This is a genomic window from Mariniradius saccharolyticus AK6 (assembly GCF_000330725.2).
Taxonomy (GTDB): domain Bacteria; phylum Bacteroidota; class Bacteroidia; order Cytophagales; family Cyclobacteriaceae; genus Mariniradius; species Mariniradius saccharolyticus.
Genome location: NZ_AMZY02000020.1, coordinates 115344 through 230686, shown reverse-complemented (window position 1 = coordinate 230686; position 115343 = coordinate 115344). Strand labels below are relative to the sequence as shown.

Below are 115343 nucleotides of genomic sequence, written 5' to 3'. Positions count from 1 at the left end.
GAGATCAAAAAGTTCCAGCTCGTTGAGAATACTGGAAGTAATGTCGTTTTTGAAATGTTGTCCTTTGCGATTGGAGATATCGGACAGGTAAAGCCTGCTGCGACACATGATAAACAGGCTGTCCCCTACCACATCCACACCGTTGGCAAATATTCCTTCCGGATGTGGCTCAAACTCCAGTTGATTTGTCTTTGGATCAAATCTCCCCAATCCCCGGAGATTGGAAGAGAACCACACGATCCCATTTTTGTCGGTCGTGAAATTGGTGATCCTGAATTTTGGATGCCCGACTATCTCCTTTTCTCCCAAGAGGGTCTGCACTTCTGCCCCATCAAAAACCTGCAGGCCATCATTGAACCCCACCAAAATACTCCGATTTGAAAGTTCAGTCACCGCTGTTACCTCATCGTCCAAAAAGACCAAGGAATCAAAATTCATGAACGCCAGTGAATTGATATTGACCAAGCCTCGGTTAGTAATAATCCAAGTGATGTTTTCCCGGTCGACCAAAAACGAGTTGATGTGGTATGCCTTGAGCATATCATAGGAATCAATTTCCAAACTGAACCCAGATGTAGGATTATACTGGTAAAGCTGGGAGTTGTAAAAGAAAAACACCTTGCCTTTTGCCACCTGCAATCCGGAAAAATTGCTGGTGCTGTAGATATCCCTGGAAAACCGTCGGTGAATCACGGAATCAATCCTGTCGAAATTGGCACCAAATCCGAACAAGTCTTTCCCCAAGAAATAATAACGTCCGGAAAGGGAATCAAACTTAATATGTTCTACATTCGGTATTTCTGACTTGGCCTGAACCTGAAAAGGAACCAATTGCATGTTGTCGACCCTGAAAGCCTGCTTGTTGTGAAAAATCACCAAACCCTGAGGCCCGATGTTATGGGAACTATAATGTCCAACTTGGTCAGGTTTGTAAGAAAAAGACTTCCAAATCTTTCCATCGCCTACGTTGATGAGGTTTTCGGTCTCGAAGACAAATTGGTATTTCCCTGAGACTTTTGCAGCTACGAATCTATAATAGCTTTTCATTGGACTACTGTCCAAGCTTTCAGGGATGGCAAATTCCTTCCAAGTATCATTCTCGAGAAAAAACACCTTGGGCTGTTTTACCTTGTTGGCGATCCAAATCCTGCCGTCTTCATCCTTGAAAATGTGGACCAAGTTAGCAAGCTTACTCTGCACATCATCCGGAATGGGATAAGTCAAAAACCCATCCGAAAAGTACACCCCAAGAGCGGTATTGAACCAAATCCGCCCTTTGTCATCCTGCACCGCCTCATGTACAATTTCCGTGGGCAAATTGACCCCTTTGATTTGTTTGTTAAAGTAAAAAGTCTGGGCATTCCCTTCCATGCAAACCAGGAAAGCCAAGATGAGCAGTAAATATTTTAGCATAGGGCAGGTGAACGCCGTCTAAATTATGAAAAGATATCAACAGTGTAAATTAATCCGATAATGTTTCCCAATTCTTTTGCGGTAGGGGTGAATCTTTTATTTTTGTGCGAAACTTTAAAAATCGCAGCATGAGTGTTTTAGTCAATAAAGATTCCAAAATCATCGTGCAGGGCTTCACCGGGTCGGAGGGTTCTTTTCACGCGCAGCAAATGATCGAATACGGCACCAATGTGGTAGGCGGAGTGACTCCCGGTAAAGGAGGAACAAAGCACCTGGAAAAGCCTGTGTTCAACTCCGTGGAAGAGGCAGTCCTCAAGACAGGCGCTAACACTTCCATCATCTTCGTTCCACCGGCATTTGCCGCGGACGCCATCATGGAAGCTGCGGATGCTGGAATTAAAGTCATCATTGCGATTACAGAAGGTATTCCAGTAGCTGATATGATGAAGGCAAAGCCCTATATCAAAGAAAGAGGTGCTACGCTCATCGGCCCAAACTGCCCCGGAGTCATCACTCCAGGTGAAGCCAAAGTTGGTATCATGCCGGGTTTTGTCTTCAAAAAAGGAAGAATTGGCATTGTTTCTAAATCCGGAACGCTTACCTACGAAGCCGCAGACCAAATCGCAAAAGCTGGTCTCGGTGTTTCCACCGCCATCGGAATCGGAGGCGATCCGATAATCGGAACTTCCACCAGGGAAGCTGTCGAACTATTAATGAATGACCCTGAGACCGATGCGATCGTCATGATCGGAGAAATCGGCGGTAGCTATGAAGCAGATGCCGCCAGGTGGATCCGCGCCAATGGCAACAAAAAACCGGTCGTAGGATTTATTGCAGGACAAACTGCACCTCCCGGAAGAAGGATGGGTCATGCTGGTGCCATCATTGGTGGCGCCGATGATACCGCAGCCGCCAAAATGCGCATTATGGCCGAAAACGGCATCAATGTCGCCGAAAGCCCCGCGGAGATTGGTTCGTTGATGGCTAAGGTGCTGGGAGTGGTAGCTTAAGGAGATTAAACATTGAAATTCAAAAATTTGAACCGCCTTGGGAATCCGGGGCGGTTTTTTTTTTATTGTGTCGACACCGCTGTAGATCGAATACGTCAGTTCGCATTTGTTCAAATATCATCCTCCAAGACAACCCGCATTTTGGGGCCTTACCCCAAATACTTCGCCCTCGGAATCCTACCGTTTCTAAAACCAAGACCTATCTAGATAGCAAATCCGTCAATCTATCGCTTCAAATTCTTTTTCGAGCGTCTTATCTCCAACAAGTTGAAGGGTATACTTTCCCTTGGGAAGAAATTCTCTTTGATTGAGGAAATAGGGCAAGGGGCTCTTGTTTTCCCGGAGGATCAAATCCCAGCGGTACTGGTTCAATCCCTTTCGCCCGTCTATTTTCTTCGACCATTGCAAGACCTTTTTTTCGTCAAGAATATTGATGGAGACAGTCTTTGCCTCCGGCAACCAAAACGAGATCGTCATTTTCTCCAAGTCAAAATTGTGGAGCTTATCAAACCTTTCTGCTGGCAAAACGGTGACATTCCCTAGCGCTAGAAGCATTTCTTCATTGATCGATTTCTTGTCAAGTAACTCATACAGCGGCTTCAGGTTGACTTTGTAGATTCCGCGACCATGGGTGGATACGACCAGGTCATTGCTACGGGGTTCGACCTCGATATCCGATACGGCAGCCGGGGGGAAACCCTGTCCCAATTGTGACCAGGTTTTTCCCCGATCTGTGGATATATAGACCGCACGGTATAGCCCCGCATAAAGGACATTCTCAAATATCGGATCCTCCTTGATGACATAGGCAACCTCACCCGGTAAATTGCCTTTCAGGCTTTCCCAGGTCTTTCCTCCGTCCTCCGATTTGAAAAGATAGGTATTGAAATCGTCATAGTTGATGCCGGAAAGTGCCAGGTATACCCGTGACGACTGGTACTTGGAAGGCGTAACGCTGCGGACATAGGCATCAGGCAAACCATCGGACCTGTCTGTCCAAGTCTTCCCCCCATCAGGAGTCGACCACAGCAATCCTCTATCTGTCCCGGCATAGATCATCCCCTTTTCAAGCGGAGATTCCACCAAAGCACTGACTGCAAGGGAAGTTTTGTTGGAATTGCCGTTCTTAGTCAAATCTGGACTAATCACCTTCCAATCGTCACCACGGTTTTCACTCTTTAACACATAATTCCCGCCGAGATAAAGTTCCCGGTTATCAAACTCCGAAAGAAAATAGGGAGAGATAAAATGATAATTCAATTCAACACCCATTTTCTCGGAATTGGGTCGTACTGGTTTGGAATTTCCCGTCTTCAGGTCCATTCGTCGGATGGCACCTTCCTGCGCGCTGTAGTAGATTGTCATCGAATCGACTGGATCTATAACCGTGATGCAACCGTCACCTCCGCTCCAGGGATCAATCCAAAGGTATTGCCAACCGTCTTGGCGCTTGGGGTTCCATTCCCTGGAAGGCCCAAAAACTGTCGCATTGTCTTGGGTGCCACCATAAATCTTGTAGGGGGTTCCTTTGTCGAGCGTGATGTCATAAAACTCCCCCGTTGGGATGTTGTTGTAGTGCATCCACGATTGTCCTTTGTCGTAACTCACATAGAATCCCCCATCATTTGCCAATGCAATGTGGCTGCTGTTCGTCGGGTTGATCCAAATTTCACATTGGTCCAAGTGTAAGGGATCTGCCGGATTTGGAAACAAGTGGTAAACGTCACCTGCAACGATTTCAAACGTTTTGCCGCCATCCTTGCTATGTGCCAGCCGAACTCCCAAGGCGTAAATCTCATCGTCATCGTGCGCATCAACGACGATATCGGCGAAGTACCAACCGATCACGGAGTTGATCATCAACTCATCGGTGTGGGTTCTTTTCCAAGATTTGGCACCGTCAAGACTTAGATACACCTCTGCTGCCCCGACCTCTTCGGCATCCAAACCGTCCTTATTTCTGTGGTCCATCAAGGCATAGACTTTGTCAGGATTTTGACGGGAAACCGCCAAGCCGATCCGACCGCGGCCTTCTCCCACAGGAATGCCAGAATCCTGCCTTTTCCAAGTTTTTCCACCATCCACACTTTTGAAGACACCACTGTTTTTCCCATTTACTGTCGGATAGCTTTCCCATACCGAAGCATAAAGCGTGTTGGGGTCAGATGGCGCTATGACGATATCGTTGGCGCCGGTTTGGTCATTGACATAAAGTACAAGCTCCCAGTCTTTGCCACCATTGAGCGATCGGTAAATTCCCGGTGGGGATTGGTGGTCCACAAATGGCCGAGCACGGCGACGTACACGATATCCGGATTGGTCGGATGAACCACCACCTTGGCGATATGCCAAGAGTCATCGAGACCGAGGTGACGCCAAGTCTCCCCACCGTCGTCAGAACGGTACATCCCGGTCCCAGGCATCGTGAAGTTCCTGGGTTTCTTTAAGGTCTCTCCGGTACCGAGGTAGATGATACTGGTATTGGACGGAGCCAAAGCAAAGTCACCGACGCTATAGGATGCCTCTTTGTCAAAAATCGGTTTCCAAGACAAACCATTGTTGGTTGTCTTCCACAGACTCCCCGATCCAAATCCCAAGTAAATGGTACCGGGATGCTGCATGTCCACCTGAAATGCTTCTACTAGGGCGCTGTTGCCTACTGGGCCAAGGGGAATCCAATTCAAGCCGTAGATTGATTGCTCTTGATGCCACAAATGCTCCTGAAAGGACCTAACCAAGGGCGACTGGGGCTGCTGGGCATATCCGGCAGCACTAAGAAAAGCAGCTATAAGTAATGGGAGAAAGTTGACTAGTTTGGAAGGCTTTATTGTTGCTGCGGAAAATGTGCTAGGATCGGCTATCATATGGAGGTGGTATTTTTCGGTAGAAAGAAAAAAATATAACGACAATTATCCCATTTGCCAAAAATTGTAAACTAAGCGACCTCGAAACCCTCCAATCACTCCCAAAGCACTTTTCGGCTCCCCGGTCTATTCAGAAGCTTGACCCAAGTGGCTCCAAATTTTACAATCTTCCAATCTTTCAATTTTCCAATCCTTCTATTCCGTACCTTTGCGCCTTCAAATCCGAGCTTCATGATTTCAGTTGACAATATTTCGGTCATCCACGGCGGGCGGGCGCTGTTCAGCGATATTTCTTTTGCCATCAACGACACCGACAAAATCGCCTTGATGGGCAAAAACGGCGCAGGAAAGTCCACCATGCTCAAGATTATCGCAGGCATCACCAAGCCTTCCAAAGGAAACATTTCCGCCCCGAAAGACGCCGTGATTTCCTACCTCCCACAGCACTTGCTGACCGAGGACAACTGTACGGTATTTGAAGAAACCTCCAAGGCATTCGCCTATTACCTCGGCATGAAGGCCGAAATCGAGCGACTCAACGAGGAACTGACGGTGCGCACGGATTATGACTCTGAGGATTATTACAAAATCATCGAAAAAGTCTCCGAGCTGAGCGAAAAATTCTACTCCATCGAAGAGATCAACTACGAAGAGGATGTCGAAAAAGTACTCCTCGGCCTTGGATTCGAACGGGAGGACTTCCATCGTCCCACGGGGGAGTTTTCCGGAGGATGGCGTATGCGGATCGAGCTGGCGAAAATCCTGCTCCAAAAACCCGACCTTATTCTGCTCGATGAGCCGACCAACCACTTGGACATCGAGTCGATCCAATGGCTGGAGGAATTCCTGACCAACGAAGCCAAAGCTGTCGTCGTCATCTCCCACGACAGGGCCTTTGTCGACAATATCACCAACCGTACCATCGAAGTGACGATGGGGAGGATTTACGACTACAAGGCAAAGTACAGCCACTACCTCCAACTCAGAAAAGAACGCCGCGAGCAGCAGCAGAAGCAATACGACGAGCAGCAGAAGTTTATCGCCGAGACGACACAGTTTATCGAAAGGTTCAAAGGCACCTACTCCAAGACCCTCCAAGTCCAATCCCGGGTCAAAATGCTCGAGAAACTGGAACTCGTGGAGGTCGACGAGGTGGACAATTCTGCGCTGCGCCTGAGATTTCCCCCTTCCCCAAGATCAGGTAAGTACCCCGTCATTGTCGAAGACTTGTCCAAAGCATACGGTGACCATGTGGTATTCAAAAATGCCTCCATGACCATCGAGCGGGGGGAGAAAGTGGCTTTCGTCGGCAAAAACGGTGAAGGCAAATCCACCATGGTCAAGGCCATCATGGGAGAGATCGACTTCGAAGGCAAGTGTGAATTGGGCCACAACAGCATGATTGGCTATTTTGCCCAAAATCAAGCCTCTCTGCTAGACGAAAACCAAACCATCTTCGAAACCATCGACAACATCGCGGTGGGCGAAATCCGCGCAAAGATCAAGGATATCCTCGGCGCCTTCATGTTTGGTGGCGACGATATCAACAAAAAGGTCAAGGTGCTCTCAGGTGGCGAAAAAACGCGCTTGGCGATGATCAAGCTGCTCTTGGAACCCGTCAACCTACTCATCCTCGACGAACCGACCAATCACCTCGATATCCGTACCAAGGATATCATCAAGGAAGCCCTGAAAGAGTTTGACGGCACTTTGATCCTCGTTTCCCATGACAGGGATTTTCTGGACGGTCTGGCGACGAAGGTTTTTGAGTTTGGGCAAAAACGCGTCAGGGAGCATTTCGAAGACATCAACGGCTTCTTGAGAAACAAGAAACTGGAAAACCTGCGCGAAGTGGAGAGATCATCCAAATCCTGATTTAGGATTTGGAATCATCCGTGCTGATGCTCGGGTTCGCTGAGGTTTTTTTCTCCTCTTTTTTCCCCAATTCTGTTGGGCGGATGATGTTTTCCTGAATCAATCCCGGAAATGATTTCACGTAGATGTCCCGCTGTGGGAATGGTATCTCCACACCATTTTCTTGGAAAGATTTGAAAATCCCGCGCATCACTTTGTCCCGTATTGCTACCCACACGTCTACATCGTCGACCCAAAAGAGTACCCTGAAATTGACGGAGTTGTCCGCAAATGTCTGCAGAAATACCCTCGGTGCCGGCAGATGCAGAATTCCTTCGACGGAAAGCTGCTCCTCTATCAGCTTGGTGACATGGTCCATGTCCGAGTGGTAAGCGACCCCGATGATCAATTCCACCCGACGCTTTTTATCCGATAGGGTCCAGTTGGTCAGTTGATGAGCCAGCAAATCGCCATTGGGAATGATGATATCCGCACCGTCCCAGTTTTTGATTTTGCTGGACCTGATGCCAATCTCCTTGACAATTCCCTCAATCTGCCCGACCTGTACCGTGTCGCCAATCTGTATCGGCCTTTCAAATGCCAGAATGATCCCAGACACCAGGTTGTTGACGATCGTCTGCAAACCGAATCCAATACCCACCGACAGGGCACCGAGCACAATCGCGATTTTGTCCACGGGAATCCCTGACGCTGCAAAGGCGATGATGATGCCCAATGTGAATATCCCAAGTCGGATCAAGAGAATTGACGAACCCAATCGCTTGCTCCGAGCACCCGCATACTGCTCGTCTTTTATAGAAGCAAAAAACGCTACGGTATTTGAAATGAACCCGGCAAAATAAATCGCGAGTACAAAGACGAATACCTGCGCGAACGTAAACGACGCGTTGAGGATATTTCGGGGTTTCTCCAAAAACTCAAACGAAAAGTCCAGAATGAGGTCCAGCATGTAGAGACTGTCCAAAAAATAGTAACCCCAAATCGTGATGGCCAAAACCGTAAAAAGCGAATTGATACGCTTTTGGATCCCTTGAAAATCAAGCGAGGAGGTGTAGCCGGCATAATCTTTTCTGCTTACCTCTACCTGAATGTAGATCAACTCTTTGATGATAATCACAAAAATCACAAGACTCACCGCATGCATCATGCTCAGCGTGCCTGTGATACCAACCATTTTGCTCAGGCTAAATCTTCCCAAAACATTCGCCAAGATCGAAACCACCTGAAACAAAACATATACGGACACAATCGGGGCAAAATAAGGAGGAATGTTTTCATCCTTGACCTTTACCAGCTTCAGGAACCTCAGCGTGACAAAGATTCCCAAAAGGTTAAAGACAATTAAATGCCACCGCTCCTGGTATGCCACGTCCCAATACAATTTGCTGAGCATATTGAACAGGAATAGCACAAACATGAGCAGCCATAGACGAAAAGCATTGGAACTCACCCTTTTTCTTATCATGAACCCTGAAGCAATGACGATCATCAGGAGCAAAAAGGATGAGAAAGACTGGGGCGGATTGGGATAAAAAAACGGTGCTATGGCCAAAACAACCATGATCGCCGACAAAAATGGGAACTTATGGACATACTTTAGCCTTCCAAAAATAATATCCGAAAACTCCTTGTTAACGCGGATCTGCTTGAGATTCCTCGATATCCATCGGTACAAGATCAAGATCACAATCAACAGGAATATGCTCAAACCCGGAAACTCCTTCAGGTAGCTGTTGATGATGAGGAAATTAAACCCAAAAGACTGCGAAAATATGTCTGCTATACGCTCTGTTTTTGGAAAATCCGACGGGTTCCAAATGTAATTCATCTCCCGTCGGTAGGTATTTCGCTCAATTTTGCGCTTTTCCGTTTTTACAATCTCACCAATGTTTTCGATCTGTAGGGATATCGCCGCCAACTTGTACTGATACTCCGCGGTGTGGATTCGCTCCAGATTGAGGATGCTATCGGTTTCTGATACTTTTTGCTTTAGATCATTGAGGGACTCCTGAAATTCCGGCAAAAGAAGCGTGTCACGCAACGTATAAAGCATAACATCATCTGCCTTGATGCTGTCAAACTGCGCCTTGGCTAGGATCAATTCATCCATGCGCTCGTTGATCATTTGGTTGACCTCAGCGGCCCTCTTTTCCGCCAACCCTACCAAATATTCCAGGGCACTGATCAACCGAAGATTCGGCCTGTTGCTATTCTCCTTCAAGCGGGCGTCAACATTTGTAACAAAGCGCTCCATGCGGGGAATCGCCTCGTTGATTCTTGCCGTATCCAAACCCTTCTCAAGCGTCCTGGTAATTAAATTTATCGCCCTTGAATAGTCTCCGATCTTGCGGATGTTATTTTCCAATGATGGTACTGGTCGCGGGGCAACTTGCTCTTCGAGAGTGTCCACCTTGACAATCAAACTATCGATGAGCGGTTGAATACGAGGTAATTGGGCTTGGGATGAAAAAATAAATACCGAATTAAAAATCACGCAAAACAGGATCCTGGTAAAGTGCCTCATGGTTCACCTTTTTTCTCTAAATGTAATCAGTTTTCATCCAACCTGAAATATGAAAACGCCCTCCATTTTATACATTCCCCGCAAAAATCATCCCTTCAAAGTGTCATTTTGGCAATATATTCGAAAAATTCCATCAAATTCAAGTCAAAATGACCGAAAAATTGGATTGGTATATTTTTCTCTCCAAAGCGAGTTATCAAACATTGCATCTCAAAGAAAACAATAACGACTATGAAACTCGCCAGATTCAACCAACTCGACCCAGCGTATCCCGCATCATTTAGCACGCTTTTGGATCGCTTCTTCCAAGATTCCATCGGCCAAAATGTAAAACAATTTACTCCTGCCGTGGACATTGCCGAGGATGAAAAGCAGTATGAGATCCATGTATCTGTCCCAGGCATGAAAAAGTCGGATTTTGACTTGGACATCCTCGATGGCAAGCTGACCATATCCGGAGAACGCAAAATGGAAGAAAAGAAGGAAGGAAAAAACTTCCACACCGTAGAAACACTCTATGGATCATTTAAGCGAACCTTCTTCGTCCCCGACGATGTCCGCGCAGAAGAAATCCAAGCCACCTATGAAGATGGGCTTTTGAAAATCACATTGCCGAAAGCAGAAAAGAAAGTCAACAAGTCAAAAATCGAAGTAAAATAAGGCAAGTGGGGAAACCCACTTCCTTTTTTTTTGTTATCACCCTGTAGGTTTGTCTGGGCATTCAGAAGCCTGTTAAACCTTGTTAAATACCGCCTGTTCCCGTCAAAATTTGCTTGGTATTTGATACCAGCAAGCCGTAAATTTCGTCATTATCAGAACTTGAAAACCTAAATCAACATGAATAGAAAGCAGTTCTTCCTTGGAATCATACTCGCATCTGCAGTGGGCGCCTTGGTCGCATTGGCAGGCGTCAATTACCTGATGAAGCAAAATACAGCTTCCTCATTTAGCCAAAAGCAAGACACGAGCCTTGTCAATTGGCTTTCCGACGACAAGTTTGTAATCCCTGATGGGATCAATTTTGTGGCTTCAGCCGAAATGGTCACCCCGGCGGTAGTCCATATCAAAAGCAATGTTTCCGTAGACCAAAGCCAAATGGGTGCCGATCCTTTTGAGGAGTTTTTCGGCTTCCGAAATCCAAACCGTGGACAGCAGCCGAGAGAGGCACGTAGTTCGGGTTCGGGCGTAATCATCTCTGAAGACGGGTACATCGTAACCAATAACCACGTCATCGAAAATGCTTCACGCATCGACGTATCACTTGAGGACAACACCCGGTATACCGCCCGTGTCATTGGAACCGATCCGACAACTGATTTGGCATTGCTCAAAATCGAAGCCAAAGCCCTTCCTTACGTAAGATTCGGGGACTCAGACAAAGTTCGCGTCGGTGAATGGGTTCTTGCAGTGGGCAATCCTTTTGACTTAACGTCTACCGTGACCGCGGGCATCATCAGTGCCAAAACAAGGAACATCGGTATTTTGAGGGATTTGGAAAACAACCTTCAGATCGAATCCTTTCTCCAAACGGACGCAGTCGTCAATCCAGGGAACTCGGGTGGTGCATTGGTCAACTTGGCGGGTGAACTGATAGGCATCAATACTGCAATTGCTTCCAGAACTGGGACTTTCAATGGTTATGCCTTTGCCATACCAAGCTCTATCGTGAAAAAGGTTATGGATGACTTGCTAGAGTTTGGAGCCGTACAAAGGGGTCTTTTGGGCGTACAAATCCGCGACGTATCCCCCGAACTGGAAGAGACACTGAATGAAAAACTCTATACTTCCAAGGGCGTGTATGTGGTTGATGTTAACGAAGGTGGCGGCGGTGCGGACGCAGGGTTGAAGGCAGGAGACGTGATTATTGGCGTCGACGGCGTGGAGACAAACAATGTGGCCAAGCTCCAGGAAATGGTCGCAAGGAAACGCCCTGGCGACAAAGTCGAAGTCAAATACCTCAGAAAAGGGAAAGAGGGCAAAACAACGGCAATGCTGAAAAATATTTCCGGTGACACCAAAATCGTGAAGAAAGAACCACCAAAGGTATTGGCATTTGATGGCCTGACTTTTGAAGACGTCAATACAGGCGTGAAGCAAAGACTGGAAATAGACGGTGGTGCCGCAATCGTATCGGTCGAAAATGAAAATTGGACTAAATCCGGGGCAAGAGCAGGGTTCATCATCACCTCGATTATTGGTTCCAACGGTCGCACTAAAATCTCTGGTGCAGAAAATTTGATTGAAGTCCTGAAAAGAAATAAAGGCGAAGAAATAGTCGTTTTAGGCCTCTACCCCAACGGGCAAGAGTACTACTTCGAAGTAAAAGTTGATTAGAAGTGTTCATTTGTTTTGTGTTTTGAAAATCCGGCCCGAGCATTTGGGCCGGTTTTTTTGTCCTTTCCATTCGGCACCAAAAGAAAAAATGGGCCACTTGATCGATCCAAAAAACCTTCCCGATCTACTTCAAGTTTGTATATTCGTCACACAAACCCAAATTTAACTTTACGACAATGCATTTTGAACTGAACGAGCATCAGCGGATGATTGCCCAAATGGTCCGCGATTTTGGAGCGAAGGAAATCACACCTTTTCGCAAAGAATGGGACGATCACCAGATTTTCCCGAGGGATTTATTTCGAAAACTAGGTGAGCTTGGACTGATGGGCGTGTTGGTGCCAGAAAGTTATGGCGGGTCAGGATTCGGCTATTTCGAATATGTCACCGCCATTGCCGAACTGGCGAAGCTGGATCCGGGAATTGCCCTATCGATGGCTGCCCACAATTCGCTCTGCACCAACCATATCCTGATGTTTGGCAACGAGGAGCAAAAGCAGAAGTACCTTCCCAGACTGGCTTCCTGCGAATACCTTGGCGCTTGGGGACTCACCGAACCCAACACCGGTTCGGATGCTGCCAACATGCGTACAGTAGCTGTCAAGCATGGGGAATATTACATCCTCAACGGCGCAAAGAATTTTATCACCCATGGTGTATCCGGAGACGTCGCCGTCGTGATTGCCAGGACAGGGGATCTTGGTGATTCACATGGGATGACCGCTTTTGTTTTGGACAAAGGAACGCCTGGGTTTCGGGGCGGAAGAAAAGAGGACAAACTTGGAATGCGGGCATCTGAAACCGCTGAATTGATTTTTGAAGATTGCAAAGTCCACGAAAGCCAAATACTGGGCGAAGTGGGGGAAGGATTCATCCAGTCCATGAAAGTCCTCGATGGCGGCCGAATCTCCATCGCAGCACTTTCACTTGGAATAGCAGAAGGTGCTTTGGAAGCCTCGCTCCAATACTCGAAAGAACGGCACCAATTCAACAAACCGATCAGTAGTTTCCAAGGGATATCCTTCAAACTCGCGGATATGGCCACACAAGTCGAAGCAGCAAGGCTATTGACATTCAAAGCGGCGGATCTGAAAAATCGCGGCGAAAAGGTAACCCTGGCCGGCGCTCAGGCCAAGTATTATGCCTCGGAAGTCGCTGTCAGCGTATCCAATGACGCTGTACAGATATTTGGCGGCTACGGATTCACCAAAGATTACCCTGTAGAAAAATACTACCGCGACGCCAAACTTTGCACAATCGGCGAAGGCACCTCCGAAATCCAAAAAATCGTGATTTCGAGAGAGGTCCTGAGATAATGAAAAATCCCCCCTCGGATTATGTATCTAAAGGGGGGATCGTTAAATCAATTTTCCGCTTTCTCCTCCTACCCCAACATCAAATAAACCCCCGCTGCAATAGACGCGCCGACAATTGGACCCAAGATCGGTACCCAACTGTATCCCCAATCGCTACTGCCCTTGCCCTTGATGGGCAGGAGTTGGTGCACCAGTCTCGGCCCAAAATCCCGCGCGGGGTTAATGGCATAGCCTGTAGTACCACCAAGCGACAATCCAATTACCCAAACCAAAAAAGCAACCGGAATCGCCCCAACCGAGCCCAAACCTATTGGCACCTTGGTTTCTCCCTCCAAGTTCGCACCAGTGATATACAAAATGACAAAGACCAGCACAAACGTGCCCACAACTTCGGAAATCACACTCGTAGAAAAATTGCGAATGGCTGGATCGGTGCAAAAAGGCGCACGTTTCAGCCCGGACGAATCCGCCAAATCAAAATGATCCCGGTACATAGACCAAGTCACAAACGAACCTGTCATGGCGCCCGCCACTTGGGCGAAGATGTAGCCCGGGGCCAATGCCCATCCGAACTTCCCCGTGAGTGCCAATCCTAGTGTCACTGCCGGATTGAGGTGGGCTCCGCTATATGGGCCCGCCACTACTACACCACAAAAAACCGCCAAGGCCCAGCCCGTCGTGATGGCGATCAATCCACCGCCATTTCCTTTTGTCCCCGGGAGAATAGCGTTGGCTACTACGCCAGACCCCAGCAATATCAATATTGCTGTTCCGATGTACTCTGCAATAAATGGATTCATAGCTCTACCCAGTTTTTAGATCTTTCGACTGCTTTATGCCAAAACTTCAACAAATGATTTACCTTTTCGACTGCCATTTTTGGCTCAAAATCCCGGTCTGACTCCCATAGTTTTTGGATTTCATCCTCTGACTTCCAAAATCCCACGGCCAATCCAGCCAAAAAAGCCGCTCCAAGAGCGGTAGTTTCGATGATTTTCGGCCTCCGGATCTTCGTTTGAAGGATATCCGACTGAAACTGCATCAGGAAGTTGTTGGCCGTGGCGCCACCGTCTACCCGCAATTCCTTGACAGGATCACCGCTATCCTTTTGCATGGCATCGAGTACATCACGCACCTGATAAGCGATCGCCTCCAATGCCGCCCTTGTCATATGCGCAATTGTAGTCCCACGTGTAATTCCGAAAAAAGCGCCCCGAGCATTTTGGTCCCAATGGGGTGCTCCAAGCCCCGCCATGGCCGGGACGAAATACACGCCATCGTTATCTGCCAAGCTTTGCGCCAGTTGTTCGCTTTCTTTCGCATGGCCAAATAATTCAATGCCATCCCGCAACCATTGGATAGCAGCGCCACCGATAAAGACGGAACCTTCCAATGCATAATTGACTTTACCGTTGACCTCCCAGGCAATGGTCGTGAGCAGCTTGTTCCGGGATTTAACCGGGGTTTCGCCGGTATTCATCATGAGAAAGCAACCAGTACCGTAGGTGGTCTTTGCCATACCCGGAGAGGTGCAAAGTTGGCCGAAAAGTGCTGCCTGTTGATCACCTGCGATGCCTGCAATCGGCAAAGGTACCGGGAACAAATACTCCGAAGTGTGCCCATAAATCTCAGAACTAGACTTCACCTCGGGCAGCATGGATGCAGGTATGTCAAAAAGCTCCAGCAGATCCTTGTCCCATTTCTTTTCGAAAATATTGAAAAGCATTGTCCGGCTGGCGTTGGATACGTCTGTGACGTGAACCTTGCGGTGGGTGAGGTTCCATACCAGCCAAGTGTCGATGGTCCCGAAAGCCAGTTCCCCCCTTTCTGCCTGATCCCTGGCGCCTGCCACATTATCCAGGATCCATTTTACTTTGGTAGCTGAGAAATAGGCATCCAACACCAATCCAGTTTTGGACGCTACCAATTCCTCCTTGCCCTCGGTCTTGAGTTGGTCCACATAGGCTGCCGTGCGCCGGTCCTGCCAAACGATCGCATTATAGATTGGTTTACCGTTTTTCCGTTCCCATACCACGGTTGTCTCCCGTTGGTTGGTAATGCCGATGCCAACAATGTCCTTGGCCTTGATCCCGCCTTTGGCCAATGATTCTGCGAGGACTGCGGATTGGGTGGACCATATTTCCGTAGGATCGTGTTCAACCCATCCGGCTTTGGGAAAATGTTGTTTGAATGGCCGTTGGGCCACACACTCGATCTCGCCATCATGATTAAAAATGATGGACCTCGAACTGGTCGTCCCTTGGTCCAAGGCCAGAATGTAAGCTTTCGATTTGGTCATTTTGGGTTGGGTTTGTATAGAAAGTTTTTGTTTCAAAAACAAAAGCTATTGAAGCGCAGCCATTCTAGATGATGTATTTGCTGGATACCTTTTCAAAATCAGCCAACTGCCCTGATATCCATTCAGCATCTTTTCCGATCTCATTTGCCATAATCCGGGCAACTTTTGGCGCCATGGCCTTTGCAGCTTTGGCATCCAGTAATAGTACCCTCAATCGCCTTGAAAGCACGTCTTCAAGCTTTGCTGGCATTTCGTTCCTTACGATCCAAACGACTTCCGCAGCGGTATAGGGGTGATCGGGATGCAGCCGTTCTGCCAATTCCGGTTTGTCCTTCATCATGGCCCGAATATGATCTGCATCCGAACCGTACACGGACAAGGGACCTTGTTCGGGCTTGGCCACGTAGCCGTGGAGTTTGATATCAGCGGACTTGCTCGGCTGTATGGATATGCCTGTCACCTTTGGAAAATGCTTGACCGTATCCTCACCCATTTGCCTGAAAGTCGTCCACTTTCCTCCCGTAATCGTCACCAGCTTGGAATCAGACACGATAACCTTATGCGTACGTGAAATCTCCTTGGTTTTGGCACCGTCTTCCTTTGGTGCAGCCAATGGCCTCAGCCCCGCAAAAACGGACAATACATCGGCTCGGGTCGGCTTTTTTGCCAAATATGCCTGCGCGGTCTCCAACACAAAATCAATCTCCTTTTCCAAAGCTTCAGGTTCAAGTTGAGGCTTGTCCTTGAGTGTATCTGTGGTCCCGACCACCAACTTTCCATGCCATGGAACCGCAAACAGTACCCTTCCATCCGAAGTCTTGGGAATCATCAGGGCATCTTTCCCCCCCAAGAATGACTGGTCAAAAACCAAGTGTATGCCTTGGCTCGGCTGTATGCTTTTCCGCGCACCGGAATTGTCCATTTTTAGAATCTTGTCAGCAAAGACACCCGTAGCATTGACGACCATTTTGGACTTGACCTGCAAATGATTTTGATCAATCTGGTCCACAAATCTGACGCCGCTGATCGCGCCATTTTCATCTTTCAAAAGGTCAGTGACTTTGGCGTAGTTGAGCACGCAGCCTCCCATTTCGGTGCAAGTTTGGGCCAAGGCGACTATCATCCGCGCGTCATCAAACTGCCCATCGTGATAGACGACGCCACCTTTCAGACCTTCCTGTTTAATCTGCGGGAGCCTGTTGATGGTTTCTGACTTTCCAATGAACCGGGATTTGCCCAATCTCCATTTACCTGCCATCCAATCGTAAATCTTCAACCCGACGCTATATTGGACACGGTCAAACCATGAATAAATCGGAATGATAAAAGGCTGATTGTTTGTCAGGTGGGGAGCATTGGCAAGGAGCCTTCCCCTTTCCTTAAGGGCTTCCAAAACTAGGAGAATATCGCCCTGTGCCAAGTAACGTACACCACCGTGAAGCAGCTTTGTACTGCGGCTAGAGGTGCCCTTGGCAAAATCTGATTTGTCCAACACCACCACGGATAAGCCCCTTGAAAGGGCGTCAAGTGCGACTCCAAAGCCTGATGAACCTCCTCCTACTACCACTAGGTCCCAAATTTTATCCTGATTGCCTTTTAAAATGTCCAGATTTGAAGACCTGTTCATAAAGAAAAATTTTTTCTTTCTAAGGTAAATCAAAAATCAGCCAAATGAAAGTTGACAAGGATCAGATGCAGGATGTTTTTTGTGATGCCATAAATGCCAGTGAATCCTCGCCCACAAAGCAAAAAGGCCGGTGAATCCAGCAAAAAAAATATTCGGAAGACTCAGAAAAGAAATAAGCGGACCGCCGGAAAGTCTGCCTCAATAGTCCTTGTAAACTTTTCTCCGCACCGACGACCCACCATCCGAATCCAGTACCACCTCAAAAATAAAATCATATTCGATGTCCTGTAGTTCGGGATACTTTTCCCCTTCGCCGACAAAATAATTCGCCACATGGGGAATGGTGTTGCTGTGTCCCACAACCAGGATATTTCCTTCTCGGCTTCTCAATTCCTTTACCAAAGCATCATGTTCCTTCGGATCATAGACCTCGATTTCGAGTCCCAATGCACTTGAAAGCGGTTTGGCGGTGGCTTTTGTACGGATCGTATTGGTGCTAAAAATGTGGCGTATATCGCTTTTCTCCAGGATTTGGGCGAGTTTCTTCGCCCTCACTGTACCGGCCACACTCAATTCCGGATCATCGCCTACCAGCTGTTTCTCCGCATGCCGAACAAGAAAGATGGTTTTTGGCTGCTGATTCTTTGCGCATGAAGCCAACAAGAAGAAAGAAAGGCCAAAAAGAAGGAATCCAGTTGATTTAAAAAGCGTGAATATTCTCATAAAAAACTAGTTTTTAGATATCGTAAGGATTCTATTTGTAAGCCAATTTGCAATCTCCTTATTGAAAACGGGCAAGGTGAATTTTTCGGCCACGATTCCATCCTTAACGATAAAATGGGTCGGCGAAGTAACGACCCCATACTTCATTTCAACTTCCTTCCGGTTTAGGTGAACAGTCTTGTAGCCAAAGTCACTCTTTTTCTTAATATACCTCATCGCCTTTTCAGGAGAACTCATGCAAATTCCGAGAAATAAAACTTCGGGATTTCCAGAGAAACTATCTCTGACATCTTTTAAGAAAAGTTCCTCCTGTACACATCCTGTACAGCCAACGAACCAAATCTTAACAAGTACTGTCTTGTTTGACAATGCAGTATTTTCAATTTGTTCACCTTCAATAGTCTTCTCGAAACCGAACGGAAAAACATTTCCAACTTTCGGCCCTTGGGTCCTAAAATCCTCTGGAAATACCTTTTCTACACCGTTTTGATCAATCAATACTGATTGAGGATAAACCGATAGACATATAAACATTAAAAGGGTTAAGAAAAGAAACGTTCTTGGCATGACTATACCCGATTTTTTCGCCGAAAACAATTTAGAATCTAGACAATATGATCTGCGACCAAATATCCAATTATCACATTCAAAACCCAAGTGCTATTCCTAAATGTATCTCAATTCCGCCATTCTAAACCGTCAATCTCGAATCTCCTTACCCGCTGTAGCTGTTATCCACATGCTGATCGCTTGTCTTGAGCGGTTCCAGATCAAGATATTGCTCCCAAAACTGCTCCTCGGGAAGCGCAGCTCTCAGATAAAGCTTTTCTTTTTTGATCGGGTGCACAAAGACCAAGTGGAAGGCATGCAGGTTGATACTGCCATCGGGATTGGGCTTATCAAATCCATATTTCACGTCTCCCCGTATCGGGCAGCCCATCGATGCGAGCTGCACGCGGATTTGGTGGGGACGCCCGGATATCGGACGGACTTCGAGCAGCCAGTGGTCATTCAATTTGCCTAGGGCCTTGTAATTCAATTCGGCCTTTTGGGAACCAGGCACTTCGCGTTCGTGCGCCGTCACCACATTCTTGCTTTCATCTTTGGTCAGCCAATGGGTCAGTTTACCGACCTCTTCTTTCGGCCTCTTTTTCACGATCGCCCAATAAACCTTGTGGATATCCCGCTTGCGAAACAGTTCCATCATGCGCTCGAGGCCTTTGGAAGTACGGGCAAACACTACCAAACCACTAACCGGTCTATCCAAACGGTGTACCGGATGCAAAAATACTTCTCCGGGCTTGTTGTACTTGCGGGCAATATAGTCCTTGCAGTATTCCGTCAAGGTCTTGTCACCAGTTTGGTCGCCTTGTACCAAAATTCCAGCAGCCTTATTGACCACCAAGAGGTGGTTGTCTTCATAGACGACTGAAAAGGGTTTCTTCTTCATTTCTTTTTTTGTTTATCCTTCCGCACGATTCCAAAATTTCTCCTTGGCTACACCTGCCGACGGAAATTTCTCTACTACTTCTCTGTCAATCAGCCTCAAAACTCTGAGGTAAAATGGAACTCAATTTCGGGATAGTTATCCTGCACCATCTGCAGCCAAGCACGGGACTCTGCCATAAATACCAGCTTGTCATCCTTGTCCCTGGCGATGTGCCGGCTTTTGGAACGCACAAATTCATCCAACTGCTTCTTATCCGTGCTGCTGATCCAGCAGGCTTTGTACAAGTTCATCGGCGCAAATTCGACCGAGGCATTGTACTCGTTTTTGAGCCTGAATTGGATGACTTCGAATTGAAGTTGTCCGACGGTACCGACAACTTTTCTGTTGCCGATTTCATAGCTGAAATACTGGGCTACCCCCTCTTCCATGAGTTGTCGCAAGCCCTTTTCAAGCTGCTTGGTCTTCATGGCGTCCTTGTTGATGACCTCTTTGAAAATCTCCGGCGAAAAGCTCGGGATCCCCTTGAAAGTCATATTTTCTCCCTCCGTCAAGGTATCCCCGATCTTCAGGTTGCCTGTGTCATACAAGCCTACGATATCGCCTGGGAAAGCCTCATCGATGATTTCACGGTCCTGGGCCATGAATTGGGTCACGTTGGAGAAGCGCAGGGGCTTGGGTCCTCGGACGTGGTTGTAGGGCTTGTTCCTTTCAAACTTGCCTGAGCAAATCCTCAAAAACGCAATCCTGTTCCGATGGTTGGGATCCATATTGGCATGGATCTTAAACACAAAACCCGAAAACTTGGGCTCCTCAGGCTTCACTTCCCGTTCTTCAGTAAACCTGCTCTTTGGCGTCGGAGCGATGCGGATGAAGGTGTCCAACATTTCGTTGACGCCGAAATTATTGACGGCCGAGCCAAAGAACACTGGCGCCACCTTTCCGTCCAAGTATTCATTGACATCGAATTCCGGATAGACTCCCTCGATCAGTTCGACATCATCACGGAGTTGGTTGGCATTGGAAGTACCGATAAGTTCATCGAGTTTCTTGTCTGCCAGGTCTTCAATGATGATGCGGTCGTCACTGAGTTTGCGCTGACTTGGCGTAAAGAGGTTCAGTTTTTTTTCGTAAAGATTGTATACACCTTTGAAACCCTTGCCCATTCCAATCGGCCAAGACAATGGACGTACTTTGATGTTGAGTTTTTCTTCTACCTCATCCAGCAAGTCATAAGGATCCCTGCCTTCGCGATCCAGTTTGTTGATAAAACAAATCACGGGCGTATTGCGCATGCGGCAGACTTCCATCAACTTTTCAGTTTGAATCTCGACGCCTTTGACGCAATCGATGACCATGATTACGGAATCCACTGCTGTCAACGTCCTGTAGGTATCTTCCGCAAAATCCTGGTGACCTGGTGTATCCAACAGGTTGATTTTGACTCCTTGGTACTCGAATCCCATCACTGAAGTCGCCACCGAAATACCCCTTTGCTTTTCGATTTCCATCCAGTCGGACTTGGTAGCGGTATCGATCTTGTTGGATTTTACCGCGCCGGCCGTTTGGATCGCTCCTCCAAAAAGCAAAAGCTTTTCTGTAAGCGTGGTTTTACCGGCATCTGGGTGGGCAATAATGGCGAAAGTGCGTCTTTTTTTGATTTCTTGACTCAGACTCATGGAGACAGGTGCTTCATTTTCAGCCTGCAAAGGTACGGTTTTAATCGCTAGAATGTTAACCAGGCTAGGAATAAATGAATCGTGGCAAGCCTTTCGTGCAGAAATCAGGAAGCTCCAACACCTTGGTTGACAAAATCTTCCCTCCTGAATCCCGTCAGGCCGTCCTTGCTCGCATGCAAAATTATCCGGAAAGTAGTCCCCACACCAAGCTCGGATTGCTTCACGAAAACCTTTCCTTTGTGGTACCCTTCAATGATCCTTTTGGCCAAGGTCAAACCCAAGCCCCAGCCTCTTTTTCGGGTGGTGAATCCCGGCGTGAAGACCTTTTTGAATAGCTGTTTCTCCATTCCCTTGCCCGTATCGGAAATGTCCACCACGACATATTTCTCACTTTCTTTGATGATGTCAATGTCGATTTTCCCCTGACCCTTCATGGCGTCCACCGCGTTTTTGCAGATATTTTCGATGACCCATTCAAAAAGCGGCTTGTTCATCATCGCCTCAATGTTTTTCACATCGCTGTTGATACGGATTTCGACTTTGGACGAAATCCGCGGGCGTAGGTAGTTGACCGCTTCGTCGATCACAAGGAAAAGGTTCTCAGGTTGAATCGCCGGCGCACTCCCAATCGAACTGAACCGTTCGGTGACCATCCTTAACTTGACCACGTCTTTGTCCATTTCCTGAATGACCTCTTTGTTTTCTTCCCAAACGGGCGAATTTCGTAGATAATCTATCCAAGCCATGAGGGATGCAATCGGCGTACCCAACTGGTGCGCGGTTTCCTTGGTAAGTCCGGCCCACACGCGATTTTGTTCTGCTTCCTTGGATTGGTTGAAGACGATGTAGGCCAAAACGCCAAATACCAAAATTACCGAGAGCTGCACATAGGGGTAAAAACGCAGGGAGTTCAACAGCTCTGAATTCCTGTAATAGACAAAAACCTGTGCCTCGGTGACCGGAATCGGCTCGTATTGCGATTTCATCTTTTCCAATTCCCGGCGCAATACCTTTTGCTGTTCCTCCTCATCGGCATTTTTCCTAAAGGAGATATTACGGTGCTCGATAGGATTCCCGTCCGCGTCTGCCACAATGACGGGAATAGAGTTGTTTTGTTGGATGATTTCCTGGTTGACAAAACTCAGGTTTTCGGTGTTGGAGTAGGCGTATTCCCAGGCTTTGGCCAAGAGCTCGATTTGTCGTTTTTCCCGGTCCTTGAGTTCCTCTACCAAAATATTGGTATAAAAAATCGATCCGAATCCGATGATAACGGCACTGATGAAGACAATCCATTTGAATCGACTTCTGTTGTGGTAAAAATCAAGAATGGAGATTTCCTGCAATTTGTTTTTCATCGAAATTAGATCAAGATCGAAATAGAGAACTCATTTTACGCACGGATATTATCTGCATGAAAAAATAAGTTCCCGAATTTCCTTGGCTAGAATTCGCCCTGCTGTTGACCAGTTGAACCAAAAATATACAATATTGTGGGCAGTAGCGATATTGGATTGGAAATAAAAGATAGCAGGAAATGGGTGGAAAAGTCCAATGGTCTTTCGCCCCGCAGGAGGTTTTCCAAATGAACCTGTAGACCCATTGAAATAGGGCCGCGCGTGGATTACCTTTCCTAAGCTCCAATCAAGAATTACTCGGGCGCTGTCTTTCTTTGTGTTTTTTGACTTTTTGGAAAAAATCCGAACTGCCCCATAACAACAATGCCCGGCAAACCGGGCATTGTTGTTTATACATTCACATGTCTTTCGGCATGGTACGATGAGCGCACCAGCGGACCGGATTCCACGTATTTGATTCCTCTTTTGAGCCCTTCCTCTTTGTAGTGGGCAAACAAATCCGGATGAATAAATTCCGCCACTTCAATATGCATCTTGGTCGGTTGCAGGTATTGTCCCAAAGTCAAAATATCGCAACCATGGGCAGCGAGGTCATCCATGGCTTTGTAAACCTCGTCTTTGGTTTCGCCCAAGCCAAGCATTATCCCCGTCTTTGTCCTTTTTCCGTATTCCTTGGTCAATTTGATCTGTTCCAGCGAGCGTGAATACTTAGCCTGAGGCCTTACACGTCTGTAAAGACTTTCGACGGTTTCCATGTTGTGTGAAACCACTTCCTGGCCACCACTGATCATCCGGTAAAGCGCATCCCAGTTTGCTTTCACATCTGGAATCAAAGTTTCAATGGTCGTCATAGGGGACATTTCTTTTGTCAAGACCACGGTCTGATACCAAATTTCGGCACCTCTATCCCGTAATTCATCTCGGTTTACTGAGGTGATTACGGCATGCTTTACCCCCATCAATTTGATGGCTTCGGCAACCCTTCGCGGTTCGTCTGTGTCGTACTCGGGCGGTCTTCCAGTTGCCACGGCACAAAACGAGCATGAACGCGTGCACACGTTTCCGAGTATCATGAAAGTCGCCGTACCTGCACCCCAACATTCACCCATGTTCGGACAATTGCCACTCTCGCAAATGGTATGAAGTTTATGTTCGTCAACGAGTTTTCGGACCTTGGCGTATTCTTTGCCGACAGGAAGTTTTACCCTCAACCAATCAGGTTTCTTTCTCTTTGCCGTTTCCTCCGAAATTACTGGTAGCTCAATCATCTTGGTAGATTTTGGACGTGAAATTAAAGCCAATCCCCCACTTTACCCAATGCGGAAGCTATTTCCTGAAGCCGTAAAAAAATGTGAAGTAGACGGATTGGAACAGCTGCCTATTGTCGGTGGTAGGCATTAGCACAATTTCCCTGTTAAAACCCTCAAACTGGTAGCCAAGTTCCACGGCCGTTACGTTGGATTTAAAAACACCGAACTCAAAGTTGACGGCCGCCTTGGCATTTAACCCAAAAGCAATCTCAGATTGGCCCAAACCCTCAAAAACCCGTCCGGGACCGAGGATATTGAAACGGCTTTGATTGACTTCAGGATCATATTGCATGCGGACGGTCTCTACACGGCTGATCGCGTATTCGATATAATACGGCGCGATAATTCCCAAAGAAGGCCCAACTGCACCTAATAGCGATACCTGCACTCCTTGTTGGGGTGCTTTTTTGAATACAATCAGTTCCCTGCCATAGTAGGGCCGCACAGAGTAAAGATAGTTGGATTTGCCGAAGATGTAGGAATTGCCCAATATACTCTGATACCTGACTTCCTTGGGATGCTTTACATTTGCAAGGTCGAGGCCAAAAAACTGAAATTTGTCCTCATCCATGCGGTAGCCGAGTTTGAGGGAAAACCCACCAATCAATCCACCGTTGGTGTTCTTATTGATTCCAAAAAGTACCTCTTTGTCGTATTCGTAATCGCCCGCTTCCTGTCGCTGCGCATATGCGGCTACAGTGATGAAGGACAGGAAAAACGCAAAAAGGGATTTCAAAATATGGGTCATAGCTTATCGACTATATCAAACGCCCAAGCGGGAACTTTGTTTAAATCAAATATAAAAGTAAATCTTTATGCCGTTGATAAAAAGTTTAAGGATGTGATTTATGGATTTCACTGCTGATCCATGACCAACATCGAATTGGCAAAAAGTCTTAAGGAGAAAAATTTTTCTCTGATTGTAGCATTTCCTTAATCAGATACGTCTTGAAAGCAGATGACGCGCCGACAGCTTTGGAAAAAGCACTGATCCAAAAAGCAAAAGATGGAGACAAAAAATCTATAGAGTTGCTTTATAAGCAGTTCTATGGCTTTGCCATGAGCGTAGCTTTGCGGTATTCCAACTCCCGGGACGAAGCCTGCGAGATCGTCAACGATAGCTTCATGAAGGCTTTTGACAGAATCAAGCAGTACCAAACTGAAAATTCCTTTAAAGGATGGTTTCGGAGGATCATCGTCAACACGTCAATTGACTATTACAGAAAAAACAGTCGGTATGCATCCATCATGGATATCGATAAAGCCGAATCCGAGTCGTACAGCCCTGATATCATCGATCAACTCACATTTGAGGATATTCTAGGACTCATCAGAAGTCTTCCCGAAATACTTCGGATCGTATTCAACCTCTACGAAATCGAGGGATACGACCACAACGAAATCGGCGAAAAACTCGGAATACCTGCCAGTACCTCTAGAACCTATCTGGCACGTTCGAAAAAGAAATTGAGAGAAAAAGTTCTGGAAATCAACCATATCAGAGATGAAGGAGCCATTCGATAAGAAACTTACACAGAAAATCCGCGACTCGTTTGACGGTCACGAGGAACCATTTGACCCCAAAGAATGGGAAAAGTTTTCACATGCCTATTTTGGGAAATCGAGAAAACCGTTTGCAGCTTGGGTGTTTTGGGCCGGAGGAATAGCGGCTTCCCTGCTCTTTATAGCCCTGGTTTGGAATCCATTTACATCTACTAAAACCGAAGAGACTATTGGAGTTCCATTGGCCTACAATCCCGAAGAAGTAACACCTTCGCCAGCGTATGACTCAAAAAATGAACTCAAAGGTCTATCTTCCTCGAAACTGAAGGAAGAAGCCGAAACATTTCAAAAACCCCAATCGGTTGCAAGTGAACTGAAAGAAATAGAACCCTTGCCTTCAACGCTGAAGAAAGAACAAGATTTCGATCTGATTGCTAATGCAAATGAAGTGAAATCTCGGTCTTCGGATTTGGAAGCAAGCCCACCTTTGAAAACCAGCCCAGATGGGACGCAAACTTTGGCAGCGTCGCAACAAATCGCACTTCCCTCACAAACTCTCGAACAGCCTGTAGCCGCACAGATTGAAAATGCCCAGCAGCAAATCAACTCTTGGTTAGCGGAAGCAGGAAGTCTCGAGGAAATGGAAGACAGCGATGATAAAACAAAAAAGCCTTTGAAGCTTGGCGTCCTGATGGCACCGCAAAACATCTCCAATTCGACGCAAAATATTAATTTTGGCGCCGGTGTGATGTCAGAGATTCCGTTTTCCAAACGACTTCGACTCGATGTGGGCATTGGTTATGCACGGCAAAACCTGATCCCTGACCAAAATGGAGCGGGCAGGTACTTTACCCCGGATGTGGCATCCGTTGAAAACGCAAAAGCCAATTTGTTTGCAGGCAATTATATCAATTCGACTGCCGAATTGAGCTTTGGGCAAATCGAGATTCCGTTGAACATGAAATATTCTGTGATTCAAAAGAAATCTGCGGATTTCTACGTGGTTTCCGGCCTTTCCAACATGTTTTATGTGAACCAAGAAAAAACAACTACGTTCAACACCGTCGCATTCGGTGGGAATTCCTTGAACTCGGCACCCCAATCCTTGAATTCCAGTAGCATTTCGGAATCACCCGCGGGTTCAGAAAACCAAATGGATGTAGGCCAGCTCGTCAATTTGGGAATGGGATTTGAACAAAACCTAAAAAATGGCACCTCGATATCTTTCGAGCCGTTCTACAAGTTCACCGTCGGGGATCAGACCTTCGCCAACCAGCGTTTTGCAATCGGCGGCATCAACCTCAGAATGAATTTCCAACTTAAAAAATAACTATTACTACAAATGAAGAGATTATTAGGATTACCAGCTTTGTTAACCCTTTTTGCCTTAGGATCGTGTTTCCCTACATTGGAAGATGACCTGAACCAAGTCATCGAGCGGGACGACAGATTGCTCAAAGAATACCTTCAGCGCAACAACCTTACCCCGATCGAAACACAACTGGGATATTACTACTCCAAAGACTCGGAAAACCCAACCGGAACACAGATTACAAACGGTGACATCGTCGGCGCATACTATGAGATTCGTACGATTGACGGGCATCTTATCGAATCCTATTTGGACGAGAGCAAACCGGCACGATTGTATAGGCATTTGGAAGGAGGTCTGATACCAAGGGCAATCAACTTTGCATCGGGATTGGCAAAAACAGGCGAGTCGTTTACGCTTTATATACCGTCTTACTTAGCTTATCAGGATTACAGCTACCAGCAACTCATCCTTCCAAATTCAAACTTGGTCGTGAAGGTTAAATATGTGGCTAAGTTCAGCGAAACCGAACTGAAGGCTTATGAAGACGGTCAGATTCAATCCTACCTTGCCGCCAATGCCCTGACAGGTTACGTAAAATCTGAAGAGGGAATTCATATCAAAACCTTGTCTGAAGGCGCTTCGGAAGGGACAGCAACCAGCGATGGTAGTATCGTCAGAATCGAATTCAAAATAAGCTACATGGGATCCGAAACTGCCATCCTCGAATCTACTCCATCCACACCGACCCAAATCACCGTTGGATCGAGTTCCAATCTGAAGTTTCTGAATCTAACCCTAAAAGGAGTAAAAAAAGACGCGGAATACGAAATGCTTGTTCCCTCACATTTGGGATTTGCACAATCGCCCCAAGTGTTTCCTTTCTTAATCCGGCGAGACCTTTTTGACAAAGGCTTCGTAACCCAGGTAGTGAGGCCGTACGAACCGATCTATTTCAAGGTCAAAGTGGTAGAAATACGATAAGCAAAACAAAAATCCCCGTCCCAAGAAGACGGGGATTTTTGCTTTGTCTCATTCTTTGCCCAATTTTGCCACATATAAACCCAAATGTCCCATGAGTTTTCTTTTTGATAGTTTTAAAGCCTGGAAGACATACTGCGAAGCAAAGCACCGATCCTTGCATCAAGTCGTGCTTGATTATGAAGTGAGTCAAAAAAATGCAATCGAAGACCAAATCTGGGCCGGTTTATTTCGGGCCTACACGGTTATGCGAGATGCGGTAGAAACGGGTTTGAGGGAAGAAATGAGCTCCCGCTCAGGAATGATCAACAATGGGGCGAAAAAAGTCTTCCGACACCCGGTTTCCGTGCTTTCGCCCGAGTTCCAAAAGCTGATTTCCCGGGCGTTGGCTGCCAAAGAGGTTAATTCCTGCATGGGGAGAGTCGTAGCGGCTCCAACCGCGGGTGCGTCTGGAATCCTACCGGGCACCCTTTATACCCTTCAGGAAATCCATCAACTTCCGGATCACAAAATTCTGGAGGGAATGTTGGTTGCGGCGGGGATAGCATTGATCATCGAGCAAAAGGCAAGCCTAGCCGGCGCTGTCGGAGGATGCCAAGCAGAAACTGGTTCTGCGGCGGCAATGGCGGCGGGTGCCATCGTGTACTGCTTGGATGGCGATATTGATCAGGTTTTCAATGCGGTCGCTATTACAATCCAATGCATGCTTGGCTTGGTCTGTGACCCGGTTGCGGGCTTGGTGGAGGTTCCTTGTGTGGTCCGAAATGCAAGCGCTGCGGCCATCGCAAACAGTTCTGCCCAAATCGCACTCGCAGGAGTCGGTGCTGTGATTCCTGTAGACGAGTGTATCGAAGCAATGGGCGAAATAGGCGCTAGCATGGAAAGCAGGTATAAAGAAACGGCCATGGGGGGCTTAGCTGCAACCTTGACTGGGCAAGAGATTTCCAAAAGGGTTTTGATTCAGGATATTGAGCTATTACCTGACGAAAACTTACCCGAATAAATCCCTGAATATCGGTATCGAAAGCATCCAATTGATTGAGCTCCCAAATATCAAAGCCCAAAACAAAGCGCTCACAAACATGTAAATAAAAATCTTATCCTTTTTAACGTTGAATGCAGTCATCACTATTGTCCCGCCAATTGGGGTAAGCACCAAGGGTGTGATCACTGCAATACCGATTGCTCCAAATTTTCTCCAAACCCTTACGATCCTTCTCGTCCTTGGACTGAAACGTTTCCTTTTTGGTGTCATTTTCAAGTCCCAATAAGATTTGACCCATTCACCCGCAAAGGTCATCACCGCCACTGATGTCATCATTCCCGATACGGTAACCACAACTATTTCGAACAACGAAAAACCGGCCGCGGCGCCCAAAAATGGCCCTGAAATGAATTTGAACATACTGGCAACATAAATAGCAAAAAACTTCAATGCATACTCCGTCATAAGATAGAATAAACATAAAGACTATAAAGTGTCAATAATACGCCTCCTTCCCATCTCACAATCCCATGTTTTGATTTCAATGCAGGAAAAAGCACCAGCGAAAGACCCAACATCCAAACAAAATCTTTTCGAATGAATGCCTCTGAAACCTGAATCGGCTGAATCAAACTAGTCAGACCTATGATGGACAAAATGTTGAATATATTGCTGCCGAGAATGTTGCCGACCGCCAAGTCCGTTTTTTTGTCGATTGCTGCAATAAGAGAAGTCACTAACTCAGGCAAGCTTGTACCGATCGCCACGATCGTCACCCCAATCACCCGCTCACTCACTCCAAAAGTCTGCGAAATCGTAACAGCATTATTTACAAGAATTTCGGAACCAAAATACAAGCCGATAATCCCCAGAATCAGTAATGAAAATCCTTTCCAGAGAGGTTGGGACACCACTTCCGTTACATCAACATCATTTGGATCCCCTCTCAATTTCAATATAAAATAAAGGTTGACACCGATCAATAAAAGGAAAAAAATGGCCCCTTCGAGACTGGATATCGTGCCATTTAATGAAACCAGAAAAAATAGCAAAGAGCATACCAGCATCACCAGATAATCCAACTTCAAAACTGATGGGTGAACAGCAATCGGATAGACAATCGCACTAATACCTAAAATCAACGAAATATTGGAAATATTGGACCCAATCACGTTACCCAAAGCGAGGTCGCTGCTTCCCTTTAGTGCAGCATTTATACTCACTAACAACTCTGGCGCAGAAGTGCCAAAAGCCACCACCGTAAGTCCTATCAGGCCAGGGCTCACACCAAACCTCAAAGCCAAAGAGGACGCTCCATCAACCAAGAACTTGCCTCCTATGAGTAAAATCCCCAATCCTACGATTAAGTAAAAATACAGGACCATGGGTTACCTCTTTTCGCCAAAACTCAGGTCACCAGCATCCCCTAGGCCTGGAATTATAAATGATTGATTGTTCAATCGCTCATCAATTGAACCGACCCACATTTCAAAAGGAATCTTTACTTCTTTATTAAGATACTCTATGCCTTCCGGCGCTGCTATTATACTGCAAATATGAAGTTTGCCAGGCTTTTCTTTGGAAAATAAGTTCTTGACAGTTTTGGCAAAAGACTTGCCCGTCGCGAGCATAGGGTCAATTATGATCACTTCACGCCCTTCCAAATTTGGGGCAGCTTGGTACAAATAGTCCACTTCAATTTGTCGATTATTGCCCGACTCCTCCTTTCGATAAGCCCCTATGAATCCACAATCAGCATTGTCAAAAAAATTGGAAAAACCTTGATAAAATGGTAAAGCAGCCCGCAAGACAGTTATCAAGACCGGCTGTTCAACAATCAAGTGAGTCGATTTGGACCCCAAAGGTGTTAAAACATCCATTGGTTTGAACCGCATGGTTTTCGAAATCTCATACGCCATTATTTCGCCCAATCTCTCTAAATTTCTCCTAAAGCGCATTCGATCTGATTGAATATCCCGATCTCTAAGTTGGGCAAGGAAATGATTGGCGACTGAATTCACTTGATCTAAAACAAACATATGTTCTTGGTCTTGGGCTCCAATTAGCAGGAGCAAAAATGAAAATAAGAGAAGTGCGCGACAAAAAAAAGCCCGAGATAATATCCCGGGCTTCTAATATTTCCTAATTCGAATTATTTCACTTCGAAGCTAGCTCTTCTAGCCAATTGGCGAGCATCCGCAGACTTCTTGTCTACACTTGTGTCTTCGCCATATCCCTTGTAAGTCAATCTGGTAGCGTCTATACCTGCAGCGATCAAAAGATCATAAACCGCTTTCGCTCTTCTTTCAGAAAGCTTCATATTGTAGTCATCAGGACCCAATTCATCGGCATATCCTTTCACTTCAAGCTTCACTCCAGGATTTCTCTTCAGGAAGTTAGAAACGTAGTTTACTGCTGATGCCGAGAATCCAAGCGGTTTAGCGCTGTCAAATGCGTAGTACACGTTGATATAATTCTCATTGATTGCTTTCTTGAAGTAGTCGACTTCTTCTTTTGTTTGCTCGATTGGGCAACCATTGTTAGAAGCTGGACCTGGAGCAAATGGACACTTATCCAAATGATCAGGAATACCATCCCCATCAGAATCGATAGTTCTACCGGAAGAATCAACTCTTGCACCGGCTGGCGTATTAGGCTCTTTATCCAAATAATCAGGAATACCATCGCCATCAGAATCTTTCAACATGTCTTTGATTTCTCCGATTTGTTGAGCCAATTCAGCTTTGGTAGCATACTTGTCTGCTTCAACATACCAATCAGCATGGGTTGACCCCTTGCCCAAATAGAATGTCAAGCCCAAAGTTCCTGTCCACCACGTTCCGTTGGCGCCATAGTAGCCGTTATCCGTAGATGGCTGCAAATTGGTATTTCCATCAAAAGTAACTGTCTGTCTACCATTGAGGATTGTGCTGATATCACCTGTCAAGGCTACTCTTTCACCAAGTTTGACTTGTCCGGTTAGACCAGTAATAATGTTGTAAACATTATCATCTCCTGGAAGGGCCCTTGGATTATCGTGGCTCACGCGGCCAAATCCCGCACCCAAGTGACCAAGCAAGTTCACTCGACGAGTGAAGGATTCCCATTTCATGATTCTACCCAAGTTTGCTACACCTTGGAGGTTCAATCTGTAGTAGTTGGATGAGAATACAGGAGTACCTGACGCTTCGCTAAATGAACCAAATCCATAGTCCAATTTCGCGCCGAACTTATCATTGAACATATATCTGACACCAAAGTCAACATGTCCAAGGTTTAGCGTAGGTGAATAATATCCAGGAGACAATGGAGCCATTGGCTTATTGAATCCCCCATTGACCTCCAATGACCATTTGTTGAAGCTATCTTGGGCATTCACCGCAAGCGCTACACAACCCGCCATAATTGTTGATAGTAATATTTTTTTCATAATAAAAAATTTTTTCCGTTTAGATTTTTAGTGTTTAATTGATTTGACTGCAAATTTATAAACTTTTAACTATTCACAAATGTATAGTAATATTTTAAAACTCTATCAAAATTATTACCAATTTTAATGAGTATTGTGTTTCCAATTAGATTAACAGAGGTTTCTGAGATGGATTTATTGATTAAACTATTGAATATACAAAGTGTTTCTGGCGACGAATCACCGATGACCGAGTTTTTGATCCAATACGTCGAGAAACGGAAAAAAAGCTGGAAGGTTAAGCCTGAAATGTTTTTTGGCGAAAAATTTCACGATTGTCTTCTTCTCAAATTCGGAAAACCTAGGACTGCAGTTTTCGCTCACCTAGATACGATTGGATTCACAGCCAGATACGAAGATCAACTAGTTCCAATTGGCGGACCAGAAGCTGACGTTGGGACAAGCTTGGTCGGAAACGATAGGCTTGGACCGATATTTTGCAAAATAAAGGAATCAGAAGAAGTCATCAGGCATGATTTCCCCCGAGCAATAGAGCGAGGAACGCGCCTGTCATTTGAACAAAACATTCGGATTGACGGGGAATTTATCAAGGCAGCCTACCTTGACAACAGGTTGGGGATATATAATTGCCTGAAAATTTGCGAGGAAATTACCGACGGATGGATCGTTTTTTCGACATATGAAGAACATGGTGGAGGTAGTATGCCCTTTCTTCTCAATTTTATCCAGGCAACTGCGCCAATCAGCCAAGCACTTATTTCGGACATTACTTGGATTACCGAGGGTATTTGCCACCATCAAGGAGTGGTGATCTCACTCCGTGACAAAATGATCCCGAGAAAAAAGTTTCTGGACAGGATCGTTGCTTTGGCTGAACAAAGTGGAGTTCGATTTCAACTCGAGGTAGAGGGAATCGGTGGAAGTGATGGACGTGAGGTCCAACATTCTCCATATGCAATCGACTGGTGTTTTATAGGTGCCGCAGAAGATAATGTGCATTCTCCCAATGAAATCGTGTCGTTGGCTGACATTGACGCCATGGTTGCACTTTATCTTTATTTAATGGCGCATTTGTAAGTATTCCAGTCAAGCCAGAATGTGGGTCACATAATTTATATATATTTGCAAAGCCCTTTTTGACCTAGAAGGGCTTTTTTGTTGCACGACATGATCCAAATCAAGGACAAAGAATTCATCTCCTATATCAGTGAGGAAATGCTCCTGCAGCGTGTCCGAGAAATGGGTGGTAAAATCTCAAGGGATTTTGAAGGCCAATCACCAGTGCTGCTTGGGGTCTTAAACGGATCATTTATGTTCCTCGCCGATTTGGCAAAATCCATATCGATACCTGTAGAGATCTGTTTCCTCAAAATCAGCTCCTACCAAGGCACCAATTCCACGGGCAAGGTGAAGGACATGTCAAGTTTGGATATAGACTTGAAAGACCGCCCGGCGATCATCGTGGAAGATATTGTCGATACGGGACTTAGTATGAATTACTTGCTGGGAAAAATCAAAAAACTTGGACCCAAAAGTGTCAGCATTGCCACACTTTTGACCAAACCCGATGCCTTGCAACATCCCGTCAAAGTCGATTACGTAGGATTCGAAATACCCAATAAGTTTGTAGTCGGATACGGGCTGGACTATGACGGCTATGGGCGAAATTTGCCAGCCATTTACCAATTGAAATGATTTAAAACAAAATTAGTCATGCTGAATATCGTCTTATTCGGTCCTCCCGGCGCGGGAAAAGGCACCCAAAGTGAAAAAATCATCGAGAAATATCACCTGACGCACCTTTCCACGGGGGATCTTTTCAGAAAACATCTAGGCGAAGGCACCGATTTGGGCAAACTTGCAAGAAAATATATGGATGAGGGCAGGTTGGTCCCTGATGAAGTCGTGATCGGAATGGTAGAAGATAAGATCAATTCCACAGCCGATACGAACGGGTTTATTTTTGACGGATTTCCGAGGACAGTAGCCCAAGCTGAAGCTTTGGACGCCATGATGACTAAAAACAATCTGCGTATTTCTGGAATGATTGCTTTGGATGTTGCGGAAGAAATCCTAAAGGAAAGAATTCGGGAACGAGGAAAGACCTCTGGACGTGCCGACGACCAAGATGAGGCCAAGATCGCCACCCGCATCAAGGTCTATCTAGATGAGACACTGCCGGTCGCAGCCTACTACGAAAAACAAGGAAAATTCACCAAAATCAATGGCGTTGGCAGTATCGAAGGCATATTCGACAACATCTCAACAGTGATGGACGGGTATTCGTCCTAATTTTCCTTAACTTTGCCAAATCATTGACGGCTAAGCTTATGCGCTTAGCCGTTTTCATTCAAATAGATCAAAAGTGGCTGAATCGAATTTTATTGATTATGTGAAATTCTGCTCTCGTTCTGGGGCAGGAGGCGCTGGTTCCGTCCATTTCCGAAGGGAAAAACATGTACCAAAAGGAGGGCCTGATGGAGGCAACGGCGGCAAAGGGGGAGACATTATCTTGAGAGGCAGCGCACAATTGTGGACATTGCTTCACCTAAAATACAAAAAGCATGTAATCGCAGAGGACGGAAAGGGAGGTGAAGGGGGAAGGCGAAAAGGAAGGGACGGCAAAGATGTAATTCTCGAGGTCCCCTTGGGCACTGTTGCCAAGGATGCCGAGACATTCGAAACCAGATTTGAGATTACAGAAGATGGGCAGGAAGTCATCCTCACACCCGGAGGCCGCGGTGGACTCGGCAACGACCATTTCAAAACTGCCACCAACCAAGCACCCCATTTCGCACAGCCTGGAGAACCCGGCATCGAAGAATGGATTATCTTGGAGTTGAAGTTGCTCGCTGATGTCGGATTGGTTGGGTTTCCAAATGCTGGAAAATCAACCTTGCTATCCAGTATTTCCGCGGCGCGTCCCGAAATCGGTGATTATCCATTCACCACCCTGGTCCCAAATCTGGGCGTCATATCCTACCGTGACGACAAGTCATTTGTAATGGCAGACATCCCGGGAATCATTGAAGGGGCTGCTGAAGGAAAAGGTCTAGGCCTGCGGTTTTTGCGCCACATCGAACGAAACTCGATACTGCTTTTCATGATCCCTTCTGACGCAGATGATATCAAAAAGCAGTACCGGATTCTACTTGGCGAGTTGGAAAAGTTCAATCCGGAACTTTTGGATAAAAAACGACTGCTGGCTATCACCAAGGCAGATATGCTCGATCAAGAATTGATGGATCAATTGAAAAAAGAATTGCCAAAAGATATTCCTTCTGTGATGATTTCCTCTGTTACAGGATTCAATCTGGAAAAATTAAAGGATATGCTTTGGCAGGCTATCACAAATCACTAGGTGCCAGAATGTCAGTATCGGCCAAATGGCAAACAAATTGATAGCTTGATTGGCTGTATAAATGGGAAAAATGTAACCAAAGAGGCTCCAAAAACGCCGACGAACCAATTGCCAATTAAAGTTTGGTTCCGACTGGTTCATTCAAACACCACAGTAACGATCACCTAAAGTGTAAATCAAAAAAATAGTTTCACAATGGAGGATAAAGAGGTCATCAAAGAAGAAAGTATCGCTTCGGAAAACATTGAAAACCAAGCAGAAGGCAACATCCAGGAAGAAGGAAATCATGAAGCATTTTCAAAGACAACGGAATCTTCGGAGCAAAAACTGCAGCAAGAAATCAACGACCTAAAAGACAAATATTTAAGGCTCTATTCTGAATTTGAAAATTTCAGACGTAGGACCGCCAAGGAGCGGATCGACCTTATAAAAACCGCATCCGAGGAAGTAATTAAGGAAATCATTCCCGTGGTGGATGATTTTGAGCGCGCTTTCAAAGCAAGTGAAAACGAATCCGACGGAGCAAAGGTCCGGGAAGGAAACCATTTGGTGTTCCACAAGCTTGTAAGGGTGCTGGAGTACAAAGGTTTGAAGGCAATGGACGGATTGGTCGGCAAACCTTTCGATCCTGAGACCCAGGAAGCGATCACTCAAATTCCGTCCCCCTCTGATGAGATGAAAGGAAAGGTCATAGACGTATTGGAAAAAGGATATACCTTGGGTGACAAAGTAATTAGGTATGCCAAAGTTGTGACAGGAGCATAATCAGATATGGCAAAAAGAGATTATTACGAAATACTTGGCGTGACGAAAAGCGCCACACCGGAGGAGATCAAAAAAGCCTACCGGAAACTAGCCATTCAGTACCATCCGGACAAAAACCCGGACAACCCCGAGGCTGAAGAAAAATTCAAAGAAGCGGCAGAAGCATACGAAGTGCTCAGCAACCCCGAAAAACGTCAGCGATACGACCAATTTGGCCACCAAGGTCTTGGAGGAAATGGTGGATTTGGTGGAGGCGGCATGAACATGGAAGATATCTTCTCCCAGTTTGGCGACATATTCGGCGGCGGTGGTTTTGAATCCTTCTTTGGCGGTGGCCGGGGTGGCAGAAGAACCAAAAAAGGCACCAATCTTAGGGTGAAGTTGAAACTTAACCTGAAAGAAATTGCAAATGGTGTTGAGAAGAAAATCAAAGTCAAACGTCAGGTATTGGCTGAGGGTGTCACCTTCAAAACCTGCTCTACCTGCCAAGGCTCTGGCCAAATCAAGAAAGTCGTCAACACGATGCTTGGTCAAATGGTGTCCGCCAGTACCTGCCATGTATGCGGTGGCAACGGACAAATCGTGGACAGAAAACCCGCTGAGGCCGATAGCAATGGATTGATTATCAGAGAGGAAGTGATTTCTATCAATATCCCCGCTGGAGTAGCCGACGGTATGCAGCTCAGCATGTCGGGAAAAGGCAACGAAACAGCCGGCGGAATTCCAGGCGATCTACTCATTTTGATCGAAGAGGTCGACGACGATGTGCTGCAACGGAATGGAAATGACGTCATATTTGAACTGTACATCAGTTTCATGGATGCTGCGCTCGGATCTCAAGTCGAGGTGCCAACTATCGACGGCAAAGTAAAAATCAAAATCGATCCTGGAACACAAAGTGGAAAGATGCTCCGCCTAAAAGGCAAAGGCATCAGGGATATCAACGGGTACAGCCGGGGAGACCAATTGATCCAAGTCAATGTTTGGACCCCAAAACAACTTTCGAGGGAAGAAAGACAAATCCTGGAAGGGCTCAAAAACAGCGAGAATTTCAAGCCTGACCCAGGGAAGTCTGAAAAAAGCTTCTTCGACAAGATGAAAGAATTCTTTTAAGATTTGGAGCCGGATGAAAATCCGGCTTTTTTTATACCTTTAATAACCTTTTAGCTTGATTGCCGTACCCTAACCCGTATGCTTAAAAGAATTTGCCTACTAATTGGCTTGGTTTCTGGAGTTTTGTCCCATTCCACTGCCCAAATTATTAAGGACTTCAAAGTGGACGAAAAGCATGGGTTCAATCTCGTTAGATTGGATTTCAACGTTTATAAAGGTATCACCGATGTCCAACGAAGGATGATGGATCAGCCGGTACACATTCACTCCGAACTTTCCAAGGTGAATATACTCCCTTCATTTTCCTACGAAATCAAGGACAAGGTTTTGGACACCCACATCACCCATAGGAATGTGGAATCCGAAAACCTTGGAAAAAGCCTTTCCCACAAGCTGTTTTCTTCTTCCAACGATGACTTTGACCACCGATGGCAAGTCAACCTCAACTCACATTTTCTCTACAACCTCAATTTTTATTTCGGTATAGGTGCCGCTACCTTTGACTTATCACATTTGCCCGTTTCAAATTGCATTATCAAATCCACCAGTGCGGATATCAATTTGGACTATCTGAAGAATTTCCCCAACTCTGTGCGGATGGATACCATGAAAGTCAGTATCAATATGGGAAACGTAAACGCGGCCAACCTGAACCTGACCAATGCGAAGGAAATGATCTTCGAATCGAATTATGGGACAATCAATTTGTCATTTTCCGGAAAAATGAGCGAAGGCTGCAATGTCCAAGCGACCGTCGGTGCCGGAAAAGTAGAGGTCCTTCTACCTGACGAATCCCAACCATATATCGTCAAGATCAAGTCTACCGCTATGTGTAGGACCTATGTCCCAAAAAACCTAAAGGAAATTGGGGAAAAAACCTATGTCAGCAGGTCCTATCAACAAAACAGCAAGAATCTGATGACATTCAACATCGACGTGTCGGTAGGCTCGGTCACCCTGAAATAATTTGTTGCCTTTTCCCTATTTTTAGCAAAACTTCCTACACTTGTCCATTTTAAGTATCCAAAACCTTTCGAAAAGATACGGGAACACCAAAGCGCTTAGCAACATTTCCCTAGAAATCCCCCGCGGAAGTATCTTTGGGCTTTTAGGTCCCAATGGAGCCGGAAAGACAACTTTGATACGCATCATCAATCAAATTATTGAGGCTGATTCCGGAGTGATCCTGTTCAACGACTCCCCGCTAAGTCCGCACCATATCGCAAAAATCGGCTATTTGCCGGAGGAGCGCGGCCTCTACAAGAAAATGAAAGTCGGCGACCAGTTACGGTATTTTGCAAAACTCAAGGGAATGCCAGGCCCAATCGCCAACGATAAGGTCCAATTTTGGCTGAAAAAACTTGATATACTGTCCTGGCAAGAAAAAAGAATCGATGACCTTTCGAAAGGGATGGCTCAAAAAGTCCAATTCATCACCACGGTGATCCATGAGCCAGAACTGCTGATATTGGACGAGCCGTTCTCAGGGTTTGACCCGGTGAATGCGGAAATTATTCGAAACGAAATATTGGAGTTGAAGGAAAAAGGAACCACACTGGTGATTTCCACCCACCGCATGGAGTCGGTAGAACAGCTTTGTGATCAAATTGCGATGATTTACCGATCTGAAAAAATCCTCGACGGCAGACTTCGCGATATCAAGCAGGCGTTTCGCCCCAATCAGTTTCAGGTACAGTTGAAGACAGATGCTCCAGATGCGTTGCAATATGATCCACTGAGATTTGAAGATGGGGTAGCGGAATTCAATGTTTCCCTCGAAGGAGAAACCACAAATGAGGTGCTATCACGCTTGATGGCTCTGGGACAGGTAGTGGGATTCAAAGAGATATTGCCGACCATGGAAGAGATTTTTATCCAACAAGTAAAAAAACACACCCATGAATAAGGTTTGGCTGGTTATCCAAAGGGAATATTTGTCAAGGGTCCAAAAGAAATCTTTTTTGTTGGCCACCTTGCTCACTCCTTTGATTTTCCCGGCCATCATGGGTGTATTTCTCTGGCTGGCGACGAGTGATACTGACACCGACTCCCTAAGAATCATCGAGGTGGTTGACGAAAACAATATGTTTTTCTTGGAAAGCTCCGACCAGTATGCATTTTCCTTCTCCAGGGTCGATCCTGAAGAGGGCAAACGAATGGTCATCGATGGAGAAAGGTTTGGTTTTTTGTATATCCCAAAAATCGAACTCAGCCAGCCCACGGGGATTACCTATTTTGGGGAAAAGAATGCCAACATGGGCTTGATCACGTTGATGGAATCAGCCCTAAAAAAACGAATCGAGGAGCAACGCCTTTTTCAATCGGGAATATCGCCTGAAGTCATCAATGCTTACCGTACCGATGTTTCCATCAGATCGATAACCCTCGATGAAAGCGGCGAAGAAAAAATCACGGATGCTACAGTCAACTACACTATTGGTTTTTTGGCAGGGATACTGATTTATGTTTTCATTTTCCTCTATGGCAACCAAATCATGCAAGGTGTAATCGAGGAAAAATCCAGCCGAATCATTGAAATCCTTGTCTCGTCTATACGTCCATTCCAATTAATGATGGGGAAGATCATCGGCATCGGCGCGGTAGGTTTGACCCAATTCCTGATCTGGGTGGTGTTGATCGGAACGATATCGAGCGTCGTGGTCGGTTATTTCGGGATGCAAATGCCCCAACAACAGGCTTTTGAAATGGCTAATGCCGATATGGGAGATGTGGTGGTGGAACAAAGCGGCGTGCAGGACTTACTTCAGGTGATCAGTGGAATCGACTTTCTCAAATTGGTTGTTACGTTCACCTTCTATTTCTTGGGAGGATACCTTTTTTATGGAGCATTTTTTGCCGCGGTAGGCGCGGCAGTGGACGCACCATCCGAAGCCCAACAATTCATGTTCCCGGTAACAATCCCATTGCTCATTGGATACATGGGACTTTTTGTTTTTGTTCTCAATGACCCAAATAGCCAAATATCCTTTTGGCTTTCGATCATCCCATTTACCTCACCTATAGGGATGATGGGCAGAATCAGCTATGGGGTTCCTTTTTGGGAACTGCTGCTGTCAATGGGGCTACTTGTCGGTGGATTCTTCGCCAGCACATGGCTCGCGGCGAAAATTTACCGAATCGGCATTTTGGTGCACGGCACCAAAGTCAGCTACAAGACACTGTGGCGCTGGTTGAAATCAAGCCATTGATTTCCAGAATTGACTTGCGAGCCTACTCCTCCGAGTAATTGAAGCTATCGATCTGCTCCTTGACCCAGTCTTTGTATTTGTCCAATCTGAACTCAATCCAGCGGTCCCGATATTTACCGGAATTGTCCACCAAAAATTTGAACGCTGTGGCTGCTTTTGGTTTATTGAGCGCGTTGAAAAGCTCATCCTGAAAATTGCGCTCTTTTACGATCCTATCAGCAAAGTTTTCCATCACCTGATGCTCTTGGCTCAGTTCCATTTTGGTGAACTCGGCAAAGTTGTCTGGGTTGTCTTCGATTTCGTCCAATATATCCTCTTCCTCTGGGGTGAGGTCATAGTTGAAATAGTCCTCGTCGTCAGGGATGTGGTAGATTTTTTTGTTATCCAACTGGTAAAAACAAATCATTCCTTTTAGCAGCAGCGCCGCTATTCTCTCCACTTCATTTTCTGATAGGGTAAGCATTATGCGATGAGATAATTTTTTGGAAAAATAATTAACTGGTCGATTATTTCAAATTATTGAATTAAGATAGGTCTTAGGATTGAGGCGCAAAGAGCTGTTCCAAGGTCGACTTGTCCAACTCATGTCCTCCATCGAACTGGATTTTTTTCACCTTTACGGGAATTTGTTTGATCAGTTCATCTTGTTTTTGGAATGCCTCCGGGGTAAGCATTTCGTCTTTGTCTCCCCATACCAAAACAACCTCAGCATCCTGGACCTGGGTACCAAACGGTTCCAAAGCAAGGTCGTGTGCAAACCCACCACTCCACAAAATAAGCCTGTCTATCGGCACCTGTAGTTGGCTGACCCATCTAGAAGCTGTCGCAGCACCTTGGGAAAAACCCATTACGGTTATTTTAGGCCGCTCTTTGAATTTAAACATCAAAGTATCGAAGACTTCATTCAAAAACCGATGGTTGTTTGCAATGGCGACCTCACGCTCATAGCTCGTCATCCAGTTGGCACCAATCCTTCCCGTGTACCCCTTGAGATAAGAATAATTGGTCGCCTCCGGTACCACAATCAGCCGGTCGTCCTGAAACAAGGGCTGCAGTTTCGCCATGAAAAACTCTGACAGCTGACCGTATCCGTGCAGCGCAAAAACGATCTCCTTTTCGGTTCTCTTGACTACATGGGAAGTCCTGTAGAAAGCTGTGTGTTCGTATTTTACTGTGGATTTCATCGGATTTCAAAAACTATCAAAACTAAATGGCAACAGCTCCTTGATGCTTGATGCCCTTAATATTGATCCATTTTCATGTAGCATCAGAATCTCGATTGGTTTGCCAAACATTATTTCGTACTCATTGATCGTCTGCCTGCATGAGCCACAAGGCGTCACAAATGCATACGAAGCACCCTCTCGCTTCTTCGCTGCGATAGCCAATTTCAAAGGTCTGACATTCGGGAAATTCCCGACCACGAAACTCAAAAGGGACCTCTCCGCGCATACTCCGACTGGAAACGAAACGTTTTCCTGATTGTTTCCTTCAAAAATAGCACCGTTTTCAAGCAATAACGAAGCCCCAACCAAAAAATTAGAATAGGGAGCGTGTGCCCTTTCCGCAGCAGTTTTCGCCCGCGATATCAGTTCCTTTTCCATTTCGGACCAATCCTGTGGCTCAATTAGGTCCAAGGATACCTGTACATTGATTTTTTTTGCCATCGGGTGATTTCTAAAGATCACTTCAATTAACAAAAAAATACTTTCACTTGTTGTCCTCCCATAATTTTATGGCTTCCGATTTTTATCCTTCACCCTTTTTTTCCCAACTTGGAGGAAATTCCCAGTCTTTGGACCCATGCAAAACATCCTGATTCTAGGCGCCGGAAAATCCTCCATTTACTTGATCGAATATCTGCTTCATGCGGCGCAGTCCAAGGAAAGAATGGTCACCGTCGCCGATATCCGACAAGAATTTGCAGCCGAAAAAATCAAAGGACATCCACATGGCCTAGCGGTTTCCATCAATATCCATGACCAAGCAGAGCGAGCTCAGCTAATTTCCAGCAATGACTTGGTAATATCCATGTTGCCGCCCCCCTTCCACCCCATCATAGCGCAGGATTGTATCCAATTTGGTGTGCATTTGCTCACAGCTTCCTATGAGTCCGATGATCTGCGAAAACTTAAAAGCGCGGTAGAAGAAAAAAACCTGTTTTTCTTGAATGAATGTGGTTTGGATCCGGGAATCGACCACATGTCTGCCATGAGAATCATCGAAAGGGAGCATGCGGCCGGCAACCGCATTCATTCATTCAAGTCCTATTGCGGAGGGTTAATGGCACCTACAAGCGAGTCCAATCCCTGGAAATACAAATTCACTTGGAATCCGCGAAATGTAGTCTTGGCAGGCCAAGGTGTAGCGAAGTACATTGAATCGGAACAGGTGAAATACATTCCCTACCACCAACTTTTCAACCGGCTTGAGAAGGTTCACTTCGAGGATTTGGGGGAATTTGAAGGATACGCCAACCGCAACTCTTTGGCCTATCGAAAAATCTATGGCCTCGATTCGATTCCGACCCTTTTACGAGGCACCTTGAGGAGAACCGGTTATTGCTCGGCCTGGAACACCTTTGTGCAACTCGGCATGACGGACGATTCGTATCTCATGGAACTTCCAAAAATGGCCACAAAAAAGGATTACCTGTCCGCGTTTCTGCCAATCTATGGAGGATATGGCCCCGAAGACCGCATTCGCGCCATCATACCAAAAGTATCTTCAGATGACCTCTCCAAGCTTCGATGGCTTGGTCTGTTTTCAGATGAACTGCTGCCAGTGATGGAAGGAAGCCCGGCTGCGGTTTTGCAGGGTATTTTGGAAGAAAAATGGCAACTGGAAAAGCGGGACAAAGACATGATAGTCATGCAGCATATTTTTGAAGTCGAGACGGAAAAGGGGATCAAGCGCATCACATCAAGCCTTTCATGTTTTGGCGAAAATGAAACCCACACCGCCATGGCCAAAACAGTAGGATTGCCGCTTGCAATTGCTGCCGACCTATTTCTGGATGGCAAAATCAAAATCCGCGGACTTTTCATCCCAGTAAAAAAAGAGATCTACGAACCGATTCTGCATTCATTGGAATCCGAGGGGATCATATTTCAGGAAAATGAAAAATTGGTATCCTGACCAGATCCCGAAATCTCCGAATAGGTTCTTTTTCAAAGACTGATTTTTAAGTATTTTGGCATGATGGAAGAAGATGACGTCAAGAACCAAGTCAAGGAACCATTTACGGAATATGGAAGGTACAGCTATGCCGACTACCTTAGCTGGCAGTTCGGTGAAATGGTGGAACTGATAAAAGGAAAGGTTTTTCGGCAAGCGGCGGCGCCAAAAAGAGTTCATCAAGAAATCTTTGGACGCATATTTTCAAAGATCTATTTCTTTCTCGAAAATCGACCTTGTAAGGTCTATGGCGCTCCGTTCGACGTTCGGCTCCCCGTCAAATCGAAGAAAAACGAGGATATCGACACTGTGGTCCAACCCGATATCTGCGTGGTATGCGACCCAAGTAAATTGGATGAATTGGGATGTGTGGGTGCACCCGATCTTATCGTAGAAATCCTTTCTCCCGGAAACAACAGGAAAGAACTTCAAAACAAATACGAGGTGTACGAGGAAGCGGGAGTGAAGGAATACTGGATTATCCACCCAAGCGAATGTACACTCATCATCTATTCACTGGTCAGCGGAAAATACCAAGGCTCTCGTTTTTTCACCTTCGGTGACAGAGTCCAATCGGCCGCAGTACCCGGTTTTGAATTGGATCTGGATGAGGTATTTGCAAACCTGCAGTAAAAAATCACTCACAATACACGTTTTATCAATTTTGCGAGCGTAGCCCCCGCCTTGTTCGCCACATCGACCACTTCTTCGTGGGTGAACTCCTTTTTGACTTTGGGAATACTTTCATTGGTAATGACAGAAAATCCCAAAACCTTGATTCCCATGTGGTTGGCGGCAATGACTTCTGATACCGTACTCATGCCGACGGCGTCCCCACCAATCAATCGACAATAGTTGATCTCCGCTTTTGTTTCCAGTTTGGGACCGGTAAGACCCACATAGGTACCTTTCCTGAGATTAATGTTTTGATTTTCAGCTTCGCCTATTGCCTGTTTCATCCAAGTACTACAAAAAGGCTCGCTCATGTCCGGAAACCTCGGGCCAAACTCATCGAGGTTCTTGCCCCGGAGGGGATTGGCTGGCATTAAGCTGATGATATCCTCGATCAGCATGATGTCACCTGCCTCAAAGCTTGGGTTAAGTCCCCCTGCGGCATTGGTAATGATGATTCTCTCCAGTCCCAAAGCACGCAAGACCCGCAAGGGAAATACTACGTCATCGAGATCATACCCTTCGTAATAATGAAACCGTCCATTGAGCACCCACACCGGCACTCGGTTCAATTCCCCGACAATCAACTCACCCCGGTGACCGACCACAGTAGAGACAGGAAAATGAGGAATGTCGGCATAACGAATCGACATACTTTCCTTAAGCGCACTTACAAGGCCCCCCAACCCCGAGCCCAAAATGACCCCGGTTCTTGGTGCCGAACTTATTCTATTTGACACAAACTTGGCCGCTTCATTGATTTGAAAAATTGACTTCAAAACTGATTGTCTTTGGTTAATATCTGAACTTTTAATTTAATAAGATCTGGCCCCTTCAAAGTCCTTTGATCAATTCCATTATCAAATGGCTCATGCCGGGTTCGGCTTTAGCAGCTCCGGCAAGTACTTCCGCCAAGCTGATTTTCTTGACTTTGCCTGGTGAACATAAGTCTGTGATGGCAGAAACGGCAAAAACCGGCAAATTCATATGCCTAGCGACGATTACCTCCGGGACGGTGCTCATCCCAACGGCATCTGCACCGATAGTTCTAAGGAATTTATATTCAGCCTTCGTCTCCAAGTTTGGGCCCTGAACTGCCACATAAACCCCGGGAATTGCCCGAATTCCGTTCTTCTCGGTAATCTCAAGCGCCTTTTTTACCAAAGCCAAATTATACGGCTCAGACATATCGGGAAACCGGACACCAAATTGGTCCAGATTCTTTCCTCTGAGGGGATTCTCCGGTAGCAGGTCGATGTGATCTTGGATAACCATCAGATCCCCGATTTCAAAATCGGGATGTAGCCCACCCGCAGCATTGGACACAAACAGATGGGAAATCCCAAGCTTTTTCAAAACCCTTACTGGAAAAGTCACCTGCTGCATTGAATACCCCTCATAATAATGAAACCTGCCCTGCATTGCCACAACGGATTTACCTGAAAGCCTACCAAAAACTAGTTTCCCATGATGGCTTTCGACAGTCGAAAGCGGAAAATGTGGAATCATATCATAGGGGATTTCTAACATTACCTCCATATGATTGATCAATTGTCCCAAACCCGTTCCAAGAATTATCCCAACCTGTGGTTTTTCGGGATGCTTACTGCTAAGGTACTCCGAAGCAATCTCAATCTGATCGGTATAACTAATCTCCTCTTCTATTCTCATAAATCAAATATATCCAACCGACGTGAATCATATCCGATAAAACCACGACAATTTTAATTTCCGAAACAAAATGGAAACTTATTGACTTTTGCCAATGTAGTATCACCAAAAAAACGATCATCCCAGCTATGGTTAAAATAATCGTCGGCACTAACCGGAAAGACTCAGTCTCAAAAAATATCGCCTCGATATACCAAGAAATCCTCGAAAACCTGAACACCCCTTCGCAAATACTCCATTTGGAAGATCTTCCGCATGATTTTGTGTTTTCGGCCCTGTATGAAAACAACGGGAAAAATCCTGACTACAACGCTTTCCACCAGAAAGTCAAGGAAGGACAAAAGTTTGTATTTATCGTTCCGGAGTACAATGGGTCGTTTCCGGGAATCCTCAAAGCTTTTATCGATGGGATGACGTATCCAAATTCTTTCCGGAATAAAAAATGTGCCTTGGTCGGCATTTCCTCTGGAATCGGCGGAGGTGGCATCGCATTGAGCCACCTCACCGACATCTTCCATTACCTGGGAATGCATGTACTTGCCCTCAAGCCCAAACTAGCAAAGATTGAGGAAAATATGTCAGATAACCTGCTCACCAACAGGCTGTACATGGACTTGCTCCATTCCCAGGCGCAAATGTTGATTGACTTTTAAAGGTCAATCAACATTGTCATGCAAAAACCTATTGTTTTTCAGAAACTCGTTCTCGTCAGTCAAGTTGTACCTAGAGGCACTTCTTTCTGAACTGTGCTGCACATCAGCCAATTTCACATCTTTGCGGATATAGGCTGGTGTGTCAAACTTATCCTTGAACTCCTCTGGGCTTTGGTTATAAGAGCGGAGATTTTTCAATTTCTCAAAGCGCTCGTGCGCCCTTTGGATAGCCTTTTGCTTCAATTGCTCATAGTAATCCGTAGAATGCGGAGCTTGTGGCACTTCCTCTTTTACCTCAGCCTTTGGTGCGGCCGGTGTGATTTCCTGCTCGGTATCCAAAGTGAAGATGACTTTCTTAGGCTCAGACTGAACAGGAACAAATTGGAAAACCGGCTCCATTTCTCTTTCTTTTTCCACCTCAGCAGACGGAAGGACTGGTTCAACTTTGGGCTTGGATTCCTCTTGCTTCTGCTCATTGGCTACTGGAAAAAGAGGCTGGTTGAAAGTAAAAGTCAAAGTCTGTCCGGGTCTTGTGATTTCTTCTTCGACTTTAGAAGTCTTTCCTGACTCCAAGTCGATGACCTTAATCGGCTCTTCTCTTTCTTCGACCACGACGGGGGCAACGAACGACTTTTCTTCTTTCCTTGCTGGGCTTGCAGTAGTCAATTTGTCCATTTCAAACCCAGTCGCAATGACAGTTACACGTATCGCTTTACCCAACTCGGCATCAATGCCTTGACCAAAGATTACTTCGGCATCATCTCCCGCACGCTCCTGGATGTATTCGGTTATTTCGCTGAGTTCGTCCATGGACAGCTCCTCGTCCTCGCCTGACATGATGGAAAGAAGGATCTTTTGCGCTCCTTTGATATCCACATTGTTGAGCAATGGAGAAGCAATCGCCTTTTCGGCTGCACGAATGGCACGTCCTTCACCTTCTTCAGTTGCTGAGCCCATGACTGCGGCGCCTGCGTCTTTCATAACTGTCTTCACATCTTCAAAATCCACGTTGACGTCTTGGTGGATCGTGATTATTTCCGCGATTGATTTGGCCGCGGTTGTCAAAACGTTATCAGCTTTTGCGAATGCAGAGCGGATGGCAAGATTACCATAGATTTCCCTCAATTTGTCGTTGAGAATAACCAACACGGTGTCGCAGTTTTCTCGCAGAGCTTCTATACCTTGCTGTGCGGCGATCATTTTTTTCCTTCCTTCAAATACAAAAGGCGCAGTGACGATACCTACCGTCAGGATGTCCATGTCCTTGGCGATTTTGGCAATCACTGGCGCAGCTCCGGTACCTGTACCGCCGCCCATGCCCGCGGTGATGAATACCATTTTGGTATTGTCCGACAAAAGTTCGCGGATGTCTTCTTTGCTTTCCAAAGCGGCACTGCGACCTTTCTCAGGATTTGCTCCAGCTCCGAGACCTTCAGTCAGGTTGGCACCCAACTGTAATCTTAAAGGAACAGGGCTGCTTTTCAAGGCCTGGGCATCCGTGTTGACCACGACAAACTCCACGTCCTTGATACCTTGGTTGTACATGTGGTTCACGGCATTGGAACCACCTCCTCCTACTCCAATCACCTTGATGATGGACTTGTGATTTTTTGGAAGATCAAATTTGTAATCTTTCATGTTATCTGACATTTATGTTGAATTGGTGAATTTTTTTCTGCTTTCTTTTTGGCGTTTTGATAAGGGAAGCAGAAAACATCATCTCCCGCCTCCCTAGTATGATAAGCCCTAGTAATTGTCTTGATGGATATCATTGGTGATGATATCCATTAGTTTTTTACCGATGTTAGAGAATATGCTTGGCCCAAAATCCGACTTGGCCGGTTTGGGTTCTGGCTTTTGGGTTTTTGTACTTTCATATCTGGAGCGGTACATATTTTCCCGCTCATCCAATGACTTGAATCCCGCCAACACCAAACCCACGGAGGTGGCATACATTGGGCTTTTTACCTCTTCTAGTTTGCATTTACCCAAATGCTCGTTGGGATAGCCGATCCTCGTATCCAATCCGGTGAGGTATTCAAACAGTTGTGCCACACCCTGCAATTGGGATCCGCCGCCTGTAAGGACGATTCCGCCCGCCAGTTTTTTATAGTGGCCACTGGCGACGAGTTCGTTTTGCACATACTCGATGATTTCCTCCATGCGGGCTTGGATAATTGCCGCCAGGTTTTTGATGGAAATTTCCTTTGGCTGACGGTTGCGCAAGCCTGGGATCGATACGATTTCGTTTGGATTGGCTTCCTCGGAAATGGCCTTTCCAAATTTGGTTTTGAGCAACTCGGCCTGATGGTGCAGCACCATACAGCCTTCCTTGATATCTGAAGTAATGATGTTTCCTCCCAAGGGAATCACCGCCGTGTGGCGAATGATATTGTCATAGAAGATCGCGATGTCGGTCGTCCCTCCACCGATGTCAACCAAACATACGCCGGCTTCCTTGTCCTGCTCGCTGAGGACCGAAAGCGAGCTCGCCAAAGGCTCCAGGATCAGATCTTGGCTTTGGAGATTGGCGCGCTTAACGCAGCGGTTGATGTTGTTGATGGCAGTAGTCTGGGCAGTAATGATGTGGAAATCGGCCTCCAAGCGTGAACCGGACATACCGACAGGATCTTTTATACCATCTTCATAGTCGACTGTATAATCCTGCGGCATCACATGAATGATCGTATTGCCGGGAGGGACGACGATGTTTTCCATGTCGTTGGACAGACGGCGTACGTCTTCGATGGTGATTTCATCCTGATTGGGGTGGCGAATGATGACACCGTGATGCACTGTGCTGCGGATATGCTGGCCTGCGATTCCGACGATCACATTGCCGATATCCACGTCTGCCATTTCGGAGGCATCCTTTACCGCCTTTTGGATCGCATTGACCGTCTTGTCGATATTGGTGACAATCCCCCGGATGACGCCGTCGGAGACAGCCTTGCCCATTCCCAAGACCTCGAGTTTGCCATACTCGTTTTTGCGGCCTACGATTGCACAGATTTTGGTCGTCCCAATATCCAAGCCTACAATCAAGTTGTTGTTTTCCATAGCGTTTTCTATTATTCGCAAACTATCTGCCCTTTATATTTTACATTGACCCTGCTGTAGGCATTCCATCCTTTGGCGGGAAGGATCTGCTCATAAAACAGGTTGATCTTCTTGAATTTTTCCTCCAAATCGGTCGCGTCACCGATCTCGATGACTTGCCGTCCAACTTGCTGGTATAACCTGATATCGTTTTTTCTGGGAATGTCCAAACCCGTAATCTGCGCGCTCCAGAATTCATCCTCATGGATAAACCGAATCAGCTCAAGCAAATCGGGATGGCTCTCCGAAATATTGTCTTTGCTCAACAAAGCCTCCGCGAAGGCCCCTTCTACCGTCATCACCCGCGAAGTATAAGTGGGCGAGGTCGGCAGAATCACTCCCTCTGTGGAGATGTATCCGTCCGCTGCGGTTGGCCTCACGATCCGGGCCATCGGTTCATGTTGGGTGATTTCTACCCTCACGTTTCCCTTCAAATCGGCAAAGACCTCGGCATTTTTGACAAAACCCTGCTTCTCCACCATTTTCTCGATCTGGTGTAGGTTCACCTCCTGCATCGAAAGTCCCGCCGATAGCATCGGAAACTCAGCCATGATCGACTTCAAAACCTGCTTTTCGTCCACAAAATACACGTCCTCAATACCCTTCACCCTGACGTCGATGGTTTGGAATCTCCGTTGGGAATCCTTTTTCTCCACAAAGCCAATGAAGCCGATCAGCACCAAGCTGAGCGCCGTGAAAACCAATGATTTTTTGATCCTAATTTTCATGTTCCTTCATCCATTTTGCGATGGGACCTACCAGCCTGTCGATATCCCCGGCCCCGATGGTCACCAACACCTCCGGTCGGTTTTCACTGAGGTACCTGAGCAGGTTTTCCTTTGTCTGCAATGACTTCCTTGGGGAAGTAATGGCAGGAAGCAGCATCGATGCATTCACTCCCGCGATCGGGAGTTCCCTCGCCGGATATATCTCCAGCAATACGACCTCGTCTGCTATCGAAAGGCTTTCTGAAAAGCCCTCGGCAAAGTCCCTGGTCCGCGTAAACAAATGCGGCTGAAACACCGCAGTCAATTTCTTGCTTGGGTACATGGCCTTCACCGAGCCCAAAAAAGCCCGAATCTCCTCCGGATGATGGGCGTAATCATCGATAAACACCCTGTCATCCTCCTGTACCCATATCTCAAATCTTCTTTTTACGCCACGGAAACTGGCGAGTCCCTCCCGCACTCTCTCCTCCGAAATCCCCCAATCCAAGGCAATCGATACCGCCGCCAAGGCATTTTCCACATTGTGGAATCCCGGCATAAACAGTTTCAAACCCTCTATATTTTTCCCTTTGCCGACATAATCAAAGCTGAATGAAGCCGGACCCGGCTGAATGTTCCTAGCTTGGATTTCGCCGGATTGGATTCCGTATTGCTGGATTTGGAACCTTTCCCCCCGACCCAAGCCAAGTTTTTCAAAAGCCTTGGAATGGATATAAAGATTTCCCCCTTGTGGCAGCAGATTCACAAACTTTCTGAAGCCCTCCAACAGGTGCTCCGGATCGCCATATATGTCCAAATGGTCCGGGTCTGCACTCGTGACGACCGCGGTGTTTGGATGTAGGTGCAGGAATGACCTGTCAAACTCATCCGCTTCCACTACCACAGTGGGCTGACCTCCTGCTTCATCATGGAGGATGAGGTTGCTGTTGTAGTTTTGGGTCAAACCACCGAGAAAGGCAGCGATGTTTTTTCCCCCTGACTTCAGCAGATGCGCCACCATGGATGACGTCGTCGTCTTGCCATGTGTACCTGCCACGGCAATGCTCGGCAGGTCGGCAGTGATCAAGCCCAAAACCGCTGCGCGTTTTTTGATATCGTAACCTTGCGACTGGAAGAAGTTCAGTTGGGTGGAATCCTTTGGCATCGCAGGAGTCCACACGATCAAGACATGGTTCTTATCCTCCAGTACCCTCGCTGGCACGGTCTCCATCTTGTCCTCAAAGCTGATCTGCATGCCCTCTGCCTCCAAGGCCTCTGTCAATGGCGACGGTGTCTTGTCGTAGCCAGAGACCTTGATCCCGACATGGTTGAACCAACGGGCCAAAGCACTCATGCCGATACCACCGATACCGAGAAAATGGACGCTATGGAGATTGCCGATATTCATGAGAGGATACTTTCCAATGCACTGACTATTTCTGTGGCCGCATTTGGTTTGGCCAGTTTTTTCAAGTTTTTGCCCATTTCTTGGGCCTTTTCACCTTGGGAAAAAAGCCCATCAACTGCTGCCTTCAGCTTTCCTACGGCTTCCACGTCTTTCAAAAGAACCGCAGCGCCAGCCTGTACATAAGCCATGGCATTTTTGGTTTGATGGTCTTCGGCCACATTGGGCGAGGGGATGAAAATCGTCGGCTTGCCGACAAGGCTGATCTCAGAGACCGAGAGTGCGCCTGCCCTCGAAACGATCGCATCCGCCGCAGCATAGGCCAAATCCATCTCCCTGATGAATTCCCTCACATGGATATGTGCAAGTCCTGAGGCTTGCACTTTCGCAGACATTTCCTGGAAATAAAATTTACCCGACTGCCAAAGCACCTGATAGCCGCTCTTTTCGAATGCTTCCATCTCGGCCACCACTGCTTGATTGATCGTGCGCGCTCCAAGACTTCCGCCCAAAACCAAGATGGTTTTTCTGTCTTGCTTCAGCCCAAAATGGGCTAAGGCCTTTTCCCTCTTTCCCGACAAATCCAAAATGTCCTTCCTAACTGGATTGCCGGTGTAGATGATCTTGGTGGCAGGGAAAAACTTCTCCATGCCCGGATAGGCTACACAGATTTTCCTGGCTTTTTTTGCCAATATCTTGTTGGTCAAGCCGGCATAGGAATTTTGTTCTTGAATCAGCGTCGGAATACTATTGGACTGTGCCATGTACAAGACCGGTCCACTCGCATATCCACCGACTCCCACCACCGCATCTGGCTTGAACTCCCGGATCAGCTGCTTTGCTCTTCTCAAGCTTCCCAACAGCTTGAATGGAAAACTCAGGTTGGAGAGGCTGAGGCTTCGCTGCAAGCCGGCGACCTTGAAGCCCTCGATCTTGTAGCCTGCCTCCGGTACTTTCTGCATTTCCATTTTTCCCTCAGCACCGACAAAAAGAATCTCAGAGCTCGGATATTTTTCCTTCCAAGCATTGGCGATGGCAAGGGCAGGATAGATATGCCCGCCGGTACCTCCGCCGCTGATCATGATTCGATATGTCTGTGTTGCCTTGGACACTTTATCTTTTTGGCCTAAGCCGGTTGAAATGATTTTCTCAATTTATTTCCGCCCTCCGAAACTGCCTCGGCAGAATCCTGATGGTCGCCCCTGCTGATACTCAGGATAATTCCCATGGAAAATCCTGTAAACATCAAGGATGTACCGCCCATGCTGAGCAAGGGCAATGGCAACCCTGTGATCGGTCCGAGGCCAACAGCCACGGCCATATTGACCATCGCCTGCAGTACCAGCGCAAAGCTCAGACCCGCCGACAATAAGCCCCCAAAAGGCTTGGTCGAAGATGCTACAATCCGCATCCCGCGATAGAGCAAAGCGAGGTAAAGGAAGAGTACCGTCGCGCCGCCGATCATGCCATATTCCTCAATGATAATGGCGTAGATGAAGTCTGAATATGGGTGCGGAAGGGTGTTTCTCTGTTCTGATTTGCCTGGTCCCTTTCCGGCAATGCCGCCGGTAGAAATAGCAATAAATGATTGCTCGGCTTGGAAAGGGATCTCATCCGCATCCATGAAGCGCTCGATCCTGGAGAAAAACGTGCTGCCCCGTTGGCCGAGAAAGACCGCAGAAGTCAAAAACAAGGCTCCGACCAAGATCACCATGGCGATGTATTTCATGGGCACCCTTCCAATGAACAGGAGCAACAGACAGGTGGACAGCAGGAGGATCGCCGTGGACATATTGGCGAGTCCAATCAGTCCGCAGACCAAGCCGATGACCACGATCATGGGCAGGAAAGCATTTTTGAAGTCATCGATATTCTTCTGCCTTTTGGCAAGCAGCGAGGCCAAGGTGGCGATGAGCGCCAGTTTGGCAATGTCAGAAGGCTGGAATGCCCGGTTGATGACCGGAATGGTGAGCCAACGATTCGCTTCATTGATGGAGGATCCGAAAATATAGGTAATCAACAACAATGGAACAGACACGAAGAGGAGCGACTTGCCGATGATCCCATAGAATCTGTAGGGAATCTTATGTGCCAGCCACATCACAAATAGCCCGAGGGCAATCATGATGGAATGGTCCAGCAGGTATTTCTCTGTATCACCACCACTTTTCTTATAGGCCAAAGAACCTGTCGCCGAATACACGACCACGATGCTGATGATAGACAGGATGATCACGATTCCCCAAATGATGGGATCGCCCTTGAGGTTTCTGTCTATCCAATTTTTAAAATCCTGCATCATGATGCTGAAGGTTTGATTGCTTCCACAGCGGCTTTGAACTGATTGCCCCTATCTTCATAATTTTTGAACAAGTCGAAGCTTGCACATGCGGGAGAAAGGAGCACCACGTCCCCCGCTTTTCCATATTCCAATCCCCAAGCCACGGCCTCCCGGATATCCTGGGTTTCTTTGATTTGGGGAATCCTGCCCCCAAATGCCTTTTTCAGTTTTTCATTGTCCACACCGAGGCAAATCAGCATTTTGACCTGCGTGTCGGTGGTGGGGTACAAGACTGAGTAATCGTTGCCCTTGTCAATCCCGCCTGCAATCCAAATGATTGGCTGCTTGTAAGAGGCCAAGGCATATGCGGTCGCGTCCACGTTGGTACCTTTGCTGTCATTGACAAATGCGACGCCGTCGATCGTGGCAACAGGTTCCATCCGATGTGCGGCATTTTGGAAATCTGCCAATCCCTCACGGATCGCCTCCGCTGACACACCTGCCAATAAGGCCGCAGAGGCAGCAAACATGGTATTGAGCATGTTGTGCGTTCCTTTGAGCACCATCTCCTCAGGATTGAGCTTGAGGTTTTTGCTCCCTGTTTGAAGTTGAATGGTGTCGCCATCAAAGTATCCTCCAACAGTAGGCTGATGCTTCAGCGAAACGGGGTAGCAAGTGGCCCGCATACTTACCTTCCCCAGTCCCGTCTGAATTAATTCGTCGTCTTCCCAGAAAATGGCTGCGTCCGCTACTTCCATTTTTTTGAACAGGGAGGCCTTGGAGGCAACATAATTTTCCAGTTTGTATTCATACCGATCCAAGTGATCGGGTGTGATGTTTGTCAAGATCGCGATGGCAGGACGAAAGGACTTGAAGCCGTCGATTTGAAAGCTGCTCGTTTCCAAGACCCACCATTTTTTGTCTCCATGGACCAATTGTCCTGCCCAGCTTTCACCTACATTTCCGCCCAAGCCGACATCCAAGCCACCTTTTTTCAATAAATGGTAAGTCAATAGCGTCGTAGTGGTCTTTCCGTTGGTTCCGGTGATGGCGATGACTTTCCCCTTGGAATACCTGAAAGCAAACTCCAACTCATCGATGACAGGAATGCCCATTTCCTTGGCTTTTTTGACCAAGGGAGCCTTGTCAGGAATGCCCGGGCTCTTGATGATTTCCACAGCTGCCAAAATCTTCTCTTCAGAATGTCCTCCTTCCTCGAAAGGAATTCCGGCCGAAACAAGCATTTCCTTTCTCGCTGGACTGATCATGCCCATATCGGAAACCCATACGGCAAAGCCTTCCCGCGTGGCCAGCAAGGCTGCCCCGACTCCGCTTTCTCCAGCTCCCAGTATGGCGATCAGTTTCTGCATTTATCTCAATTTCAAAGTTGCCAATGTGATAATGGCCAGTAGAATCCCCACAATCCAAAAACGTGTCACGATCTTGGCCTCATGGATATTCCTCTTTTGGTAATGGTGGTGCAGGGGGGACATCAGGAAAATCCTCCTGCCCTCCCCGTATTTTCTCTTGGTGTATTTGAAATAGCTCACCTGCATGATGACTGAGAGATTTTCCACCAAGAAAATCCCGCAAAGCACCGGGATGAGCAGTTCCTTTCTCAAAGTCAAAGACAACACGGCGATCACACCGCCCAGCATCAGGCTGCCCGTATCACCCATAAAGACTTGTGCAGGGAAGGCATTGTACCACAAAAACCCAACGCAGGCACCGACAAAGGCCGCACAGAAAATCACAAGCTCTCCCGAATTGGGTATGAACATCACGTTGAGGTATTGGGAGAAAATGGCGTTGCCACTGATGTAAGCGAAAATGGCGATCGTCAGGCCGATGATGGCCGAGGTCCCGGCAGCCAATCCATCTATGCCGTCGGTAATGTTTGCACCGTTTGAAACTGCCGTGATGATGAAAATGACAAGCAGGATGTACAAAACCGGCGTCAAGTCCTCTCCCAAAAACCCGAGAATGTTCTCATAATTGAGCTCGTTGTTTTTGGTAAATGGTATGGTTGTCTTAGCAACCTTCACATCCTTGTAGGCAGGAGTATCCACAATGCCTTCCTCAATGGAAACAGGATTCATGAACTCCCTCACCACCACATCCTCGTGGAAATAAAGCGTAACGCCCACAATGATTCCAATCACAATCTGACCGGTGATCTTGAATCTGCCTGCCAAGCCTTCCTTGTTCTTCCTGAATACTTTGATATAGTCGTCCAAAAACCCAATTGTCCCCAACCAAATCGTGGAAACAAGGAGCAGGATAATGTATACATTGTTGAGATTGGCAAATAAAAGCGTCGGTATCACTATGCCTGCGATGATCATCATACCACCCATGGTGGGGGTTCCTTTTTTGGCGGCTTGCCCCTCTAGACCCAAATCCCTTACCGTCTCGCCTATTTGCTTTTTTCGGATCCAATTGATGATGCTGGCTCCAAAAGTGATGGTGATGATCAACGAAAATAGCGCTGCCATCCCCGCCCTGAAGGAAATATAGCGGAACACCCCCGTGCCGGGCACATCTAAAACGCTGTCCAAATAGTCAAAAATCGGGTATAGCATATCAGTTCTTGTTCATTAAATGAAGCATTTCCCTCACCACCTGCCTGTCGTCAAATGGATGTTTCACACCTTTGATTTCTTGATAGGTCTCATGACCCTTGCCTGCAATCAGGATAATGTCACCCTTTTTTGCCATCAGGACTGCGGTTTTGATCGCCTCCCGTCTGTCTTCGATGATCAGCGTCCTTTTCATATCGACCGGATTTACCCCTGCCTCCATTTCGCGCAGAATCGCCATCGGCTCTTCATCCCTTGGATTGTCAGAAGTCAGGATCACCTTGTCGGAGAGTTGGGTGGCAATCTTCGCCATCACGGGCCGTTTGGTCCTATCCCTATTTCCGCCGCAGCCAACAACCGTCAATACCTGTTCGCCGCCTGTTCGTACACCTTGAATGGTTTTGAGCACATTTTCCAAGGCATCTGGTGTATGGGCATAATCAACAATGGCTGTGATGCCGTAGAGCGAGATCTTGTCAAATCTCCCTTGGGCACCCTCCACTTTGGATAGCTGCATCAGTACTTCTTCTTCATCCTCCCCCAAAAGCACGGCCGTGGCATACACTCCGAGTAGGTTATAAGCATTGAATTGTCCGATCAGCCTAAACCATATCTGTCTGTTGTTGATGTCCAATTCCAGACCGTCGATGGTATTGGATAGGATCTTGGCCTTGAAATCGCCCGGATACTTGAGCCCAAAAGTCAAGCCTTGGGCTTTGGTGTTTTGAAGCATGACAGGCCCACGCTTGTCATCAGCGTTGACCAGTGCAAAGGCGTCTTTTGGCAACTCGTCAAAAAGTTTTTTCTTGGCTTTGATGTATTCGTCAAAGCTTCCGTGGTAATCCAAATGGTCATGGGTAATATTGGTGAATACCGCTCCTGCCAAATGCAGACCGGCCATTCGCTCCTGCACGATCGCATGCGAACTCGCCTCCATGAAGCAGTGCGTGCACCCTTCCTCCACCATCCGCTTTAGCATAACCTGAATGCTGAGTGCATCCGGAGTCGTGTGCGTGGCGGGTACCACTTGGTCGTTGATCCTGTTTTCCACCGTGGAAAGCAGGCCCGTTTTATATCCCATTTCGATGAAAAGCTGATAAAGAAGCGTGACGGTGGTGGTTTTACCATTGGTACCAGTCACCGCCACGAGCTTCAACTTTTCAGATGGATTTTCATAATAATTGGAAGCCATGATGCCGAGTGCTTTTGCGGAATTCAGTACCTGCACATAGGTGATGCCCTCCTGCAAAGATTCCGGCAGTTTTTCACAAACGATGGCTTTTGCTCCTTTTTCAAGAGCTGTGGAAATGAAGGAGTGACCGTCTACTTGCGTGCCTGCAACGGCTACAAAGACAGACCCCGAGCCGACCTTGCGGCTATCAAAGACAATATCGCTCACGCCCACTTCCATGTCTCCAATGGTCGAGGTCAGGGATACTTTGTACAATATGTCTTTCAGTGCCTTCATTTACCCTAATACTAGATTTATCAGATATGCATTGTTCGCAGGTGTACCCGGACTGATGGATTGGCCCTTGACCCTGCCTTTTCCTTGGTAGACTACTTTGATTCCTTTGTTTTCCAACACATACAAAGCATCCCGAAGCGACATCCCTGTCACATCCGGCACAACCGGAGCTTCTGTCTTATTCGGTTTCCACTGTATGGAGCGATTGACGGGAACGGACTTGACCCAACCGTCCGCCGCTTCACCTGCGACATGGTTGGAAATGCCAAACTTGTTGCAAAGCATTTGAAGCTCATCTACTCTGCCTGCTTGGATATAGGGCAAAGTGGCATTTGCCAAATAGGTCTTTTCGTTTTCCTTTTTGTTGAGCTGAAGATCCTGCGCATAGATCTTATCGGCGATTTCCCTGAAAACCGGGGCCGAGACATCCCCACCGTAAGCTGCAAATCCCTGCGGACTGTCGATCACCACAATCGCAGAATACTTCGGATTGTCGGCTGGAAAATATCCCGCAAAAGAGGTATAATACCTTTGAGTATACCGTCCATCTATCAGTTTCTGCGCCGTACCGGTCTTGCCAGCAATCCTGTACTCATCGGTGTAGATGTTTTTGGCGGTTCCATTTTGCACAACTCCCTCCAGCAGTTGCTGCAACTTTTCGATCGTTCCGGATGAAGCGATGCTTTTTCGCAACACTTCGGAGTCGTAGCGCTCATGTATTTGGTTTCCCCTTGCCACAGCCTTTACCAGCATCGGCTTCACCATCTTTCCATTGTTGGCGATGGCATTGTAAAAGGTCAAAGTGTGCAATGGCGTAAGCTTTGCCTCGTACCCAATCGATAGCCACGGCAGGGTCGTACCGTACCAATTTTTCTGACCTGGAGTTTTGAAATAGGGGATGCCCTCACCTTTCAACTGGAAACTCAATGGCTGATGAAGACCTGTTTCCTGTACGTAGGCCATGAACTTGCTCGGCTGATGCCCAAAATGCTGCTCTACCAAACGGGAGATCGCGACGTTGGAGGATTTCTCAAAAGCTTCCTTGACCGTAATCTTGCCATAGCCGCCCTTTTTCGAGTCGTTCATGTACCGGTCGTAAAACTTGAACCTGCCATTACCGGTATCGATGGAATCCTGAAGATTCACCTTGCCCTCTTCCAGCAATGCCAGCATGGACAGAAGCTTGAAGGTAGATCCCGGTTCAGTCAATCCTTGGTCGCCGATGGCAAAATTGTAGTTCTCACCGTAGCCGATCCCGTTCTTGTTTCTTTGGAGATTGATCAGGGCTTTGATATGCCCTGTCTCCACTTCCATCACGATGACACAGCCAAATGCCGCTTCCTTGGCCTGTAGTTGCCGAAGCAATGCGGTTTCCGCCACATCCTGGATATTGACATCCAAAGTCGTCAGGATGTCATAGCCATCATCCGGCTTCACATCCTCGGCGTCGAAAACCGGCTTCCACGATCCGCCCGCGATCCGTTGGAAAAGTGCTTTCCCATTTTGGCCCTCCAAGTATTCGTTGAAGCTGTATTCTATTCCGACCCCATATTTGTCCTCGTTGACAAATCCGACTGTCCGGCTGGCGAGGTTGTTGAAGGGACGGTAGCGTTTCTCCACTTTTTCAAAAATGACTCCGCCACCCATGCGACCATTTCGGAAAATGGGCCACCTGGACATTTTTTGCATGTCTTGGTACCCAATCTGCTGCCTGTTGATGATGAGGTAGCGCTTCTTGCCTGAGCGCGCATCTTTGATCATGCGGCGATAGGATTCGGCTGATTTGTCTTTGTAAAAAGCCGAGAGCATCAATCCCAAGGAATCGATGCCTTTGGCGAATACGTCCTCTTTTGCGACCATCGGGTCAATCACCACCCGGTAGAAAGGCAAACTCGTTGCCAGCAGGCTTCCGTCAGCAGCATAGATGTTGCCACGTGTCGCACTGACTTGGCGGTACTGAAAGTTGATCGTCTCGGATTTGGCCTGCCATTTTTCACCCTCCACAAACTGCAAATGGACAATCCTGTAGAAGATTGCCCCAGCAAACAAAGCCACCACCAAAAAGGCGACCCTGACACGCAGTACTATGGAACGTTTGATATTCACTACTTGGCGATGATTTTGACCGGTGGTTCTTTGATTTCGACGATGCCCAAGGGAGCTGTCTTTTTGGCTACTTCTGACTGTTTGCTGCTGAGCATGTATTCTGCCTCAAGGGTGGTTACATCCGCGCGGATATCCTCCACCTCTTGCTGTGTTTTTTCGATCTTCCGGATCATGTTCTCCGCGCGGTGATTGCTCCAGATGTAGATCAGCGCTACAAAAGCCACATACAGGATGGGCGGGGCATACTGCACCGGGATCCCTTCGCCTAACACTCCCGTCACGTTGAGTTTTTCTTCGATGAGGGAAAAGATGCTTTTCCCGCCACCCTTTTGGGAGGTTCCTTCCTGAATTTTCTTCTTGAAAGTATTTTGGCTCATCCTAGTTTCTTTTTGCAATCCTAAGTTTTGCACTCCTTGCCCTGGGGTTCTGGCTGACCTCGTTTTCATCGGCCACCAAGGCACCTCTTGTTAGTGGTTCAAGTGGCCTGATCAGGTTTCCGAAGAAATCCTTCTCTACTTCACCCTGGAATTTTCCCTTATTGATGAAGTTCTTCACCATCCGGTCCTCAAGCGAATGGTAGCTCATTACCACCAGTCTGCCATCCTTCTTCAACACATCCACACTTTGGGTCAACATGTCCTCCAAGGCACCCATCTCATCGTTGACTTCGATTCGGAGGGCTTGGAATACCTGTGCGAAGTATTTGAATTCCTTTCCCTTTGGCGCATATCGCTGCAAAAAGGCCTTGAATTCGGTAGTCGTCTCGAATGGCTTGATGACCCTTTGGGAGACTACCGCCTGTGCCAAGGTGCGGGCATTTTTGACTTCCCCATAGATCCCGAATATCTTGTGGAGCCGAGACTCCTCGTAGGTATTCAGAATTTCCCTTGCGGTCAATTTGATATCTCCGCCCATCCTCATATCCAGTTTCCCTTCGAATCTGGTCGAAAATCCCCGGGACGGCTCGTCAATCTGATGGGACGAAATCCCCAAATCGGCCAATATCCCGTCGACTTCCCTTACACCGTAGAGTTTCAGGTACTTTTTGAAATCCCTGAAGTTGGCCTGGATGAAAGTGATCTTGGGGCTATCCGGGACGTTTTCCTCGGCGTCGATATCTTGGTCAAAAGCATATAAATGCCCCTTTTCCAATTTGCTGAGTATCTCCCGTGAATGTCCGCCTCCCCCAAATGTCAGATCGACATAAATTCCGTTGGGGTCAATAGCCAATCCTTCAATGCAGGGGTCTAGCATCACGGGGATATGGTACTCATGGATCGTCATAGTCAGAGAATATTTTGATCCATCAAGGTCGTTAGCTCGTCGTTGTCGTCGATTTTGTTGGCGGTGTACTTGTCGGGATTCCAAATCTCCACATAGCTACCCATCCCGTTGACCGAGGCATCTTTATCGATGCCTGCCGCCTGTAGAAAAGTCTTGGGAATCAAAAAACGTCCTGCGCTGTCCAACTCCACCTCAGTCATTCCTTCAAAAAACGCCCGCTTGATCTTCCTGTGCAGTGGATCACGGTCGGAAAGTGAATTGACTTGATTTAAAAGTTTGTTAAACTCCACATGGGGGTACAACGCAAGACATCCATCGTCTCCATGGCGCAGAACCAAAGTATCCCCGTTGGAATCCGGAATTGCCGCCTTGATCCGGGCAGGCAATGCCAGACGTCCTTTCGGATCCACCTTGCATTCATATCGACCGCTGAAAATTCCCATGGGCTTATCTTGAGTTTACAGTAGTTACAAAAGTAAGAAAAGGAAAAACACTTTCTACCACTTTCCCCCACTTTTCTCCACTTTTTTCTAAAACTATCCAAAAGTTTGAATTATCACAATCATTTATTGAAAAAATGAAGTTTTTTTCATCTGCCATGAAAAACCCGATTCCAAGGGGGATCACTCAGAAAATCAGCGAATAGGCTCCATTTTGGCCGATTTTGAAGAAAATTTGACTGTCATAAATATGTCGATCAAGCCCTCTGAAAGGGATTTGGCGGGAAGTGGGGCATTTTCCCACAAAATTTGTAGCTTTTCCCAAAAGTGGGGGAATTTCCCAAGACCGGGCCTCGATTGATTTGAACCTTTTTGATCAAAAATCTATTTACCCAACAAATCCTGTAGGATTAATCATTTGTACTGTGCAGTTTTGCCTGATTCCCGAATACAGCATGAAAAGTATATTTCTACTCCATATCGGTTTGTTGTTAGCAACTTTCAGCAGCTCCCTCAATCCCAAAACCCCTGATTTACAAGGAAAATGGCGGGCAAGCTTGAATATCAGCCCCGACGAAATCCCCTTCGGCATGGGCCTATTCCAAGAGGCTGGCAAATGGCGCCTCGAGGTGTACAACGCCGAGGAGGTCTTGGTCTTTGACGAAGTGGAGCAAAGTGGGGATTCGCTGAAGGTGACGATGGGGATATTCGACTCCGAAATCCATGCACGGATCCTTGGCCCGGATCAATTGGAGGGAGCCTTCATAAAAAATACGGCGTCAAATTATGTGGTTCCCTTTTCAGCCAAAAAGGGCGATTTCGAGCGATTCCCCACCAAAACAACGCCTTCAGCGGAGTTCTCCGGGCGCTGGAAGACTGCATTCAAAAAGACGAATGGCGAAATCTACGAGGCAGTAGGCATCTTTTCCCAAAAAGGGAATCGAATTACAGGCACCTTTTTGACCCACTTGGGAGACTACAGGTATTTGGAGGGAAATGTTGAAGGAAACAGCTTCAAAATGAGCGCCTTCGATGGAAGCCACCTATTCTATTTTGGCGGTGAATTGAACGAATCGGGTGAAATCAATGGCTTGTTCCGCAGCGGACCGAGGGGAAAGGAAACATTCACGGCAGTGCGCGACGAAAAGTTTGAACTGCCTGACGCCTATTCTTTCAATTACCTAAAAGATGGCTATGAAAGGCTGACGTTCAGTTTTCCCGACCTAAATGGGACACCGGTATCGCTCGATGATCCAAAATTCCAAGGGAAGGTCGTCTTGGTACAATTGTTTGGTACCTGGTGCCCCAACTGTATGGACGAGACCAAGTTTTTGGCACCTTGGTATGACAGGCACAAGAACAAGGGCATCGAAATCATCGCCTTGGCATTTGAGGCAAAGCCCGATTTTACCTATGCCAGTGAGCGGGTGAAAAAAACCGTTGACAAACTCGGTGCGAATTACACGTTCCTCATTGCGGGCGTGAGCAACAAGGAAAAAGCCTCTGAATCATTACCCGCCCTCAATCAGGTCATCGCGTTTCCGACTTTGATTTACATCGACAAAAAAGGCAAGGTGCGCAAAATTCATACGGGCTTTACGGGACCGGGAACGGGCGATTATTACGACCGATGGATCGAAGAGCACGAAGCCTTGGTGAAAAAATTGTTGGAAGAGTAAAATGTCTGGCTTCTAGGGTAATACCCAAAACTGGAAAGGATTTTGAATGGGAATTGGTGGGAAGTCTATTTCTTCCTTTCTATCGTAAACTTCACCAAATCTTCCAGGGAACTCTTGTAGGCCGATGCGGGGAAACTGGTCAGGATTTCCTTCGCTTCAGCGACGTATTGGTTCATCACCTTCTGTGCGTATTCGAGTCCGCCCGACTTTTTCACAAAAGAAATCACCTCCTGCACCGCCTTCTTGTCCTCGTTTTTGTTTCGAACGAGGTAAATGATCCGTCTTTTGTCGAGCCAAGAGGCATTGTTGAGGGCATAGATGAGCGGGAGCGTCATCTTTTTCTCCTTGATATCGATACCAAGCGGTTTGCCTATCTCGTCCTCCCCATAGTCAAAAAGATCATCTTTGATTTGGAATGCCATCCCGACCTTTTCGCCGAAAAGTCTCATCCTATCAATCACTTCCTTACCGGAACCTGACGTGGCAGCACCGACAGCACAACAGGAGGCAATGAGGCTCGCTGTTTTTTGCCTGATAATCGTGTAATAAACATCCTCGGTAATATCAAGTTGCCGAGACTTGGCCATTTGGAGCAATTCCCCCTCTGACATTTCCCTGACGGCATTTGATACAATCTGCAAAAGATCAAAGTCTCCATGGTCGACACTCAGCAGCAAACCCCTTGAAAGCAGGTAATCCCCAACCAAAACAGCGATCTTATTCTTCCATAGTGCATTGACCGAAAAAAATCCCCGGCGGTAGTTTGCATCGTCGACTACATCATCGTGAACCAAGGTCGCAGTATGCAACAATTCAATCAGCGCTGCGCCTCGGTAGGTGGACTCTTGGATATTTCCTGTCACCCCAGCTGTCAAAAACACAAACATTGGCCGCATCTGCTTGCCTTTGCGACGCACAATATAGTTAGTGATGTGGTCTAGCAGCTTGACCTTGCTCTTCATAAAATCGCGGAATTTTGTTTCAAATTCCGCCATTTCTGTCGCGATGGGAGACTGAATCTGTGTGAGGTCGAGCTTCATATCAAAACGATGCTGCAATAATACAATTGATTCCTAGGAGGACAAAACTCAGGTGGATAAATAAGCTCTAGGGATAACGCCCGAATATAGGCTACGGTTTTAGCCTACCTTCATTCATCCTGTCTAATTTTACTATATTTGTTTTTTAGCCAAAAAGCACCGACCCGTTGGAAAACACCTATGTAAAGCATCAGTACGAGCACATCCTTCCCAAAAAGGATGAGTGGCCCGTCGTAAAGCTTAGCAAAAACAGAAAAGAGTTCGTCAAAAAGGTCGCCGAATCGGCCAAAAAGTCGGTCTTGGACCTGACGGGCGAGTCGGTCGACTTGCTCAAGGAAGAACTGGAGACTACGCTCTATCGGGAAAAGCTGCGCATCAAGCAAAATCCCTGGGCGGTAGACCCGGACGATGAAAAGGATTTTTGGAACAAAGTGAAATCCAAACTCGTCCAACTCAGCGCTGAGGCCAGCCTCACAAAAACCCAAAAGAAAAAGCATTACATCGCGATCCTGGACGAGATCACCATGCGCTATTCGGAAGAAATCGCGAGTAATTTTGTCCATACGCACTACAAGATCACCCGGAGGATCGTCACCTTCGGCTTTTCGCGCCTCCTGAATGCCGCACGGGTAAAGGGTTTCAAATCCATATTCAGCAACCAATATACCCTACAGGACAAGATCCAAATCACCGGGGAAACCGACCAGATCCGCGAATTGGCGGCGAAAGGCACGATCGTAATGGTGCCTACCCATTTTTCTAACCTTGATTCAATTCTCATCGGCTGGGTAATATCCGTTTTGGGACTCCCTCCGTTTATCTACGGCGCAGGGCTCAACCTATTCAACATCAGCATTTTTGCCTATTTCATGAATGCGCTCGGCGCATATAAGGTGGACCGGCGCAAAAAAAACCTGATTTACCTGGAAACGCTCAAGACGTATTCCTCAGAATCCCTTCAGTTTGGCGTGCACAGCCTTTTCTTCCCGGGCGGAACCCGGTCCAGAAGCGGGGCGATCGAAAAGAAACTCAAACTTGGCCTGCTCAGCACGACCATTGAGGCACAGCGCGCCAATTTCCAAAAAGGAGTCACCGACAGTCAGGGAAAAATATTCATCGTCCCCGTCACGATCAATTACCACTTTGTCCTGGAAGCGCCCAGCTTGATACAGGAATACCTGACCATGACCGGCCAAGAACGGTATTACAAAGAATCGGATGAGTTCTCAACTTCCTATAAGATTTTCAAATTCCTGGTCAAATTCTTTACAAAGGGCTCCGATATCTCGGTTTCAATAGGCAGGGCAATGGACGTCCTGGGAAACTATGTGGATGCGGAGGGCAACAGTATGGACAAAAATGGCCGTCAGATCAATACGATGGACTATTTTCTTTCGGCGGGCAAAGTGAATATCGACGCGCAACGGGAGGAAGAATATACCAATTTCCTTGGAAGGCGCATCGTAGAGGAATTCCATCGGATCAATCGGGTGTTCAGTTCCCATTTGGTGGCGTTCACCGCCTTTGAAATGATCAAAAAGGAAAACAAAAAGATGGATCTCTACAGCCTGCTACGTCTTCCGGAGGATGATATTTTCTTGGTTTATGTGGAATTCAAAGAAGAATGCGAGCGGGTACTGAAGCGCATCTACGAACTCGAAGCTGAAGGGAAACTACAGGTGGCCCCACACCTGAAACAAGGCATTGATGCGATCATAGACCATGGACTGGCTAATGTCGGCATGTACCACGCCAAGAGACCTCTGGTCAAAAATGACCTGGGCAACATCGAAACCCAGGATATGACCTTATTGTACTATTACCACAACCGACTGGAAGGATATGGCCTCGAAAAACTCTTCTAAGGAAAAATCCATCGGCGTCGTGGGCATGGGGAGCTTTGGCACCTCGATTGCCAATATCCTTGCCGAGAAAAGCAAAGTGATCGCCTATGCGCGCAGGCCGGAAGTCGTGGACGAAATCAACACCCTACACAAGGTGGAAGGTCTTCCAATCAATGAGAAAATCATCGCCACCCACGATCCGGAATATCTCTGCAAATCCTGCGACACGATTTTCTTTATGATCCCCTCCGCGGGTTTTCAGGAAGTGGTTCGACTTTTTTCGCCCTATTTATATCCCTATCATATCGTCATCCATGGCACGAAGGGACTTTGCCTGAATTTACCGCAGGGCAAAACCCTCGAAGAAGTCGGCACCATCAGTCGCAGCAATATCCTCACCATGAGCGAGGTGATTCTGAAAGAGACAGTCGTCATCCGCGTCGGGTGCTTGGCAGGACCAAACCTTGCCAAAGAAATGTACGAAGGGCAACCGGCTGCCACAGTCGTGGCGAGCAAGTTCAACGAAGTAATCCTCGAAGGACAGCGCCTACTAAGGACCGACAAGTTTCAGGTCTATGGCAACTCGGATATCATTGGCGTTGAACTCAGTGGCGTCCTGAAAAACATCATTGCCATCGCCGCGGGCGCACTGGCGGGGTTGGGATTGGGAGAAAACGCGAAGGGACTCCTGGTGTCCCGGGGTATGGTCGAACTGGTATACCTCGGCAACGCCATGGGCGGAAGCGTAAAGTCCTTCATCGGTTTGGCTGGAATCGGAGATCTCGTCGCCACTTGTAACTCCACGCTGTCCCGTAACTTCACGGTCGGTTACCGACTTGCCAAGGGCGAATCCCTGGAGGAAATCATGAATACCATGGAGGAAGTCGCGGAAGGTATCAATACGGTACGGCTGATGAAAGCCTTTGTCGAAGGCACCAATATGCGTGCACCCATTACGGAAAATCTCTACAAAGTGCTCTTCGGTGATCTGAAAATCGAAGAAGCCCTCCAATACCTGATGAAGTATCCATTCAGTGTCGATGTGGATTTCCTTTAATCTCGTGTACCTTTTTGACCCATTATAAACTCGAAGTATTTGAGCCAACAACTCCAACGCGGCATACGGCGCTGGGACCTTGTGTTCCTCATCATCAACTCGGTCATTGGCGCTGGGATTTTCGCTTTGCCCGCCAAGGTATTTGCGCTGTCGGGCGCCTACTCCATCTTGGCATTTGTGGCTTGCGCGCTGGTGATGGTGGTCTTGATCCTCGTGTTTGCTGAAGTCAGCAGCAGGTTTGAGAAGACCGGGGGGCCATACCTGTACGTCAATGAGGCCTTTGGACCTATCCCGGCATTTGTGATCGGATGGCTGCTGATGTTGACCCGGCTTTTCAGCTATGCCACCCTCATCAACTTGATGGTGCTTTACCTTTCGTTTTTCTCGGAAATATTCAAATCCGAACCAGTCAGGATAGGGATGATATTGTTTGTGACGGGATGGATCACGTATTTCAATTGGATCGGGGTGAAAAACACTGCCAAAGTGAGCAACATTCTGACGGTTGCGAAGCTGTTCCCCTTGGCTATATTCATCCTCGTCGGATTGTTCCACATCGATTGGGGCCTGATGCAGAAAAGTACACCGCCTTCCCTCTCGGATTTCTCAGCCTCCACCTTGCTTTTGGTCTTTGCGTTTGGGGGATTTGAGGCAGGTTTGGTCAATAGCGGCGAAATCGTCAATCCCCGCAAAAACCTTCCATTTGGCCTCTTGGTCGCTGCGGGTGTGATTGCAGGATTCTATATCCTGATCCAAATTGTGTCCATTGGGACACTACCCGATTTGGCAACATCCGAAAAACCGCTCGCGGATGCAGCATCTCTCTTTATGGGCTGGTGGGGCGGTATGTTCATCACCCTAGGCGCGGTCGTCTCGATTCTCGGCACCCTCAACGTCCAAATCCTGAGTGGCTCGAGGCTGCCATTTGCGCTGAGCGAGGAAAACCAAATGCCCGGCGTTTTTCGCAGGATACACCCTCGGTTTGCCACACCTTATGTCTCGCTTTTGTTTTTCGCAGGCTTGGTAGCATTTGTGGCGATTTTTTGGGGATTCATGAGTTCATTGGCCGTTTCGGTCATTTCGAGGCTGATCCTTTATGCCTTGGTCAGTGGGTCATTGATCAAATTGCGGAAAAACCAGGATTCACAGGCTTTCTTCAAACTCCGCTTCGGAAACGCTTTTGCCCTGGCTGGTATTCTGGCAACGATTTGGCTGCTTTCCGGCACCAAAGCAGAAGAAATCCTCGACACCGCTCTATGGACCCTGCTCGGGTTGGGGATATTCGCACTCCATTATTTGACGGGCCGAAAAAAAATGCAGAACTAAGAAAAAACTAAACATTAAAAATTGTTAGAGATGTTTTTTTGTGATATTTGGGGATAAAATATCAAAAACCGCATCATCATGAAAAAAGCTCTACCAACGCTCATCCTGGGATTATTTTTGTATTTTCCGGCACTTTCACAAACCAAAACAGTCGATTCAAAGAAACCCTATTGGACCTCGGGCGGAGAATGGATTTTCTCCTCCGGTACCTTGGACAATTTCAACAACGTGGTGCGGTTTTCACCCGTCGTCAACTTGCAGGTATTGGCCAATTTTGATAAGTCGGAAAAGTTTGGATGGTTTACAGGCGGCACTTTCCGAAACGTTGGTTTCATCTATGACGAAAGTCAAACAGTGCGCAAAAAAGTCAGGAACTACAACTTGGGTATCCCAATCGGCCTCAAGTTTGGAAACATGAATGGATCTTTTGTTTTCGGAGGCTATGAATTGGAAATGGCGCTCAACTACCGGGAGCGAAAATTCATAAACGAAGTCCGTGAGGACAAGTTCAACGTGTGGTTCAGCGACCGGGTCAACTTTTTCCAACACGCACTGTTTGTTGGTGTAGCCCTGCCAAAAGGCACGAGTATCAAGGCAAAATATTACCTGACTTCCTTCTACAACCAGGATTTCGAAGCCTCTGACGGGTCTGGCAACCTTGTGAAGCCCTACCAAGGTATCGATGCGAACATCTTCTACATTTCCCTGAACTTCTCGCTGTTCAGAAACTGGGAATTGTACGACTTCGATGAGGATTGATCCCATGGAATTTATAAATTGAAACTAACATTTTTAACGAAAAAACCACAGCAATATGAAACAAGTAACAGTCTCCTGGTTTGAAATACCGGTGGGCAACATGGAAAGAGCAATGGCTTTTTACGAGGCCATTTTTGAATGCAAATTGGACCGCCACCAAATGGGGCCATTCGACATGGCTTGGTTCCCCTGGGACGAAAACGGCGGAGGTGCCGGCGGAAGCTTGGTGGCTTTCGAAGGAGCTTACAAACCCAGCCACGAAGGTACACTTGTCTATTTTTCCTCCGAAGATGTCGCTGTCGAACTGGGCCGTGTCGGGAAAGCCGGAGGCAAAGTCCTTCAGCCTAAAACCCAAATCTCCCCCGAAATCGGCTACATGGGCCTGTTTGAGGATACCGAAGGCAATCGGGTGGCATTGCATTCCCAGAATTAACTTCACAGACGGCTTGGCCCAACCAGGCCGTCCGTGTTTTTTGGATTTTTTGGGAAATTACTCTTTCTCCCAAAGTACCCGCGACCTTCCAGAATAATCCCAGACTGTCACTTTTTGATAAGCTGGAAATATTTGTACGAGACGCGATTCCTGGGAAAGATATCCGTGTCCATATCCAAACTCTTTGGCAAACATATGTCCATCCTCCATCTCGACCATAATCTTGAAGTCCAAAACACCAAGCCGGATGGTGGCAATAGGGGTATTAGTGGCCTTGTGGCGAAATACCTTCAGGCTATCCGCATGTTGGCTGACAAGTATAAGTGATTCCCCGTTTTTGTTAGCCATTGAGGACAAAGCCCTTCCCTGGCCAGACACCAAAAAGCCTGATTCTGACAAGGATTTTGTTTTGAATTCCCCATTGACGACATTGAGATGGGTACCATATGATGCATCATACCTGCCGGTAACCGTCTCGTTTCCATGAAAATTACCAACCATCAAGACCTGCGAACCATTTTTCCGTCCATCTTGAATCACCTGAATTCCATATTGAGGTGCAAATTGCGCCTCGATTGGAAGTTGTCGCAGTTCAAATCTTCCCTCCTCTCTTGATATCCAAGCTGAGGCCAGAAACGCAGCCTCTAGCCTCAGCGCATCCTGTAAATCCCCCTCACCTATTATATCATCCAATCCTGCCGTGGCATAGTTTGAATAAGCCAAAAACCTGTTTTTCCAAGAAGGGATCTGACCAACGAGCGCATCCCGCCCGGGCACCGGGTACATCCCATCCTTTAAGTATTGGAACATGATGGGGTCCGCGCTTTTGTTCCCGTCAAAATCCTTTGAAACAAGCAACAGTGGGAATCCTTCAGGCTGCTGCCAGCGGCTGTTTTTGCCGACATTCCCGAGCAGATAATCCATCTTCCCGTCTTCGTCAATATCGGCAGCAAGGATGCTATTCCACCATCCATGGGAGCCGTGCGGTCCAAGGCTATCGGAGACATTAGTAAATTTAATCTTTCCTGCGGCGTCTTTTTGCTGGGCCAGAAATGTAATTGGCATCCATTCTCCCGCGAGTAGCAAATCCATGAGCCCGTCTTCATTAAAATCTGTCCAAATTGCTGAGGTCACCATACCCAAGGCACTCAAGCCAGCATACAGACTTTCACTTACATCGGTGAATTCCCCTGAATCATTTCGCAGGATCGTCGATTTCGCGAGATAGGGATAATTCCCAGGCCTCAACCTTCCTCCTACAAACAAGTCCAAATCGCCATCCCCGTCGTAGTCCGCAGCCGTAACGACGGAGCCACTTACACGGATATCCGGCAATGCCGCTTGGTTGTGCCAAAAGTTCCCGCGTTTATCATTGAAATAAAGACGATCGCGGTAAAGCGTGTCGCCCTCAAGGTACCGACTACCACCGCTGACTACGTACAGATCCAAGAAGCCATCGTTGTTTGCATCGAAAAAAATAGAACCCATATCGTCGTAAGAGGACTCAGCAAATAAAGGCCTAGACTCGAAAAGACCATTTAGTTTTTGGACAAATAGTTGCCCCGGAGCACCTTTGGATCCTCCTACAAAAAAGTCTTCCAAGCCGTCATTGTTGATATCGCCCACAGCTATGCCGGGACCATTTTCGGAATGCTTATGCGTCAAAAGTCTTTGGCGATTAAAATCTTTGAAAACCGCATGGCTATGGGAATAAACAATACCCAAATCACGGCTCACTTCTTCAAAACCCGGACTATTCGCGGGAATTGAGACCGGTTCCGCGACATTCGCATTTTGATAAGAAACGGTAATCGTTTGATTAGTATCAACGTCCTTGATCAATTCCCCCCTTCCGTCCGGCCAAAGTACTTTTAGCTGCTTGATTCGGGTACTTCCCCCAAGCCCAAAATGTGCGATTGGCTCGACAAAGGATTTGTATCCACGGGTCGGGTAGTGTTCATAGTATTGAACCCGTGCCTCAGCACCGGCTTCATACTCCAAAAATACCTTGGCTCCAAAACCATCCAAATTACCCGGACTTCCCATCAACTTTACCTTCAAATAATTTGGCTTTTCTGGTGAAAGTTCTGCTGTGTTGTTCCTATACAGGAACACCTTTTCATTCAAGTTACTGATCACCACGTCCATATCACCGTCCCCATCAAAATCGGCGGAAGCCATTCCGTTGGAGATTGCCGCATGGGTCACTCCCCATGCGAAGCTTCTGTCCGAAAAAGTAAGGTTTCCATTGTTTTGAAATACATAATTCGGAAGATTGACGTCCGGAAGTTTGGAAAGGCCTTCCAGAAGTTGGGCCCGACGCTCAGCGGGAGTGGTAAACGGCCCGAGGTTTTTCGAAAAATTGATAAAGTCCAAGTCCGTGACATCTTTCCCGTATCCATTGCTGATAAAAATGTCCCTGAAACCATCATTGTCCAAATCGATGAACAACGGCGCCCAACTCCAATCTGTTTGGTAAATCCCTGCCAAATACCCGACTTCGCTGAACTTCCCATTTCCACGACTCAGTTGAAGTGTGTTCCTCACATATTGGGGCTCGTATCCTTTGTCGAGATTTGCCTGAAAAAGGTCATAATTTTCCGTTGGCGCAAACATGGTCTTCTGGCGAAAATTGTCAGGCGGAAGCATGTCCACGACCAGGATATCAGGATTAGCGTCGTTGTTGATGTCGGCAATATCGACGCCCATAGCATTGAAGCTCTGATGCTTCAGCATTTGCGAAATCCCGTTGGAAAAGGTGCCGTCGCCATTGTTGACATACAACACATCGTTGGTGATGAAATCATTGGCCACATAGATATCAGGCCAGCCGTCCTGGTTGATATCGCTGATCGCCAAACCCAACCCATATCCTTCGTAAAGGATTCCTGCTTCTTTGGTTACATTCGAATAAGTACCATCGCCATTGTTTCTATACAGCTTGTCATTGCTTTTTCCATTGCCGGACTTGTCACGTGGTCGGGATAGATTTCTCTGAAAGTTTTCCATCGCATTGGACAAGATATACAGGTCCAAATCACCATCCCTGTCGTAGTCGAAAAATGCCGATTGGGTATTGTATCCAATATCGGCCAAACCATACGCCGCAGCCATTTCCTTGTATTTAGGAATCCCATCATCACCAAATTCCTGATGGACAAACAGTAGATTCGGATCCTGCGAGGTTTCTTTACGATTTGACACACATGCGTAAATGTCAAGCAATCCATCTTGATTGATATCCACCAAAGTGATACCCTCCACCCAGGAATTTGTCTCGAGACCCGCATTTTGGGTGACATCTTCGAAGCGAAAATCCCCCCGATTGAGGTAAAGTCGTGACGAAACCATGTTCCCTCCAAAAAACACATCTGGCAAACCGTCAGCGTTAAAATCTCCGACCGCCACACCCGCACCATTATAGATGTAATCAAAGTCCAGCACATTGAACTCCTCGTCGATCACTATTTGGTTTTCAAAATCCAGTCCTGTCATTTCCGCCGGCAGGAGTTGGAACCGGGATGGTGCATCAGCATTTCGCTGACATGCGAACAAAATAAAACCAAATACTAATATAATGGCGGTGAAGATAGTGCCATTCGCATTCTGCCTGAGTTGTCCCATGATGAAAGATAAACGACTGACCTTTTAAATACAAATTGCAATCGTTTGCGTAAAAATTTTAACTAAATCAATTTAGCTATTGTTTGAAGAATTAATTTGACCTAAATTCAGATTTATTCATAGATTTAAGAAAAAACATCAATTATTCTAAAGATTTTCATTAATTATTTATATACTGATGTGAATGTATTGTTCCAACTTATTCTTTTCCATGAATTCCCATGAAATATCCAAAATGAATTCTCCGTAAGCATACATTTTAGCTACTTAATAATTAACAATTAACCATAAACCACTTCAAACATGTACAAACAAACCTACCAAACCAGGTCCAGCTCGATGGGGAGAATCCTCCGACGGCTGGTCTTTTTATTGATGTTGGGGAATATGCTCTTCCCACAGTCGCTACAGGCCCAAAATACCTCAAGAAAGGTGTCGGGTACCGTGAAATCCTCAGAGGATGCTGAAACAATGCCCGGAGTCAATGTACTCGTCAAAGGCACCACGCAGGGTACCGCCACCGATATTGACGGAAATTTTTCGATCGACGTGCCTTCTGAAAACTCCGTCTTGGTCATTTCCTTCATCGGTTACCGAACCCTTGAAGTGCGTGTCGGAAACCAAACGAGGATAGATGTCAACCTTGAACCCGATCTGTCCAGCCTTTCGGAAGTTGTGGTGATCGGCTATGGCACCCAAGAGAGGGCTAAGGTCACCGGCGCCATCTCTTCGGTCGGTGCTGATCAAATCCGTGAACTGCCGGTACCAAACCTTGCTTCAGCCTTGCAAGGCCGTGCTGCTGGTGTATTGGTAACGAATGCAGGTGCACCAGGAACCGACCCGATCGTTCGGATCAGGGGAATTGGAACAGTCGGAAACAACGACCCACTATACGTGATTGATGGGATTCCTGCCGGAGGGTTGAATCAGATTAACCCTGCTGACATAGCATCCATTGAAGTGCTGAAAGACGCCTCTGCCGCTGCGATCTATGGATCCCGTGCCGCAAACGGCGTAATCTTGGTAACTACAAAAAAGGGCTCAATAGGAAAAGTAAAAGTCACACTTGACTCCTACTATGGTACCCAATCCGCTTGGAAACAACTCGACCTACTCAACCGCGATCAATACATCGCATTTGGCCGGGAACTTCTTGCCAACGGAAACCAACCTGCTCCCCAAAGATTTGATGACTTGGGAGAATTGGCAAACGTTGAGACAGACTGGCAAGGCGAGATGTTTCGTTCTGCCCCGATTCAAGACCATAACCTAAATATATCCGGAGGTACAGAATCTGCACTTTACAATGTCTCTTTCGGATATTTTGCTCAGGATGGTATCATGCGCGGCACTGGCTTTGAGCGCGTGTCTTTCCGAACCAACACGGAATTCAAAATCAACAAGTATGTGAATGTGGGCCAGACATTGACAGTCGCTTATTCAGACCGGGCCAATGAACCATTTACCGGTGGCAGAAGCCAATTGGAGCATATGGTGAAGCAAGTACCCTATATCCCGGTGAGGGACGCTACTCGCCTCGGTGGTTTTCGATCGCCTGACCGGGTAGATGGCTCAGATCCAGAAAACCCCGTGCTGAATGCAGAATTAAGAACAAACAGACAGCAAGACTACAAAATTCTGGGAACTGCTTATTTGGATGTGATGCCATTTGAAGGATTCAGGTACCGTTTCTTGGTCGGTCTTGATGTGGGCATTGGATCAAATGACCAATACACGCCCAGGTTCTTTGCGGGCGATTTCAACAACCAAGCATTTGCCTCAATTTCCCAGACCAAAAGCACTTTTGTCTCCCCATTGTTCAGCAACCAATTTTCCTACACGAAAACAATCCAAAAGCACACCTTTGACTTATTGGGCGTTATCGAACAACAAACCTTCAAGAATACCAGCTTGAACGGCACTGGACAGAATTTTCTGACAAACGACGTGAGAGTACTCCAAGGCGTACAAAACCAAACTACTACGAGTAATGAAATCAACTATGCCCTGATTTCCTACGTCGCCAGGATCAATTACGACTACGACCAAAAATATCTTTTTAGTGCTTCCGTCCGCCGCGATGGTGGGTCAAGGTTTGGGCCAAACAACAAATGGGGAACATTTCCATCCATATCCCTCGGATGGCGGATCAGTCAGGAAAACTTCATGAAGTCTGCAACATGGCTCAGCGACCTAAAGATTAGAGGTAGCTACGGTGAAACCGGAAACGACCGAATCGGTGACTATGTGTACCAAGGGACGATCAATTCCAACCTTTTCTACAATTTTGATGGAAGCCTTCAGGGCGGTAGTACAATCAGCGCCTTGGCAAACGCCAATCTCCGTTGGGAATCCACCATCATGAAAAACATTGGATTGGACTTTGGCCTCTTCAGCGACAGGTTTGTCGGTTCATTGGAATGGTTTGACAATACCACCGAAGGGATGATCCTTGGCGTACCAATCCCACCCTCACTTGGATTTGACGGTGCACCCGTGGCCAACGTGGGTACGGTCAACAACAGGGGCTTGGAATTGACTATCGGATACAGAAAGTATACCGGAGACTTCCAGTTTTCGATCGACGGAAACCTCGGTACCGTGAAAAACGAGCTCGTTTCACTTGGGATAGGCAATACTATTTTTGGTCCGGGCTTTCAAGGCGATCCTTTGACTTTTACCGAAGAAGGTCGTCCGATCGCCTATTTCTACGGCTGGCTTGCTGATGGACTCATCCAACAAGGTGAATCTGTCCCTGGCCAACCAAATTCGGCGCCAGGCGATATCAGATTCAGGGACCTTAACAATGACGGCGTCATCAATGCGAGTGACAGGACATTTTTGGGACACTACCTCCCCGACCTTACCTATGGACTGAACTTCTCGGCCAACTACAAAAACTTCGATTTCACGATGTTCTTGCAAGGGGTACACGGAAACGAGATATTCAACAACCTACGGTACCACACCGAAGGCATGACGAGGCTCTTCAATGCATCAACAGTTGTGTTGGATCGTTGGACTCCTACAAATACCAACACAGATGTGCCACGCGCCGTATCTGGTGATCCAAACAGAAATGCACGGGCTAGTTCGAGATTTGTGGAAGACGGGTCCTATATGCGGGTGAAAAACATCATCCTCGGCTATACAATCCCTTCAACTGCGCTCACGCAGTGGACCAACGGCTATGTCAGCAGAGTCAGGGTCTATTTCCAGACCCAGAATCCACTGACCTTCACCAAGTACACCGGTTATGATCCTGAAATTGCCGTGAGGACTGGCATCAACAGCTCGCTAGGTACTGGCATCGATTATGGCCAATTCCCTGCCGCCAGAACATTCATTGGCGGAATCCAGTTTACGTTCTAACCTAAGTCTCAATTTATCAAATACTTAAAGATATGAAATCCAAAATAACACTAACCGCGTTTTTGGTACTGATTGGGTTCAATTCATGCAATGAGGATATCCTCAACCCAGTAAACCCCAACCAGCTTTCGGTAGAGACCTTTTATCGAACCGGTCCGCAACTCGTAGCGGCAATCAATTCGGTTTACGCGAGCTTGCAAGCCAATAACCTGTATAACCGAGAATACTTTTTCCTTCAGGATCTACTCTCCGACGATTGCGACACCGGAGGACCCCAACTTGAAGCCCCTAGGGCACAGATCCTCAACCATGTCTTTGATGCTTCCAACCCACTCGTGGAAGCAAACTGGCGAGGTTGGTACAGGGTAATCCACAGGGCCAATCTAGTGATCGAAAATGCAGGCAAAGCTGAAGAGGAAATTACCGAAGAACTCCGAAGCAGAATTATCGGGGAAGCCTATTTCTTGAGGGGACTGGCATTTTACGAGCTAGGGACTCAGTGGGGCGGCGTCCCTTTGATGACGAGTTCAGCTACCTCACCTGATGGCACGCCAAGGTCAACTGAGGATCAGGTTTTCACACAATTATTCAGTGACCTAACCGAGGCGATCAACCGCCTCCCATTGAGAAGCGCCTACAGTGGCGCCGACCGGGGAAGGGCTTCTAAAGGGGCAGCGCAGGCATTGGCGGCGAAGGCGCATATGTTTAGGGGAAATTACGCAGCAGCTAGGCCGCTACTGGCAGAGATCATCGCCTCAAACCAATATCAACTCGTGGATAGGTACCTGGACAATTTCGAAGAGGAAAATGAAAACAATTCGGAATCCGTATGGGAAATCCAGTTTTCCGAAGCTTTCGGGGACGCAGGTGCATGGAACGGTGACGGCGGCGGCATTGCGGAAGTTACCTTCCGGGGACAGGAATATGGGCCGACTGCTTGGAGAAACGTAATTCCGAGCCTTCCGCTTTTCAACGAGTATGAAAGAGTCGCCAATGGTGCTGCAAAAGACGATCCCCGAATCAGGTACAATTTCTACCAAATCGGAGATGCCTACAACAACGGTACCGCCATTCTTACTGCGGACAAAGTCCAAGGGAATATCGAGAGAGCAAGCTGGAGAAAATACCAAATGATTTACAAAAGGGCCGCTGAAGACGTCCGTTCGGGGATCAACTTTAGGGCGATCCGATACGCAGACGTCCTGTTGATGATGGCCGAGGTCGAAAATGAAATCACAGGACCTGCAGCGGCACTTCCATTCATCAACCAAGTCAGGGCGCGTGCTGACGTGGATATGCCTCCATATCCCACTGCCCAATTCCCCACAGGCAACCAAGCACAGATGCGTACAGCTATCCAACACGAAAGACGTGTTGAACTAGCCGGCGAGCAAATCAGGAACAAAGACATCAGAAGATGGAGACGGCAGGGATTCCTACCCGCTGAGCCAATTCCAAATTGGAATCAAAGGTACACGCTGCTTCCTTTGCCACTCTCCGAAATAGACAACAATTCCGCGTTGTCAAATGCCGACCAAAACCCAGGCTACTAATTTTCCATACTATTGATTCGGGTAAAAGGCAGTCGGATTCTTCCGGCTGCTTTTTTTGTTCCAAAAAACCTACCTGGCTGGAAGTATTGTCGAATAAAAGCCGATTACCACATCCAAATCTTGTCCCTATAGTAGAAAAAACTTCCTTGGTGGCTGAGATGAGTTGTTTTATCGAAACAAATAAATCGAGATAATTAGTATCAAAAATATTATCAAAATTACCGATTGAGTCTTGAACGACTTCAAAAGCACATTATCCTCACGATTCCTTCTTTTCGTCATGATGCTAAATTAAGGCCATTGAATTTTCCTCTTGAAGCATTGACCTCAATGGTCCTTAACCTAGAGGATTGAAGTAACTCCCTTGTAACTTCACCCAAAACTGGTAATCAAGCAACCTGTCAAAAATTCCGACCTTGGATCATAATAAAATCGGCGTGAAAATTCACCTGATTCACCCAACCTTGTCAAACAAGTGAAACCTTTCACAACACTTCCACGGGCTTTGGAATCCATACTCCGCTGAGAGAATCCCCCATCTTCTCCCTAATGAGATTGGTTTACTTTGACTTCCCTTTTTCCATAGAGGAGATACGCTTTGATTTCATCAGCTGGTGTTAATATTTTTAAAATTTTAACTCCCTTTTTTGTTTTCCTAATGAAAAAAAATGATTCATACATCGGATTGAACAAATATTGATCTGTGTGCTCGCCGATACGGATTCCCAGTTTTGTGAGACCTCTCGGCGGGACATAGTCAATTTTAAAGTATTCATCTTTGTCCAATCGAGTTACCTTTTTTTCGTCAAAATACACATCAATTGCGCCAAGTCTCCTCTTAGTGTTATTAAGGATGAAAATCTCCAGATTATCTCTAACAATTCTGCCTGCGTACCAATCAATTCTTACTCTGTAAACTAACTCTTTCCCGTCTCTCCCGATCATGGTCAGGGGGTTTGTTAGGCCTCCCATTGCGAGTCCGTCGTTAACGTTTATAAAAAGAGATCTCCGGTCGGCATCATTGAATATCATAAAAAGTTTTCCATCGATTACTTCAAGCTTAAAGAATCGATCCATAAATCTTATGAAATAGTTTTCACCGTCGAATCCACCCCAAATCTCTGATGCAATTGGTTGGCTAAAAGCAAATTTAAAATCAGACAGATTAGTGTTGTTCTCGACCTGGAAAAAATGAACCGAGGTATCGGAGTTTAGGTCAATAAAATCACTGAAGTTATGAAAGACACCTTTACTTGGTTTTTGAGTGGGGGATAATATCGGAAAGGTAGTTTCATCAAAAGGTGCAGGGATTGATAACTCATCCATTGCAACAGGGCGATTCCTCAATGAACCTCTTTGAAACCGATTTTGAAGGTCAAGGAAACATTTTTCAAATGAATTGAGGATATTCTCCCCGTTTTTTCGTTCGAAACTGTTAAATAGTTCCCTCCATGCCAAGAGCATGTAGGCTGAAGTTTGTAATATTTCGACATAAGAGTTGTTCACTCTTGAGTAAAAAGTTAAGCTCAAGTCAACGCTGGAATTATCAAAACCTGCAACTACAGTTATTCTGTTGACCTTAATGATCAATGGTAGCTTGTCATTCGAGAATGGCAATTTTTGCTGAAAAAAGGAAGAGAATTCATTTTCAATTGTATTGTTAAAGACCAAGAGTTGATCATTACTTTTTCTCCCTAAAACAAATTTTTCATTTTGGGCATTGATCAGTCGCTCAAAATAAAATGGAAAACTGCCATCTAAATTGAAGTCTTTTGGATTTAGTATTATTTTCCTTTCGATTAATTCATTTGAATACACTTCCTGAATGCTTATCCAAACCACAATCAAAAACAAAATTGACTTGACTAGCCTCATAATTCCTTGTTTCAGCTTCGAATGAAAAAATTCCAACCAGTATTTGGATTAACTACGGAATGCTTTCAAAATAGATTCGATCAGGTGACAACTAACCAACTGATTTCCTATCAATCACAATCAAAAAACAAAAGGGAACCCCAGTTCCTCTCAGCCCTCCCCATGTTCCTTTTGCGCGAAGTACTCGTAGTCGAGAATGACTTGGTTGATAAACTCCAGCGATTTGGTTTCATAGCTGATTTGGAGCATCTCTCCAGTCTTTTCCGCCAAACGCTTCAGGAGGCCAAAATCCTGGGTCTGGAGTGCCTCCGCACGTATCTCCTTGATTTGTCGGATTTGCACATCCGTGAGGTTCACGACTTGCGGATACTTTGGCTCGTGGGTCGAAGCCACCTTTACCAACAAATCCTCGCCCCTGACCAAAGTCTGTTTGAGTGAAATCACCGTCGTACCGGCCGCCATGTCTCCAAGGCGCTGCCCCTTGCCTCCCAAAAGGATACTCAGGACCGCTACACCTCCCGAGCTGATCGTCAGGTCGATCGGACGCAGCAGCCAACGAATAAGGTAATCCGTGATGGAGGCTTTGCTGCCGTCTATCTTCACTACACGGATGTTGAGGGCGTATTTTCCGGGAGTTTGCCCGTTCATGAAAACCTCAAACAGCAGGTGGTACAGCAAAAAGGGCAGTGCTATAAAGGTGAACAAAGCGACCGAACCATCTTCCATTTTCAGAATCGCAAATGCCGTAATGGCTACCAACACCACATAAATGACTAAAATGAAACTATCGAGCATGTATGCCAAGACTCGGTCCCCCAAGCTTGCGGGACGTTGCTTGATCTGGATATGCTGCGCAGTTTCAATGTGGATACCTTCCATGTGGTTTTCGATTTATTCCCCTAAAATAATTTTTTTATGAAAACAGCCCAGCCCTTGCGTTAAAATAAAATAATTGAATAGTTTTAGACTAGTCAATCGAAGTCTATGAGGGAGTCGCTTTTCATCAAAAGAAACCAGGACAAATGGAAAGTCTTTGAGCAGCATATTTCCAAGAAAAACTCCCTCTCACCTTCCAAATTGGCTGATTTGTATTTGGAGATTACGGATGATTTGAATTATGCCAAGACATTTTTTCCGGAAGGCAAGGCATTTTCCTACCTCAATCACCTTGCCTCCAACTACCATCGGGAAGTGTACCAGGACAAAACCACCGGTGTCAGGAAGATAGTTGATTTTTATACCAGGGATTTCCCCTTGCTGTTTTACAAATACTTGCCGCATCTGGCGGTTGCGTTTGGGGTATTTGCGCTTTTCTGCCTGATGGGGGCCTATTCGACCAAGACGGAGATTTCCTTTGTCCGCTCGATATTGGGTGACGGCTATATCAACCAAACCCTCGCCAATATCGAGGCCGGCGACCCCATGGCAGTCTACAAGAAGATGAACCAAGTGGATATGTTTCTCGGCATCACGGTCAATAACATCCGGGTGGCGATTACGGCATTTGTCGCTGGAATCATAGTCGGCGTCGGCACCTTGCTCATCCTCATGTACAATGGGATAATGCTTGGCTCATTCCAGTACTATTTCCATACCCACGGTCTGCTTTGGGAATCCTTCCGGACGATTTGGATCCATGGGACGCTCGAGATATCGGTGATCGTGATTGCCGGGTGTGCGGGCTTGGTATTGGGGACCGGCATCCTTTTTCCCGGCACCTACAGCCGCCTGCTTTCCTTCCAACGCGGGATGAAAGATGGCCTGAAGATTCTCGCCAGCACAATCCCTTTCTTTGTCATTGCAGGATTCCTGGAATCCTTCGTCACCCGCTACACCCAAATGCCGGACGCACTTAGTCTCGTCATTATTCTGGGTTCGCTTACCCTGGTCATTTACTACTATGTCTATTTACCCATCAAACTTCACAACCAATACAATCATGCAGAACTACATCGAATTGAGAAAGAAAAGGGATCTCGGTGAAATCCTCTCCGACACCTTTGCGTTTGCCAGAATCAACAGCAAGCCGCTTTTCAACATCCTGCTGAAAACCACCGGGATCTTCTTCCTACTAAGCGTGCTGTTTTCGGGCTATTACCAATACGCCAACTTGAATAGGCTGGTCACCGAGGACCTCGCGACGTTTGGCATATCAATTGTCCTTTTGATGATAGGTTCAGTGCTTTATTATGCTTCTGCCACGTCCTCGATCTTCGCGTTCATGCAGCAATACTTGGATACAAAAGGCAAGGTATCGGAAGAGCCCGTGATCCGTGAGGCCAAAAGTAACATCGGCCAAATGATCTTGCTGAGCATCATGGCCTACTTGCTCCTCATCTTTGGGTTCGTATTCTTCTTTTTTCCCGGAATATATTTTATCGTACCGATTGCCCTGGCCTTTCCTGTTTTCTTTTTCAAAAAACTCGGAAAAAGAGACAGCATCCGTGCCGCTTTCAAACTGGTTTCGGGTTATTGGTGGGTTACCTTCGGGACCATCGTCGTCATGGCTATCTTGATCAGTATCATTTCATTTGTTTTCCAACTACCAGGAACGGTATACATCGGCGTCAAGGCGTTCTTTGAGGCAAGCCAAGGAAGCGGTGAATTTGAAGAATTCGGCGGCGATTTCATATACCTATTGTTGGCCACAATCGGGTCCGCAGCAAGTAACCTTTTGTCGATATTCATGATCATTGCGACGGGCTTGGTGTATTTTGATTTGGATGAGGAAAAAAACAGAACCGGCATCAAGGCAAAACTCGAAGAACTTGGCTAAGAAACTCCTGCTTTTCCTTTTCCCATTATTGTTCCATTTTCAGGCGAGAGCCCTTCAGGAAATGGCCTCGGATAGTATTGGCACAAAGGAAGATTCTCTGGGTTTCGATTACCATCGACCTGCGGAATTTGGAACCGACTATGTAGATTCTTACCTCGCCCAAAAGGAATTCCAGTACAAAGAAATCCAGCAAGAACAGACTTGGCTCGACAAGATTAAACAAAGGATCCAAAATGCCTGGGATAGGTTTTGGGCGGGCATCTTTGGCAGCCGGGCATTCTCTGGTTTCTGGAAAGTGTTTTTCCAATTGGCTCCGTACCTGCTGCTCCTGGTATTGATGGCCCTACTCGTGTGGTTAGCGATGAAGTATGGCGGCGGGGAAAGCCAAGACAAGCGATTCGCGCTTTCTGCTATCAGTTCCGATGAGGTTCTGTTGAAGAGCCACAACCTCAAAGCCCTCGCCGAGGACGCCATGCGCAGCGGAGACTATCGACTAGCTTTGCGCTATCGGTATTTGATCGTCCTCCAACACCTGATCCAGCAAAAACTGATTGTCTGGAAATCCTCCAAAACCAATTATGAATACCAGCGCGAGCTGCAAGGGACGGGATTCCAAGCGCCGTTTTCGGAAGTGACGCGTATCTACAATTTCGTGTGGTACGGGCATTTTGATTTGGACGAGAAGACTTACGGAGACCTCGAAAAGGCATTTAACCAAATAGACCAACTCCGATGAGCACCGGTACCAAAATCCTCTTTGCATTGATTTCGCTGCTCATCTTGGGCGTACTGCTGCTGATACATGCGAGCCCGCCACCGATCGATTGGTCGCCAAGCTACGAACAGAACGATACACGCCCTTTTGGCGCAAAGGTGTTTTACGACTTGATCAAGAAGGGCGATTCGATCTGGAAAGATGTGAATCGCCCACCATACGAATGGATTGAAGAAGCCCCGTCTCAGGCTATTTACGTCTTTGTCAACCAATACTTTGATTCTGACCCCGAGGAGACTGAAAAGCTTATTAATTGGGTCGAATCAGGCGGTCACTTGTTCATTTCGGCGGCTGATTTCTCCGAACCACTGCTTGACAGTCTTTCCATAAAGACCAAGATTTTCCCCGAGGATTTCTCATTGACCCGTATATCCCAGCTTAGCTTGGAAAAACCAATGCATTTGCCCGATTCGATCCTTTTTGAGGAATTCAATTTGGGTGTGTACTTCAAGTGGGGAGATAGCGTCCAAGTCAGTACGTTGGGAAAAATTCAATCCACTGCAGCCGTGGACACCTTAGGCGCACAACCCAACTTCATCCAAATCCGCAAGGGAAGCGGCCTTGTCACCTTGCATGCCTTTCCCGAGGCATTTTCCAATTATTTTCTGTTGGATAAGAACAACAAGGTCTACACCGAACAGGTCTTGGGGACCTGGGACTCGGGGCAGCCGGTTTTCTTGGACCAATACATCAAGATCGGAAAAAACACCAACCTCTCACCTTTATACCTGATTTTGAGTAATAAGTACCTGAGCGCGGCGTACTTCACTTGCTGGATCCTACTCGTTCTGTGGGTGGTTTTTGAAGGAAAAAGAAGACAAAAAGCCATCAACGTCATCTATCCGCCCCAAAACAAGAGTTTGGAATTTGCCAAGACGATCGCTTCCATGTACCTGAAGCAGCCAAATATGACAGAGCTCGGACATTTGCAGATCAAGTTGTTTTGGGACTACTGCAGGACGCATTTTCTCCTGCAAATGGAGGAAAACAAAATGGACGGCATTATCCTGCTTTCCGAGAAAAGCGGCGTCGATCTGGAGTTGTCCAAGGCAACTGTCCTGAAATTGACCGAGCTGGAAAAGAGGGAAAACCTCGGGCAGGAAGACATCCAACACATTCACCAAACCATCGAAAAGTTTAAATCTCAACAGCAATATGGAAGAAACCTCCAACACGCCCGATAGCGCCGAGTCCTTGCCGTTTGGCAACCGCATCCCTGTGGAAACCATCGCCGCGGGCATGGAAAAAGTCCGCCAAGAAATCAAAAAAACCATCGTTGGGCAGGATGAAATGATCGAGCTCATGCTTGTCGCCTTGCTCGCCAAGGGACATATCCTGCTCGAAGGCGTTCCCGGCATCGCCAAAACCCTAACGAGTAAATTGTTTGCCAAGTCGATCCATACGGGATTCAGCCGCATCCAATTCACGCCCGACCTGATGCCCGCCGATGTGCTTGGCACGTCCATCTTCAAAGCGGGCGAGTTTGAATTCAAGCAAGGGCCCATTTTCTCCAACATCATTTTGATCGATGAAATCAACCGCGCCCCGGCCAAGACCCAATCAGCCTTGTTTGAGGTCATGGAAGAACGGCAGGTGACCATGGATGGCCACACCTATCCGATGCCGCCGCCGTTTATGGTCCTCGCGACCCAAAACCCCATCGACTCCGAAGGTACCTACCGACTTCCTGAGGCACAGTTGGACAGGTTTCTGTTCAAAATCCAGCTCGGCCTCCCCAACCTAGAAGAAGAAATTCTCATCCTCAAAAACCGCGGTTCGGACACTGCCGACGAACCCCAGGTGGATCCCGTCCTGTCCGGGGAGGAAGTCAACCAGTTCCAAAAGTGGACCTTTGCCGTCCGGATTGAGGAAAAGCTCCTGCAATACATCGCACAAATGGTAGTCAAGACAAGGTCGCATCCGAGCCTCTATGCGGGCGCTTCTCCGCGTGCTTCCTTGGCAATTCTCCGAGCCTCACAGGCTTTGGCGGCCATGTCCGGGAGGGATTTTGTCATTCCCGAGGACATCAAGCGTGCGGCCATCCCGGCAATGCGGCACCGCATCATCCTCAATCCCGAAAAAGAAATGGAAGGCGTATCGCCTGACTTGATCTTGGAAGGCATCGTTCAATCCATCGAAATCCCCCGCTGACTTGCTGACGCTGTACAGACAATTGTTTTTGGGCAAAAGGCTCTACCTCGGCTTGGCGGTGGTGGCCTTGGTCTTCTTTTTGTCTTTTTGGTTTTGGATAGTGTATCCGATTGCGCTGTTTTTGGCCTGCATGCTGACTGCGCTGTTCCTCGTGGATTTGCTGTCGGTGTTTGGGAAAAAGGCTGGCATCCAAGGAAGCCGCATCCTTCCCGAGAAGTTTTCCAACAGCGACGCCAACGAGGTCGGGATTTCCATTTCCAATGGGTACCGGTTTGCCGTCCGCCTTTTTGTCCTCGACGAAATCCCCGAGCAGTTCCAAAAACGGGACTTTGGATATTTTACCGACCTGGCACCGGGTGAAAGCCGCGAAACCCATTACTCTCTGACCCCCAAGCTGCGGGGAGAGTACCGCTTTGGCAGCCTGCACCTCTTTGCCCACGGGCCCTTGGGACTTGTCGCCCGGCGTTATAGCTTCGACGACCGCCAAACCGTCAAGGTCTACCCCTCCTTCCTCCAGATGCGGAAATACGAGTTTCTGGCCTTCAATGCCATGAAGCGGGAATACGGGCTGAAAAAGCTCCGCAAGTTTGGTCACAGCCGGGAGTTTGAGCAGATCAAACCCTATGTCGTGGGTGATGACCTCCGCCACCTCAACTGGAAGGCTGCAGCCAAGACGGGCAAGCCCATGACCAACCATTTCCAAGAGGAAAAAGCACAGCCCGTGTATTCCATCATAGACTTGGGAAGGGTGATGAAGATGCCCTTTGATGGACTCAGCTTGCTGGACTACGCGATCAACAGCAGCTTGGTGTTTTCCAATATCGCGTTGAAAAACGGCGACAAAGCAGGGTTGGCGACCTTTTCGGACCAAATCGGCCCGACCTGTGAGGCGCACCACCGTCCCACCCAGATCAAGACCATCATGGAACTGCTGTACAATATCCAAACGGGATTTCCGGAGTCGGACTTCGGGAAACTGTACAGCTGGGTGCGCAAGAAAGTCGGTCAAAAGAGTCTGCTGATGATCTACACCAACTTTGAGCATGCGGGTGCGATGCGGCGGCAGCTGCCCTTTCTGAGGGCCTTGGCCAAGCACCATGTGGTCTTGGTGGTGTTTTTCGAAAACCACCTCTTGGAGGAATTTTCCGAGCAGCCGGCCAGTTCACTTTCGGGCATCGTCGAAAAGACCATCGCCGCCAAGTTTATTTACGACAAGCGGCTGATAGCCAAGGAACTCAAACGCCACGGCATCCAAACCATCCTCTGCGCCCCCCAATCCCTCTCCATCCAAACCATCAACAAATACCTGGAAATCAAGGCAAAGGGGTTGATTTAGGGGGGAGGGAAGAGCCATTTCAAATCGTGAAGAAAAATCCAGAAATAGGACCAAGGGAATTGAACACAAATAGATCTGTGGACAGATTGGATATTTATTTTCAAAAAATTATGTTTAGATTGATTGGATCCAATCGACAATATGATTGAAATTACACTGAGATATTGAGAAAGCATCTAGTGTTTAGTTCACGCATGAGTTGTGTCCCTTTTTTTTTTCGAATGAGATTAAATAACGAAAATGTTTTTTAAAGGAGATATATTATTACCATCGAGCCGAGTTGCCAAGAGAGATTGGCAAAATGGTTTGTTTCACCCTGCTGTAGTTTGGGATGATTTGTATGATGGGAACAGTGACTTTCATGGAATTATGTTGACGCATACAGCACCTAATGAAAAATTCGACAATATTTTGATGACTGCAAACCATTTCGAAAAAGGACATGAAATTGTATTTTCAAATACACATTTTGTGAATCAGCTTTTTATTAAATTTCAGGGATGGGGAGCTTTTGAATTAGTAGGCAGATTAACAGCAGAAGGTATTGAGTTTATTGGAAATCATTTGAACACAAATTCTCATCCAATGGAGTTTACTCAATACAGGCAATTAGTAACTAGATAAATGAATGACAATATCCATATCAATGTAAATCATGAAGTCCTTGTTTGGGCAAGGGAATCGCTTGCATTGAATCGTACACAGACTTCTGAAACTACGGGTATTTCTCCAAAGCGATTGGTTCAATTGGAGACAGGCGAAAAGCAGCCTACATTGGAGGAATTAAAAGTATTTTCCAAAACCTACAAACGCACCATCGCAACACTCCTGTTGAATACACCACCAAAAGAGAAACCACTTCCAAAGGACAGACGAACCATAGATTCAAAAGAGCTTGGACACTTCCATGAAAAAACCATTATGGCAGTCCGTAAGGCAAGGGCATTGGCTCATTCCTTTGTTGAACTACGAGAAGAAATGGGTATGCCTTTTCCGAAATTCAGCATATCAGCAACTCTTCAAGAAAATCCCAGAGAAATTGCACAGAAAATTCGCCAGCATTTACAGTTGAATGAAATAAGGGAGATTGAAGATGTCAAACTTGCGTTAGAAGCGTACATTGAAAAAGTTGAATCTTTGGGGATTGCTGTCTTTCAATTAAGCCTTACACAAGATAATGTGAGGGGTTTTGCCATTGTTGATGATCTTGTACCTATCATTGGTATTAAAAGAGGTGGTGAGCAGGCTCATTCAAAGACATTTACCTTATTTCATGAGTTGGGACATATTATATTAAACGAAGGGGCGATAACTGATTTATCCTTAAACCCGGGATGGGAATTAGAAAGATGGTGTAACGCTTTTTCCGCGGAGGTTTTAGTTCCAACTTCGGACCTACTTAACATGGCAATTGTTCTTGATTACCAAAGGAAAGGCGAAAGTGAATGGAAACTAAAAGACCTAGTTGAATTAGGAAAATATTTCCATGTCGGCCCTTTGGCAATTTTGAGAAGGTTGTTTGAACAAAAGCTTACAACGAAAAATTTCTACCAGGAGAAACACGCACAATGGAATAAGTCGAAAGGATTTGGAAGAGCAAAGGATCCTAAAGGTAGAGAATTACACAAGGAAGCGCTGACGGAAAAAGGCAGAACGTATGTTTCATTAGCCTTTAAAGCTTATGATCAAAACCGAATAAATTTAAAGGACTTGTCTGATTTTTTAGGCGTTAAGTTGTCCTACATACCCAAAACAAGACAACTGCTCAATGCCTAACCATGGATTTATTCAGCGAAGGAAATACGGTTTACGTTATTGATACGAGTGCGTTAATGAGGTTGGATTTAACATTCAAACGAGAAAATCCAGTATTTACAGCCATTTGGGAAGAGATTGAAGATTTGATTGTACAGGGAAGATTTTTAGTGATTGATTTCGTTGAGCAAGAAATCAATGAGTATCGAGGTAAAGAGATTTTTCTCAAGGATTGGGTAAATAAATGGAGAAAACGATTAGTTGTTGAAACTGACGCTAATAGTTTTAATGCTGCAAGACCAATTATCAACGAGGAATACAATACAGGCTTTTTAAAACCTAATAAACAAGCGGAGGGAAAAGAAGAGGCTGATCCTTATCTAATTGGATTTTGTAAAGTTCACAATTATGTCTTGATAACCGATGAAAACAAATTGAAGCCAAACCGAATTCCGGCTGTAGCTCATAAAAATGGTGTAAAGTGTATTGACGTGTATGAGTTTTTGCATGAAAGAGGATTAAGAATGGAGAGAAGAAAACCATAAAAAGGTTGAAGTCGATTAGGTAGGCCCACGACGTGCGGCATTGCGATAGCGCCAAGGGCATCCTGATAAACAATGTCCACAGAATGATGCTTGGAAATAGTCCTAATTTTCGACGAAAAATTCAACTAAATTATTTATCCACAAAAGCGGGCCGACGGGTGTGGTAGAGATTGTTGGGGTAATTTTCGGGGCCTCGGGATTAAAGAAAATCTGATATAAAGAAGGCAACAACAAATAATGGAAAGTTGAATATGAAATTTTTTCAAATCCTAAGCATCCTTGCATTTGGACTACTCACCTTTTGCCACTCAGAAAGGGAAATTGACACAGTGAACATTGACGAAAGAGCAAAGGAGTTCATTGGCGAAATCGACTCCTTAATTTTAAAGGATTTGCAACACTTGTATTTTATTTACAGAGGGCCAAATGGTTTTTTGCAAAATGACTCTGTGCAGGAATTGCGGTATAATGTTCGATTCTCTCAATTTGAAGACAGATTGGAATTATTTATAAACAGGCCAGAGAGATTCATCAAGGATTTCTCCATAAAATTAGAGCCTGACACTTCCATTTTCAATCTAAAATTGGTTAAGACGGATAACAAAGTTCAGATATTCAAAAATTGGGACGTTTTAGTTAAATCCGTGCACCCGGATTCACTGAGCAAAAAAGACCCGTTTGAATATTTTTCGAGTTTAAATGAATTAAAAGACAAGTATGATTTGGTAAAAATCAGTCATGCCAGTCATCTAGGAGAATTTGTTGAGTTTTATTTCACCACCGAAGATGTACTAACTTTTATGCGGGACACTTCTCGAATAGATTCGCGGTTTAAAAGTATTTGGATAAAAAAATGGGATGAAGGTAAATGGATCACTCAAAATTGGAATCTGAGGAAACTCAAAAAACCAATTGAAGTTGGCGGATAAACATTAGCTGCCAGTTGAATATGCGATATCTTCACCCCATTTTCCCGTCGCCCAAATCTTCCGCCAAATTTCTTGGATTCAAACCAAATTTCACTCCTTTTGGGAGCTTTTTTTAGAGTCCCAGGTTGGCATGACGAACTCTCGTTTTGTGATGCTTCCATAATTCAATAAACGGACACTTTTCGTATCGGAAACAAATCAAATCGTATCAAATCGTATCATTTTTTTTCACTGTTTCAAATCATAATCGTATCTTTACGTATCAAATCGTATCAAAATGGACATAGAAGTATATTCCTTTAAACTGAACATTAATTGGAAGCTAATTAACTTCATCAGCCAAATTGACCGCTTCGATGCAAGCTGGACGGCCATTGAACGAAGGGAAGGACAAAGCCTCAAAGAGCTGAAAAACATCGCTACCGTGCGAAGTGTTGGTGCTTCAAACCGGATTGAAGGAAACAGAATGAGCGACGAAGAGGTCGACGTGCTACTTCAAAAAATAGACATAACAAAACTCACCGATAGAGATTCGCAGGAAGTAGTCGGTTATTTTGAAGTCTTGGACTTGATTTCTGAATCATACGAAAACATCAATCTTACCGAAAGCCACATCAAAAGTTTACACAATAGCCTTTTGCGTTATAGCGACAAAGACCAATGGCATAAAGGAAATTACAAGGCCCATAGCAACGCTGTTGAAGCATCATTCCCGGACGGTACAAGGGAAATCATCTTTCAAACAACCGAAGCAGGATTTGCAACAGAAGACGCAATAAGAGCTTTGCTGAATTGGTATAATTCCGAAACTGAGATACACCCCTTGATCAAAATAGCATCTTTTGTCTATGACTTTTTGAGCATTCACCCTTTCCAAGATGGAAACGGCAGATTGAGTCGTTTGGTATCAACGCTGCTATTACTCAAAAACGGGTATAAATGGATACAATATGTAAGTTTCGAACATGAAATCGAAAACCGAAAAAACGAATATTATCAGGTTCTCAGAAGCTGCCAGGCAAAACGCCCACACGAAGACATAACCGTTTGGATTCAATTCTTTTTGAGTTGCATTTCCAATATTCAGTCAAAACTATTGGTGAAACTGAATACCACCGGTGTAGAAGCACAAATTTCGCCAAAGGAAAAATCAATCTTTACAATTATCCAAAATCGCCCAAACATACAATCGGGAGAAATCTCCGAAAAATTGGCAATACCATTACCCACTGTGAAACGTGTTCTGTCAGAGTTGGTCAACAAAGGACTGATTGAAAAACAAGGTAGCGGACGAAATGTGAGTTACACGATATAATAGGTTGCATTTTTGTCAAAGGCGCCTTTAACTAATAAGAATGATGATCGCCGAGTTAACATCAATATATTGATTCATACATCCCCTTAAGTCAACGCCTTATGCCATAACCTACAGGTTCTAATGGCATCGTTTTGGATCACAGCACCTTTACAGAATATATTTCGAGTTTACTTTTTCGGACAATTGAGAGGAAAAAATATTTGTTCGTCTCCGAAAAACCGACAACATGAAAACAACAATTGACATCGACGAAGCGCTCATGGAAGCAGCTATGAGGGCTTCTGGCAATAAGACCAAAAAAGAAACCGGCGAGGCTGGGCTGCGCCTGCTTGTAGCATTGGAACAACAAGCGCGCATTAAATCATTCCGGGGAAAACTCATATGGGAGGGTAATCTGGAAGAAATGCGCCGCGACTCGTGATATTGATTGGATTATTTGTATGGATTGATCTCTTCGATGGAGACAAGACTTTTTACATCGAAAACGACTCGAACTCCCACACAATGACCATGACTTCAAATTAATCGAAAAACACCTAGGGCTTCGGTCAGTTGCATTTTAGACTAACTGGGGGAAAATTCCCTTGGCTCTCAATTTGGCAGATGCATTCTTGGTTCAAATCCCGTCTCAATTGTCGAGAACCGCTATCACTCCAGCCGCAAAATCATTCATGCTGAATCCCCCTTTGGGCGTGTAGCCAAGCCTGACAATCACCAAATCCTCCGACGGGATGACCAATATCCACTGTCCCTCAAAGCCGCCGGCATAAAATGCATCGTTGGGCAAATCGGGAAACAACTTATCAGCGGGATTGTACTTGTTGCCGGCATTGAGCCACCACTGTGCACCATACTGGCCTATAGGCGCGGCAGGCGTGGGCGTCACAGCAAACTTGACCCACTCTTGGGAAAGGACTTGGCTGCCCTCCCAATTCCCTTTGTTCAGCATCAGCAGGCCAAATCTTGCAAAATCACGACCTGGCGCAAAAACAAAGGATGAACCCACGAAAGTGCCGGAGGCATCTTTTTCCATCACGGTATGGTGCATGCCGACTTTGTAAAACAGATCCTCGTAGGGCAGGCGCTGGTACTTCTCCTCCCCGAGTTGGTTTCTGAGGATTTTGGAAACGATGTTGGTGGTACCGGAGGAATAATAAAAGTATGTTCCCGGTTCATATTTCAAAGGTTTGGCCGCCGCGATCGCTGCCGCATCAGGCTTCAAGAAAAGCATATTGGTAGCATCCGACACGCCACCGTAATCTTCCACCCAATCCAGCCCATTCGTGGCCTGCAGCATATTTGTCAGGGAAATTTTGCTCCGCTCGTCGGACCATTCGGGAAGCAGGTTTTTCTGGTCCAATGTCATGATTCCCCTATCCACCTGCAATCCTACCAAGGTACTGATGATGCTTTTCCCCATAGACCAAGAGGTATGCTTGGTGTTGATGTCATGGTCGTTGCCGTAGCCTTCCGCCACCAATTGCCCCTTGTGCACCACCAAAATCATATGCGTCAACAGAGGCTTCCTTTCGGGACTTTCCAACTCATGGTCGATCATTTCCTGGATTTTCCTATAAGGCGCAAGGTTCAGGATTGAGTCGTTGAGCATATCTCCGGAGGGCCAGCGTACCGTATCCTGGGACCAAGTTGGCTTGGTGGCGGCAAAGTAGGGCTGGTTCCTAACGGCGGATTCGCTTTCGCCGGACAGCAAGGTGCAGCCCTGGCCCTCCCGGTAAATAGCAACCCGCTTGGCCAAACCGAACACACTGCCGGTTACCTTTTGCCCTTCCCTATCCACTGCAAAATTCCCCAGACTAATCGGAAAGGAACCCAATTCCTGGCTGTGGACAGAAGCCTCGGATCGCTCGGCCACAAAGACACAGCTACACATGATTTTGGCGCCATAGGCGCTGATGAGGGGAAAGGACTTCCATGCATAGGAAATGCCGTAAGCCAATCCAATCAACAATACGACAGAGACGATGCGACCAAGCCTTTTTTTCATAGATGCTTAGGGGAATGTAGGTGAAACACGCATTTGAAAGTAAGAAAAATACCGCCTTGGAAATAGGCCATCACTTTCCCAAAGAAAAAAAATTCCCATTCAGCTGGCTATACCTTCCAATTCCCGCATTTTGACCAAGAACTCTTGCCCGAAACTCAGCTTTTTTGCAGCAGGTGAATTGGGTGCAATTGCCCTCCAAAAGGGCGTGATGCGCTCGATCGGCTCGCCTTTTTGATAGGCCTCGTAGGCAGCCTCCGCGGCGATACGGAGAAATATCCCCGTCGTCACCGGGCAGGTATATTCGGCCCGGTATTCCAGTGCCAAATCTTTTCGAATGGTTTTGATATCCACCGTTTTGCCTTTTGGCACTTGGTGCAGGTAGTCGGAAAGGATTTTTGGGCTGGCAATCAGCATCAAGCCATTTGCGGGGATATCCGCAAAGGCGTTTTCGATCCGCTTGACCTCCGGTTCGGTTCTGGTCATGAACTTCTCTGACCATGATTTTTTGGTAGACATAGGGTATCTGGGATAGTTTTGTTCAAACACTAGGCTATACTCCTCCAATTTACAAATTCAAAAAATATCGCCAGAGTAAACGGGACAAAAGAATCGGCGAGGGAATGCGCCTAGCGCCTACGCCCCATTTCACCCAGACGGGGAGTATTCCTTCGCAAAACATGACCTCTTTCAAACTCTATTTCTTGCCGGGAGTTAAAACCCAAATGCTCCGATATGCTTTTCAACGAAAACGAATCTTTATCCGAAATCTGGCAGGCTGTCGTCCATGAACTGCATCGCGGAGCATTGGACCCGAAGCACCCCTTTCGCTTTGCCAACCTTGGAACGATCGGAAAATATGGCCCCGAAGTTCGGACGGTGGTGATCCGATCCATCGGCAAAAATTTTGAGTTCCATTGCTTCACGGATTACCGCTCGGAAAAAGTGGCCGACCTGACAGCAAGTCCAATAGGAACTTTACACTTTTACCATTCCCAAAAACGCGTGCAGATCAGAATCAAGGCAGAAGTTGAAATTCACCATCAGGATGCAGTAGCGAAACACTTTTGGAAAAAAGTCCCCAATGAAGCCCAAAATGCCTATACCTCTACTTTGGCACCCGGAACTCCAATTTCAGATCCCGAATCGGGTTTTGATTGGGCGGAGAAGACGGATGATCAATTTTTCACGGTTTTGAAATTCATCCCCCAATCAATCGAAGCCTTACAGCTAAATGGCTTGAGACATTTGAGGATTTTGTTCTCAAAAAAAGAATCCTGGGAAGGTCAGTGGCTGGTGCCTTGACAGAGAATGCCTTAGGGCCGAAGTTTTTCCATCTCCCATTATCGGGATTCCAATCGCGCCTAGACATTCCACCAATAAGTAAACTTCAAAACCACCGACCTGTTTTTGACATGGAAAGGGTCCGGCAGGTAATTATCCATGTACACGATGAACAAGTCCGAAGCAGGCGCAAATCTCCATTGGAACCGGCTATTGAGATTGATGTTCTTGATTTGCTCGTTGTATTGGAGGAAGGTGGTGAAAAAAACGGTATTGGTCAGGGTCACGTCGATTCTGGGTCCTACGAGCCAAAAGTCCGTTTGCCCCCAAGGTTCGGGCAGGTGGATTTGATTGAAGGTACTGCTCAAAGCCAAGCTGACATAAGGCTGGAATCGATACCCTAGATCTCCGGTGAAGGTGTACAGGTTTCCGTTGGCATAGTATCCGCCTACTCGGGTAGAAAACCCATAAGTAAAGACACTCTGAGGCTTGGAAGTGTACTCGGTCCTCCAGCCCATCGCATAATGCTCAGACCCAACGGGAAGTTTTTCTCTGCCTGAATTGGTGGGATCAAAAGGTGCCTGGAGCTTGACAAAATCGTAGGTCAGGAAGGTTGAAAAATTACTTTGGCTTCGGAAGCGAATCGTATAGGAAAGAAAGGAAGCATTGTCGGTATAGACTCCCTGTGTGTTGAAAAATAGCGTCAAACTCCCATCTGGCCCATGGCTTAGGATTTTGGCACTCTTCGGAAACCAGCGATAACCCACTTGCGGGGCGATTTTTACGAAGCCTCGTCTTGGGACAAACCCCACTTCTGCAGTGAAATTTTCCGACACATATTCATGCTGCCAGTTCCAGGTGAGGTTGCCTCCGGCATATTTCAGGTTTGCGGCATGGGAAACGCCATTCCCAGCCCCATTGGGTCCAAAAGATTTGATGCCCATGACTTTTCCCGTCCAGAGATTATTGGCTGAGGCGAGATTGTATTCGAGGGCCACATTTCGGTTGAACTGAGAATAGGTGGGCTGTTCGGTATTCGGATCGGGCTGGTAGTTCAGGGATTGCTTGTTGACCAAAAGAACCCCGAAGTTGGAGCGGGCACCGACTTGCCGCTGCAGGGCCATCACCGTGAAATTCTGTGCTGGGAGGGCCGTTTCGGAAACCGCACCTGTCTGCATGTTCATGGCTCCGATCCTCCAATCTTTGTTAATCTTGCCGCTCAATCTAGCCCCAAATTGAATGGGCGCTTCCAACCCAATTCTCCGAGAGAAAAAAGGGCGGATGGTGGAATACCCAAAGCTGGCAAAAAGGTCTCCATTTTCGAGGAAAAATTGTCTTCGCTCGGGGAAAAAGAGCTCGAATCGGTCCAGATTGGTCACTTGTCGATCCACTTCCACCTGCGAAAAATCGGGATTCACCGTCAAGTCCAAGTTCAGCGAAGAAGTGAGGGAAATCTTGGCATCCATCCCGACTTCCCTGCGGTAGACATTTTCCCCTTCTTGGTCAAAATCCCTTGATACGCCACCCAGTACATAGGGAATCACAGAAATGTTGGCTCCGGGATCTGGGGGAGGACTGTCCCAGACCAAGGTTCCGGTATAGGCGAGGGAAGCCGAGGGAAATTGCCTGGGGACGGGAGCCCAGCCGGACTTTTCCGTGGTTTTCAGGTCCAATCTCGAAAAGTTGATGCCCCATTCGGTGATGCCTTTTTTGTATCGGATGGATTTGAAAGGAATCGCCGCCTCAAAGATCCATTTGTCCTCGTAGTTTTTGACTTTGGACACCCACTTGTTGTCCCAGCTCAGATCCACCGCGCCTCCATTGTACATTTGCCCGTCCCATTGGGCCCCAGCCGCATTGGCCCCAAAAGAAAAACCGTTCGTCAGATCATCAAAGGGATCCATGAACAACAGAAAGTTGTCGTTTTTCCCGAAGGAAAAATCCCTTCTGAGGGATTCGACCATATAGGGACCCTCCACTGCGTGGTAATTGACCACCAGGAGGTACAAGTGATGGTCATCATAACTCATCCGCACGTCGGTTTTCACCTTCGAAAAGCTGGTATCCATCGGCGTGATCATGAAAAAATCTGTCGCTATTTCAGCCTTTTCCCATGCTTCTTCGTCCATGACGCCGTCGACCACGATCGGAGAAATGGCCCGATGGATGTGGAGTCGGTAGTCGGCATTTATTTTTTGCGCTGGCAAAAAAGCATAAGTGCCTAAGAAAATCAGCATGAATAGGAATAGCGTGCGCATGGGGATAGGCTATGCTGACCGGTGGATAGTTTTGGGATTATTGATGGATTCGATAGGCACGGGTGAGATGGGTCAGTCTTCGGACCATTCGGAATTCACTTTCGGTGAAGAAATTGACTCCCCTTCTCGGTGTAATATAGACTTTCGGTGGTAGACTGGCTGGGCGCCGACAGCTATTGATCTGTAATCTCGTCCTTTTATCAAATCCATCCAAGACAATTGGGATGCAATTGGAATTCAATTCCAAATTCGGTATCGGAGTATGATTTGGGATCAGGTGAGTTACATCTGGCGGCCGAAACGGATCAAAAAATCGAAAGCCTTAATTGCATCTACGCTATCGGGATTCCCAAACTCAACTACCCTGCATTCTGGCCCCAAGCTAAATCAGTCCACTGGACTGATTCTTCACGCTTGGTCCTCCTCTGCCCTGTCTGGCTCCATGGTCGCCACACGCATGGCCTGCTCCGGGGAACGAATGACCTGACGGACAACTTGTCCGCCGTTGTGTTTTGTGAAAACAATTTAGAATAAAATCAAAACGAAATTGGAAAATTTTAGCAAAGGTTTTTTAACCTCTCCTTTAATACATGGGGCAGATTTATTTCAGAATTTTTTCCGATCTCGTCGATTACTGATTTTATATCTGAGCGGGCCTGTCCTAATGAATAATTAATATCAATATTATCGAAATCATGCTTTATAGCATCACAATAAAAATCCAATAAATTGTAAATTAACAGTAAATCACCGGCCTGGAAGTTTTTACGATGTTTTTCAGAAAGCTTAAATAATTCATCATCTATGTCAAACTTGTAATTGCGATAGCCCTTTTTGAAACTTTCTGACCAGTCTAAAACTGTTTGCAGTGTTTGCTTTAATTCAATATAAAAATTACCCATCGCTGTTGCATTTAAAATCTTTCCCAGAAATTTCGTTTATCCCCCCTCTAGGCGTAGTATAGACTTTCGGTGGTGGCTGGGGTGCATATCTAAGTTTACCTATCACTTTATTTTTTTTGTGTCAGAATACACTCCTGTTAGCTTCCACTCACCGGACGTATTCCTCCTAAAAACAAAGTCCTCAATTTGTTGAATATCCTTGTCTTGAAGATAATCCTTATTTAATAAGTCTACATTCAAAAAAAAGTCCACATAACTTATACTTGTGTCCTTTTGATAGTCGTAAATCCCACCGGTTAGGTAGACTTCCCTGACCTTAATGATCCTTTCGCTCCCGTTCAATTCAAATCTTGGATCTATGTCCTCTCTGCCATAAAAAAATACAGTAGAATCCAAATATTTATCAAGAACAATTGTATCATTAAGCATGAGCGCCTGTCCTAAATTCTTCCAAAATTCCTTGAAATCACCTTTTGAATCTATTGCGATTAGCTCCAATGGTTCCTGACTATTCTTGTCTTCTACGGCACTGGGTCTGCAAGACATGAACAAAAAAATTGACAGCAAAACTATTCTCATATATAAGTTTTCATGATTTTAGAATAAAATGTTACTTCCCCCCTATAAGTGCAGTATTGCCTTTCGGTGGTGGCTAGGTGGATCCCGATGGCCATCGCGGATGCAATTCCACCCAATTATCAACACCAATTTGCAATTGCATACTTTCGACAAGCTATCGAATTGGAAGTTAGTTCAATGTAGAAAGAATTACAAATTCATTTCATAGAAAGGCGTAATTGCAAATTACGCCTAGCGCCTACGCCACATTTCACCCAGACGGGGAGACCAAAAAATCGAAAGTCGTAATTGAAGGTTATGCCTGGCGCCTGCGCCATACTTCGCCTAAGTGTGGGTGTAACCTATCACCCCTCCCCAAAATACTCCACAAAATTCCTTGGTGTCTCGTAAAGTGTCAGTTTGTAGAGATGTCCATTTGGGACGATGGCATTGACGGCCGGCTCGAGGATTTTCCAGAATTCCATCACGAGGTTCTCGCAACTTGCCATTTTTCCCAACATAAAATCCACATCCATGTTGAGGTTTTTGTGGTCGACCTTATCGATGACCAAGGTTTTGATCAGCCTGCTCAATTCCTTCAAATCCACTACAAAACCGGTCTCCGGGTCGGGTAGACCCTTCACGGTCACGATCAGTTCAAAGTTGTGACCATGCCAATTGACATTGGAGCAAGGGCCAAAAACCTCCTTGTTCTTCTCCTCCGACCAATTGGGGTTCCAAAGCTTGTGTGCCGCATTGAAGTGCTCTTTCCTACAGACGTGTACCATGACTCTCTACCGAATGAGGCGCAAAAATAACAAAAAAACTTCCCGGAAGGAAAACCGGGAAGTTTTAGGAAATCAGGTGCCCCAATGGACTAGCTATTGAGCAATCGGAACAAGCGTATCACATCTGCCTCATCCCGGATATTCAAGCCGTTTTCCTTGATCAGGGCAGCGACTTTGGCGTAGTCCGGGCCAAAGATTTCTTCAAGGTTCTTTGTTTTGGTCTTCCAAGGCTTCACGACACCGCCTTTTGCCACAAACAGGTCCTCTGCAGGATTAAACGACTTCGCATTTTGCGTACCATACGTGGCAGAGGGATCGTTACCCAAAATTTTGTACTTATGCTTGATGAGCGTGTAGTTGCCATCTTCAAGAATCTGCACGAATCGGTTTTCACCCAGTCCAGGCAGCACAAATCCAGATCTATACAATTCCGCGCCCCCGTCAGGTGAGATTACAAAGCCGAGGATTTTTTGGGGAGTATAGGCAAAAATCTGTCCGTCCACTTTCACCTCCAAGGAATTGGCGTAGCCGTTAAAGGCAATTTGGATATTGTTGGCCGTGTCCTTTTCATTGAAAATGATGGCCCCAGAAGCAAATTCGCCGATATACGGAGTACCCTTCACACCTGCATAGGGATTGGCTGTGATCGGTGCCCCGGTACCTTGGTCTCGCAGCATCTGAAGCTGCGCATGTCCATTTTGTATACCACAAAACAGGACTATCAATACAATCAAATAACTAATTTTACTCATAAACTAGGTTTAAAAAAAGGCCGGAAAGCTCCGGCCTTTTTGGGTTTACACTATTAGGATCCTGCTGGAGGATTAGGCCTAGTGATTCTGATTTGCACTTGCTTGTAGTTCTGGCTCGCCGGAATTTGGGCATTGCCTTCCAACTCCAACAACACATCCACTGCGCCACCGATAGCACCGGTGTTTGGGATATTGACAGTCAAGGTACCAAAGCTGGAATTTGCAGGGATCACCAAAGAACCGGAGACTGCGAAGTCAGTACCTGCCACGGCAGTAGTTCCTTCAGGAACCACGCGATAAGTAATGGTCTCATCGCTTGTTCTTTGTGCCGCCACCAAGTTCACTTGAAGGTTCACAGTACCAACTGTATTGGCGACGGTGATTCTTGGATAAGCTGGATTTGCAGTACCCGCTACTGGAGTCCTAACGACAGCATCTTGAAATTCCACTACCGCACCTTGCCAAGTCACATAGTTTTGCTCAATACAAGAAGAGAAAGCAAAGACCATGGCAAAGGATAATAATGCTAGTATCTTTTTCATATTTTCTTTAGATTTTAATAGCCTCTGTTTTGGTTCAGGTTAGGATTACCATCCACTTCTCTCTGAGGGATTGGAGGCAGAATTCTGAAATCGTCGAACTGTACATTGACAGCAGGAGTAGTTTTGATAATTGGCCTACCATATCTTTTCAAATCAAAGAAACGGTGACCTTCGAATGCAAACTCCTTGAATCTTTCCAACAGGATCTCATCCAATAGTGCCTGACCTGTCACAGTCACCGCACCAAGTCCTCTCAATGCTTTGAAGGCATTCAATTCAGCCAATGACTCAGCTTCGTTACCCAAATGATAGTTGGCTTCTGCCCTGTTCAAGTGCATTTCAGACTTACGGATTACAGGAATATTGTCACCAAATGCGAAACCATTTTTGCTGATAAACTTCGTAGATTCGATTTGACGACCTGCACCTCGGACCGTATTGCCAGTGGTGTACAACCCAGCTCTTACATCTGAGTTTCTTGTTACATCCCAGTTGTTGTTGTCTGAGGCTGGGTTGCCGATTTGTAGAGGCGCGAGACCAAAGAACCCAAGAATAGTTGCATTAGGAATAAAATCACCCCATCCACCTTGCGCATTCTTGTTTTCCAAGTTCAACAAGGCAGTGTATGAAGACTGAAGGGAAACGTTCACGCCCAAAGACTCAGCCGCCAATTGGATCCTTACCTCAAACATTGATTCTGGATTGGCAGACTGTCTCCAACCAGACACATAATTGTCAACACCTGTCACTCTACCGACACTTGTACCAAGCGCAGTAGTAGCAGCGGAAGCAGCCGTCGCCCAATCACCGCGATAAAGTGCAACCCTTGACAGAAGGGCAGTAGCAGCAGCACCTGAAGCATACTGGATACCCCTACCCGCAACGGTCAAGAGTGCGATAGACGAATTCAAGTCAGCATAGATCTGATTGTAAACCTGATCTATTGTTGCCCTTGGTGTCTGCCTTGTAAGCGCTTTTTCAAGCGTAATCACACCGTCCAATTCCAATGGGATACCTCCTTGGTCTGTCACGCCAGGCGTGTAGATCGCAGTAGGAATGTATGAGTAGGCTTTGACCAAATCAAAGTAATACAGAGCTCTCAGGAATTTTGTTTCACCTTCCCATCTCGCAAGTTGGGCAGCAGAAGCACCGGGAACACCTTTCTGCAATTGATCAAGCACCAGGTTAGCCTCATTGATCGCGGCATAACTATTTTGCCAAAAACCTGCCGTAAAGTGCGCGTTAGGCTGATTGTTGTTTTCACCAATCAAACGACCTGAATTACTTGTAGTTCTACCTACATCTGCCAAAGCGTCAGCAAGTGCCAACAAATCGCGACCATAATTGGATTCCACACGCAGTCTACCATAAATTGAGTTGATGGCAGCATCTATACCATTTGGAGTGTCCAACGCGCCAACCGCATCAATACTCTGCCTTGGGTTAACCTCCAAATCACAGGAAGTCAACACTACAGCAAAGCCAATGAACAGGGTTGCTAGTTTGCTATAAATTGAATTATTTCTTTTCATCTCGATCTAAATTTTAGAATCCTAACTGAAGCCCAATTGTGTAGTTCTTAGTCAGAGGAACCTGTCCTGTACCTATACCTACGAATTCAGGATCGTATCCGGGGTAATCAGCATAAGTCCACAAATTCAAGCCCTGTGCATAAACCCTCGCCCTGTTGATTCCAAGGCTTCTCAATAAACTTGGATCGAATGAGTATCCGACTGTTACTTGAGCAAGACGGATAAAATCTGCTTTCAACAAGGCTGCTGAACCTGAATTTCTACCTGCGCCTCTTGTCTCGTTACCAGCATTGGTAGTCAAGTTCCTTGGGATATCTGTAATTTGGCCCGGCTCGGTCCACCTTCTATCATTCACCTCTCTCAAGGCGTTCAGCGTCAAACGAGTTCCGTTTTCGCGTAGGAAATTATATTGCCCATCGCTCACTACCGCACCATATTCATAAGTAAAGAAAGCGGTCAACTCGAAGCCTTTGTATCTAAAGGTATTGTTGAAACCACCGAAATAAGGAGCGAGGTTCGATCCCATATAAATACGATCTGCTGCGAGCGGCAAGTAGGTAATGTTCCTGTTGATGTCGTACCACATCGGACGACCTGTTGCTGGGTTCACGCCAGCATACTCCTGAACAAACCAAGAGCCTGGAGCCGCTGCGCCTGGTACAGGTGGGTTACCAATCGACTGCCCTACAGCGATGCCTGGGTTAGCAGGAAGGAATTGAAGGTCGTCATACAAGCTGATGATTTGGTTTTTGATATAGGAGAAGTTGAAGGCTGTCCTCCAGGAGAAACCACCTTTGTCAATGTTGATGGTGTTCAACTCAAACTCAAAACCTTTGTTCTGCAATTCACCCACGTTATTGGCAATAGTTGAGAATCCGTTTTGCCAAAGAACAGGTTGATTGAGCAATAGGTCCTTGGTTCTACGATCGAAGACTTCGATCGAACCTGTTAGTTTGTTGCTAAAGAAACCATAATCCAAACCAAGGTTCACAGATTCGTTTGTCTCCCAGCTAAGATTATTGTTGGGAAGGCTTGTAGGTCTCATACCTGCTTGGCCTGCATAATTGCCACCAGTTCCATAAAGACCTCTTGCAGCAAAGTTTCCGATTTGGTCGTTTCCAGCACGTCCCCAAGAAGCTCTCAATTTCAAGTCGGTCACGATTTCCGATTCCTTCAAGAAATCTTCCATGGCGATATTCCAGCCAGCCCTAACGGAAGGGAACAAACCATACTTGGTGTCTGCACCAAACCTTGAGGAACCGTCATACCTAGCAGTTACTGTGAAAAGGTACTTCTCCTTGTAGCTGTAGTTACCGCTCATGAAAGCGCCTTGTCTCCTGTATCCTGTCCAAAATCCTCCAACAAAAACTGGTTCAGCACCAGAATCGACATATCTGAATTGGAATGTAGGGAAGTTGATGGATTCACCGTTGATACCTTGCCTTGTCTCTGAAACAAATTCAAAACCTGCAAGTGCTGACACATTGTGCACGTTGTTGAACGTTTTGTTCCAATTCAAGGTATGTGTCGTGATAAAACGAGTCCTCCAATCGGTAGCAGCCGTAGCTCGACCTCTTACACCCGCTCCATCTGGAGTTCTTGGGTCACGATACCTATCTTCTTGGATCAGGTTGTAGTCAAGACCAACAAGTGCGCGGTAGCTCAAGTTATCCAAAATTTTATAAGTTGCCGCAGCATTACCTACTAGCGTATTGGTTCTTGTTTTACCAGAGTTGTACTCATTTACAAGTACAATGTTTTGGCCCAAAACGCCACCAATTGCTTGGTTGAACGTACCATCTTCATTGTAGATTGGGTTGTGAGGAAGTACCAATGATGCAGAGAAGGCAGGGTTACCCAAGAAAGAACCGTCCAAGGAGAAAGGAACATTCTGTCCTACTGTCGCGAGGTTGATAGAAGTCTCCAAGGTAAGTCTATTTGTCGCCTTATGGCTGAGTGAAGTACGTACAGTTCCTCTCTCAAAGTCTACTGGCTGAAAAGATGACTGCTGGTAGTTGTAAGATCCAGACACGAAAAACGTAGTCTTATCATCACCACCATTGACGCTCAGTTCGTAGTTTTGAAGGTTACCTGTACCCATTACTTCTCTTTGCCAATCGTAGGTTGGAAGACCTTGACCGATAGCTTCCAATTCAGCGGCAGTCAACGTCTGCCAGTTGGATGGCAAACGTGCCATGTTGTTCAAGGCGTTGGCTTCAGGAAGCGTGTTACCGGAGTTTTGGAAGGCTTCCCTTCTCATGGTATACCATTCTGCACCTCCCAACACATCCAAATATTTCATTGGCTGGGTCTGTCCGCCAAATGCATTGAATTCGAATCTTGCTTTTCCTGACTTACCTTTTTTGGTAGTAATGATCACGACACCGTTGGCAGCTTGGGAACCGTAGATAGCTGCAGAAGCTGCATCTTTCAGGATTTCCATGGACTCGATGTCGTTGGGGTTCAAGAAAGCGAGTGGGTTTGCTTGCGTAAAGGATGAGTTCGCAGCATTGTTCAACTGAACACCATCCACAATGAACAGCGGCTCGTTACCGGCGTTGACGGAACCCACACCACGGATACGAATGTTGACAGCACCACCTGGGAGACCGTTGGCGGACCTTACCTGCACACCAGACGCACGACCCTGAAGGGCCCTGTCGAATGATTGTACTGGTAGGTTTTGGATTACGTCCCCTTTCACGGAAGACACTGCACCGGTCACTTCCCTTTTCGGCTGTGTACCGTAACCAGTTACGATTACTTCACCCAAGCTGGCGATATCTGCCTGCAGTACGACATCCACGACACTTCTGTTGCCGATGGAGGCCTCTTGGGCAGTAAAGCCCGTGAAGGAAACCACAAGCACATTGCTGCCTTGTGGAACATTGAGTGAAAATTTACCATCCAGATCGGTAGCTGTACCGATGGTGGTTCCTTTCACTACAACCGAAGCACCTGGCAACGGCAGACCATCATCTCCTGAGGTCACCGTACCAGTCACTACACGACCTTGCGCAAATGCCGCTGCACTTGCGAAAAGAAGCATAAGTCCTAGTAGTAAAACTTTCTTCATAATTGTTGTTTTGGTTTAACGAATGGTCAATTATATGGCTTAACCCATTTTAATCCAAAAGCGTTTTAAAAATTTACATATTCGGAATCCTAAAGTGAATTAGGTTATATTCTAAAATTCGCCTCGATAAGAAATTAAATTTTGCGCACCTACATTTCGCCTGCTGTATTTTCAAAGTTGTTTGGATACGATATGGTTTAACAAAAATTAATTTGTTTTTAATTTTTTTTAACAAATCCTTCATCTAGCAACCAAACCGCCAGGAATTTTACTTGAAACAAAAAAAATTCATTTATAAACAAATGATATGGATATAATTAGAAGTTAATAACTTCTTTTAAATAAAAAAAATATAAAATTAGACTATATCTATTCAAAAAAATACCGAAAACGACGCTTGAATCGGCAAATTTTATTTCGAAATTTACGCCTTATTGGGAATTTGCAATTATTTCCAAATGATTTGCAAAATATTAATAAGGTGTATAAATATTCCTTAAAATAATATGCATGCATATCGCTGCGAAAATCAACGAATACAACGGGCCTTAGCGGATAAGAATCGTAACCCGTCTATTCAAGGCGCGGTTTTCGGCGGTATCATTGGGGCGAATGGGTTCCTTGTCGCCCTTGCCCAAGGTACTGACACGCTCTTCGAGTATCCCGTTTTCCAACAAAAATGATTTGACGCTGTCAGCCCTTTTAAGGCTCAGGTTTTCATTGTAGGCTGCGTTCCCTTGGTTGTCCGTATGCCCGATGATGGTGATGGCAACTTTTGGATTGTAAATCAAAAATTCATTCAACCGCTTAAGAGAGCTTCTCGACTCTGGTTTGAGGTCGGACTTGTCCAAATCAAAAAAGATGTTTTCAAAAACAAACTCTTCGCCGGGACCAATGGGTGTCAGAGACACCTGCAGGTTTTTTTGGTTTTTCAGATTATCCCGCTCTACGTTGTATATCTGCGGCAGAAATCCTTCCTTTTCGACATACAAACCCGAAAATGACTTATCAGGATACAGCATCATGAATTCCCCGGTTTTGCCATCGGAACGGAATTCGTACAGCGTACTGTCATTGCTCAGACTGACAAGTGACAGCCTAGCGTCGACAGGTTGCCCGGTCTTGCTGTTGAAAACGGTGCCCTGCGTCACTATCAGGGATTCACCGAGGGCAATTTCCTCCGGAAATTTGAACCTGTACAAATATGAGCGTTCTTCACGGTCCTCCGTGAACGTATTCTCTGTATAATAGGCATAGTCCCGCTGTGCAGTGATAAACAATGAGAACTGATCTAACTGGTCATTGATGGGATAGCCAATATTCTCTGGCAGGCCGAAATTACCCGCTACCACACGGGAAACAAACAAGTCTAATCCTCCAAATCCCTGGTGGCCATCTGAAGCGAAGAAAAGTATTTCGTTGTTGAAATAGATGAAAGGAGAAACCTCGTCCTTCGGCGTATTGACTTGGTCTCCCAGGTTTTTGGCTTCGGACCAGGTACCGTCAGGCAATCTCAGCGAATACCAAATATCCTTGCCTCCATATCCTCCACGCCTGTTGGAGGAAAAAAACAAAATTCGGCCATCTGCAGACAAGGAGGGTTGGGAATCCCAAAACCTTGAGTTGACGGTTTTTCCCATGTTCGCCGGCCGATTCCAAGTATCATTGATTTTGTAGGCAATATAAAGATCGCAATCCCCGAGTGAATTGGGCGCTTGGCAGGATGAAAAAATTAGAATCTTCCCGTCTGCCGAAATGGTACAGGTTCCCTCATTATAGGGCGTATTGATCATCGAGGAAATGCTTTGGGGGATGCTCCATTTTTCATCTGAATCCGAAAAATAGCTCACAAACAGGTCTTCGTGCTCGAAATCCCTCAAACCGTCCCGCTTCACGAAAATGATTTTCTTGCTGTCTGCCGTGAGGACCGGGAAATATTGCAGCGGAAAGGAGTTCAGCGGTTCGGGCAATTTTTCCTTGACGATGGAAAGGCCTTTCTTAAGTTCCTCTTTTATAAATGTGATCTGTTTGCTTGCTTCCTGGTAATCGACACGTTTTTTAAAGGTATCATCCAAAATGCGGTCGGTTTTCTCAAACTGCTCCACTGCTTTCGTAAAATCGCCCATCGCCAAATAACAATGCAACCTCAGCCAACCAAAATCGCCCTTGATCTGGTTGCTGGCCTTTTGGGCCCTCGCTTCGCCCCGTGCAACTACCTCCAACGATTCCTGAGGCTTACCCTGGGTGAGTAGCACCCGTCCCCATTTGATATAGGACTCCAAAAAACTTGCCTCCCGCTGGATCGAGGCTTTGTACTTTTCAATTGCCTCGTTGTACATCCGCTTCTGGACCAGCTCATCCCCCTCCTGGTGCATCTTGATGGCCTTGCTGTCGATGATCGAATAAGTCTGGGCGACACTTATCTGGGCGATCAAACACAGGGAAAGCAACAGCAAAAGGGGCTTCATGGGCTTAGGGGATGTCCATAAATTTATGGGTTTGCAGGGAAATTTTCCAAATCGGATGGGATTTTACATAATCGATGATCTTACCCAGAAACTGGTCCTGCTTACCCCATTCGGGTTGAAGGATTTTTTTGCAGGTATCAGCGACATTTTTGGCGTGGGTTTCGGCAAATTCAAAATCCGAGTTGTGATAGACTACAACTTTCAATTCGTCGGCTTTTTCGTAGATACTTGGGTGTGGTTTCTTGAATTTCTTGGGAGAAAAGCAAACCCAATCGAATTCACCGGAAAATGGATGCGCGCCTGAGGTCTCTAAATGAACCCTGAATCCTTGTGCTTTGAGTAGCTTGGTCAAGGGTCCAAGCGGATACATCAGCGGTTCACCTCCGGTGATTACAACCATCCGACCGGGGTATTCCAATGCACCTTTGACTATTTCTTCGATTGCCAAGATTGGCCACTTGCCGGCATCCCAGGATTCCTTGACGTCGCACCAAACACAGCCTACGTCACAACCTCCCAACCTGATAAAATATGCGGCAGTACCTACATGGGTGCCTTCGCCTTGGATGGTATAAAAAGCCTCCATCACGGGCAGCGCAAGCCCTTCATTTACTTTGTTTTTAAGCTCGTCCATAATTTTTGGTAAAGCGGGTGATCGAACCGCTGTTGAATTGAAGGGTGCAAAGATAGGAAAAAATACCGCGGTAATGTACCATGAACAAAGTGCAAAGTACCAAGCCTTGTAAAACCGAATACTTTACAAAGACTTTTCCATCACGACGCGATAGTCTTCGGGCTCACCCTTTTTGACCAGGTCGACAATGACAAACCCCCGGTTGAGTCCAAAATGGATCATATTTCCAAGGCGGTTGCGGGTTTTTAACACGACTTTTTTGTACCCTTTGTTTTTGGCCCATTTTTCCTGTTCGTCGGCAAGCAGGGTCGCGATTCCTTTGCGGCGAAAGGCAGGGAGCACCCCACCCATCCATGAATAAAAAGTATCGTGGCTGTATCTTTCGTAGCCAACCTTAAATCCAGCAGGCTTACCCTCAAACTCCGCGATCAAAATCAGGTGGGGCACATCCGTAAGCCGTTCCTCATAGGTCTTTTCTGAATAAGGTTGAAAAAACTCCGTCACCTGCTGACTGAGCTCCACCACTTCTTCGATTGTGCCTTTTCTGATTTTAATACCTTTCATAATCAAACGATGTGATACCTATCATTACTTTTGTTGACCCCAAAGAGACATCTTACCTTACAAATCAATTTCCATCTTCACATTACAGCGTCCATATTGGCCGCACCCCATGGGAATGTCCTTGAAACCAATTTTTCGATACAACGCGAGTGCTGCTCCCAATTTTGAACTCGAATAAAGAACGACTTTCCTTCCACCCAAGGCTCTTGCTTTCTCCAAAATGCCCTTTCCCAACAATTGCCCCACTCCTTGGCCGCGTGCCTCAGGGCTCACGCCCATTTTAATCATTTCGTATACATCTTCGCCTGACTTTACCAGCCCCACCGTACCCAAAATTTGCCCACCATCCCTGGCAAAAAGGATCGCACCGCCCTTGTCAATGATGTATTCCTGCGGATGCTCCAATTGATTGCGGTCAAACTCCTCCAATGAAAAAAACTGCTCGACCCACTGCTTATTGATTCGCTCAAATTCGGGCTGAAGATCGGGGGTATATTCAATAATTTCGATAGTGTTCATTTCTAATTTTAAAGCAGGACCGAATTTAAGGATTTCCTTCTAAAAATATCTCCAAGATCGGCCCACAACATTGGAATCATACTTCTTGTACCAAGTAGTTCTGGAAAAAATCGAGCATAAAAAAGCCCGCATCGCTGCGGGCCTTGGTGGAGAATACCGGATTCGAACCGGTGACCTCTACACTGCCAGTGTAGCGCTCTAGCCAACTGAGCTAATTCCCCTTTTTTGAGTAATTTAATCCAAGGCGCTCTAGCCTCCCGATTGCTATCGTGGATGAGCTAATTCCCCTTTCCATTTTGGAGGCGCTAAATTCAGGAATGATTTTGGGAATTGCAAATGGCAATGAAGAATTGGAAATGATAAATTCACAAAGATGAATCGAGCAGGGCCAACTTTGGCTGGGTAGACTTTTACACACCAAAGTTAACATAGAAAACGTCCACTAACGTCGATCATCGGGTCTTCCTCCAAACAAACACCCCCATTGAACGCTGTCCGTGCACAAGGACACTTTTCGGAGGTTCAAGGTAGCTTAGGCCAAATTCTTCCATCACTTGCCCTGTAAGTCTATCGGTAAGCAAAAAGCGCTCGCTTCCATCGGGTAACAGGTAAACTCCATCGCCGAGATGGGGGGACTTTTCTACCATATTTCCTTGGTCCGTCGTCATCCTGAGGAAGAAAATACCCCCCGGCTTCAGCACACGCATCATTTCTCGCATCATGGCATTCCATTCGGCTTCGCTCTTGGCAAAATGCAGGACGGCGGAGGAAATCACGGCATCAAAAGCGCCCCTGTGAAAAGGCATATCTTGCACTGTAGCCACCTGAAAGCGCAGTGTGTCGTAGGCGGGATTGATGGTATTGGCATAGATCCGGGCCATTTGGATGGCGATGGGGTTGGCATCGACGCCGAAGATTTGGTAGCCTTCGTTCAGAAAATAGATGCAGTTACGGCCCTCCCCACAGCCGGCATCGAGGATTTTCATTTCCTTGGCGAATCGTCCCTTGAGGATCTGATCCAAGAGGTAGATATCGATATTGCCGAGCAGTTCATTGAGTCTACTTACTTCCATTTTCGTACTGGGCGATGGCTTCGAAGGTTTTATTTCTCCCGATTTCTATGAGCTCGGAGGCACGATGAAATTCCAAGGTCCCTGCCTGTGTCCTTGAGATTTCGACCAATATATCAATTTCATGTTGCCGGATGACCAATTCCGACAGCTTGTCGGTCAGCAGGTCAAAGGAATAGTTCAAAATATCAAGGGAACTCATTCCCTTGGTTTTTTCTTCCTTTTCGGGGCCGCTGACATACTTGGCAAATTTTTCCTTGTAGTCTTCCAACCATTTGGGAAGTTTGATAAAAGCAGCCTCTGTGTCCTTTTTCACCTTTTCCAGAGAGACAAAGGCTTCCTTTGGGCCATTGAGGTCCACGGCGACAGTGAGGTCTCCGATTTCCTTTTTGGGTAAAAGATTCAAAGGAATCGGGTTGAGGATGCCACCGTCCAGGTATTCCTTGCCGTGAATTCTGGCGGGCTGCATGACAGTAGGAATAGAAACAGAGGCCCTGATCGCAGAAAACATCGATCCTTTTTTGAAAACATGCTCCTTACCGGAGGGGAGTTCCACCGCCGTACATTGAAACGGAATGTCCAAATCCTCGATATCGCAATCTGGAATGATCTTTTCCAAGGCTGCAAACACCTTATTGCCCTTGATAAATCCCTTGGTCGAAAGCGTAAAATCCATCAAACCGAACACATCGATCCTGTCAAGGTTGCAAATCCAATCCTTGTATTTTGGCAGATGGCCAGCCGCGTAGATTCCACCGACCAAGGCTCCAACCGAACTCCCTGCGATGGAAACAATTTGGTAGCCGCTTTCTTCCAAAGCCTCGATCACCCCAATATGCGCCATGCCCCTGGCACCCCCGCTTGATAAAACCAGTGAAACGGTTTTTTTGCTCATGGTTTAATTTGGTTTTGAAAAAAGGGAAATCTTCAGAAAATTGCCCTGACTAAAATACGACATTATGAGCCAATTCAAGCCATTCCATTTGGCATTTCCTATTCGGGACATCGAAGAAACCAGACAGTTCTACGGCGACTTGCTGGGCTGTGAGATAGGCAGAAGCACGGATAAGTGGATCGATTTCAACTTCTTTGGGCACCAACTTTCGGCCCATATCAAGCCAGAAGAGCTACATTTGGTCAAGGCCAACGAGGTAGATGGAAAAAATGTACCCGTTCGTCATTTCGGTGCGATACTGCCTTGGGATGAATGGCATGCGCTTGCCGACAAACTGAAGGCACACGGCATCGAATTTGTCATCGAACCATATATCCGCTTCAAAGGGGAAGTGGGCGAACAGGCAACCATGTTTTTCCTCGATCCCTGCGGCAATGCGCTTGAGTTCAAGTCTTTTCAGGACGAAAGCCAGATTTTTGCGAAGTAAATGGAAACAAAGGCGGTATTGAAAAGATAATGGCCGTCGGAAGAACGAATGATACAAAAGCAAAGACCAGCCGAAAGTGGCTGGTCTTTGTGTTTTGTTATTTTCTGGTCTCGATAGTGACTTTCTTGATCCTTCCAGTAAACTTTGAGGATTTGCCATAGTCAGCGACCCAAAGTCCCTCATCCACACCAATGTCTGCAAGGTCATCCACGGAGAATACGCCCGGTTGGGTTTTTTCCAACCTGCCTTCTCCAGCCTTTTCGCCATTGATGGATATGGTAGCAAGGCCGCCTTTTCCCTGTCCGCCACCATCATAGGCAAAATCAAACACCACCGTATTTTTTCCAGGCTTCAGGGCTTTATTGGCAGTGATGGTAGTGATCCCCAATCCGAGGTAGTTGTAGCTGAACGTGGGTTTACCATTTTTTACATAAAGACTCAATCCACCAAATTTTCCCCCTTGACATACGATGACTCCGTTGGCGTTTTCCTGGACATCCACCTCTGCGGTCATTATATACGAAGTGTTCCGCAAATCAATGAAAATGTCGACACCCATCCCTCTCATTCCTTCGCCATAAGTCACCGAGGTCCTTCCTTCCATGATGGACGGCCTTCCCACTGCAGATGCACTCATCCGTTCGAAAGTCCTGTCATCCAAAGGAAGTGCGTGGTATTTCTTAGCTTCTGCCATGAATAGATCCTGCATCGCTTTGAGTTTGTCGGTCTCCTTTTCAGCCAAGTTATTGGTCAGGCTGAAATCTTCAAGGGTGTTGTAAAGCTCCCATTTGTCCTCCCGAAGCGTGTTGTAAGGCTGAGGCAGGTATGGGGCTTTGTGAATCGTTCTCGCATACCAACCATCTTGGTAAATGGCCCTGTTGCCAAACATTTCGAAATATTGGACTGTATGGCGCTCCTGAGAACTCTGGTCGTTGAATGTGTAGGCAAGGCTGGTACCCTCTATGGGGTCCTGTGCAATTCCGTTTACCATCTTGGGAGACGGCACCTTGGTCACTTCGTAGATCGTCGGCGCGATATCGATCACGTGTCCAAACTGGGACCTGATTTCGCCTTTGCCTTTGATACCATTTGGCCAATGGATCACCATGCCGTTTCGGGTACCTCCAAAATCAGAGGCAACTTGCTTGGTCCAGGTAAAGGGCACATCTGTGGCCACAGCCCAGCCCGCCGCCATATGGGGATACGTTTCCTTAGAACCCCATTCATCATAGTGTTTCAACATGTCCTCCACTGTCTCGGGAACTTGGTTGAAATAGGTCATTTCGCTGAACATGCCGTTCATTTGTCCTTCCGCACTGGCGCCGTTGTCCCCGGCGATGAATACGATCATCGTGTTATCCAATTCTCCCATTTCTTCCAGGGAACTGATCAATCGTCCTATCTCATAGTCGGTGTGTTCCGCAAAGCCCGCATAAACTTCCATTTGCCTAGCAAAAAGCTTTTTCTCCTCTGCCGAGAGTGCATCCCAATCCTTGATTTCCTTTGGCTTAGGCGCCAGTTGGGTGTTGGCTGGTACGATTCCCATTTGCTTTTGCCGTGCGAGGGTCTCCTCCCTTAGCCTATCCCAACCCTGATCAAACTTCCCTTTGTATTTGGCGATGAATTCTTTTGGGGCATGGTGCGGAGCGTGGGTAGCACCGGGGGCATAGTACATGAAGAATGGCTTATCCGGATTCAGGGTATTGGTGAAGTTCATCCAAGAAATGGCCTGATCCGTCATATCCGTTGTGAAATGATAATCAGGATCCTGGGGTGTCTCCACCAAGGTGACACCATCATAAATTAGCGGCTGCCACTGATTGGTTTCACCGCCTAGGAAGCCGTAGAATTTCTCAAATCCGGATCGGGTCGGCCACCTGTCCTGTGGACCACTGATCGAAAGCTCCCAAGGCGGTACCTCGTGGCATTTTCCAAATTGGGCTGTGTTGAAGCCATTTTGCCGCAGCACTTCCGCTACCGGAGTGATGCTTTGGGGCCTTACCGAGGTGTAACCAGGAAATGTGCTCGCCAATTCCGTGATTACCCCCATGTTGTTGGAGTGGTGGTTGTATCCCGTAAGCAGCGCCGCACGCGTAGGTGCGCAGAGTGCTGTCGTATGGAAGCGATTGTATCTCAACCCATTTTTTGCAAGCCTGTCCATATTGGGCATGGCGATTGGCCCACCAAAAGCCTCAGATGCCCCGAAGCCCATATCGTCAATCAGGATTACCAGAACGTTTGGTGCGCCTTCGGGGGCTTCCACCGTAAAACGGGCCGGCAGTGTAGCGTCCCGCACATCCAGTTCCTCGTACCGGGTTCGTGGGGGTTCTACGATCGGAAGTACGGTCCGGTCTATCCCCTCGGACGAAGCAGATGCAGGGGTTGAAACATCTTTGTTTTGGGGCGCACAGGACCATAGACTTGCTACGCTCAAGAGCGTGAGAAGACTACATATTGGTTTTCGCATTTTTTTGGCTGTTTACGTTGTCTAAGCTGAAAAATTAAATGGCATGACTCTAAACGTTTCCGCACAATTTAAACAAAAAAGCGGGAAAGTTAAGCAAGATAACAACGTACAGGAAGTAAACCGCAAGTACACTGTTGGATACCCCGTTTTTTCATCCATTATGTTTATTCTCCTTGAACATGTCCTAAAGATCAACGAAATTCTCTTTCTTTTTCCTTGTAAACGTGTTATAGAGATGCTTCGAGGAGGGTACAGAATTTGAAATGAAGTCGAAATCAGTTAGTTACAAATTGAATTGGCCCGCATCGTTTTCGCAAGAGATAAATCCAATATCGGCATCTTCACGCACAAGTCCCCGGGACTTTTCGGAATAATTATCTAAATTTCGGATATGGAATGGCAAAAATACATCGTCGCTGAT

At 46.6% G+C, this 115343-nt stretch carries 101 protein-coding genes and 1 tRNA gene (2 of these 102 cut by a window edge); 44 read left to right on the top strand and 58 right to left on the bottom strand.

Features of this window, described 5'->3' with window-relative positions:
- On the bottom strand, positions 1-1413 hold the 5' portion of the coding sequence (locus C943_RS19505) for a sensor histidine kinase (protein ID WP_040481420.1). Its footprint begins 2016 nt before the window's first position; only the first 1413 of its 3429 coding nucleotides appear in the window; its start codon is at positions 1411-1413; its stop codon lies beyond the left edge, outside the window.
- A 128-nt stretch (positions 1414-1541) separates the two neighbouring features.
- Between C943_RS19505 and sucD the strand changes: the two genes are divergently transcribed.
- Positions 1542-2423, top strand: a complete 882-nt coding sequence (gene sucD, locus C943_RS19500; protein ID WP_008631394.1) for a succinate--CoA ligase subunit alpha — start codon at positions 1542-1544, stop codon at positions 2421-2423.
- A gap of 219 nt (positions 2424-2642) precedes the next feature.
- On the opposite strand, the gene C943_RS19495 is transcribed toward sucD, so the two are convergent.
- Positions 2643-4703 carry a beta propeller repeat protein gene (locus tag C943_RS19495; protein ID WP_157198625.1) on the bottom strand — a complete coding sequence of 687 codons (2061 nt, stop codon included), beginning with the start codon at positions 4701-4703 and terminating at the stop codon, positions 2643-2645.
- Positions 4595-5287, bottom strand: a complete 693-nt coding sequence (locus C943_RS19490) for a WD40/YVTN/BNR-like repeat-containing protein (RefSeq protein WP_008631391.1) — start codon at positions 5285-5287, stop codon at positions 4595-4597. The genes C943_RS19495 and C943_RS19490 overlap by 109 nt, the downstream gene beginning before the upstream one ends.
- Before the next feature lie 231 nt (positions 5288-5518).
- Here C943_RS19490 and C943_RS19485 point away from each other — a divergent pair, with 231 nt between their 5' ends.
- Positions 5519-7162 (top strand): ABC-F family ATP-binding cassette domain-containing protein, encoded by a 1644-nt coding sequence (locus C943_RS19485; protein ID WP_008631390.1) that lies wholly within the window; start codon positions 5519-5521, stop codon positions 7160-7162.
- 1 nt (position 7163) lies between these two features.
- On the opposite strand, the gene C943_RS19480 is transcribed toward C943_RS19485, so the two are convergent.
- Complete coding sequence (locus C943_RS19480; RefSeq protein WP_008631389.1) at positions 7164-9686, bottom strand: mechanosensitive ion channel family protein; 2523 nt, start codon at positions 9684-9686, stop codon at positions 7164-7166.
- 231 nt (positions 9687-9917) lie between these two features.
- Here C943_RS19480 and C943_RS19475 point away from each other — a divergent pair, with 231 nt between their 5' ends.
- From C943_RS19475 to C943_RS19465, 3 genes are all read left to right on the top strand, one after another.
- Positions 9918-10346 (top strand): Hsp20/alpha crystallin family protein, encoded by a 429-nt coding sequence (locus C943_RS19475; RefSeq protein WP_008631387.1) that lies wholly within the window; start codon positions 9918-9920, stop codon positions 10344-10346.
- Positions 10347-10523: 177 nt separating this feature from the next.
- A complete protein-coding gene (locus C943_RS19470; protein ID WP_008631385.1) occupies positions 10524-12020 on the top strand; it encodes a Do family serine endopeptidase in 1497 nt (498 codons plus the stop codon).
- Positions 12021-12196: 176 nt separating this feature from the next.
- Positions 12197-13336, top strand: a complete 1140-nt coding sequence (locus C943_RS19465) for an acyl-CoA dehydrogenase family protein (protein ID WP_008631383.1) — start codon at positions 12197-12199, stop codon at positions 13334-13336.
- Between the two features lie 68 nt (positions 13337-13404).
- Here the strand turns inward: C943_RS19465 and C943_RS19460 are convergent, their stop codons facing one another.
- The 10 genes from C943_RS19460 to C943_RS19415 all read right to left on the bottom strand — a co-directional run bounded on the left by C943_RS19460 (position 13405) and on the right by C943_RS19415 (position 24524).
- Positions 13405-14136: an MIP/aquaporin family protein gene (locus C943_RS19460; RefSeq protein WP_008631381.1), complete on the bottom strand. Its 732-nt coding sequence runs from the start codon at positions 14134-14136 to the stop codon at positions 13405-13407.
- Entirely contained in the window at positions 14133-15635 is a 1503-nt protein-coding gene (gene glpK / locus C943_RS19455; protein ID WP_040481414.1) for a glycerol kinase GlpK, read from the bottom strand. The genes C943_RS19460 and glpK overlap by 4 nt, the downstream gene beginning before the upstream one ends.
- A 64-nt stretch (positions 15636-15699) precedes the next feature.
- Positions 15700-17262 carry a glycerol-3-phosphate dehydrogenase/oxidase gene (locus C943_RS19450; protein ID WP_008631378.1) on the bottom strand — a complete coding sequence of 521 codons (1563 nt, stop codon included), beginning with the start codon at positions 17260-17262 and terminating at the stop codon, positions 15700-15702.
- A 198-nt stretch (positions 17263-17460) separates the two neighbouring features.
- Complete coding sequence (locus tag C943_RS19445) at positions 17461-17985, bottom strand: SixA phosphatase family protein (RefSeq protein WP_008631375.1); 525 nt, start codon at positions 17983-17985, stop codon at positions 17461-17463.
- 6 nt (positions 17986-17991) lie between these two features.
- A complete protein-coding gene (locus C943_RS19440; RefSeq protein WP_157198624.1) occupies positions 17992-18552 on the bottom strand; it encodes a TlpA family protein disulfide reductase in 561 nt (186 codons plus the stop codon).
- Positions 18553-18700: 148 nt separating this feature from the next.
- A complete protein-coding gene (locus C943_RS19435; protein ID WP_008631363.1) occupies positions 18701-19435 on the bottom strand; it encodes an RluA family pseudouridine synthase in 735 nt (244 codons plus the stop codon).
- Positions 19436-19530: 95 nt separating this feature from the next.
- Complete coding sequence (locus C943_RS19430) at positions 19531-21111, bottom strand: peptide chain release factor 3 (RefSeq protein WP_040481409.1); 1581 nt, start codon at positions 21109-21111, stop codon at positions 19531-19533.
- Positions 21112-21215: 104 nt separating this feature from the next.
- Positions 21216-22466 (bottom strand): sensor histidine kinase, encoded by a 1251-nt coding sequence (locus C943_RS19425; protein ID WP_008631361.1) that lies wholly within the window; start codon positions 22464-22466, stop codon positions 21216-21218.
- A gap of 389 nt (positions 22467-22855) precedes the next feature.
- Positions 22856-23734: a lipoyl synthase gene (gene lipA, locus C943_RS19420; protein WP_008631358.1), complete on the bottom strand. Its 879-nt coding sequence runs from the start codon at positions 23732-23734 to the stop codon at positions 22856-22858.
- Between the two features lie 58 nt (positions 23735-23792).
- A complete protein-coding gene (locus tag C943_RS19415) occupies positions 23793-24524 on the bottom strand; it encodes a hypothetical protein (protein ID WP_008631356.1) in 732 nt (243 codons plus the stop codon).
- Positions 24525-24751: 227 nt separating this feature from the next.
- Between C943_RS19415 and C943_RS19410 the strand changes: the two genes are divergently transcribed.
- The 4 genes from C943_RS19410 to sdaAA all read left to right on the top strand — a co-directional run bounded on the left by C943_RS19410 (position 24752) and on the right by sdaAA (position 28575).
- Positions 24752-25300: an RNA polymerase sigma factor gene (locus tag C943_RS19410; protein WP_040481457.1), complete on the top strand. Its 549-nt coding sequence runs from the start codon at positions 24752-24754 to the stop codon at positions 25298-25300.
- The gene (locus C943_RS19405; protein ID WP_008631342.1) at positions 25281-26609 is read left to right on the top strand and encodes an outer membrane beta-barrel protein; all 1329 of its coding nucleotides are present in this window, start codon (positions 25281-25283) and stop codon (positions 26607-26609) included. The genes C943_RS19410 and C943_RS19405 overlap by 20 nt, the downstream gene beginning before the upstream one ends.
- Positions 26610-26621: 12 nt before the next feature.
- On the top strand, positions 26622-27575 hold the full coding sequence (locus C943_RS19400; protein WP_081610512.1) for an FKBP-type peptidyl-prolyl cis-trans isomerase: 954 nt from the start codon (positions 26622-26624) through the stop codon (positions 27573-27575).
- Between the two features lie 91 nt (positions 27576-27666).
- Positions 27667-28575 carry an L-serine ammonia-lyase, iron-sulfur-dependent, subunit alpha gene (sdaAA, locus tag C943_RS19395; protein WP_008631339.1) on the top strand — a complete coding sequence of 303 codons (909 nt, stop codon included), beginning with the start codon at positions 27667-27669 and terminating at the stop codon, positions 28573-28575.
- Here sdaAA and C943_RS19390 read toward each other — a convergent pair.
- The 4 genes from C943_RS19390 to C943_RS19375 all read right to left on the bottom strand — a co-directional run bounded on the left by C943_RS19390 (position 28564) and on the right by C943_RS19375 (position 31987).
- Entirely contained in the window at positions 28564-28977 is a 414-nt protein-coding gene (locus C943_RS19390) for a hypothetical protein (protein WP_008631338.1), read from the bottom strand. The two genes, sdaAA and C943_RS19390, sit on opposite strands and share 12 nt — an antisense overlap.
- Positions 28978-29018: 41 nt before the next feature.
- On the bottom strand, positions 29019-29942 hold the full coding sequence (locus C943_RS19385; RefSeq protein WP_008631337.1) for a calcium/sodium antiporter: 924 nt from the start codon (positions 29940-29942) through the stop codon (positions 29019-29021).
- A 3-nt stretch (positions 29943-29945) separates the two neighbouring features.
- Entirely contained in the window at positions 29946-30596 is a 651-nt protein-coding gene (gene upp, locus C943_RS19380; protein ID WP_008631324.1) for a uracil phosphoribosyltransferase, read from the bottom strand.
- Between the two features lie 113 nt (positions 30597-30709).
- Positions 30710-31987 (bottom strand): OmpA family protein, encoded by a 1278-nt coding sequence (locus C943_RS19375; protein ID WP_008631323.1) that lies wholly within the window; start codon positions 31985-31987, stop codon positions 30710-30712.
- A 168-nt stretch (positions 31988-32155) separates the two neighbouring features.
- Between C943_RS19375 and C943_RS19370 the strand changes: the two genes are divergently transcribed.
- The 9 genes from C943_RS19370 (at position 32156) to C943_RS19330 (ending at position 40435) form a co-directional block, all read left to right on the top strand.
- Positions 32156-33064: an aminopeptidase gene (locus C943_RS19370; RefSeq protein WP_040481454.1), complete on the top strand. Its 909-nt coding sequence runs from the start codon at positions 32156-32158 to the stop codon at positions 33062-33064.
- A gap of 90 nt (positions 33065-33154) precedes the next feature.
- Complete coding sequence (gene hpt, locus C943_RS19365; protein WP_008631319.1) at positions 33155-33682, top strand: hypoxanthine phosphoribosyltransferase; 528 nt, start codon at positions 33155-33157, stop codon at positions 33680-33682.
- A gap of 18 nt (positions 33683-33700) precedes the next feature.
- Entirely contained in the window at positions 33701-34279 is a 579-nt protein-coding gene (locus tag C943_RS19360) for an adenylate kinase (protein WP_008631317.1), read from the top strand.
- 73 nt (positions 34280-34352) lie between these two features.
- A complete protein-coding gene (gene obgE / locus C943_RS19355; RefSeq protein ID WP_040481405.1) occupies positions 34353-35348 on the top strand; it encodes a GTPase ObgE in 996 nt (331 codons plus the stop codon).
- A 195-nt stretch (positions 35349-35543) separates the two neighbouring features.
- A complete protein-coding gene (locus C943_RS19350; protein ID WP_008631312.1) occupies positions 35544-36113 on the top strand; it encodes a nucleotide exchange factor GrpE in 570 nt (189 codons plus the stop codon).
- 6 nt (positions 36114-36119) lie between these two features.
- Positions 36120-37226, top strand: a complete 1107-nt coding sequence (gene dnaJ / locus C943_RS19345) for a molecular chaperone DnaJ (protein ID WP_008631310.1) — start codon at positions 36120-36122, stop codon at positions 37224-37226.
- Between the two features lie 78 nt (positions 37227-37304).
- On the top strand, positions 37305-38192 hold the full coding sequence (locus tag C943_RS19340) for a hypothetical protein (protein ID WP_040481402.1): 888 nt from the start codon (positions 37305-37307) through the stop codon (positions 38190-38192).
- 40 nt (positions 38193-38232) lie between these two features.
- Positions 38233-39132, top strand: coding sequence for an ABC transporter ATP-binding protein (locus C943_RS19335; RefSeq protein ID WP_008631304.1), 900 nt, complete (start codon positions 38233-38235; stop codon positions 39130-39132).
- Positions 39125-40435 (top strand): ABC transporter permease, encoded by a 1311-nt coding sequence (locus C943_RS19330; RefSeq protein ID WP_008631302.1) that lies wholly within the window; start codon positions 39125-39127, stop codon positions 40433-40435. The genes C943_RS19335 and C943_RS19330 overlap by 8 nt, the downstream gene beginning before the upstream one ends.
- Positions 40436-40457: 22 nt before the next feature.
- Here C943_RS19330 and C943_RS19325 read toward each other — a convergent pair whose 3' ends face one another.
- From C943_RS19325 to C943_RS19315, 3 genes are all read right to left on the bottom strand, one after another.
- On the bottom strand, positions 40458-40898 hold the full coding sequence (locus C943_RS19325) for a UPF0158 family protein (protein WP_008631299.1): 441 nt from the start codon (positions 40896-40898) through the stop codon (positions 40458-40460).
- A gap of 73 nt (positions 40899-40971) precedes the next feature.
- On the bottom strand, positions 40972-41619 hold the full coding sequence (locus tag C943_RS19320) for an alpha/beta hydrolase (protein WP_008631288.1): 648 nt from the start codon (positions 41617-41619) through the stop codon (positions 40972-40974).
- 6 nt (positions 41620-41625) lie between these two features.
- Positions 41626-42102 carry a cytidine deaminase gene (locus C943_RS19315; protein WP_008631287.1) on the bottom strand — a complete coding sequence of 159 codons (477 nt, stop codon included), beginning with the start codon at positions 42100-42102 and terminating at the stop codon, positions 41626-41628.
- Positions 42103-42238: 136 nt separating this feature from the next.
- On the opposite strand from C943_RS19315, the gene C943_RS19310 reads away from it, so the two are divergent.
- The gene (locus C943_RS19310) at positions 42239-43573 is read left to right on the top strand and encodes a saccharopine dehydrogenase C-terminal domain-containing protein (protein WP_008631286.1); all 1335 of its coding nucleotides are present in this window, start codon (positions 42239-42241) and stop codon (positions 43571-43573) included.
- A gap of 63 nt (positions 43574-43636) precedes the next feature.
- Complete coding sequence (locus C943_RS19305) at positions 43637-44245, top strand: Uma2 family endonuclease (RefSeq protein ID WP_040481453.1); 609 nt, start codon at positions 43637-43639, stop codon at positions 44243-44245.
- Positions 44246-44253: 8 nt separating this feature from the next.
- Here C943_RS19305 and C943_RS19300 read toward each other — a convergent pair whose 3' ends face one another.
- Both C943_RS19300 and C943_RS19295 read right to left on the bottom strand, forming a co-directional pair.
- Positions 44254-45063, bottom strand: coding sequence for a purine-nucleoside phosphorylase (locus tag C943_RS19300; RefSeq protein ID WP_008631284.1), 810 nt, complete (start codon positions 45061-45063; stop codon positions 44254-44256).
- A 55-nt stretch (positions 45064-45118) separates the two neighbouring features.
- The gene (locus tag C943_RS19295; protein WP_008631283.1) at positions 45119-45955 is read right to left on the bottom strand and encodes a purine-nucleoside phosphorylase; all 837 of its coding nucleotides are present in this window, start codon (positions 45953-45955) and stop codon (positions 45119-45121) included.
- Between the two features lie 128 nt (positions 45956-46083).
- Between C943_RS19295 and C943_RS19290 the strand changes: the two genes are divergently transcribed.
- Positions 46084-46608 (top strand): NADPH-dependent FMN reductase, encoded by a 525-nt coding sequence (locus C943_RS19290; RefSeq protein ID WP_008631280.1) that lies wholly within the window; start codon positions 46084-46086, stop codon positions 46606-46608.
- 3 nt (positions 46609-46611) lie between these two features.
- Here the strand turns inward: C943_RS19290 and ftsZ are convergent, their stop codons facing one another.
- From ftsZ to C943_RS19225, 13 genes are all read right to left on the bottom strand, one after another.
- On the bottom strand, positions 46612-48246 hold the full coding sequence (gene ftsZ / locus C943_RS19285; protein WP_040481397.1) for a cell division protein FtsZ: 1635 nt from the start codon (positions 48244-48246) through the stop codon (positions 46612-46614).
- A 108-nt stretch (positions 48247-48354) separates the two neighbouring features.
- A complete protein-coding gene (gene ftsA / locus C943_RS19280) occupies positions 48355-49668 on the bottom strand; it encodes a cell division protein FtsA (RefSeq protein WP_008631276.1) in 1314 nt (437 codons plus the stop codon).
- 11 nt (positions 49669-49679) lie between these two features.
- Positions 49680-50435 (bottom strand): cell division protein FtsQ/DivIB, encoded by a 756-nt coding sequence (locus C943_RS19275; RefSeq protein WP_008631274.1) that lies wholly within the window; start codon positions 50433-50435, stop codon positions 49680-49682.
- Positions 50425-51822 (bottom strand): UDP-N-acetylmuramate--L-alanine ligase, encoded by a 1398-nt coding sequence (gene murC / locus C943_RS19270; RefSeq protein ID WP_008631272.1) that lies wholly within the window; start codon positions 51820-51822, stop codon positions 50425-50427. Before murC ends, C943_RS19275 begins: the two co-directional genes overlap by 11 nt.
- On the bottom strand, positions 51819-52931 hold the full coding sequence (gene murG, locus C943_RS19265; RefSeq protein ID WP_008631270.1) for an undecaprenyldiphospho-muramoylpentapeptide beta-N-acetylglucosaminyltransferase: 1113 nt from the start codon (positions 52929-52931) through the stop codon (positions 51819-51821). The genes murC and murG overlap by 4 nt, the downstream gene beginning before the upstream one ends.
- Before the next feature lie 14 nt (positions 52932-52945).
- Positions 52946-54118 carry an FtsW/RodA/SpoVE family cell cycle protein gene (locus C943_RS19260; protein ID WP_040481450.1) on the bottom strand — a complete coding sequence of 391 codons (1173 nt, stop codon included), beginning with the start codon at positions 54116-54118 and terminating at the stop codon, positions 52946-52948.
- Positions 54118-55470, bottom strand: a complete 1353-nt coding sequence (gene murD, locus C943_RS19255) for a UDP-N-acetylmuramoyl-L-alanine--D-glutamate ligase (protein ID WP_008631268.1) — start codon at positions 55468-55470, stop codon at positions 54118-54120. Before murD ends, C943_RS19260 begins: the two co-directional genes overlap by 1 nt.
- Positions 55471-56682 carry a phospho-N-acetylmuramoyl-pentapeptide-transferase gene (gene mraY / locus C943_RS19250; protein ID WP_008631267.1) on the bottom strand — a complete coding sequence of 404 codons (1212 nt, stop codon included), beginning with the start codon at positions 56680-56682 and terminating at the stop codon, positions 55471-55473.
- Position 56683: 1 nt separating this feature from the next.
- The gene (locus C943_RS19245) at positions 56684-58147 is read right to left on the bottom strand and encodes a UDP-N-acetylmuramoyl-L-alanyl-D-glutamate--2,6-diaminopimelate ligase (protein WP_008631266.1); all 1464 of its coding nucleotides are present in this window, start codon (positions 58145-58147) and stop codon (positions 56684-56686) included.
- A complete protein-coding gene (locus C943_RS19240; protein ID WP_008631265.1) occupies positions 58148-60253 on the bottom strand; it encodes a penicillin-binding protein in 2106 nt (701 codons plus the stop codon).
- Positions 60253-60630 carry an FtsL-like putative cell division protein gene (locus C943_RS19235; protein WP_008631264.1) on the bottom strand — a complete coding sequence of 126 codons (378 nt, stop codon included), beginning with the start codon at positions 60628-60630 and terminating at the stop codon, positions 60253-60255. The genes C943_RS19240 and C943_RS19235 overlap by 1 nt, the downstream gene beginning before the upstream one ends.
- A gap of 1 nt (position 60631) precedes the next feature.
- A complete protein-coding gene (rsmH, locus tag C943_RS19230; RefSeq protein WP_008631263.1) occupies positions 60632-61537 on the bottom strand; it encodes a 16S rRNA (cytosine(1402)-N(4))-methyltransferase RsmH in 906 nt (301 codons plus the stop codon).
- A gap of 2 nt (positions 61538-61539) precedes the next feature.
- Positions 61540-61980 carry a division/cell wall cluster transcriptional repressor MraZ gene (locus C943_RS19225; protein ID WP_008631261.1) on the bottom strand — a complete coding sequence of 147 codons (441 nt, stop codon included), beginning with the start codon at positions 61978-61980 and terminating at the stop codon, positions 61540-61542.
- Positions 61981-62432: 452 nt separating this feature from the next.
- Here C943_RS19225 and C943_RS19215 point away from each other — a divergent pair, with 452 nt between their 5' ends.
- Complete coding sequence (locus C943_RS19215) at positions 62433-63656, top strand: peroxiredoxin family protein (RefSeq protein WP_040481448.1); 1224 nt, start codon at positions 62433-62435, stop codon at positions 63654-63656.
- 65 nt (positions 63657-63721) lie between these two features.
- Here the strand turns inward: C943_RS19215 and C943_RS19210 are convergent, their stop codons facing one another.
- Positions 63722-64696 carry a polyprenyl synthetase family protein gene (locus C943_RS19210; protein WP_040481393.1) on the bottom strand — a complete coding sequence of 325 codons (975 nt, stop codon included), beginning with the start codon at positions 64694-64696 and terminating at the stop codon, positions 63722-63724.
- Between the two features lie 167 nt (positions 64697-64863).
- Between C943_RS19210 and C943_RS19205 the strand changes: the two genes are divergently transcribed.
- The 5 genes from C943_RS19205 (at position 64864) to C943_RS19185 (ending at position 70115) form a co-directional block, all read left to right on the top strand.
- Complete coding sequence (locus C943_RS19205) at positions 64864-66561, top strand: 1-acyl-sn-glycerol-3-phosphate acyltransferase (protein ID WP_008631252.1); 1698 nt, start codon at positions 64864-64866, stop codon at positions 66559-66561.
- Positions 66539-67597, top strand: a complete 1059-nt coding sequence (locus tag C943_RS19200; RefSeq protein WP_008631250.1) for an NAD(P)H-dependent glycerol-3-phosphate dehydrogenase — start codon at positions 66539-66541, stop codon at positions 67595-67597. The genes C943_RS19205 and C943_RS19200 overlap by 23 nt, the downstream gene beginning before the upstream one ends.
- Before the next feature lie 39 nt (positions 67598-67636).
- On the top strand, positions 67637-68923 hold the full coding sequence (locus C943_RS19195; RefSeq protein ID WP_051069641.1) for an APC family permease: 1287 nt from the start codon (positions 67637-67639) through the stop codon (positions 68921-68923).
- 78 nt (positions 68924-69001) lie between these two features.
- The gene (locus C943_RS19190; RefSeq protein ID WP_008631246.1) at positions 69002-69682 is read left to right on the top strand and encodes a hypothetical protein; all 681 of its coding nucleotides are present in this window, start codon (positions 69002-69004) and stop codon (positions 69680-69682) included.
- A 55-nt stretch (positions 69683-69737) separates the two neighbouring features.
- Entirely contained in the window at positions 69738-70115 is a 378-nt protein-coding gene (locus tag C943_RS19185) for a VOC family protein (protein WP_008631244.1), read from the top strand.
- A 57-nt stretch (positions 70116-70172) separates the two neighbouring features.
- Here the strand turns inward: C943_RS19185 and C943_RS19180 are convergent, their stop codons facing one another.
- A complete protein-coding gene (locus C943_RS19180; RefSeq protein ID WP_051069640.1) occupies positions 70173-73739 on the bottom strand; it encodes a VCBS repeat-containing protein in 3567 nt (1188 codons plus the stop codon).
- Between the two features lie 303 nt (positions 73740-74042).
- On the opposite strand from C943_RS19180, the gene C943_RS19175 reads away from it, so the two are divergent.
- Both C943_RS19175 and C943_RS19170 read left to right on the top strand, forming a co-directional pair.
- Entirely contained in the window at positions 74043-77111 is a 3069-nt protein-coding gene (locus C943_RS19175; RefSeq protein WP_245545568.1) for a SusC/RagA family TonB-linked outer membrane protein, read from the top strand.
- 32 nt (positions 77112-77143) lie between these two features.
- A complete protein-coding gene (locus C943_RS19170) occupies positions 77144-78664 on the top strand; it encodes a RagB/SusD family nutrient uptake outer membrane protein (RefSeq protein WP_008631237.1) in 1521 nt (506 codons plus the stop codon).
- Positions 78665-79210: 546 nt separating this feature from the next.
- Here the strand turns inward: C943_RS19170 and C943_RS19165 are convergent.
- The gene (locus C943_RS19165; RefSeq protein ID WP_008631235.1) at positions 79211-80539 is read right to left on the bottom strand and encodes a hypothetical protein; all 1329 of its coding nucleotides are present in this window, start codon (positions 80537-80539) and stop codon (positions 79211-79213) included.
- Positions 80540-80689: 150 nt separating this feature from the next.
- A complete protein-coding gene (locus C943_RS19160) occupies positions 80690-81418 on the bottom strand; it encodes an RDD family protein (RefSeq protein WP_008631234.1) in 729 nt (242 codons plus the stop codon).
- Positions 81419-81523: 105 nt separating this feature from the next.
- Here C943_RS19160 and C943_RS19155 point away from each other — a divergent pair, with 105 nt between their 5' ends.
- The 12 genes from C943_RS19155 (at position 81524) to C943_RS19100 (ending at position 92545) form a co-directional block, all read left to right on the top strand.
- Positions 81524-82522, top strand: a complete 999-nt coding sequence (locus C943_RS19155) for a stage II sporulation protein M (protein ID WP_008631233.1) — start codon at positions 81524-81526, stop codon at positions 82520-82522.
- Complete coding sequence (locus C943_RS19150; protein WP_008631232.1) at positions 82479-83315, top strand: hypothetical protein; 837 nt, start codon at positions 82479-82481, stop codon at positions 83313-83315. The genes C943_RS19155 and C943_RS19150 overlap by 44 nt, the downstream gene beginning before the upstream one ends.
- On the top strand, positions 83308-84051 hold the full coding sequence (locus tag C943_RS19145) for a DUF4129 domain-containing protein (RefSeq protein ID WP_008631231.1): 744 nt from the start codon (positions 83308-83310) through the stop codon (positions 84049-84051). The genes C943_RS19150 and C943_RS19145 overlap by 8 nt, the downstream gene beginning before the upstream one ends.
- A complete protein-coding gene (locus C943_RS19140; protein WP_008631225.1) occupies positions 84048-85274 on the top strand; it encodes a DUF4350 domain-containing protein in 1227 nt (408 codons plus the stop codon). Before C943_RS19145 ends, C943_RS19140 begins: the two co-directional genes overlap by 4 nt.
- Positions 85246-86241 (top strand): AAA family ATPase, encoded by a 996-nt coding sequence (locus C943_RS19135; protein ID WP_008631223.1) that lies wholly within the window; start codon positions 85246-85248, stop codon positions 86239-86241. Before C943_RS19140 ends, C943_RS19135 begins: the two co-directional genes overlap by 29 nt.
- Position 86242: 1 nt before the next feature.
- The gene (locus tag C943_RS19130; protein ID WP_008631222.1) at positions 86243-87577 is read left to right on the top strand and encodes a DUF58 domain-containing protein; all 1335 of its coding nucleotides are present in this window, start codon (positions 86243-86245) and stop codon (positions 87575-87577) included.
- A 240-nt stretch (positions 87578-87817) separates the two neighbouring features.
- On the top strand, positions 87818-88201 hold the full coding sequence (locus C943_RS19125; RefSeq protein WP_040481385.1) for a hypothetical protein: 384 nt from the start codon (positions 87818-87820) through the stop codon (positions 88199-88201).
- The gene (locus C943_RS19120; RefSeq protein ID WP_008631220.1) at positions 88202-89353 is read left to right on the top strand and encodes an ImmA/IrrE family metallo-endopeptidase; all 1152 of its coding nucleotides are present in this window, start codon (positions 88202-88204) and stop codon (positions 89351-89353) included. It begins immediately after the preceding gene.
- A 2-nt stretch (positions 89354-89355) separates the two neighbouring features.
- Positions 89356-89877, top strand: a complete 522-nt coding sequence (locus C943_RS19115) for a DUF4411 family protein (RefSeq protein ID WP_081610511.1) — start codon at positions 89356-89358, stop codon at positions 89875-89877.
- Between the two features lie 251 nt (positions 89878-90128).
- Positions 90129-90806 carry a hypothetical protein gene (locus C943_RS19110; RefSeq protein WP_040481381.1) on the top strand — a complete coding sequence of 226 codons (678 nt, stop codon included), beginning with the start codon at positions 90129-90131 and terminating at the stop codon, positions 90804-90806.
- A gap of 277 nt (positions 90807-91083) precedes the next feature.
- Positions 91084-92121 carry a Fic family protein gene (locus C943_RS19105; protein WP_008631215.1) on the top strand — a complete coding sequence of 346 codons (1038 nt, stop codon included), beginning with the start codon at positions 91084-91086 and terminating at the stop codon, positions 92119-92121.
- A gap of 229 nt (positions 92122-92350) precedes the next feature.
- Entirely contained in the window at positions 92351-92545 is a 195-nt protein-coding gene (locus tag C943_RS19100) for a type II toxin-antitoxin system VapB family antitoxin (protein WP_008631213.1), read from the top strand.
- Positions 92546-92752: 207 nt separating this feature from the next.
- On the opposite strand, the gene C943_RS19095 is transcribed toward C943_RS19100, so the two are convergent.
- Together C943_RS19095 and C943_RS19090 are read right to left on the bottom strand one after the other, a co-directional pair.
- Positions 92753-94129 (bottom strand): serine hydrolase domain-containing protein, encoded by a 1377-nt coding sequence (locus C943_RS19095; protein WP_008631211.1) that lies wholly within the window; start codon positions 94127-94129, stop codon positions 92753-92755.
- Positions 94130-94228: 99 nt separating this feature from the next.
- Entirely contained in the window at positions 94229-94645 is a 417-nt protein-coding gene (locus C943_RS19090) for a hypothetical protein (RefSeq protein ID WP_008631210.1), read from the bottom strand.
- A 216-nt stretch (positions 94646-94861) separates the two neighbouring features.
- Between C943_RS19090 and C943_RS19085 the strand changes: the two genes are divergently transcribed.
- Entirely contained in the window at positions 94862-95431 is a 570-nt protein-coding gene (locus tag C943_RS19085; protein ID WP_008631209.1) for a pyridoxamine 5'-phosphate oxidase family protein, read from the top strand.
- A gap of 59 nt (positions 95432-95490) precedes the next feature.
- Here C943_RS19085 and C943_RS19080 read toward each other — a convergent pair whose 3' ends face one another.
- From C943_RS19080 to C943_RS19005, 15 genes are all read right to left on the bottom strand, one after another.
- Positions 95491-97668 (bottom strand): DUF5916 domain-containing protein, encoded by a 2178-nt coding sequence (locus C943_RS19080; RefSeq protein WP_008631208.1) that lies wholly within the window; start codon positions 97666-97668, stop codon positions 95491-95493.
- A gap of 557 nt (positions 97669-98225) precedes the next feature.
- Positions 98226-98570, bottom strand: a complete 345-nt coding sequence (locus C943_RS19070; RefSeq protein ID WP_040481376.1) for a hypothetical protein — start codon at positions 98568-98570, stop codon at positions 98226-98228.
- 102 nt (positions 98571-98672) lie between these two features.
- The gene (locus C943_RS19065) at positions 98673-99116 is read right to left on the bottom strand and encodes a hypothetical protein (protein WP_040481375.1); all 444 of its coding nucleotides are present in this window, start codon (positions 99114-99116) and stop codon (positions 98673-98675) included.
- Between the two features lie 377 nt (positions 99117-99493).
- On the bottom strand, positions 99494-99916 hold the full coding sequence (locus C943_RS19060) for a 6-pyruvoyl trahydropterin synthase family protein (protein WP_008631206.1): 423 nt from the start codon (positions 99914-99916) through the stop codon (positions 99494-99496).
- Between the two features lie 89 nt (positions 99917-100005).
- The gene (locus tag C943_RS19055; protein WP_157198622.1) at positions 100006-100668 is read right to left on the bottom strand and encodes a hypothetical protein; all 663 of its coding nucleotides are present in this window, start codon (positions 100666-100668) and stop codon (positions 100006-100008) included.
- 53 nt (positions 100669-100721) lie between these two features.
- The gene (locus C943_RS19050; protein WP_040481373.1) at positions 100722-101210 is read right to left on the bottom strand and encodes a DUF4843 domain-containing protein; all 489 of its coding nucleotides are present in this window, start codon (positions 101208-101210) and stop codon (positions 100722-100724) included.
- A 14-nt stretch (positions 101211-101224) separates the two neighbouring features.
- Entirely contained in the window at positions 101225-102742 is a 1518-nt protein-coding gene (locus C943_RS19045; protein ID WP_008631200.1) for a RagB/SusD family nutrient uptake outer membrane protein, read from the bottom strand.
- 13 nt (positions 102743-102755) lie between these two features.
- A complete protein-coding gene (locus tag C943_RS19040) occupies positions 102756-105818 on the bottom strand; it encodes a SusC/RagA family TonB-linked outer membrane protein (RefSeq protein WP_008631199.1) in 3063 nt (1020 codons plus the stop codon).
- Between the two features lie 548 nt (positions 105819-106366).
- Positions 106367-108286 carry an OmpA family protein gene (locus C943_RS19035; protein ID WP_008631198.1) on the bottom strand — a complete coding sequence of 640 codons (1920 nt, stop codon included), beginning with the start codon at positions 108284-108286 and terminating at the stop codon, positions 106367-106369.
- Between the two features lie 4 nt (positions 108287-108290).
- Complete coding sequence (locus C943_RS19030) at positions 108291-108920, bottom strand: 7-carboxy-7-deazaguanine synthase QueE (RefSeq protein WP_008631197.1); 630 nt, start codon at positions 108918-108920, stop codon at positions 108291-108293.
- A gap of 123 nt (positions 108921-109043) precedes the next feature.
- Positions 109044-109484 carry a GNAT family N-acetyltransferase gene (locus C943_RS19025; protein ID WP_008631196.1) on the bottom strand — a complete coding sequence of 147 codons (441 nt, stop codon included), beginning with the start codon at positions 109482-109484 and terminating at the stop codon, positions 109044-109046.
- A 57-nt stretch (positions 109485-109541) separates the two neighbouring features.
- On the bottom strand, positions 109542-110003 hold the full coding sequence (locus C943_RS19020) for a GNAT family N-acetyltransferase (protein WP_008631195.1): 462 nt from the start codon (positions 110001-110003) through the stop codon (positions 109542-109544).
- Positions 110004-110147: 144 nt separating this feature from the next.
- Positions 110148-110224 (bottom strand) — tRNA-Ala (locus C943_RS19015).
- 231 nt (positions 110225-110455) lie between these two features.
- The gene (locus tag C943_RS19010; RefSeq protein WP_008631178.1) at positions 110456-111076 is read right to left on the bottom strand and encodes a methyltransferase domain-containing protein; all 621 of its coding nucleotides are present in this window, start codon (positions 111074-111076) and stop codon (positions 110456-110458) included.
- Positions 111063-111968, bottom strand: coding sequence for a patatin-like phospholipase family protein (locus C943_RS19005; protein ID WP_008631177.1), 906 nt, complete (start codon positions 111966-111968; stop codon positions 111063-111065). The genes C943_RS19010 and C943_RS19005 overlap by 14 nt, the downstream gene beginning before the upstream one ends.
- Positions 111969-112032: 64 nt before the next feature.
- On the opposite strand from C943_RS19005, the gene C943_RS19000 reads away from it, so the two are divergent.
- Complete coding sequence (locus C943_RS19000) at positions 112033-112455, top strand: VOC family protein (RefSeq protein ID WP_008631175.1); 423 nt, start codon at positions 112033-112035, stop codon at positions 112453-112455.
- Positions 112456-112552: 97 nt separating this feature from the next.
- On the opposite strand, the gene C943_RS18995 is transcribed toward C943_RS19000, so the two are convergent.
- Positions 112553-114922 carry an arylsulfatase gene (locus C943_RS18995; RefSeq protein ID WP_040481371.1) on the bottom strand — a complete coding sequence of 790 codons (2370 nt, stop codon included), beginning with the start codon at positions 114920-114922 and terminating at the stop codon, positions 112553-112555.
- A gap of 391 nt (positions 114923-115313) precedes the next feature.
- Here C943_RS18995 and C943_RS18985 point away from each other — a divergent pair, with 391 nt between their 5' ends.
- Positions 115314-115343: the 5' end (the start) of a DUF433 domain-containing protein gene (locus C943_RS18985; protein ID WP_008631172.1), read on the top strand. The gene runs 213 nt beyond the window's last position; the window shows 30 of its 243 coding nt (coding positions 1-30); it begins with the start codon at positions 115314-115316; its stop codon lies off the right edge, out of view.

Coding starts and splice junctions, on each gene's coding strand:
- sucD (WP_008631394.1), top strand. CDS start 1,542: ATGAGTGTTTTAGTCAATAAAGATTCCAAAATCATCGTGCAGGGCTTC.
- C943_RS19490 (WP_008631391.1), bottom strand. CDS start 5,287: ATGATAGCCGATCCTAGCACATTTTCCGCAGCAACAATAAAGCCTTCC.
- C943_RS19485 (WP_008631390.1), top strand. CDS start 5,519: ATGATTTCAGTTGACAATATTTCGGTCATCCACGGCGGGCGGGCGCTG.
- C943_RS19480 (WP_008631389.1), bottom strand. CDS start 9,686: ATGAGGCACTTTACCAGGATCCTGTTTTGCGTGATTTTTAATTCGGTA.
- C943_RS19475 (WP_008631387.1), top strand. CDS start 9,918: ATGAAACTCGCCAGATTCAACCAACTCGACCCAGCGTATCCCGCATCA.
- C943_RS19470 (WP_008631385.1), top strand. CDS start 10,524: ATGAATAGAAAGCAGTTCTTCCTTGGAATCATACTCGCATCTGCAGTG.
- C943_RS19465 (WP_008631383.1), top strand. CDS start 12,197: ATGCATTTTGAACTGAACGAGCATCAGCGGATGATTGCCCAAATGGTC.
- C943_RS19460 (WP_008631381.1), bottom strand. CDS start 14,136: ATGAATCCATTTATTGCAGAGTACATCGGAACAGCAATATTGATATTG.
- glpK (WP_040481414.1), bottom strand. CDS start 15,635: ATGACCAAATCGAAAGCTTACATTCTGGCCTTGGACCAAGGGACGACC.
- C943_RS19450 (WP_008631378.1), bottom strand. CDS start 17,262: ATGAACAGGTCTTCAAATCTGGACATTTTAAAAGGCAATCAGGATAAA.
- C943_RS19445 (WP_008631375.1), bottom strand. CDS start 17,985: ATGAGAATATTCACGCTTTTTAAATCAACTGGATTCCTTCTTTTTGGC.
- C943_RS19440 (WP_157198624.1), bottom strand. CDS start 18,552: ATGCCAAGAACGTTTCTTTTCTTAACCCTTTTAATGTTTATATGTCTA.
- C943_RS19435 (WP_008631363.1), bottom strand. CDS start 19,435: ATGAAGAAGAAACCCTTTTCAGTCGTCTATGAAGACAACCACCTCTTG.
- C943_RS19430 (WP_040481409.1), bottom strand. CDS start 21,111: ATGAGTCTGAGTCAAGAAATCAAAAAAAGACGCACTTTCGCCATTATT.
- C943_RS19425 (WP_008631361.1), bottom strand. CDS start 22,466: ATGAAAAACAAATTGCAGGAAATCTCCATTCTTGATTTTTACCACAAC.
- lipA (WP_008631358.1), bottom strand. CDS start 23,734: ATGATTGAGCTACCAGTAATTTCGGAGGAAACGGCAAAGAGAAAGAAA.
- C943_RS19415 (WP_008631356.1), bottom strand. CDS start 24,524: ATGACCCATATTTTGAAATCCCTTTTTGCGTTTTTCCTGTCCTTCATC.
- C943_RS19405 (WP_008631342.1), top strand. CDS start 25,281: ATGAAGGAGCCATTCGATAAGAAACTTACACAGAAAATCCGCGACTCG.
- C943_RS19400 (WP_081610512.1), top strand. CDS start 26,622: ATGAAGAGATTATTAGGATTACCAGCTTTGTTAACCCTTTTTGCCTTA.
- sdaAA (WP_008631339.1), top strand. CDS start 27,667: ATGAGTTTTCTTTTTGATAGTTTTAAAGCCTGGAAGACATACTGCGAA.
- C943_RS19390 (WP_008631338.1), bottom strand. CDS start 28,977: ATGTTCAAATTCATTTCAGGGCCATTTTTGGGCGCCGCGGCCGGTTTT.
- C943_RS19385 (WP_008631337.1), bottom strand. CDS start 29,942: ATGGTCCTGTATTTTTACTTAATCGTAGGATTGGGGATTTTACTCATA.
- upp (WP_008631324.1), bottom strand. CDS start 30,596: ATGTTTGTTTTAGATCAAGTGAATTCAGTCGCCAATCATTTCCTTGCC.
- C943_RS19375 (WP_008631323.1), bottom strand. CDS start 31,987: ATGAAAAAAATATTACTATCAACAATTATGGCGGGTTGTGTAGCGCTT.
- C943_RS19370 (WP_040481454.1), top strand. CDS start 32,156: ATGGATTTATTGATTAAACTATTGAATATACAAAGTGTTTCTGGCGAC.
- hpt (WP_008631319.1), top strand. CDS start 33,155: ATGATCCAAATCAAGGACAAAGAATTCATCTCCTATATCAGTGAGGAA.
- C943_RS19360 (WP_008631317.1), top strand. CDS start 33,701: ATGCTGAATATCGTCTTATTCGGTCCTCCCGGCGCGGGAAAAGGCACC.
- C943_RS19350 (WP_008631312.1), top strand. CDS start 35,544: ATGGAGGATAAAGAGGTCATCAAAGAAGAAAGTATCGCTTCGGAAAAC.
- dnaJ (WP_008631310.1), top strand. CDS start 36,120: ATGGCAAAAAGAGATTATTACGAAATACTTGGCGTGACGAAAAGCGCC.
- C943_RS19340 (WP_040481402.1), top strand. CDS start 37,305: ATGCTTAAAAGAATTTGCCTACTAATTGGCTTGGTTTCTGGAGTTTTG.
- C943_RS19330 (WP_008631302.1), top strand. CDS start 39,125: ATGAATAAGGTTTGGCTGGTTATCCAAAGGGAATATTTGTCAAGGGTC.
- C943_RS19325 (WP_008631299.1), bottom strand. CDS start 40,898: ATGCTTACCCTATCAGAAAATGAAGTGGAGAGAATAGCGGCGCTGCTG.
- C943_RS19320 (WP_008631288.1), bottom strand. CDS start 41,619: ATGAAATCCACAGTAAAATACGAACACACAGCTTTCTACAGGACTTCC.
- C943_RS19315 (WP_008631287.1), bottom strand. CDS start 42,102: ATGGCAAAAAAAATCAATGTACAGGTATCCTTGGACCTAATTGAGCCA.
- C943_RS19310 (WP_008631286.1), top strand. CDS start 42,239: ATGCAAAACATCCTGATTCTAGGCGCCGGAAAATCCTCCATTTACTTG.
- C943_RS19305 (WP_040481453.1), top strand. CDS start 43,637: ATGGAAGAAGATGACGTCAAGAACCAAGTCAAGGAACCATTTACGGAA.
- C943_RS19295 (WP_008631283.1), bottom strand. CDS start 45,955: ATGAGAATAGAAGAGGAGATTAGTTATACCGATCAGATTGAGATTGCT.
- C943_RS19290 (WP_008631280.1), top strand. CDS start 46,084: ATGGTTAAAATAATCGTCGGCACTAACCGGAAAGACTCAGTCTCAAAA.
- ftsZ (WP_040481397.1), bottom strand. CDS start 48,246: ATGAAAGATTACAAATTTGATCTTCCAAAAAATCACAAGTCCATCATC.
- ftsA (WP_008631276.1), bottom strand. CDS start 49,668: ATGGAAAACAACAACTTGATTGTAGGCTTGGATATTGGGACGACCAAA.
- C943_RS19275 (WP_008631274.1), bottom strand. CDS start 50,435: ATGAAAATTAGGATCAAAAAATCATTGGTTTTCACGGCGCTCAGCTTG.
- murC (WP_008631272.1), bottom strand. CDS start 51,822: ATGAATATCGGCAATCTCCATAGCGTCCATTTTCTCGGTATCGGTGGT.
- C943_RS19260 (WP_040481450.1), bottom strand. CDS start 54,118: ATGCAGGATTTTAAAAATTGGATAGACAGAAACCTCAAGGGCGATCCC.
- murD (WP_008631268.1), bottom strand. CDS start 55,470: ATGCAGAAACTGATCGCCATACTGGGAGCTGGAGAAAGCGGAGTCGGG.
- mraY (WP_008631267.1), bottom strand. CDS start 56,682: ATGCTATACCCGATTTTTGACTATTTGGACAGCGTTTTAGATGTGCCC.
- C943_RS19245 (WP_008631266.1), bottom strand. CDS start 58,147: ATGAAGGCACTGAAAGACATATTGTACAAAGTATCCCTGACCTCGACC.
- C943_RS19235 (WP_008631264.1), bottom strand. CDS start 60,630: ATGAGCCAAAATACTTTCAAGAAGAAAATTCAGGAAGGAACCTCCCAA.
- rsmH (WP_008631263.1), bottom strand. CDS start 61,537: ATGACGATCCATGAGTACCATATCCCCGTGATGCTAGACCCCTGCATT.
- C943_RS19225 (WP_008631261.1), bottom strand. CDS start 61,980: ATGGGAATTTTCAGCGGTCGATATGAATGCAAGGTGGATCCGAAAGGA.
- C943_RS19215 (WP_040481448.1), top strand. CDS start 62,433: ATGAAAAGTATATTTCTACTCCATATCGGTTTGTTGTTAGCAACTTTC.
- C943_RS19210 (WP_040481393.1), bottom strand. CDS start 64,696: ATGAAGCTCGACCTCACACAGATTCAGTCTCCCATCGCGACAGAAATG.
- C943_RS19200 (WP_008631250.1), top strand. CDS start 66,539: ATGGCCTCGAAAAACTCTTCTAAGGAAAAATCCATCGGCGTCGTGGGC.
- C943_RS19190 (WP_008631246.1), top strand. CDS start 69,002: ATGAAAAAAGCTCTACCAACGCTCATCCTGGGATTATTTTTGTATTTT.
- C943_RS19185 (WP_008631244.1), top strand. CDS start 69,738: ATGAAACAAGTAACAGTCTCCTGGTTTGAAATACCGGTGGGCAACATG.
- C943_RS19180 (WP_051069640.1), bottom strand. CDS start 73,739: ATGGGACAACTCAGGCAGAATGCGAATGGCACTATCTTCACCGCCATT.
- C943_RS19175 (WP_245545568.1), top strand. CDS start 74,043: ATGTACAAACAAACCTACCAAACCAGGTCCAGCTCGATGGGGAGAATC.
- C943_RS19170 (WP_008631237.1), top strand. CDS start 77,144: ATGAAATCCAAAATAACACTAACCGCGTTTTTGGTACTGATTGGGTTC.
- C943_RS19165 (WP_008631235.1), bottom strand. CDS start 80,539: ATGAGGCTAGTCAAGTCAATTTTGTTTTTGATTGTGGTTTGGATAAGC.
- C943_RS19160 (WP_008631234.1), bottom strand. CDS start 81,418: ATGGAAGGTATCCACATTGAAACTGCGCAGCATATCCAGATCAAGCAA.
- C943_RS19155 (WP_008631233.1), top strand. CDS start 81,524: ATGAGGGAGTCGCTTTTCATCAAAAGAAACCAGGACAAATGGAAAGTC.
- C943_RS19150 (WP_008631232.1), top strand. CDS start 82,479: ATGCAGAACTACATCGAATTGAGAAAGAAAAGGGATCTCGGTGAAATC.
- C943_RS19140 (WP_008631225.1), top strand. CDS start 84,048: ATGAGCACCGGTACCAAAATCCTCTTTGCATTGATTTCGCTGCTCATC.
- C943_RS19135 (WP_008631223.1), top strand. CDS start 85,246: ATGGAAGAAACCTCCAACACGCCCGATAGCGCCGAGTCCTTGCCGTTT.
- C943_RS19125 (WP_040481385.1), top strand. CDS start 87,818: ATGTTTTTTAAAGGAGATATATTATTACCATCGAGCCGAGTTGCCAAG.
- C943_RS19120 (WP_008631220.1), top strand. CDS start 88,202: ATGAATGACAATATCCATATCAATGTAAATCATGAAGTCCTTGTTTGG.
- C943_RS19115 (WP_081610511.1), top strand. CDS start 89,356: ATGGATTTATTCAGCGAAGGAAATACGGTTTACGTTATTGATACGAGT.
- C943_RS19110 (WP_040481381.1), top strand. CDS start 90,129: ATGAAATTTTTTCAAATCCTAAGCATCCTTGCATTTGGACTACTCACC.
- C943_RS19105 (WP_008631215.1), top strand. CDS start 91,084: ATGGACATAGAAGTATATTCCTTTAAACTGAACATTAATTGGAAGCTA.
- C943_RS19100 (WP_008631213.1), top strand. CDS start 92,351: ATGAAAACAACAATTGACATCGACGAAGCGCTCATGGAAGCAGCTATG.
- C943_RS19095 (WP_008631211.1), bottom strand. CDS start 94,129: ATGAAAAAAAGGCTTGGTCGCATCGTCTCTGTCGTATTGTTGATTGGA.
- C943_RS19090 (WP_008631210.1), bottom strand. CDS start 94,645: ATGTCTACCAAAAAATCATGGTCAGAGAAGTTCATGACCAGAACCGAA.
- C943_RS19085 (WP_008631209.1), top strand. CDS start 94,862: ATGCTTTTCAACGAAAACGAATCTTTATCCGAAATCTGGCAGGCTGTC.
- C943_RS19080 (WP_008631208.1), bottom strand. CDS start 97,668: ATGCGCACGCTATTCCTATTCATGCTGATTTTCTTAGGCACTTATGCT.
- C943_RS19070 (WP_040481376.1), bottom strand. CDS start 98,570: ATGGGTAATTTTTATATTGAATTAAAGCAAACACTGCAAACAGTTTTA.
- C943_RS19065 (WP_040481375.1), bottom strand. CDS start 99,116: ATGTCTTGCAGACCCAGTGCCGTAGAAGACAAGAATAGTCAGGAACCA.
- C943_RS19060 (WP_008631206.1), bottom strand. CDS start 99,916: ATGGTACACGTCTGTAGGAAAGAGCACTTCAATGCGGCACACAAGCTT.
- C943_RS19055 (WP_157198622.1), bottom strand. CDS start 100,668: ATGAGTAAAATTAGTTATTTGATTGTATTGATAGTCCTGTTTTGTGGT.
- C943_RS19050 (WP_040481373.1), bottom strand. CDS start 101,210: ATGAAAAAGATACTAGCATTATTATCCTTTGCCATGGTCTTTGCTTTC.
- C943_RS19045 (WP_008631200.1), bottom strand. CDS start 102,742: ATGAAAAGAAATAATTCAATTTATAGCAAACTAGCAACCCTGTTCATT.
- C943_RS19040 (WP_008631199.1), bottom strand. CDS start 105,818: ATGAAGAAAGTTTTACTACTAGGACTTATGCTTCTTTTCGCAAGTGCA.
- C943_RS19035 (WP_008631198.1), bottom strand. CDS start 108,286: ATGAAGCCCCTTTTGCTGTTGCTTTCCCTGTGTTTGATCGCCCAGATA.
- C943_RS19030 (WP_008631197.1), bottom strand. CDS start 108,920: ATGGACGAGCTTAAAAACAAAGTAAATGAAGGGCTTGCGCTGCCCGTG.
- C943_RS19025 (WP_008631196.1), bottom strand. CDS start 109,484: ATGAAAGGTATTAAAATCAGAAAAGGCACAATCGAAGAAGTGGTGGAG.
- C943_RS19020 (WP_008631195.1), bottom strand. CDS start 110,003: ATGAACACTATCGAAATTATTGAATATACCCCCGATCTTCAGCCCGAA.
- C943_RS19010 (WP_008631178.1), bottom strand. CDS start 111,076: ATGGAAGTAAGTAGACTCAATGAACTGCTCGGCAATATCGATATCTAC.
- C943_RS19005 (WP_008631177.1), bottom strand. CDS start 111,968: ATGAGCAAAAAAACCGTTTCACTGGTTTTATCAAGCGGGGGTGCCAGG.
- C943_RS19000 (WP_008631175.1), top strand. CDS start 112,033: ATGAGCCAATTCAAGCCATTCCATTTGGCATTTCCTATTCGGGACATC.
- C943_RS18995 (WP_040481371.1), bottom strand. CDS start 114,922: ATGCGAAAACCAATATGTAGTCTTCTCACGCTCTTGAGCGTAGCAAGT.